Below are 94,193 nucleotides of genomic sequence, written 5' to 3'. Positions count from 1 at the left end.
TCGTAGACCCTTCCTCTCAGGAGTTAGGGCCTCCGGCAATCCCGGGGCGGTTCAGACGGTTACCTTTCTCCCGCCCTACAGCCCCGACTTCAATCCGATCGAGAAAGCGCCCGCCTCAAGGCCATGCTCCGTAAAGCCGGCGAGCGTACCGTCACTGGCCTGTGGAGCTTGATCGGCAAACTCGTCGATATCTTCCAGCCCTACGAATGCGCCAACTGCTTCACATCATGCGGGTGCGAACCAGAATGATCGAAAACCGCTCTAGATAAAGAATTTCGTCGCTTTGGGCATTCCCACGTGCATCAGCATCACAGGGGGCTGCTATTGCAAATTACTAAGGGCGAATTCAAATGGCCATCAAAGTCTGTTTGAAGATGCGTTTTTTGAGTAGCAAGACCGAAATTGCGATTTTTCAGGCAGACTTTCATGACAACAGATTTTTTGGCATCGTCGGCGTGAACCATAATGGCGTCGTGCTAGCGTAGGACTGAGCCAGCCGCCCGACGACGGATTTGTTGAACCAATATCGACGAAAACGCGGCGTTTCCCGGTCAAGCCATGCCAGAAAATCGCGACAATATTTATCCGGATCATGATCTGTCAGTTGGGAAAATCCATTGGTCGACAAGTGGTCCAGGCTAATTCGCCCCGTCGCCACATTGTCCAGCAATGCGATAAGATCTTCATGCTCCCGATGACTACGGACCTTCAGAACCGCATTATCGGGAAGTTCCGAATACCATCCGGTATTGGACACCACGCTGGGGCAGCCATTGGCCCAAATACGCAATTGGCTGCCAGATGCTTCGCCCATGGTCGGGTTACGCAGGTTGATGGCCAGATCGGCACTACGAATCATGTCATCCAGCGCAGCGTCCGTGACGAACCCATGATTTTCAACAAAGCCAGCCAGACCGAGATCCAATAATCTGGCCTTTATCTGCGCTAGGTTTGCGATTCTGCCCGCCAGATGCAGTCGGAAGCGATCACGATGGCTGGACTGACTCCATGCTTCGATAAATTCGATCAACCGCCGGTTGGGTCCCATGAAGCCGAACATGACCAGCGTAACAGGTTCGCCGTCGTCGCGGCGCGGTCTGGCGGGACGACCGGATAGCGCTGCATAGGGCAAAGGTAAGCAAAGGCTAGGCAGATTTGGAAAACGCTGGTTGATTTCGGCGATGACCTGACGGTTGTGGCAGACTACGCCAAGTGCCTGATCGAGGGCCACTTCAAACAATGGAAAGCGCTCTGCCAGTTGACGGGTGTCACCCTGCTGTCCCTGCATCGCACCAAGCGCCGCCAACCCGTCCACGCCATGCCATCGCGCCATGATATTACGATAGCTGGTCAGCTGCGACGTGCCCGTGCGGATCTGCATATGGGCCAGATGGCGCAGCACACATTCGTGAATGGACCTGTCATGCAGGATGACAAGTCCGGGATGGCGTTGCGCGACTTCCAATATGCGACCGTGGAAGTCATGATTATTGCCGATTTGATAAATGCACAGATCCGTTTGGTTCATGATGCGCGGCGTCAGTGAGGATATGGACACCGAAGGAAAGTTGGCATCGGCCAGGCCTGCATGGACAAAGGTCACATGGGCCAGGTTGCGGAGATAAGGTGCCAGCCTGACACTGAAGTTCGCCACGTCCGTTTCTGAAGGTGGAAGCGGCGAAAACCAGAGCAGTTTCATCATGATATCAACACGTCGATAACGTTGTCCCAGGAAATCCGTTTGGACTGATAGTTCTCAAAGCCAGCTTCCCCCATATTTCTGGCCTTGATGCGGTCCGTCCAGAGCAGGTCCATCGCGCCCGCCAAAGCGCGGGCGTCGCTGTCCACGACCAATCCGGTTTCCCCATTCGCTATGAATTCCAACGGCCCGCCTGCGTCCATCGTTGTGATGACGGGCTTGCGCGCCAGCATTGCTTCCAATGTGACATAGCCATAATCCTCATCGAACGGTGGATACAGCACAGCCAGACATTCGGCGTAGAGAGCGATCTTGTCTGCTTCGCTTATATATCCCTTCCAGACGATGCGGTCGTCGACACCTAGCCTACAAGCGAGATCTTGAAGTTCCTGATAATAAGCAGGTGATTCTGCTGAACCGGCGAATATTAGCTTCACCGGTTCCACGCATTGAGCCAGCGCTTCTATTGCCAGTTTCTGCCTTTTCAGGACATTCACCCGGCTGGGAAAGAAGAAATAGTCCTGCGCTTCCCCTGGCAGGAAACCTTCAGCATTATTGGGCGGATGATAAAGCGGCGTCGACTGGATATTGTTGTTTTTCAACAATCGGGCAGATACATTTGCCGAATTGGTATATATGGCCTGCGCTTCCGGGATGAATTTTTCGTCCGCATAACGGATGACGTCGCGCACCGACCGGCCATCAGGAAAATTGATGAGATCGCCGAAGGCTTGATCGTCCCAAAGATCATAGGCCGACCTATGCTGATGCAATATCCATAATATCTTGTTTGGATGCGGCACCAAATAGGCCGGAAATTTCAACCCGACAATCCTGTCTATGGTAACGCCAGCTGATTCCGTCAGGTCCAGCATCCGCGACATGGCGATGCTATCAACTATTGATTGAGGGGGATACCATTTGAACGGAAAGGTGATCAGGTCGGCTTCGATCTTCCTCGCCTTGAATTCACGCAGCAAATTGCGTGCGTGAATTTCAGCTCCCCCCTCTACGAAGGGAACTTGTACCGAGACGATGCCAACCCGCATGCAATTTTCAGTTCTTCATAGCTTGCTGTCGCCGTGCATCACGAACAGCCACGCGGAACACCCAGCCTTGCTGCTGCACCTGCCTCGAGGCGTCCTTGTCCAGCACGTCCGTACGGGCGACCTTAACCCCCGGTTTCAGTCCGCCGATAGCCGAAGGTGCCTCGACCCCATCCGCTGATACCTGAGTAATCGAATCCAATATGGTCCGGGGGGCCGCCGCTTCTATCGCCGCAATCGCGCGTACGAAGGCTTCATTGCCTTGCGGCATACCCATTGACGTCGTAGAATCGGACACGAGCATTTCAAGGCGCTCAATCCGGGCGAGAAGATCGTTGCGGCGCTGGAGGAAACGACCAACAAGTGGAAGGTCGAGTAGCCACGCTTGGTTTGCGTAAGCTTCCAGCGCCTTAATGCGGGCCAACTTACCGCCGCCCAGCATTAGTGCTTCAGGAGAATTAAGAATATTCCGCTCAACCCTTTTGCGGCCGTTCCGCTTAGAACCGATACGAATATAGGTTTGCAGCCCTTCATCATCAGGCCAACGACCCAGCGTGTCCTGATAGGTCTGTACGACGAAATCCTTCAGATCCTGCTGTTCGCGCTGGGTCTTCCCATATCGACTCTGAAATTCCTCGGACGCAATCATGTCGCGAACAACCGATTGTCGCGACTTTCCCTTGGCAAGTCTTTGCCGATAATGCGCTATGCCTGATGCGTCAGGCGTACGACCGAACAGAATATCATAGATATAGGCAAGAAAGCTCTCGACCGACACAGCATCGATGATGCGGGTGTTTTCAGCCGGGACGGACCATAAGTCGATACTGACCTGACGATTGTTGATTACCGATTGCTTCGCGATCATTTCATTAGACCCACATGGAGACAATTAACAAAGCCGGACATGACATCATGAACGCATCGAATGTTTAGTCTTTTGACAATACGACAAAATCTATCTGTTCGAGCAACAGGCCGCAGTTCCTGTAGTCGATTTCCTTGAGTTTGGAGACCTGAATCCTGATATCTCCCAATCCCACATACTCGTCGAGATTGATTAGCAGTTCCAGCGGGGTAGCAAGGTCATCCTCTTCAATCAGGAAGCGGTCCCTAACGGTCTTTTCACCGACCTTGATTGACAATTCCTGCGCTGCAATCCCGTTTCTGAACCGAATTTTTAGAACTGGCGCCGAATGTTTGAGCGCATCGGCCGATACGGTCAGTTCAGAGTCCGTCATCCAGCGGGATTTGCCATCCATGCCCAAATCAGGATTGGGTTCCTCCGTCAGGGCGCTCAAGCCCTGAATGTCCTTGTCATCGATGGAATGTGAGATTTCTGACCGAATTTCACGCGGCGCATTGCTGCTCATCGTCTGGTTCGCCATCACCAGGGCGCGGAAAACGCCCGCGAGACGCTCTCCATATTCACGCTGGTTCCGCTTGTAGACCACGACTTCAACCGCAGGCGACGATTCCCAATGCTTTTCCAGCAGATTTGCCAAGGCATTGAAATCCGACGGGTCAAAGAATTCCGCATTTTTCGACAATTGTTCTTCATGCACCGACAGATTGGATGCAATGATGAACTTGTTTAGCGCTTTGGCATCCTCGATTACCGTCGACCATCCTTCAAAACGGGACGGCTGAAGGATCGCCTGGGCGTTCTTCATAGCGACGATCTGGTCTTCTCTCGGCATGAAGCCAAGGAATTTCACCTGATCTTCCAGCCCCCATTCGCTGATCTTCTGGCGGAGGAACGGCGTATATCCTTGTGCGCGAAAATCAAATTCCTTGCCTGAAAAGCAGACCGTAGGGGTCACGCCACGCTGCTTCAGTTCCTGCAAGGCGGCGAGGATCACGATATGGTTCTTGTGAACCCAGAATTGGTTGGGGGCGAAGAAATATTTTTCAGGCAGATCATGCCGGCCGCGAACATCTGCTAGGTCGGGAAGATCGTCGGAAAGAAACGATGCAAAAGGCACGACGAATACGGGAAGCTTATATTCGCCATAAAATTGATTGAAGTCACCCAGCGCACTTTCGCTGCTCAGAAGCAGGCCTTCGCGCGCGAAATATGATTCATGCTCCTTCCTGCGCCCTACAATTTCGCTGGGCGTGAAAAGATAGGGCATGTGTTTTTCCTGAAAATCAGGAATCCATGTCAGAGTCGGTATCGCAAGGCCTTCCATGGGGAAGGGGAACAGAAGATCGATGTTACGATGATGGGGGTCGGCCGCCACCTGTTCCTGCGTGCAGTAGGAGAGTTTGGGATAACCGGATTCCTGCAGAAATTCGTAGGAGGACTTCTGATGGGTCACGACCACGACCCGAGGCTGGCGCGCTTCGTCCAGCGTACCCAGGGCATTGAGCATGTTCTGGAGATAATAGGCTCCCCCCATCCAACCTGGATCAAGGTTGAATTGAATCCCTACGGTAAATTGATAAGCCATGTTGAAAGCTCGCTGATTCCGGATTCGAATTGAAAGGCAGGGTTGTAGCCAAGTGCCTTTAAACGGGTGACGTCAGCAGTCCAGTAGAGCGGATCCCCGTCCCTTACCAGATTGTTAAATTGTAGATCGCCGGTCCAACCAATCGCCGACAAGAGCGTTTCAATGGCGTGCCGGATGGTAATGCCTTGTCCGTTTGCGACATTCACGGCTGAACCGTCAAAAGCTGCGTTCTGGATGCACAGCAAAATGCTCTGCGCCATGTCCTGTACATGCACAAAGTCACGGGTTTCGTTTCCGGTCCCTGGGCAGACGATGTTCTGCGACGACCTGGATTTCTGATAGATATCCCAGAATAGCTGCTTTTTCAGGCCGGGACCATAAACCGAAAATGGTCGAAGCGACAGCGTGCCGATATTAAAGCATCGCGTATATTCGAGGCAGATATTTTCCGCGATCTGCTTATGCCATCCATAAGGCGATATGGGAGCCGGAACGGAGGTTTCAGCCACAGGGATATGGGTTGGATTTCCATAAATCGCAGCACTTGACAGATTGACCAGCCGTGTTTCCGGCGAATATTGACGGATCGCCTCCAGCAAATCATGCACCAAGGCCGCGTTCAGCCGAAAATCTTCATGCGGATGCGTAAAGGAAGCGCCAACATTGGCCGCACCACAGCAGTTGACGCAGATGTCAGGCTTCACCTTTTCCATCAACGGCCCGAAATCGCCACCGACAGGCGATATGATATGATGACGGTCGGTCGCGTCACCGACAATATCCGCCGTGAATACATTATATAGCGGGGCCAAAAGCGATTGCAGATGGCTGCCGATAAATCCGGCAGCCCCCAAAATCAGAACCCTCATTGCAGTTCCAAGCTGATCATGGCCGTGGTGGGCAGGGTGCCATTCAACGGCCGGGGGGCCTTCTGTTCGTTCGTATAGCCCACGATCCGAGCAGGATTTCCCACCACGATCGCATTGTCGGGAACGTCCTTGGTTACGACCGACTTGGACCCGACAATGGCTCCTTTGCCGATAGTTACCCCCTTCAAGATCGCGCTTCCAAAACCGATCCATGCGCCATCCTTGATGTGGATGGGAGCCGATTTGACATCCGACCAATCCTTGAAATGGCCCATGCGGCCGACTTCCACACCCGCGAGCCAGTCAAAGGCGTCGTTGGATCGAATATTCGGATTGAGCGAGTGGGAATTGCTGTCGATGACGGTCACATCCCACGACAGCATGACATTGCTGCCGATATGGATTCCCGCGTCCTGCGTGCAGATGAACAGGCAGCCGCCGCCGATCGAACTGCGGTCGCCGATAGTGATTTCACCCTGACCCCGTTCGAAGACAAAGGTTCCGCCAACGTGAGACTCCTTGCCAATCCGCACATAGGGACGTGGCTGCGGATCGACGCGCACGTCGATATTGATTCCTTCCAGACGGGTACGTTCGCCCTTCACGAGCTGATCGGGACGCGCCCATTTCATCAGATCGAAATCGGGCTTCGACAGATCCTCAAGGCCAATGACCTCGATTCGTTCCAGGATCACGCTCAGGTCGCGCGGCCCCATGTCGCTTTGTGCCATTTCGATGACGACAGAAACCATGTCCTCATTGATCAGCTTGATTTGCAGATCCTGGTGATCGTCCATGCGCATCGACCGACACGGGAATACTTCCAGAGCCTTTTCATTCTGTTCGACCAGGAAAACCTGACCGGGGTGATGATTGCGCAGGCGCAGAACCAGATAGGGATTGGCTACCCCGGTCGTGCAAACCGTCACGCGCAGCTTGCGCCCGGACACCCAGTGGAAACGTTCGTGCAGACCGTGGTCGGGATATGGCCCTTCTACGCTTCCCAGTCCGATGAGATTGGACAGCATCAGTGTCCGCGAAATTTCGAGCCTGCGCCCGACATGCGAATACGCGCTTTCCATGGGGGGAATATCGGCGCTGCCGATCTCCCCACGCACGCCCGCGTCGATGAGGGCCACCTCGTCACGGCTGCCATAGCGCCGGACAGCGTTGATTTCGACGGGCTTGGTATCCTTCCATACCGCCTCTAGGAAATCGGGCATCATCTGGGCCGGAACTAGTGCACGGCTGAAATCGATCGGCATGACGTAGGATGACGTCATGGACGGCAGCCGGTGCAACAGACCGCGCTGAGTCAAGCGATCGAGAACGAAACGGCGGATGGCGATGAAATCGAAGCAGCGGCTATCGAGCGACCGCACCGTTGAACCGGCCCGGCGTAGATAATAATAGCTGATGGACGTGTCGACATAGGCTTTTCTGGCCGCGGACATGACGTCAATTGCAAATGGATGATCTTCATAGAAGAAGCCACCATGGAAGGTGATATTGTTTTCTTCCATGAAATCCCGGCGGATCAGATAGCGCCAGGGCGGACAGTTCCACGAAGAAAGCGCAGCAAAGGTTTCTTCATTTACCAGAGGGTTAACTACCTTACCCCCAAGCCACGATGGGACAAGGGCGGAATATTCTAGCCGTCCATCCTCTTCCTCATAGGCGAAATTGAGGACGACAACATCGATATCGTCATGCACTTCGTGAATATTGATCAATCGTTCGACCACATTGTCCTGAATGCGGTCGTCCGAATCGATGCACCAGATGTAACGGCCCGTCGCATGCTTGAGCGCTTCCGCACGCGCTGCGCCCTGACCACGATTTTCTTGCTGGATCAATTTGATGCGCTGATCGCGTGCCATATAGGACTGAACGATAGCAGCGGTTTCGTCCTTGGACCCGTCATCCACGATGACGATTTCAATATCCTGGACATCCTGATGTACCGTCAGGCTTTCGATGCAACGGCCAATATATCCTGCTACATTATAGGCGGGAACGATGAAGGATATGATCGGATCCTGAGACGCGGGGATGATATCGGGCGCGCGTCGCTTCACGCTTCCACGATTTTTGGCGCCCCAGCCTTCAAGCGTGTCGTCAAGCATCTGCAAAACATCGGGCCTGTGCCGCAGCGCTGCATGAACGCTGGCGTGCAATGCCGGGTCCATGTGGTCGGCGAGAATGTCGACCATTGATTGCGGACCGGACCAGCCGCGCACGGCATAGAGGAGATCCAACGCCTGCTGCTGCGACAGGAAAGGGAAATTTTCCCGGATGCTGCGACCGCTTTCTTCCAGGACGCGACTGCCGTCATTGGACGATACACCGGTCGACGAGAATTGGACAAGGACGCGATTGATCCTAGAGCAGGTTAGATTGGCTCGGATTGCTCTATGTACCCAGTTAGCATCGGCCGTGATGCGATAGCTGATATCATATAGCCCCACGCGTTCGTAAGCGTCCTTGGTCGCGAACATCGCATTATGGCCAAAAGGTATGCCGCTGATCAGCGCACCAACCCCATAATCCTCATCATCGCGTAGGACGCCTCGCCCTTCCGCATTGGTGAGCAGGGTCTGACCCGCATAAATATCCGCAGGCTCCAATGCATGTTGCCGGGCTAGGACGGACAATGCCCCTGGGATAAGACTGTCGTCGCAGCCAATGATCCCAATCAATTTCCCCTGAGCCAGCTTGATGCCTTTATTGAGCGCATCATAAATGCCGGTATCCGGCTCAGACACGACGTGCGTAACAACATCGCGGTTGCGCTCAACATAATGGAGCGTGTCGTCCGACGAAGCGCCGTCTACAATAATATATTCGACATCATCCCTATTCTGGTCCCTTACCGATGAAATCGCAATTTCAATATCTGAACCAGTATTGAAAGTGGACGTGATAATTGTAAAAAGCGGTTTCTTCACAAAAGGCACCAGTATAATAAGCGACGCTCACCAATTGACCGACGTCTGGTATTTTGTCAACTGACGGGCGACTGCCCACCCCAAAAAGAACAGAATTGACCGAAAAAATAATATTTTTACCCAGCTGCAAAACCCTATTAAAATTATCATGAAAGCATATATATAAATAAAAACTTCTAGAAATTACTAGGATATAGTATTTCTATGAATATTATTTTGCATCGTCGAATTTACTTCTTTTTCTGTTTTTACTATAGAAATTCCATCACCTGAAACGGCGTCAAATATATTGTTGGTAACTACAAAAGTATTGCCGCCATCAAGAAATACGCCAATCCCTTTCTTTGGAATTGCGAAAATATTGTTACTTATGATAAAATCAAAGAAAGTTTTTCCATCTGAATTTACGGATATTGCCTTAGGAGTATAAGCAAATTCGTTATTGCTTATTATTCCATATGTAAAAATTGTCTTTCCAGCGCCTTGATCTATCAGAATATTGTTTTTCGATGCGTTTTCAAAGCTATTTGACTGCACGATCAATATGCTGGTACTTTGCTTCTGCGCCTGGGGGGAGAGAATCAGGCCGTTCGCCAGTCCGTTGAATTTGTTGTCGAGCAAGCGCAGGCCGCCGGAAGATTCCTGGCGGATGCCGGCCCCGCCAGTTCCGCTGAAGAAGCAACCGCTGATGCTGTTGTCGCCGCTATCCGCATTGGTGAGATTGCGCAACAGCACGCACGCGAACGACTCCGCATTACCGATCATCGAGCAATCCCTAACACGGGCGTCCGAACATCGCACCATATCGATGCCTATATAATGGCCATAGGTCCGCACTCGTTCGATCGCGGACGAGTAATTGATTTTGCCTTCGCCCGGATCGAGCCTGATATAGGCTCCGCCGGTACGCTGAACGGCGCTGAAAATCGTGAAATCCCGAAAATCCGCGCTTTCGACGGCGGAATGGACGAAAACATCATTGTCGGGATGCATGATCTTTAAAAATGTCGACCCGCGCCCCGCCCCCACGAAGGCAACCGCCCTGCCATGCGTGTTGGTAGGCGCTGTACGTAGATAGGTGCCTGGCGGGATAAAAACTTCCCCGCCTTCACGCGGCAAAGCATCGACAGCGGCCTGAAATGCCCTATCATCCGCCGCGTTTCCGTCACCGACAGCGCCATGATCCCGCACATTCTGCATCGACGACAAGCCGGATGCAGGGGCAATCGCCGAGGACGAGAGCGTTTTGGCAACCGCCGCCGTCGCAACGATGCCACCGGCGCTCAAACCGAAAACGAAGGTCCGGCGATCCACATTCTTCTCCGCCTTCTATCAAATGCGCACCTTCAAAAATTCCAGGCAGCAACACAAAAGTTGCAGCGGATGGCCGCTGCTTCCATCGTGACTGGCGGACTATGGGAAGATTCCATTGCAAAAGGAAGTCATAAACGCAGGCGCGCGCGATCTGCATGAAAGAGGTGGATTAAGACATCGTTGGCTTATATAGCCCGCACGGGATGGCTCCTAGAGGTGAACAAGTTTGGCAAGTAATCGAATTTCGCGTGGCCTGGGCTTGTTGTTGCTTCTGCATACCCCTATCCTGTTGGCAGGCTGCAGTACCCTAGGTGCGTCTGGACCGACGACCGGCAAGATCAAGTCGGTAGAACGCCAGTATCCGGGCATGAAGATTGTTGAGGTTACCGAAGAGGTATCTCGCAACCTAGCATCGATGAAAAAACGGCCTTCCTTTGCAGAGACCTTCGGCGAAGGCTTGCCCGTCGGATCGTTTATCGGGGCGGGCGATATTATAGATATCTCCATCTGGGAAGCGCCTCCGGCTGCCCTCTTTGGCGCGGCGTCCTCGGATACCCGACTGTCCACAACCTCGGCGCGATCATCCGATATCCCGCAGCAGATGGTCGATACTGACGGGCTCATCACGGTGCCGTTCGTCGGATCGTTGCAGGTGGCGGGACTGACTCCGCAGCAAGTGTCACGCAAGATCGTAGCCAGCCTGAAAGGGCGCGCTCACCAGCCTCAGGCGATCGTGCGCATTGCCGACAATCAGACCGCAAACGCGACTGTCATCGGCGATGTGACGAGCAGCAAACGCGTGCCGTTGACCACCAAGGGGGAGCGTGTGCTTGATGCCTTGGCCGCAGCCGGAGGAGTTCGCCAGCCGCTTGAAAAGATGGTCATCCAGGTCACGCGCGGCAATCAAGTTGTCCGGGAGCCGTTGAGCGTGCTGGTAAGCCAGCCTCGCGAAAATGTCCGCTTGGCTGCCAACGATGTTGTAACCGCACTATTCCAGCCTTACAGTTTTCAGGCGCTTGGTGCCTTGGGTACTAGCGCCGAAGTCAATTTCGAAGGCACTGGTCTGACCCTGGCACAAGCTCTGGCGCGAGTAGGTGGCCTCCAGGACAATCGCGCCGATGTAAAAGGCGTGTTCATTTTCCGATTTGAGAATTCTACATTGCTCCCACCGGAACAGGTAGCTGATGGAAATCGAACTCCCGATGGTAGAATTCCCGTTATTTATCGCATTGACATGAGCAATCCGACATCGCTTTTCGTTGCGCAAACTTTTGCGATCGAAGATAAGGATGTTCTTTACGTTTCCAATGCGCCCGCTGTTGACTTGCAGAAATTCGTCACAGTCGCATCTCAGATGGCTTTTGCTGCTGTCGGTGTGACAACTAGCATCAGATAACTTTCCAAACGACAATATAGGGGGCTGTGAGCACCTAATGAGCAAGACCAAGAAAGTAGCACTTATCACGGGCGTCACAGGGCAGGACGGTTCATACCTTGCCGAACTCCTCCTTGAAAAAGGATATGAGGTCCATGGCCTGAAGCGCCGTGCGTCGCTGTTTAACACGCAGCGTATCGATCATATCTACCAGGATCCGCACACGCCGGCACCAGATTTGAAGCTGCATTATGGCGATCTGTCCGACACATCGAACCTGACCCGCATCATGCAGGAAGTGCAGCCGGACGAAGTCTATAATCTGGGCGCGCAGAGCCATGTTGCGGTCAGCTTTGAAGCACCGGAATATACTGCCGACGTCGACGCCATTGGCACCCTGCGTCTCTTGGAAGCCATCCGGTTTCTTGGCATGGAAAAGAAGACCCGCTTCTATCAGGCGTCGACGTCCGAGCTTTATGGCCTGGTGCAGGAAATTCCACAGCGCGAAACCACGCCCTTCTACCCCCGCTCTCCCTATGCGGTGGCAAAGCTCTATGCCTATTGGATCACGGTCAACTATCGTGAAGCCTATGGCATATATGCGTGCAACGGCGTGCTGTTCAATCATGAAAGCCCGCGCCGCGGCGAGACCTTTGTCACGCGCAAGATCACCCGCGGGCTGAGCAATATCGCGCAGGGCCTTGAGCCTTGCCTGTACATGGGCAATATCGATTCCCTGCGCGACTGGGGCCATGCGAAGGACTATGTCCGGATGCAATGGATGATGCTCCAGCAGGATCAGCCGGAAGACTTTGTAATCGCCACCGGCGTTCAATATTCGGTACGCGAATTCATCACCTGGTCGGCGCAGCATCTGGGTATCAGCTTGCGGTTCGAAGGCGAAGGCGTTGATGAAATCGGTATAGTCGAGGCCGTGACCGGCGATGATGCCCCTGCGGTTTCCGTTGGCGACGTGATCGTCCGTATTGACCCGCGCTATTTTCGTCCGGCAGAGGTCGAGACGCTGCTTGGCGACCCGTCCAACGCCAAGGAAAAGCTGGGCTGGGTTCCCGAAATCAGCGTGCAGACCATGTGCGAAGAAATGGTTACGGAGGATCTCAAGGTCGCCAAGCGGCATGCGCTCCTGAAGGAGCACGGATTCAACGTGCCCATCTCCCTCGAATCCTAAAGGTTCATAGATGCGTATTTTTGTCGCAGGTCATCGCGGCATGGTGGGCGGAGCCATCAGTCGCAAGCTCATTGAGCGCGGCGTCGATGTGGTAACGCGCACGCATGCGGAACTGGACCTGTCCAATCAGGCAGATGTTCAGCATTTCTTTGCGAATGAAGCGGTTGATGCGGTCGTGCTGGCTGCGGCAAAAGTCGGCGGGATATATGCGAATAACACATATCCCGCTTCGTTCATCTACGAAAACCTGATGATTGAATGTAATGTCATTCATCAGGCTTTCGAGGCAGGCATTAGAAAGCTGTTGTTCTTGGGGTCTTCCTGCATCTATCCGCGTGCGGTCGCCCAGCCGATGCGCGAAAATGCACTGCTGACCGATGTGCTGGAACCCACGAACGAGCCTTATGCGATAGCGAAAATCGCCGGGATCAAATTATGCGAAAGCTATAATCGGCAATATGGCACCGATTATCGCAGCGTGATGCCGACCAATCTCTACGGCCCTGGGGACAATTTCCATCCTGAAAATTCGCATGTCATGCCGGCACTGATACGGCGCTTCCATGAAGCCGTCAGGGACCGGGCGGAACGGGTGGTGATATGGGGCACCGGAACGCCGCGACGGGAGTTTCTGCATGTCGATGACATGGCGGAAGCATCCTTGTTCGTGCTGGATTTGCCGCTGGATATCTATCAGGCCAATACCGAGCCGATGCTGTCACACATCAATGTTGGCTACGGTGAGGATGTGACGATCAGGGAACTGGCTGGATTGATCGCCCAGGTCACCGGTTTTACCGGAGAGATTGAGTTCGACACAGACAAGCCTGATGGTACCATGCGCAAATTGATGGACTCCAGCCGTTTGACGGCCATGGGCTGGAAGCCGTCCATCGAACTGGTCAATGGCGTGCAGCAGACCTATGAATGGTTTCTGGCCAATGAACGGAGTGCCGCAAGGCAATAACCGTCGGCTTAACATAACGCCGTACTCGACTGTATGACACGGCGCTCAGTCTGGATAGTTGCGAATTCCGACGATCGCGCGCAGGTGGATCATCTGATCGTTGGGTGATAATGTCATTCCTGTTTGCAGTTGGTCAAGCAGCTCGAGCGGGGCGATTCCGGCACATGGTTCGCCTGAGAGTTCGAGGCGATGAGCGTTGTGAATGAGGCGGTCCAAGATGGCGTCGGCATATGTCGGATTTCCGATCAGATCGAACCAGTGGGCCACAGGAAGTTGGCTGGTCACAGGGGGTGAACGGCGGCCGTAGCGATCTTCAAGGGTTTCAAGCAGGTGATGGCGGGCATTTCCCTCGAGCGGTTCAAGCCCCCAGTCATCCAGGATCCGCAGATCGACCCCGCCAACTTCATGCGCGCGGCGATGCGACCGTCCCCTTTGGCCAGCAACAGGTCATCAATCACCGCAATAGGCGCGTGTAGAGGAGCGAACGGTTGTCGTGGCAGGCTTTTGTGGCCTATCGGACAGGCAAGGCAAGCGGTAGCCCTGCTCGGGATGTGGCGGGTCCATAGTAATGCGCTCGACCAGCAGCGACAGCATCGGCCTGATCCGGGCGGCTTCTTCAGGGATCTTGGCCGGCTTCCATTCCAGATAGCGCCGGTGGCTCGAACGCATATGCTGGGGTATCACCCTACGCCGGCCATTGCCGCTGCCACGCACATGAATCGCGATGCGCTCGCCGCCGAGGAAGGCCTCGACGGTGCGCGCGGTGAGGCGGGCCTCGACCTCTTGGCGGGCGAAGCGATACAGCACCGAGTAATGGTGATGATCGAGGGTGATATGGTAATTGAGCTCGACACGGCATCACTTCCGCCCGCATGCACCCCAGGCTCGGCGGGCAGGGGCTTGAGATTGGACACGTCGATTTCCTCAAACAACCTCGGGCGCGAACAAACTGGCGAAGACCTCGCGTCTCACTGGGATCGGCGAGGCACTCGGCGATAGCGGCGTTGAGTTCAGCCAGGCTGTAGAAGACGCGGTTGCGCAGGCTTCTCGCTCCCGGCATGGCCCTGGCGCATCACCAGCGACAGCTGCCTCTCCCAGCTCCGGAATAGATTACTCCAACGGCTGCAGCGATAACCGTCAGGTTGAACGGCGATATACTCTTCCCGCAGGACCTGGAGCGTCACATGCTTTCGCTTCAGCTCGTGCGCCACCGGCGATCTAGTCCGGTTCAGGCTGCTTGCGGCGCCCGGGTTTTACCTCGGAAATGCCGTACAGCTTGGCCTCCAGCTCTGCATTGGGAGTCGGCCACTCAAGACCCGCCAGCCTCAGGCGCCTGAGCGTATCCCGAACTGTCGTTGTAATCACGCCAGAGCGCTCGCCGACAACTCGTGCGGAAAGCCCTGCATCCAGGCTCAAATGCAATATCTCGCGCACTTGGTGCATCCCAACCCTCCTCGTCGGCAGCCATTCCTCCGGTCGCTATGCGACCGCAGAAATGACCCAATGATCAGGTTCCCCACATCTCAAACTGCGCACCATCACATCGGAATGGTGCGCGCGATTACCTCGGAATCGGCACATATGGTCTGAAAATGTCATTTTCCCGCGCCTCAGACGCTCGCTTAGGCTAACCTGAACAAGGGATGTGCCTCGTTCCGAGGGCTTTGGACGAGTCTCGCCAAGCTCGCTGCGCCGGGTTATTGGCATCTGGCAGCACCGGTTTGCGACGTGGCATGTAAACGTTCAAATGTCGGTCTGATCTGGCTCCGTCCCCGGATCGGCAGATTCTTTCATCTACGCAGGAGGTACTTCAGCGATACCATAGCAGCCTATGGGCATTATCCGGCATGCCCGGCAGAGATGGAACCGCTGGGGAACAGGCCGAACAACAGACTGATGCTGCACCATCGTTGCCATTCGTCATATACGCATCCTCATATCGCCATGCCAAATCAGGCCGTGATGACTTTTTCGCTCAATCCCAGATAATCTTCACTGATCTTGCCAAGCATGCTTGACCAGCTCTGTTCATCCCCAGTCCATGCTTCCGGCGGGAAATTTTCCACCTGTTCGAACAGATGCACAAATGCGCCATAGGATGTAGGCGTGATATTGAAACGTGAGGGTATCTCTTCTTTGCCTTTAACGTCTGAACTAACGACATACAGGGTACGCACGTCGTCATGATGGCAAAATTCCTTCAGGCGCTGATGCAGCAAGCCTGGGGTTTCACCTTCGAATGCGGCAGGGAATTCCCAATCGGGATGCCCCTGACGAATCCATCGCAGAAAAATGACCGGGTTGGATCGGCAATGTTGCCGCATGCGTTGAAACAGATAGGCAGATCTTTCCCTGGTATTTTTCAGCAGTTCGAGCGTTTCGGCTCTGTCAGACATGACGACGCTGCCGGGAAAGCCGCCAACGGCCGAAGCGGGCAGATCATGGTGGTGGATCCAGCCCGAGCGGCCATCTGTGACCGATCCGAGCGGATTCACATAGCAATCCTCGACACATAATTGAGCCGCGGGATCGAACGCCGGATGTAGGACGTGCATGAGCGCCGAAAAAGACGTGATATTCCAATCAAATGGATATGCGACATCGTTCGAAAAATGCTTGCGAACTTGCCACGCTGGCCTGCACCATGCACCCAAGCTAATAATTGAAATACCCAAAACCATATCCTTATGTAACTTTATAATATTATTGTGATGAATCAGCAATCTGTTGTTATTTTGCATTGATCGTTACGAAACAAACTTCAAATCACTTCAATAGAATTTTCATTTTAGCGTAATTAGCAATTTAATGATCACGAGATCTGCCGCCAGCTTGATAAACGATGCAACTCCATGATATTCCCGAGCCAATCGGCAGTCCATATTTTTTGTGGGTAGGCGGCACATACCGACAGCGACATTGCGACGGTGCCAGCATCCCACAGAACGGTGTTTGCAGGCCAATATCGACATTGCGCCTGATGGGAAGTACCTGTTCATCGTTCGATTTGGAGTATTGCAAGTCTATGAAAATTCAGGATTTGTATATCTCAGGCATTGCGCTTCTGACCCCTGTCTTATCGACGACGAGCGGGGCCATTTCGCGGAAACATTCCATGCGGGTTTCTTCGCAAAGAATTTTGGCGATTACAGCTTCGTGTAGGACAATGAATCCAGCAGCGCGCGGGTCGGCACCATCCGCGGCCTGCATGTCCAGAGCGAAACACATGCGTAGAGCAAGCTGGTGCGCTGTACTGTTGGCGCACTGTTCGACGTCGCTGTCGATATCTGCCAAGGCTCGCTCACCTATGGCCAGTGGATTTCCGAAACGCTGACACCCAGGCCCGATATCGCCGATCCGCACACGCGTTCGCCCAAGGATCGCACACAACCTATATTATCCGATCTCCCCGCCCATTTCAGCTGGAGTGCATAACCCATGCGGGTAATCGTCACCGGTGGTGCCGGCTTCATCGGATCGGCCCTTGTTCGCTATCTGGTGCTGGAAAAGGGCTATGATGTTCTGACCATCGATGCGCTCACCTATGCCGGCTGCCAAGCTTCGCTGAAGGCAGTGGAAGGCAGGAACAGCCACCAGTTTCTGCACGCCAATATCTGCGATCGCGCGGCGATGGACGCAGCGATCGCCGGTTTCCGGCCCGACCGCATCATGCATCTGGCCGCCGAAAGCCATGTCGACCGATCGATCACCGGCGTGGCTGATTTCATCCAGACCAATATCGTGGGCAGCTTCACCCTGCTGGAGGCCGCGCGTGCCCATTGGAACGGGCTGGAGGGCGATGCGAAGGCCGCCTTCCGCTTCCTCCACGTCTCGACGGACGAAGTCTATGGCTCGCTGGGCGATGAAGGCCTGTTCAAGGAAACCACCCCCTACGACCCCAGCTCGCCCTATTCAGCGTCCAAGGCAGCGTCCGATCATCTCGCAAAAGCGTGGCAACGCACCTACGGCATGCCGGTGGTGGTGTCGAACTGCTCGAACAATTACGGGCCGTATCATTTCCCCGAAAAGCTGATCCCGCTGACCATCCTCAACGCGCTCGAAAGGCGCAAGCTACCGGTCTATGGCAAGGGAGAGAATGTCCGCGACTGGCTCTATGTCGACGATCATGCCCGCGCGCTGGACCTCATCATCGAACGCGGCGAACCGGGCGAAACCTATAATGTCGGCGGTCGCAACGAGCGCCGGAATATCGACGTGGTGCTGCGGATCTGCGCCGTACTGGACGAGCTGGTGCCGACCGATTCGCCGCGTGCGGAGCTGATCGAATATGTCACCGACCGTCCCGGCCATGACGCCCGCTACGCGATCGATGCGGCCAGGCTGGAGAATGAACTGGGCTGGCGCGCGCAGGAGAATTTCGACAGCGGCATCGAAAAGACGGTGCGCTGGTATCTGGAAAACAAATGGTGGTGGCAGCCGCTGCGCGAACATTATGACGGGCAGAGGCTGGGTCTGAACATATGAAGATTGAATAGCCCCCAGACGGCTGGATACCTTCTGCTTTCAACATCGTCATGTCCAGTCTCGGCGTGACCGCTGCCGTCTATGTTGGCATCAATGGCGGGGGCGAACGATCTTATGATATCCTGAAAATGCGCCATGGCCTGAACATCGCCAGTCTGGATGTGATCGCAATCTACATGGGGTTTGGTTCATGGGGAAACTGACGCTAAAGAGAGCTAAAAGCGCTAAAACTCATAGGATATCATGCTGACACAAAAGCTTTCCCCCCACTATGTCGAAAAACCATGGGGCCGAACCGATCTCCCGTCGCTCTTCGCCGCTGGCGCAGGGCGGCAGATCGGGGAGGTGTGGTTCGAAAGCGCCGATGGGCGCGACCTGCCGCTGCTGGTCAAATATATCTTCACCAGTGAACGGCTGTCGATCCAGGTACATCCCGACGACGCGCAGGCTAGGGCCAAGGGGCTAACGCGCGGCAAGGAGGAAATCTGGTATATCCTTGATTGCGAACCGGGTGCGACGTTGGGTATCGGCCTTACGGCGCCCATGTCCCCCGACCAGTTCCGGGCGGCGGCGCAGGACGGATCGCTGGAACAATGGATCGACTGGAAGCCGGTGAAACCGGGCGACTGCTATTTCATTCCCGCCGGCACCGTCCATGCCATCGGCGCGGGCATCACGCTCGTTGAAATCCAGCAAAATGCGGACGTCACCTATCGGCTCTATGACTATGGCCGACCCCGCGAACTGCATCTGGACGATGGAGCCGCCGTCAGCCGCCTCCAGCCCTATGATCGCGCCCTGATCAAGGCGCCGCTGGGCAGCAAAGCCCGGCTGATCGCCGACAGCGAAGCCCCCTTCTCACTCGATCTGGTGCATTGGACGACGGATCGAAGCCTCTCCCTGCCCGACGGCAAGCTGCTATGGTTCACACCGCTGACCGGCGCAGGCACGGTCAATGGTCTTGGCTGGGAAAAGGGCGACTGCCTGCTGCTGGAGGACGAGTGCATCTTCACCCTGACGGCAGGACCGGTATCGGCCCTGCTCGCCGTTCCGCGCTGAACCGACGAATATTGGCCGCTCCCCACCTACGCGCATGATGGGCGATCGGCCAATATCCACAAGTCCCTGATTATAAAGAGAAATAGGATTATGGCCGTTACATCTGGGACAGGGCTGTGACGGAAAATCGTTGATTCACAATGATTTGATGTTGCGCAAACAGCGAGTCATTGTCCAGCTTACTGTCGGCTTTTCAGCCGATAGCGCGTCAGGCCGCGATAGTGTAATCGCGGACCAGTTTCAAAGCCTGCTCGTTAAGGGTCGCTGCCCGCAGCGCATTGTCGCTTTCGGTGTAGCAGCGCAGTTCCGGCGCATTGCCGCTCGGCCGCAGATGGATGATGTCGCCGCCGGTAAAATGGATGCGCAACCCGTCGGTCCGGTCGATCCCGTCCGCTTCGCCAGCCAGCGCCCCGAACATGGCAGTCAGCCGCGCCAATATGGCGGCCTCGGTCCCTTGTTCCAGATGCGCGATCAGCGCCTGGCTTTGCGCCGTCGGGTAATTCTCCAGCCGCTCGCTGAACGTATAGCGCGCAGGCAATTGCGCCTGAAGCGCGGACAGCGTCACGCTGCGGCGGCGCGCATCCACCAGCACCGACAGGATCGGCAATAGCGCGTCGCGCGTCGGTAGCGCAGGCAGAACGCGCCCTTCCGTTTCGACCGGTGTGGCGATCAGGAAACCGCCATTGGCCTCATAGCCGCAAACGCTTTCCTGTCCTTCTGCAACCAACCTGTTCATCGCCTCGATCACGAAGGGCGATCCGATCCGAGTCCGTCGCACGGTCGCAAACAGGCCCGACAATTCAACCGCACTGTTGCAACTGACCGGCGTTGCAATGGCACCAATCCCCAGCGCCCGCGCACTCAACATGCCCAACACATCGCCACGCATCCACAGGCCATGCTCATCGGCCAGCAAGGGCCGATCGGAATCCCCGTCGGTGGACAGGATCGCGTCCAGCTTGAGCGCCGCCGACCATTCCCGCGCCAGCGCCTGGTCCTGGGGGCGAACCGCCTCGGTATCGACGGGAATGAAGCGGTCGGACCGCCCCAGCGACACCCCCTCCCCGCCCAGCGCCTTGACCAGCGCGACCAATATGTCGCGACCGACGGCGGAATGTTCATATATGCCCAGTTTCAGTCCGGTCAGAGCCTGCCCACCGAAGAAATCGACATAGCGCGCAATATAGGCCGTCGCGACATCCACTTGTCGCGCTGCGGGCTGCGCATCCTTCAGCATCCCGTCCCCATCGAACAGGTCGGGCAATGTCACGCTCTGGGCGCGGATGGCCAGCTCATCGGGCTTCAGCACCTCGCCATCGGTCCGGTTGAACTTGATGCCGTTGCGGTCGTCGGGAATATGACTACCCGTCACCATCAGCGACGGGATGCCCCGCGCGAATCCGTAGGCCGCCACGGCAGGCGACGGCACGAAACCGCACAGATCGACCTCTCCGCCCATATGGCGCACCGCCGCTGCGCAGGCCGCCATGATGCGCGGGCTGGACGGGCGCAGATCACCCGCGATCGCCACATGGACGCCCGGCGCAAACTGCCCGATGGCGCTCAGATGCTGGAGGAAGGCGGCGGTATAGGCGAAGCAGACCCGGTCGGTCATGGCGCTGACCAGACCGCGCGCGCCACTGGTGCCGAACGCGACGCCCGACTGCGCCATCAGATCAGCGATGGAAACGGATTGCGTCATGAATCTCTCCATGCCGCACATGTCAGGGCGGCCATGCGATGGAAAATCAGTGTGAGGATGTCGCGGCGGCCAGAGCCTTGAGCGCTTCGGTCACCTTGCGCACCTTCTGGGATTCACCGCGCTTGAGGATCATGACCTCGCCCTGTGACACGACGACGATCAGGTCGTCGACATCGACCAGCGTGACGCGCGGGCCGTCACTATGAACCAGGCAATTGCGGGCGCCCAGCAGCAGCGCGTCGCCACGAACCGCATTTTCATCGGCATCTCTGGCGCTGATGGCGTGCAGGGAATCCCAACTCCCCACATCCGACCAACCCATGGCGACCGGGACGCAGGCGACATGCGCTTCGCGTTCCATGATCGCATAGTCGATCGAGTCCGAAGGACAGGCATGAAAGGCCATGGCGTCGGGAAAAACATGCGTGCCATCGCGCTTGGCCTGCGTTATCGATGTCCGAACGACCGCCAGCATATCCGGTTGATGCCGTTCCACGGCGGCAAGGTAGGCGTCCGCGCGAAACAGGAAGATGCCTGCGTTCCAGACATGATGCCCTTCTGCCAGCATCTTTTGCGCATGGGCGACATCGGGCTTTTCGACGAAACGCACGACCTCATGCACCGCGCCGCCGCAGGACTGCCCCATCTGGATATAGCCATAACCGGTTTCCGGGCCGTCGGGCGTGATACCAAAGGTTACCAGCCATCCTTTTTCTACAAGCGGCAAGGCGTGGGCGATGGCTGCGTGGAACGCGGGCAGATCAGCGATGACATGATCGCTCGGCATCACCAGCAGTGCGTCGTCCGCCTGCGCTTCCAGCGCGGCAAGCGCGATGGCAGGCGCGGTATTGCGGCCGACCGGCTCCAGGATGACCTGATATTCGTCGATCCCGCTCTGTTGCAATTGTTCGTCGATAATATCGGCATGAGCGGTGTTCGCCACAACGATGGGACGGCCTATTGATGCCGCATCAAAGCCTTGTATGCGCACAGCAGTCAGTTGAAGCATGGTTTCGTCGGCGGTCAACGGCAGCAACTGTTTGGGATGTTCAGGCTTGGAAACGGGCCAAAGCCGCGTACCCGATCCTCCAGACAGGATGACAGGAACGATATTCATGAGGTTGCTGGCCATGTCTCGCCTGAAATAAGTAATGATATTCCGCCGTTATGTGGCATTATCCCACGAACGATGCGGGTTTCATGGGCGTAAAGTGTAAACTTGCCAAGTCCAAAAAATGCGCTTTGGCACCACAATCACTGCACGGCAGTTCGTTATCGAACCCCAGCGATTGGTCAAATTGATCGTTTCAGACAGGTAGACCGCGTGGGTTGCAAAGAGGATTTTCCGCTCCACTCGCGCCGCTGTGGATTACACAAGCGATGTGGCCCCCGCATGGGCGCGCCGCGTGTGGGCATTGCGGATATTGGCCGCGAAAAATTCGAGAAACCGCATATGCACGCGCGGCTCTGCCTGCGCGATGATCGGCGGCAAGGTGATCGAAGGCAGGCTGATCGACGGAAGCATGAAGATCGGACCGAAAGGCAGGAAATATGTGATAATGTCCTTTATCACATATTAACAGAAAGGAAGGAGAAATTGCTCTTGTGCTTCGCGCGGCGAAAGGCTGTAAGTTGATCGCATCGGTTGCAGGGGCGCGCGCACTCGAATGACGGATGTTCAAGTTTGTGTGGAAACGGGGTTCGCACCCCAATGGCGAAGATTTCGCTACCACTTTCGCGTGATGCGGGGGAAGAACGAAGAATGAAGATCGCAGTTTTCGGACTCGGCTATGTCGGGCTGTCTAACGCTGTCCTGCTCGCACAGCATAATGAAGTCGTTGCTGTCGATATCACGCCGGAACGCGTCGAGATGCTCAACGCGCGCCAATCGCCGATCGTCGATACCGAGCTTGAAGAGTTTCTCGCGACCCGGCCACTCAACCTGGTCGCCACGCTCGATCCGCAACAGGCGCTGACTGGTGCCGACTATGTGATCGTCGCCACGCCGACCAATTATGATGTCGGCAACAACAAGTTCGATACCTCATCGGTAGAGGCGGTCATCCAGATCGCCAAGCAGATCAACCCCGCCGCAACGATCGTCATCAAATCCACCATCCCTGTGGGTTTCGTAGAGGATGTCCGCCTGCGCCTGGCGACCGATCAGGTCATTTTCAGCCCGGAATTTTTGCGCGAAGGCAAGGCGCTGCAGGATAATCTCCACCCTTCCCGCATCATCGTGGGCGAACGTTCGGACCGCGCGCGTATTTTTGCCGACCTGCTGTTGCAGGGCGCGGTCAAGAAGGATGTGGAGATCCTCTTCACCGATCCCAGCGAGGCGGAGGCGATCAAGCTGTTCGCCAACACCTATCTCGCCATGCGGGTCGCATTCTTCAACGAACTGGACAGTTATGCCATCGCGCATGACATGGATTCGCGCCAGATAATCACGGGTGTCGGCCTCGATCCGCGCATCGGCTCGCATTATAACAACCCCAGCTTCGGCTATGGTGGCTATTGCCTGCCCAAGGATACCAAGCAACTTCTGGCCAATTATTCCGAAGTGCCGCAGAACCTGATCCGCGCGATCGTGGATGCTAATCATACCCGCAAGGATTTCCTGGCCGATCAGATCATCGCGAAGCGGCCGAAGAAGGTCGGGGTATTCCGCCTGGTGATGAAGGCCGGGTCCGACAATTTCCGGCAATCTTCGATCCAGGGCATCATGAAGCGGATCAAGGCCAAGGGCATTGAGGTGGTGATCTACGAACCCGCCATGCAGGAAGAAGCATTTTTCGGATCGCGGGTGGTGCGCGATCTCGCTGCTTTCAAACAGGAATGCGACGTCATCATCGCTAATCGCATGACCTCGGATATCGAGGATGTCGCGGACAGAATTTTCACACGAGACCTGTTCGGATCGGATTGACAACGATCTGTGCTGTTGCCGAAGTTTCCGCCCATCAATATGAAATTCCGGCCCAATATCGCGTGAAGCCTTTTATGATCAGGCTTCCTCGCTTTCTTAGCAGGAAGCGTTCGTCCGTAATGGTTCGCGAAAGCCATTCCGTCCGCGATTATCGAGCGCTCGTCCGTGCCAAACTGAAATCGCTGCCCGACGATCCAGCACTGGCGACTGGCGCGCCCGATGCTTCTCTCGATATGATCCTTCAATGCTCGGTTTCACTCATATTTATCCCGGTGAATCCTGTCCCTAAGCGGCTGACGCTTTCCGCATACTCAAGCCCGGCGACAAGATGATCTTCTCCTTCCTTGAACTGGAGGAGGCGGAGCATGATCGGGTGTGGGACGCCTTCCTGCATCGTGACTGGATCCGCGCCTTCGCTCGCAACGTCGGTTTCGCCGAACTGCACTTTACCAACGGGAAGGACGGTACGGACCATCCGCTTTCTGGCAGAGTCTGGCGGTGCTGGAAAAGCCCGAATGATTCACGTCACCGCAACGTCGGCAGCCCTACTAGCTGCAACGCCCGGTCCAGATAGTGCATAAACGCAGGCGTCCGACCTGCGTCCCGTGCCCGCAGCCAGGCCAGCGCCACGACGGGACGCCATTGATCCAAGTCGCGCTCCGTCACTGCGGACGATGCCATGTAGCTCTTGCGCAACCGTCCCGCCGCCCAGTCCCGCCACAGGTTCGTCACCCAATCGGTGGGACCGATGCCGAAACGCATCAGCATTTCTGATCGCACCGCATCGGCCGCGGGGTGACCTGCCGCCGCCTTTGACCAATCGATCACCATCATCCCCTGCGGTGTCATCATGACATTACCCAGATGAAAATCGCCATGGGTCAACATGTCCCCCTCCGGTAGCGTGTCAAGATAGGCGATGACCGCTCGTTGCACCATGATCGGTGCCGGACCATAGGCGATGTCGGTCGTCAGCACCTGCTTCAATGACCGTAAACTCCCGCCACCCCCCCGATGCATGGCACCATGGATAGCGCCCATTTGGCCAAGCGCCCATCCCGCGCGCATGGGGTTTCGACGGATCCAGTCCATCAGCGTCCCGCCTTCGAGCCGGGGATAGACAATGCCGCGTCGCCCATCCCAAGTTCGCCGCCCAATCGCCGCCGCCGTCCGCACGCCGCTTGCCGCCGCATGGGCTGAGGCCTTTGCCTCGCGCGCGATCATCTCTTCCGACACGCTTTCGTGGAACAGCTTGATAACCTGCCCACCCCCAAGATCGAACAGTTCGGCGCTCGCGCCGCTGGCGATGAAATCATGCGGCAAAAGCGGTTCTTTGATCGGATCGGTCATGGTGTGTCCGTCGATGCAATGGTCACGATCATGTCCGCCCGGTCGACCGGCATGGTGCATAATGTTCCGTTGCACCCGACAGGCAAGGGGTTACAGCCGGAAATAGGGTGGTGTCCCCTACCAGCCGCAAGAGCTGTTTAGGGTAGGATTTGCAGGACAGTGACCATTGCCGTGTGCCTGACCCACCCGCCAAAATGACGGGTGTGATGCGAATGTCGGAATCAGGGTTCAGCTGTGCTATATGATCCATCCAAATTTCCCGCGACGCCATTTCATGGCGACCTCCAATGCTATGCAGAGATTACCCGCCGCCCACAATGTGCCAGCCTTTCTTCGAGCCACTTCGAGCAATTTTTTAGACCTGCTCGGGTGGCCTGCATCCATTTTTTGACAAATATTCATGACATTCGCGTCGCATTCCATCACAGCCACACCTGCTTGCCGCGCAGAAAAGGGGGCGGTGCCGCATAGGGCGCATTTAACCTTTTTCATCAAATTCTTAGAATAGACTTTATGACCCCTCCGTCTCCGCCACCCTTTTCCGGACCAAGCCGATGATCCGCGCCCGTTTCGGCACTTTGCGCGGGTTGGTCCGCCTGATCCTGTCCTATCCGCAACTCGCGCTGGGCCTGTCTGCCAGCCGCGCTGTTGGTCCCGCGCAGGTGCGGCGGCTGGTGTTTGTGTGTCAGGGCAATATCTGCCGCAGCGCCTTTGCCGATGTCGTGGCGCGCCGGGCGGGAGTCCGCACCGCCTCCTTTGGCCTGTCGACCACCACTGGCCGCGCCGCGCATGATCCCGCCATCGCCGCCGCCTACGAGTTGGGGCATGACCTGTCGCAGCACCGGGCGATCGACATGGCCGACTATGTGCCGCAGGAGGGCGACCTGCTGCTGGCAATGGAGGTGCGGCAATTGCACCGGCTGGCCGCCGATCCGCGCCTGAGCCATGTGCCGCGGCTGTTGCTGGGGCGCTGGACCCGGCCAATGCTGCCGCATCTGCACGATCCCTATGGGCTGGACGACCGCTATATGGCGATGTGTCTGGCCCGGATCGAACAGGCAGTGGCGCGGCTGGTCAGCGCTTTTCCCGGCGCACGGCTTTCCTGAGCATTTGCGTCATATCCCGCACCCAGGGGCGTGGATCGGACAGGGTCAGCACATAATAGCGGGTGGCGGGGTCGAAAAAGCCCAGCACATAGCCGATCAGATCCCTGATCGGCCGCCGCTTGAAGAAGGGATCGCCGATTCGTCCAGGCGCTATCAATAGGCGCACAAGGCGCTTGGTTTCCGGCACCATATAGCGCGCGCGCAGATCGTCGCGCGGCGGCGGGGCCAAATCACGCTGGCCCAGCACGGCGCGGCGATAGGCTTCCCAGGCGAAATGCGCGCCGCAATGGCGGGCAAGTGGAAGGCTGCCCCAGAAGCGGCCATTGACCTCCATCAGCCAATAGCGTCCGCTATCCGGCTCATAGCGATATTCGACCATCGCCTGCCCGTCCCAGTCGAGCGCGCGCAACAATTGTTCCGACAGCGCCATCTGTTCGCGATGCCGTTCCGCCGGTTCGGCCCGGCACAGCGTGGACACGCCCCCTTCAGGCGGCCATTCGTGCAGGCGGCGATGCTGGAAGCGCAGCGTGGCGCGCCCCTCGTCCATATAGAGCATCTGCCCCAGCCCGACGCCCCCGCAATATTGCTGAATCAACGGCCAGCGCCCGATCGGCGCATAGCGGTCCAGCAGCGCGGTCAACTCCTGCGGGGTGCGGATATAATCGGTCTTGAGCCATTCCAGCCCGGCCTGTTCCAATATCGGTAATACCGCCGGTGGATTGGCCCATTTGGCGACCAGCGGATAGCGCATCGCCGCGACGCGGGCGGCAAAATCCTCGCCCGACTGCGGTTGCCAGGTCTGCGGCACGCGCAGGCCCGCCTTTTCGGCAATGTCGAGCGTACAGAATTTGTCGATGACTTTGGCCAGCCGGTCTGGTCGGGGGACCAATATGTGGCAGTCACCGATTGTCGGGGGCAGGTCAGCCAGTTCCAGCAGGTCCGATTCGGACACTGCCAGCACCGCGCCCGCGCCGGTTCGGGCGATCATCTCCGGCAGCCAGAGGGTCGCAGGGCCGGGCGGGCGCAACAGCGACTGGGTGCAATGGCGCGAGGCGGCGCCAACACTGTGCGCTTCGCGGGCCACGCCATGGACCGCCACGCCATGCTCGCCCAGTTCACGCACGACCGTCAGGCCGATGGCGTTCTCCAGACCCAGGACAATGGCACCGGGGAAGGATGTCACGCAGGCACCAGCCGATGTTCGTAGCGCCATGTTGCCCAGGCCTGCTGCGCGACCCGCAGCCCGGTGCGCACCCGGCTGGGCGAAACGCGGGTCAGGCTGCGGTCGGGGCGGTCGGCCAGACTGGTGGGCAGGTCGTGGAAGCCTGCGCCGCGGACCTGCGGCAGGCGGGGGGCCTCCCGGCACAGCGCGACGAACCGGGCCTTGACCGTGCCATTGGCCCGCTGGCGGTCGCGGGACAGCATTTCGAAACTATGGGTGACGACGACGAAGGCATCATGGCCCTCACGCGCGGCATGGCGTAGCCCGGCGCGCATCTCGGTCGCCGACATGGCGCAAATCTGCGCCGGACGAAAGCTGCCGGGCCGGTCGGTTATGCCCGATACCGGTAATTCTGTGATGCCCTGCAGGCGGGTCGCGCCTATCTCACCCGGATCGGCATCGATATGGCAGTCGCGGCCCAGATAGGCGGGGTTGACGCTGCTGTCCCATGCCACGCCGATCGCGGCAAGGGCGCGCAGCGTATCATCATTGGCGCCGAAATTGCCGGCGCGAAAGGCGGTGATGGCGGGCGCCCCGGCCTGTTCCAGCAGCCCCTTGGCCAGGCCCAGCAAGACAATCTGGTCGGCCAGTATGAAGTCGCCGATATTGCGGCCCTGTCGCCCCGCGACCGGCGATTGTTTCGCCCAGGCGAGCCATTCTGTGTGGATGTGCATCTGCACTTCATGGCCGCGCCCCACAATGGCAGCGACGATCGGCGTCAGGAAATCAGCACCATGGACCAGCGCTGGCAGGGGATCGAGGAAGAACACGCCTTTTAGCCCATGACGGTCGAGCATGTCCATCTGCCAGCCAATGCCATGCGCCTGCCCCTGCGCTTGCCCCCAGATCGAACGACGGATATTCTCCTCCAGGTCAACGCCGCGCTGCTGCAGTGAGGCGGATAGTTCCGTATCGACGGTGATGAGCAGCGCAGTCATGGGCGATCCGGTCGGGGGGGGGGGAGGCAATTGGACAGCAATAGGCGTCAGGGGTTAAGGACGAGTAATATTTCCCCCATATGTCCCATGGGTCACATATTGGAAAGATGGCATAGCACCGTCAATCCGCCGCTTTCCCTGTCCGACGCTGCGACAGCGCCTGCGCCGTCACGCGATCAGCGAAAATTCGCCATAATTGCCCTGGAAGAACAATAAGGGACTTTCCGGCCGGTCGACCTCCAGCGCCACGACCTTGCCCAATACGATATAATGGTCGCCTGCTTCATGCACGGCGTCCAGCGTGCAGTCGATCCAGGCGACGACATCGTCCAGGATCGGCGATCCGTTCGCTGATGCACGATGCGAGACTCCGGCAAACTTATCCTCCCCACGCCCGGACAGCTGACGGCACAGCGCCTGCTGGTCTCTGGCCAGTACATTGACGCAGAATTTGCCAACAGCCGCCAGGCGCGGCCAGCTGCTCGACGTCTTGGCGGGGAAGAAAGCAACCAGCGGCGGATCGAGCGAGACCGAGGTGAAAGACCCCACCACCATGCCGACTGGCGCACCATCTGCTTGAATGGCCGTAACGACACACACACCGGTGGGATAATGGCCCAGCACGCGACGGAAGGTTGCGCTGTCGAAACTGGTGGCCACGCTCATACCCATGCTCCCGCACTATATTGTCCACCCACGGCAGCGGACAAGATAGTTCGTCCCTGTCGCGCAGGCATAGGGCATGGCAAGTGAAAAACACTATATGATCGATGCGCGGCACTTATGGGCCGCGCTGCGACCATCAAAGGGCAATCCCGCCCGCCGCCAGCACCGCTAGTGTCAGCAGTTCCGACGCATTGGATGCCATCGTGGCGATCTGTACCGATTTTTCCATGCCGACCAGAACCGGGCCGATCATCGACGTGCCGCCCAGTTCGCGCAACAGCTTGGCCGAGATATTGGCCGATTGCAGCCCCGGCATCACCAGCACATTGGCCGGACCGGACAGGCGGCTGAAGGGATAGTTTTTCATGACCGCCGGGTTCAGCGCCACGTCTGCGGTCATTTCGCCTTCATATTCGAAATCGACATTGCGTTCGTCGAGCAGCTTCACCGCGCCGCGCACATTTTCCAGGAAAGCACCCGGCGGGTTGCCAAAATTGGAGTAAGACAGGAAGGCGACGCGCGGGTCATGGCCCATGCGCCGGGCAACCGCGACGGTGCCTTGCGCTATGTCAGCCATTTCGCTGGCAGTCGGGCGTTCATTGACCGTGGTATCGGCCAGGAACACCGTTTTGTCCTTGGCCACCATGACATGGATGCCAAAGGGGGTGCGCCCTACTGCGGGGTCCATCACCCGCTTCACTTCGCGCAATGTCTGCGCATAGGGGCGGGTCATGCCGGTGATCATCGCGTCGGCCACGCCCATCTTGACCAGCAGCGTACCGAAAATATTGCGATCGCGGTTCACCATCCGTTCGCAATCGCGGCGCAGATAGCCGCGCCGCTGGAGCCGGGCGTAAAGCAGGTCGACCATGTCGGGGACCAGCGGCGAATTGACGCTGTTGTGCAGTTCGAAACTTTCGGGATCGCGCACGCCCAGCGCCTTGAGCTTGTCGACCACATCCCCCCGCCCGACCAGCACGGGAATGCCATAGCCCAGGTCACGGAACTGGATGGCCGCGCGCAGCACTACTTCCTCTTCCGCTTCGGCAAAGACGACGCGCTTGGGATTGGCCTTGGCCATTTCATAGGCGGACGTCAGCACCGATGTGGTCGGGTTGAGCCGGGCCTTTAAGGACTGGCGATAGGCGGCCATGTCGGCGATCGGCTTTTGCGCGACGCCGCTGTCCATCGCCGCCTGCGCAACGGCGGACGGCACCACTTCCATCAGGCGCGGGTCGAACGGGGCGGGGATAATATAGTCGGGGCCGAAGCTGTGCGACCGGCCATAGGCCTTGGCCACTTCCTCCGGCACCTGTTCGCGTGCCAGTTCGGCGATGGCATGGGCGGCGGCGACCTTCATCGCTTCGTTGATCGTCGTCGCCCGCACATCCAGCGCGCCGCGGAAGATGAAGGGGAAGCCGATGACATTGTTGACCTGATTGGGATAGTCCGACCGGCCCGTCGCCACGATCGCTTCGGGGCGCACGGCCTTGGCATCCGGGGGCGTGATTTCCGGGTCGGGATTGGCCATGGCAAAGATGATCGGCTTTTCGCCCATATCCTTGACCATGTCCGGCGTCACCGCGCCCTTGACCGAAAGCCCCAAGAACACGTCCGCGCCCTTCATAGCATCTTTCAGCGTGCGGGCGTCGGTCCTGACCGCATGGGCCGACTTCCACTGGTTCATGCCCTCGGTGCGGCCCTGATAGATCACGCCCTTGCTGTCGCACATGATGACATTGTCACCCGCCACGCCCAGCGCCTTGATCAGTTCGGTGCAGGCGATCGACGCTGCGCCTGCGCCATTGACCACAACTTTCAGGTCTTTCAGCTCGCGCCCGGTCAGCATCGCGGCATTGATGACGCCCGCCGCCGCGATGATCGCGGTGCCATGCTGGTCGTCGTGAAATACCGGGATGTTCATCCGCTCTTTCAGCGTCTGTTCGATGATGAAGCATTCCGGCGCCTTGATATCCTCAAGGTTGATGCCGCCAAAGGTCGGCTCCATCAGCTCCACCGCATCGATGAAGCGATCGACATCCTCGGTCTTGAGTTCGATGTCGATGCTGTCGACGTCGGCAAAGCGCTTGAACAGCACCGCCTTGCCCTCCATCACCGGCTTGGACGCCAGCGCACCCAGATTGCCAAGGCCCAGGATCGCCGTGCCGTTGGTGATGACGGCGACCAGATTGCCCTTGGCGGTATAATCATAGGCTGTGGCAGGATCGGCCGCGATCGCCAGCACCGGCACCGCGACGCCCGGCGAATAGGCCAGGCTCAGGTCGCGCTGGGTCGCCATCGGTTTGGACGCGATGATCTCGATCTTGCCGGGGCGCCCGGTCGAATGGAAAAACAGCGCCTCGCGCTCGGAAAATTCCACATTCGACTTGTCGGTCATCTCTCACCCGCCTTTGTTGCCTGTTGCGCTGGCCCTAGCGGTAACGGCGCCTTGTGGGCAAGTGCGAGAAGGCCGCTTTTCACGCTCTTTCCTGTGCGTCAGCTTGCCGCTATCGCATCATCATGCCCATCGCCCCTCACGACATAGCGACCCAGCCCGCCCCCACGCCGATGATGGCGCAATATCTGGCGCTCAAGGCTCAGGCGAGTGATTGCCTGCTTTTCTACCGAATGGGCGATTTTTTCGAGCTGTTCTTCGACGATGCCAGGGCGGCGGCCGCGACGCTCGACATTGCGCTCACCAGCCGGGGCGAACATGGCGGCGCGCCGATCCCGATGTGCGGCGTGCCCGTACATAGTGCGGAGGGTTATCTCGCGCGCCTGATCAAGGCAGGCCACCGCGTCGCCATTGCCGAACAGACCGAAACGCCCGCGCAGGCCAAGGCGCGCGGGGGCAAGACGCTCGTGGCGCGTGATATCGTGCGCTATGTGACGGCAGGCACGCTGACCGAGGAGACGTTGCTCGATTCCCGGCGTGACAATATGCTGGTTGCTCTCGCGCAGGTAGGCGGAGAGGGCGAGATCGGCCTCGCCGCCGCCGATATCTCCACCGGGCGGTTCGAGACGATGACCTGCCGTGCCATCGACCTGCCCGCCGAACTCGCCCGCCTGCGCCCCAGCGAGACGGTGGTGGCCGAAGGATCGACGCTCGACATCGCCGACGCCCATATGTTTGATCGCGCCGCTTTTTCCAGCAGTCGCGCCGAAACAGCGCTCAAACGGCTGTTCGGGGTCGCGACGCTCGACGGCTTCGGCCAGTTCGGGCGCGCCGAGCTGGCCGCGATGGGCGGGCTGATCGCCTATCTCGACCATGCGGGGAAGGGGACTTTGCCCTTCCTCGCGCCACCCCTGCGCCAGACCAGCGGCGGTCATGTCGCAATCGACGCGGCAACGCGCGAGAGTCTGGAAATTGTCGCGACGATGAGCGGCGCGCGCGCGGGCAGCCTGCTCGGCGCGGTCGATCGCACCGTGACGGGGGCAGGGGCGCGGCTGCTGGCGCAGGATTTGTCCGCGCCGCTGATGGATATGGCGCTGATCGAGGCGCGGCTGGGGCTGGTGCAACTGTTCCACGACGATGCGGGGCTGCGCGACCAGTTGCGTGGCGCGTTGCGCGCCCTGCCCGACATTGGCCGGGCGCTGGGCCGGGTCGCGGTGGGCCGGGGCAGTCCGCGTGACCTTGGCCAGTTGCGCGATGGCCTTGGCGAAGCCCGGCTGCTGCGCGAGCGGCTGGGGCGCTTGCCCGATCAGCCGCTGCTCCTCGCCCGCCTGCTGCCGGCGCTTGATGGCCATGGTGCGCTGGTCGATAGCCTCGCGCGGGCGCTGGTGCCTGCTCCACCAACCGAAACGGCGAGCGGCGGCTATATTGCCGACGGCTATGATCCGGCGCTGGACGAGTTGCGCCGCATGGCGGGCGATGGCCGCCGCGCGATCGCCGCGCTGGAGGCGAAATATCGCGCGCAGACCGGCATTTCGACGCTCAAGATCCGCCATAATGGCGTGCTGGGCTATCATGTCGAAGTCCCGGCCCGCGCCGCCGACTCGCTGATGCAGCCCGACAGCGGCTTCACCCATCGTCAGACGCTGGCAGGCGTTGTGCGCTTCAATTCGGTCGATCTGCATGAGGAAGCCGGGCGCGTCGCGCAGGCGGGTGGTCACGCGCTGGTGGCCGAAGCGGCCCATCTGGAAGATCTGATCGCCGCCGTGCTGGACCGGAAGGCTGACATCGCCCGCGCCGCGCAGGCATTGGCCCGGCTCGACGTTGCCGCCGCGCTGGCCGAACGGGCGGCGGAGGGCGGCTGGCAGCGGCCGCATTTCGTCGCCGCCGACGGGGCGGGGCCGTGCCTCGACATCACCGGCGGGCGGCACCCGGTGGTGGAGGATGCGCTGCGGCGCGAAGGGCAGGCCTTCGTCGCCAATGATTGCCGTCTGGTGCAGGATGATCGGCTCTGGCTGGTCACTGGCCCGAACATGGGCGGCAAATCCACCTTCCTGCGGCAAAATGCGCTGATCGTCATCCTGGCGCAGGCGGGCGCCTATGTCCCCGCGCAGGCGGCGACGCTCAGCCTGGTCGATCGGCTGTTCAGCCGGGTCGGCGCGTCGGACAACCTGGCGCGGGGCCGCTCCACCTTCATGGTGGAGATGGTCGAAACCGCCGCCATCCTGGCGCAGGCGACCGCCGACAGTTTCGTCATCCTCGATGAAGTTGGGCGCGGCACCTCCACTTATGATGGGCTGGCGCTGGCATGGGCGGTGGTGGAGGCGGTGCATGAGGTTAATCGCTGCCGCTGCCTGTTCGCCACCCATTATCATGAACTCACCCGGCTGGCGGAAAGCCTCTCCTCGCTCTCGCTCCACCATGTTCGCGCCCGCGAATGGAAGGGCGATCTGGTGCTGCTGCACGAACTGAGCGACGGTCCGGCGGATCGTAGCTATGGCCTGGCCGTCGCGCGGCTGGCGGGCCTGCCTGCCGCTGTCCTGAAGCGCGCCAAGGATGTGCTGGCGCGGCTGGAGGCGGGCAAAGCCAAGACCGGCGGCATTGCGGCGGGGCTGGACGATCTGCCGCTGTTCGCCGCCGTCGCGGTCCAGTCCGAACCCGTGATCGACCCGCTGCGCGCCGCGCTGGACAGCATCGACGCCGACGCGCTGTCGCCGCGTGAGGCGCTCGATCAACTATATCGGCTGAAACAACTGGCCGCGACCAGCGACCATGACTAGATAGCCTCCATGGTCATGCAATTTCCCGCGCTGGGATCGCGCCGTGCGATCATTGATCGGCGCGCGATTTCCGACAACATCACCGCTCAGGCGCAGTTGCACCGTAACGATCCGATGCTGCTGCGCGGCCTGATCGTCAAGGAATTGAAGGCGGCGCTGGATGAGGGGCGGGCCGAGGTCGCCCGGCGGCTGGAGGCGAAGCCTACGCGCGGGCGGGAGGCGGTGACCGCTTTTGCCTTCCTGATCGACCAGATTTTGCGCCTGCTTTACGATGCGACGACGCACCATCTCTACCCGTCGGGCAACCGCAGCACCGGTGAGCGGATCGCCTTGATCGCGGTCGGCGGCTATGGCCGGGGCGAAATGGCGCCGCATAGCGACGTCGATATCGGCTTCATTACGCCCTGGAAACCAACCGGCTGGACCGAGCAGGTCATTGAATCCATGCTCTATTCCCTCTGGGATCTGGGCCTGAAAGTCGGCCATTCCAGCCGCTCCATCGACGAGACGATGCGGATGGCCAAGGCGGACCTGACCGTCCGTACTGCCCTGCTGGAGGCGCGCTATGTCTGGGGCGACCGGGCGTTGTACGAGGAAACCTCGACACGCTTCGACGCCGAAGTGATGCAGGGTACGGCCCGCGCCTTCGTCACCGACAAGCTGGCCGAGCGCGAGGAACGGCACAAAAGGATGGGCGACAGCCGCTATGTCGTCGAACCCAATGTGAAAGAGGGCAAGGGCGGCTTGCGCGATCTGCATACCCTGTTCTGGATCGGCAAATATGTGAACCGGGTGCGGTCTGTCGCCGAACTGGTCGATGTCGGCCTGCTGACCCAGCTGGAATTGCGGCAGTTCCAGAAGGCGGAAGATTTCCTGTGGGCGGTGCGTTGTCACTTGCACACCATCACCGGCCGGGCGGAGGATCGGCTGACCTTCGACCTCCAGCTGGAAACCGCGACGCGGATGCGCTTTACCGGGCGGCATGGCCGGTCGGGGGTGGAGCGCTTCATGCGCTATTATTTCCTCAACGCCAAAATCGTCGGTGACCTGACCGCCATGTTCCTGGCCCATCTGGACGACCAGATGGCGGCCAAGGGGCGGCGCTATATTCCCGCCATGTTCCGTCGGCCCAAAAAGCTGGACGGCTTCGTCCTCGAACGTGGCCGGCTCTCGCTGCCCAGCGACGACTTCTTTCAGGTCGATCCGGTCCGGCTCATAGAGATTTTCGCCGTGGCCGACCGCCATGGCCTGGCCATCCACCCCAGCGCGATTCGCGCCGCCAGCCGCGACGCCGGGCTGATTACGGCCAAGGTGCGCAAGGACCCGCGCGCCAACGCCGCCTTCATGGATGTGCTGACCAGCCCGCGTGACCCGGAAACCGTGCTGCGCTGGATGAACGAATCGACCGTTTTTGGCCGTTTCGTCCCCGATTTTCGCCGGGTCGTGGCGCAGATGCAGTTCGACATGTATCACCACTATACGGTGGACGAACATACCATCCGCGCCGTCGGCCTGCTCGCCCGGATCGAAAAGGGCGAACTGCCCGAAGATCATCCGCTGGCGTCTGAACTGATGGGCAAGCTGCTGTCGCGCCGCGTTCTCTATGTCGCGGTGCTGCTGCATGACATTGCCAAGGGGCGGGGCGGCGATCACAGCATATTGGGCGCGGAAGTCGCCGAACATCTCTGCCCGCGCCTGGGCCTCACCCCGGCGGAGACGGAAACGGTCGCCTGGCTGGTGCGCTATCATCTGCTGATGTCGGCCACCGCCTTCAAGCGCGATCTGGCCGATTACAAGACGATCCTCGATTTCGTCGATGTCGTGCAAAGCCCCGAACGGCTGCGGCTGCTGCTCTGCCTGACGGTCGTGGACATTCGCGCGGTCGGGCCGGGTGTGTGGAACAGCTGGAAGCGGCAGTTGCTGGGCGATCTTTATGATTCAGCCGAAGAATTGCTGCGGCTGGGCCACAAGCAGAAGGGCCGCAGCGAACGGGTCGCGGCCAAGCAGGAAGCGACGCGGCTGGCGCTTGGGCTGCCGGACGCAGAGTTTGAGCGGCTGCGCAGGCGGCTGCCCGAATCCTACTGGATCGCGGAGCCAGAGGATATATTGATCCACAACGCGCACCATATATTGGCCTCTGCCGATGCGCCCTTGTCGATCGCGGCCCATTATTATCCGCAACGCGGCGCGACGCTCGTGACGGTCTATGCCACCGACCATCCGGGGCTGTTCTACCGCATTGCAGGCGCGATCCATCTGGCGGGCGGCAACATCATCGACGCGCGCATCCATACGACGCGCGATGGCGTGGCGATCGACAATTTCCTGGTGCAGGATCCGTTTGGCGGTGCATTTCATGATCCCGATCAGCTGACCCGAATCCGCAACGCGATCGAGGATTCGCTGTCCAACCGCCACCGCATGATCACCAAATTGTCGGCGCGCCCGCTCACCCGGACCCGCGCCGAAGCCTTCCGCATCGTCCCCAATGTGCTGATCGACAATAAGGCATCGAACCGCTTTACCGTGGTGGAGATCAACGCCGCCGACCGTCCGGCCCTGCTGTTCAGCCTGGCCAATGCGCTGTTCCAGTCGAAGGTCACGGTCCACAGCGCCCATGTCGCCACCTACGGCGAACGAGCCGTCGATACGTTCTACGTCACTGACCTGCTGGGCGGAAAGATAGAGAGCAAGGCGCGGCTGCAAACGCTCGAACGCCGCCTGCTCGAAGCGGCCGGCGGCGAGGTGGATGAGGCGCTGGAGCGGGCTTAGGGTGCGACGATCTTACCTGATCCGTTCGTCCTGAGTAACCATTGAGCAAAGTCGGATTCGCAGACGACCGTAGGTCAAATGGTGTATCGAAGGACAAGCGCCACATGCTTCGATACGGGCCTTCGACTTCGCTCAGTCCCTACTCAGCACGAACGGAGATTATATAGCCTATAGTCGTCAAACTCTAACCCGGCTGCTTCGCCAGCCAGGCTGCGACATCCGCCGCAACCTTGTTCGCCGCTGCGTTGAGCGGCACGCCGATCGTCCCGGCCTCAATTTTCGCACCCACCGGCACGCTGGCGGTGAAGCGCTGCCGCGCGATCACGGTGCCGCTGCCCTTGGTCAATATGGCGTCATAGGTGACGACCGCGCTATTGCCCGGCGCATCGATGCCAAAAGCAACCAGTTCGCCCATCAGCCGCTGGCCATTGTCGCCAGCATATTGGCCTGGGGCCAGGACGATACGGTTGCTGGTCGCGGAAATCGTTTCGGCCAGCAGCGTCTGGAACAGGTGGCGCGGCGTGTCGGCCCATTGCACCTTGGTCACATAGGCGACCGATGTGGGCGACAGCTGCACCGGCACTCGCACCGTATCCAGCATCTTGGGTGCATCGGGATCGGCCACGGTCAGGCTTGGCCCCTGCGCACCGGTCAGCAAGCGCCCCGGCGCGACCGTCTGCGTGGCGCTCAGCGCCAGCAACTGTTCCGGCGGCTTGGCCCCGAACGATACGCAGCCTGCCAGCAGGAAGGCGGCGGTGAGCGCAACCGTGGCGCTGCGCGTGTGGCGGTTGAACATGCGCCTTGTCCCTCTCATCATGGCTTGTAATCCGGCAATTTGGGCGATCCGACCAGCGAACCGGCCCCTTGCTGGTCCAGTTTCTCGGCAACGCCCCGGAAGGCACGCGACATTTCGCGCAGGTCGCGGACCAGCTGGTTGACCTCCGGCATGGTCTGGTTGCTGAACGCGCGCACGCCCGGCTGGGCCTCGGCAATCGTCTTGTCGAGCGTGTCGATGCTGCGCGTGGCCGACTGCACGCTCTTGCGCAGGTCGGCCATCAGCGGCTTGCCCTCGTCGGTCAGCATCGCATCGGTCGTGGCAGCCAGCTTGCCAATCTGTTCAGCCGCTACCCCGGTGCGCTGCACCGCGATGCGCGCTTCGGCCAGCGTGGCGGAAATTTCCGGGCTGCGATCGGCCAGCGAGCTGGAGATACGTTCGACATTGGCTAGGATGCCAGCGATCGACTGCTGATTCTTGTCGTTCAGCAATTCGGTCAGACGCTCGGTCAGGGTCGACAGCCGTTCCAGCAGTTGCGGCGCATTGTTGAGCAATTCGCCCAGCGCGCCCGGCTTGGTCGGGATCACCGGCACGCCGTCGGGACAAACCGACAGCGGATTATTGGTCGGGCACAGGATCGGCGGCGCGCCCTTGACCGCGCCGTCCAGCACGATTTCGCTGACACCGGTAAAGCCCACGCCCGCGATCGTCGCGGTGGTGCCTTGCAGCACGGGCGTGCCGTCCTTCACCGAAATGCGCACCTTCACAAAGCCCGGATCGCGCTTCCACAGCTCGATCTTCTCGACTTGGCCAGACGGGACGCCGGAATAATTGACGCTCGATCCCTTCGCGAGGCCGTTGACCGACTGTTTGAAGAAGATGTCATATTCCTTGTTCTGCCCATCGGAGATGCGCGAGAACCAGAAGGCCGCCGCAATGATCGCCGCCAGCAAGATCAGCGTGACCGCGCCCACCAGCACATGGTTGGATCGGGTTTCCATATCCTATTGCCTTCCATCGGGCGGGGTCTGTGCCGCCCTATCCTGTTCGCGGTCGTGATGACGGGCCACGGCCGCCGTTGCGGCGCGGCCGCGCGGGCCGTTGAAATATTCCTGTATCCACGGATGATCGGTGGCCAGCAATTCGTCGATCGTGCCGACCGCAATGACCTTCTTGTCGGCCAGCACGGCGACACGGTCGCAGATCGAATAGAGCGTATCAAGATCATGGGTGATCAGAAACACGGTCAGCCCCAACGTCTGCTGCAACTGGCGGGTCTGTTCGTCAAACGCCGCCGCGCCGATCGGGTCCAGCCCGGCGGTCGGTTCGTCCAGAAACAGCAGGTCCGGGTCCAGCGCCAGCGCACGGGCGAGACCCGCGCGCTTTTTCATGCCGCCCGACAGTTCGGACGGATATTTGGGACCAGCTTCAGCCGGCAGCCCGGTCATGCGGATCTTGTAGGCGGCGATCTCGTCGCGCAGCTCCGCACCGATATTGGGATAATATTCGCGGATCGGTACTTCGACATTTTCAGCGACCGTCAGCGTCGAAAACAGCGCGCCGCCCTGAAACAGCACGCCCCAGCGCTTGCGTATCGCCAGCGCCTCATCGTCCAGCCGCCCGACCATCGATTCGCCAAAGACGTGGATTTCGCCCTCGTCGGGGGTCTGGAGGCCGATGATCGCGCGCATCAGCACCGACTTGCCGGTGCCGGACCCGCCGACCACGCCCAAAATCTCGCCCTTGCGCACGTCCAGGTCCAGCCCGTCATGCACGATCTGATCGCCGAAACTGTTGCGGATGCCGCGCACCGAAATCGCGATGTCGCTTTGCGCCATCGTCTGTTCGATCCGGGCGTCCTCGGCGGCCATGGCATCCTGCTCGGCCATCAGTTCCACCCCAGCCAGGTGAAGAATACGGCGAATATGGCATCCAGGACGATGACCAGGAAGATCGCCTGCACGACCGCAGCGGTGGTGCGCAGCCCGACTTCCTCGGCATTGCCCTTGACCTGCATCCCCTGGAAACAGCCGGAAATGGCGATGATCAGGCCGAATACCGGTGCCTTGATCAGCCCCACCCACAGGTCGGTGATCGGCACGACTTCGCGCAGCCGCTGAACGAAGGTGATCGGCGGGATGTCGAGCGCAATGGCGCAGAGAAAGCCACCGCCAATCACCGCCATGATCGAGGCGTAAAAGCCCAGCAGCGGCATCATGATGACGACCGCCAGCGTGCGCGGCAGCACCAGCGCCTCCATCGGCGACACGCCGATCGTGCGCATCGCATCCACTTCCTCGGTCAGCTTCATCGTGCCAAGCTGCGCGGCAAAGGCGGAGCCGGATCGTCCCGCGACCATGATCGCGGTCATCAGCACACCCAGTTCGCGGAAGGTCAGCCGACCGACCAGATTGATCGTCAGCATCTCCATGCCGAACTGGCGCAACTGCACCGATCCCTGCTGCGCAATGACGATGCCGATCAGGAAACTCATCAGGCCGATTATGCCCAGCGCGGACACGCCGACCACCTCGAACCGCTGGACCACGGCATTGACGCGGAAGCGGCTGGGGTGGCGGATGACGCTCCAGGTGGCGACCAGCGTGCCGCCGAAAAAGCCCAGCAACCCCAGCATTGTCGATCCCGCGGTGCTGACCGCCTCGCCAATCTGGCTGACGACGCGGGTGACAGCAGGGACATGATCGGGACGGATCGCCACTGGCTCGTCCAGTGCGCCGACCGCTTCGATCAGACGCATCGTATCGTCGCGCCCCCCCGTGATCGGGCTGTTCAGCCGCTTGGCGGTGCGATGCACGGTCCATGCGCCGATCGTGTCGATATGCTCGACGCCCGAAAGGTCGATGGCGCTGACCGGTCCCTGCACCGCATCCAGCCGACCGGGCAGGTCATGCAGACAGGCGACCGCCAGCGACCCGGAAAGCCGGATCACTGTGCCGTCGTCACGCATTTCTTCAGCAAGATCGGCGGCTTTGTTCATGCGATGGGATTACTGGTCCAATATCGGTTGCACGGCAAGCCGAAACGGCCCAACTGCAAGCCAGAACGAAGCATAGAGGCAAAAGTTTCGGACACGGCATGACGCACCGGCTGGCAATTTACGACATGGACCGGACGGTGACGTTCAGCGGCACCTATACCGGCTTTCTCATCCACATGGCGCGCGCCATGGCCCCGTGGCGGCTGGCGTTGCTGCCTTGCGTCGGGCTGCTGATGCTGGCCTATGTGGCCAGACTGATCACCCGCCAGCGCCTGAAAGAGCTGAATCAGGCGCTGATGATCGGCTTCAATGTCGAGCGCGCGCGGCTGATGCCCCATGTCGAAACCTATGCTGACAAGGTCGTGGCGACCAATTTGCGCCAGGGCGCGGTGGCGCAGATCGCGCAGGACCGGGCCGATGGCTATCGCCTCGTCCTCGCCACCGCCTCCTACCGCCTCTATGTCGAGCCGATCGCCCAGCGACTGGGCTTCGACGCCGTAATTGCGACCGATCACCTGTCCCAGGATCTGCGCTATGTCCGCGCCAAGATTGCGGGCGAAAATTGCTACGACACCGGCAAGCTGCGGATGATCAAGGCGTGGATGGCGGCCGAGGCGATCGACCGTGGCCAGGCCCATATCCGCGCATATTCCGACCATGTGTCGGACGCGCCGATGCTGGAATTTGCCGACATCCCCTTCGCCTCCAACCCGCACAAGAAGCTGGCCAAGCTGGCGGCGGCGCGCGGCTGGACGCGGGTGGATTGGGATTAACGCATAGCCGTTTTGGTCAGCCCCTCACAATCCGCGTCGCTGGCGCGCGGCACCTTGTCGCCCGCAATCGCCTTGCCGATCATCCTGAGGATGCCCTTGGTCGATCGCACCTCGGCAGGCACGCGAATGTCCGGCTGCTTGATCGTCCCGCCAATCGGCACGGTGCCGCTCAGGCGCAGCAGGCTGCCATGTTTGGGCGTTCCACTCATCGTCAGCGCCATCGCCTCGTCCGTCAGGCGGATCGTGCCGGTTACGCGGGTCTGGGCACGGGACGTGTCGATCAGCACCGGATTGGCCCGCGCCACGCCACTGGCCACGTCGAACCGCGCCACCACGCAGCGCAGCACCGCCATCTTGTCCTTGTCCACCGTCAGCCCCTTGCCGATATCCTGCCCCATCAGCGCCGCCGTGCGTGCCGGGATCGCCCCGTCGCGCGCCACCAGTGCGATCGTGCCGGATGATCGCCCGACCGCCTGCCGGATCGTGCGCCCCGGCCCGCTCAATGCAATCCGCCCGACCAGCCCGCCATCGATCCGCGTTTCGGGAAAGAAATCGAGCAGGCGCGCGGATCGCAGGTTGAGCGCCAGATCGAGCCGGGGTCCGCCCTGCCGCTGATCGACCGCCAGCCGCCCGCTCAATATGCCGCGGGTCAGGTCCATCCGCAGCGGTTCGACCACCAGCCGGCTGCGCTCCAGCGTCAATATGCCACTCAGCGACCGGAACGGGCTGGAGCCGGGCCACAGCAGCTTGTCTGCCCGCAATGCCAGCCGCCCGTCGGTGCGCGCCATGCGCGACAGGTCGATGGCGGTGTCGGGGACCAGCCGGTCGCCCGACTGCGCCCGTTTGGCCGCCGCCTTGCGCTTGCCCTCATTGGACGACAGGTCGTCGAAATCGAACCGGCCCGCATGAATCGCGCCGTCGATGCGGGTGCGGCCGTCACGTTTGCGGATGGTGGCGTGGCCCGCAATATCGGACCGCCCGATCATCCCTTTCAGGCGCTCGACGGTCCAGTCGGGCCGGTCGCGCACCACCTGCGCGGTCAGGCGCACGGGCTGCGTGCCGGGCAGGCCCGCCTCGATGATCGCATCCAAAACGCGCAGATCGATCGCGTGGCCGGTCACCTTGCCCCGCAAATGGCCGATGTCGAGCGGCCCGTCCATCGTACCATCGAACGTCATGCCGACCGCGTCACCCGCAATCTCTGCCTTGAACGGCCAGCGCGCACCCGCCTGATGCCCCAGGATCGGCGCGCCGCTGGCGGTCACCGTCACGGGATAGCCGCGCACATCGCCGGAGCCGGACAGGCGCAATCCCCTGCCATCCACGATCAGCGCCGCGTCGACCGACCGGCCACGCTTGTCGTCGCGATAGGCGATGCGGCTGTCGCTGACGGTCAGGCTGCGCAGGGCAGGGCGCTTGCCCTTGCTGTCGTCGGCGCGGCTGCGTTCCCCGCTCCAGCTTTCGCGGCCATCGGCGGCGCGATAGAAGGACAGGCGCGCGCGGCGCAACTCCAGCGTTTCCAGCACCGGTCCGCCGGTCAGCAGCGCCAGTGCGGAAAATCCCACCCGCGCCTCGCCCACCCGCGCCAGATCGGCGCTACCCGGCGCCCAGTCGGGCTGCGGCACGCGCATGTCGGTCAGCCGCACGACGGGGTGAAAGGACAGGGCATCCTCGCGCACCATCGCGCCGATCGTCACCGGTTTGCCGATCCGGTCGGACAGGCGATCCTCGATCCGGCCCTTGAACATGCTCCATGGGAAAGCAGCCAGCAGCAGGACGGCCAGCCCGATCAGCACAAGCAGCCCGGCCCCTATGCGGACAGCCCATCGCGACCCTGCTCTCATACCCACTGCGCACCCCCTCCTGCACCGGCGTCATCGCCGTGCCGCGCTCAACGCACGACTCGACGCAGGGTTCAGAGGCGAACGGGGGAGGGGAGCGGCTGACCGGCAAAATGGGCGGACAGATTGGCGATCAGCATCTGCGCCATCCGCCCGACCGCCTCATGCGTCGCCCCGCCGGTATGCGGAGTCAGCACGACATTGGGGACGTCGGCCCAGCGCGCCGGATCGGTCGGTTCGGGATCGAACACGTCGATCGCTGCGCCGCCCAGCCGCCCGCTTTTCAGCGCGGCGATCAGCGCCTCCTCATCCACCAATTGCCCGCGCGCGACATTGACCAGCAGTCCCTCCGGCCCAAGCGCCTCCATGATCGCCGCCGAAATCATCTTGCGATTGCTGTCATCGGCGCGCGCCGCAACCAGCAAAATGTCGCTCTGACGCGCCAGCGCTTCCAGACTGTCGGTGCGCGGCCAGGGGAGGGCAGGCTTGTCGCGCGGTCCCCACCAACTGACCTGCATCCGCATCGCCTGCGCCCGCTCCGCCGCTGCAATGCCGATCGACCCCATACCGACGATCCCCAGCCGCGCCCCGCCCATCGACCGGGTGCGCGTCTTGGCCTCGATCGTCCACTTGCCAGCGCGCAAATGCCGGTCGCCGCCGACGATCCAGCGGCGATGGGCGATCATCAGGCCGATCGCATGGTCGGCCACATCCTGCGCATTCGCGTCGCCCGCATGGGTCACCGCAATACCGCGCGCCCTGGCCAGCGCCAGGTCCACCCCGTCATACCCTACGGTGAAGCAGGCGATCAGCGACAGGTTCGGCATCGCGTCGATCAGCGCCCGTTCCAGCACAAATTCGCCCGCCCATACGACCGCATCGACACCCGCCAGTTGCGCCGCATCGGCTTGCTCCCAAAGGGCGATGACGTCATGGTCGCGCGCCAGTAGCGGCAGCAAGGGGGCCAGCAAAGGCTGGCCTACCAACAGAAGCGGACGGCGCATCTCAGCCAATCGCCCGCAATGCTTGGGCAAAATCGGCGATCAGATCGTCGGCATCCTCACAGCCGATCGAGATGCGCACCATATTGTCGCCAATCCCCAGCGCCGCCTTGCGCGCGACCGGCACCGACAAATGGGTCATCGCAGCAGGATGACTCGCCAGCGTCTCGGTCCCGCCCAGACTGACCGCCAGCTTGGCGATCTTGAGGGCATCCAGAAAAGCGAACGCCTCCGCCTCGCCGCCTTTCAGATAGAGCGAGAAGGTCGATCCCGCCCCGCTGCAATGGCGCGCGTAAATGTCGCGCTGCCGCTCGCTTTCGGGAAAGCCCAGATAGACGATCTTCTCCACCTGGGGCTGGTCCTTCAGCCAGGCGCACACCTTCGCCGCATTCTCGCCCGCCCGGCTCATCCGCAACTCCAGCGTCTCAAGGCTGCGCAATAGCATCCAAGCGCTATGCGGGTCCAATATCGTGCCGATCGTGTTGCGCATCAGCCGGATCGTGGTGATCAGCGCATTGGACCCCAGCACCCCGCCCGCGACCAGATCGCTATGCCCACCGGCATATTTGGTCAGGCTGTAGATCACCAGATCGGCACCATGGGCCAGCGGCTTCAGCCATAATGGTCCCAGAAATGTATTGTCGATCGCGATCGGCGGCACATGGCTTTCGCCCGCAAACAGGAAGTTGCGCCGCGCGACAACCGCTTCGATATCGACCAGCACATTGGTCGGATTGGCGGGGCTTTCGAGATAGATCATCGCGACGCGGCCCAGGCCCTTGGCCTTCTCGATCACCGCGCCAATCTCATCCTCGCTCGCGCCAGCGGGGAAATCGAGCCACTGCACCCCGAATTTGCCCAATATCCGCCCGATCAGCGATTCGGTCGCGGCATAGAGCGGCGCGGAATGGACGATCACGTCGCCCGGCTGCACCATCGCCAGAAGGGTGGTGGCGATCGCCGACATGCCGCTGGAAAACAGCAGCGCGTCCTCGGCCTCTTCCCATACCGACAGCCGATCCTCGGCAATTTCCTGATTGGGACCGTTGAAGCGCGAATAGACCAGACCTTCCGATCCGCCAGGCCTTATGCCCGTCACCCCCTCAAAATGCCGCTTGCCCGCCGCTGCACTTTCGAACGCAAAGGTGGAGGTGAGGAAAATCGGTGGCTTGAGCGATCCTTCCGACAGGGTAGGGTCATAGCCATGCCCCATCATCAGCGTCGCGGGCTTCAGCTTGCGCCCGTCAATCTCCATGATCGGCGGCTTGGGACGGCGGCGGTTGGATTCGACGCCGGTAAGGTCGGCTTCAGTTTCGCCAGACATATGCTTTTCTCCTGCTCGATACGGCGTCTGCTGCGCCGCTCCTGATGGCGCAATGATAACGCAGGGACGGGCCGGAGGGCCAGAGGGTGGCGTAAGAATATTTCGTGCGTTGGTATTTTAGTTACTGCATATACGGCGGTGCGGACGAAGGCGGTGACACCGGACAGGCGCCTCCCTACATCCCGTCCATGGATCTTCTCCCCCCGGTGCTGGAACAATGGTTCGCCGCGCGCGACTGGACCCCGCGCGCGCATCAGCGCGCGATGCTCGCCGCCGCGCGCCGGGGCGATCATGCGCTGCTCGTCGCCCCGACCGGCGCGGGCAAGACGCTGGCGGGCTTCCTCCCCACGCTCACCGACTTGATCGACCGACCGACCGACCGGCTCCACACCCTCTATGTCTCGCCCCTGAAAGCACTGGCGGTTGATGTCCGCCGCAATCTGCTGGCCCCGATCGAGGAAATGGCACTGCCCATCCGCGTCGAAACCCGCACCGGCGACACGCCATCCGATCGCAAGGCCCGTCAGCGTGTTAAGCCGCCCCACATATTGCTCACCACGCCCGAATCGCTCTCGCTGTTGCTCAGCTATCCCGACGCAGCGCTGATGTTCGCCGATCTCCAGACGGTAATCGTCGACGAAGTCCACGCCTTCGCCACCCAGAAACGCGGTGATCTGCTCAGCCTGTCGATGGCGCGGCTCCAGACGATCAACCCCGGCCTCCGCCGCGTCGCTTTGTCCGCCACTGTCGCGGACGTTGACGCCTACCGCGCCTGGCTCGCGCCCGATGGCGATATCGACACGGTCGCCGCCGTGCTGGGGGAGGCTGGCGCAGAACCCAACGTCACCATCCTGATCCCCGAAGGCCGCGTCCCCTGGTCCGGCCATTCGGGCAAATATGCGGCCAATCAGGTCATGGCCGAAATCGCCGCGCACCAGACCACGCTCGTGTTCTGCAACACGCGCGGTCTCGCCGAACTCATCTTTCAGTCATTATGGTCGGCCAATGACGCCAACCTGCCCATCGCCATCCACCATGGCAGCCTGTCGATCGAGGCCCGGCGCAAGGTGGAATCTGCCATGGCCGACGGCAAACTCCGCGCGCTGGTCGCCACCGCATCGCTCGACCTGGGCGTCGACTGGGGCAATGTCGACTGCGTCATCCAGATGGGCGCGCCCAAAGGCTCGTCCCGCCTGCTCCAGCGCATCGGTCGCGCCAACCACCGGCTCGACCAATCGAGCGAGGCGATCCTGATCCCCGGCAATCGCTTCGAATATCTCGAAGCCCGCGCCGCGCTCGACGCGGTGGAAGCGGGCGAACGCGATGCCGATGATTTTCGCGCGGGCAGCCTTGATGTGCTGGCCCAGCATATCATGGGCCTCGCCTGCGCCGGGCCGTTCCGTGAAGAGGACATGCTCGCCGAAATCCAGTCCGCCACCCCCTATAGCGCGCTGACGCCGCAAGCCTTCGCCGCCGTCCTCCATTTCATCGAGGGCGGCGGCTATGCCCTGCGCGCCTATGACCGGTTCAAGCGGCTGACGCAGGACAGCGACGGCACATGGCGCGTCTCCCATCCCCGCTTCATCCAGCAGCATCGCCTGAACGCGGGCATCATCGTCGATCAGCCAGCCCTCGCCGTCCGCTTCGCCAATGGCCGCAAGCTCGGCACGGTGGAGGAGGGGTTCGCCGCCCAACTGACGCCGGGCGACAGCTTCTTCTTCTCCGGCATGGCGCTGGAGGTGGTGAAGATGGACACCAGCGACCTGATCGTCCGCGCTACGTCCAAACAGGCGCGCATCCCCAGTTGGGGCGGCACTCGCATGGCCATGTCCACGCGGCTAGCCGACCGGGTCCGCACCTTCCTCGCCAGTCCCGATCAATGGCACCGCTTCCCGCCCGACGTGCGCGAATGGCTCGACATGCAGAAATTGCGCTCGGTCCTGCCGCAACCGGGCCAGCTGCTCATCGAAACCTTCCCGCATGAAGGGCGGCATTATCTGCTCTGCTACAGTTTTGAAGGCTGGAACGCGCACCAGTCGCTGGGCATGTTGCTCACCCGCCGTATGGACGCCCAAGGGCTGATGCCTTTGGGCTTCGTCGCCAATGATTATGCGCTGGCCATCTATGGCATGAAGCCCGTCACCGATCCGCAAAGCCTATTTTCCGCCGACATACTCGACCATGAATTTATCGACTGGGTCGAACAGTCGAGCCTCTTGAAGCGTGCCTTCCGCGACGTCGCAGTCATATCCGGCCTGATCGAGCGCCAGCATCCCGGCAAGCGCAAGACAGGGCGGCAGGTCACTTTTTCCACCGATCTCATCTATGACGTGCTGCGCAAATATCAGCCCGACCATCTGTTGCTCAAAGCCGCCTGGGCCGACGCGCGCGCGCGCATGACCGATGTGGGGCGGCTCGGCGACCTGATCGATCGTGCCGCAACCACCATGCTGCACGTCACGCTCGACCGGGTCAGTCCGCTTGCCGTCCCCGTCCTTATCCTCATCGGTCGCGAGCATGTCGCGCAAAGCGCGGCGGACGACGCGCTACTGATCGAGGCGGAGGCGCTCGTTGCCCAAGCGATGCGCCCCGATTGAACATGTCTGGAGCAATCATCGAAAACGCCACTATCTGAAAGCAAGATAAGGTGTTTCTCTTGGCGAACTTTCGGGTTCATTCAGCGTTTCCCAGTCCGAGGGGTGTCGATCGCCACGATCGACGAAACAACAGAGGAACCTGATCATGCCGAATTCACCGATTTCGGCCGCGCCCTTGCGCGGCCTGACCCTGGCTGCCGTCAGCCTGTCCGCGCTTATCGGCGCACAGGCGCTCGCCCAGACGGAAACGCAGGTCGCCGGACGCATGGCGACCGTGACCCTGCCTGCTGACGCTGGCAAGACCATGGCCGTCCCCGCCGAAGTCGCACCCGCAGCCGTCCCCAACCTCACCCGCGACAATGGCGCGCCGATCGGCGCCAACCGCAACAGCAAGACGGCGGGCGACCTTGGCCCGGTCCTGCTGGAGGACACGACCCTCATTGAAAAGCTGTCGCGCTTCGACCGTGAGCGCATCCCGGAACGTGTCGTCCACGCCCGCGGCACTGGTGCACATGGCATATTCCGCGCCACCGCCGACATTAGCGACCTGACCCGCGCCTCGCTCTTCACATCGGGCAAGGAAACGCCGGTATTCGTCCGCTTTTCCAGCGTCATCCACCCGTCGGGCAGCCCCGAAGGACTGCGCGATCCGCGCGGCTTCGCGACCAAATTCTACACCGATCAGGGCAATTGGGATCTGGTCGGCAACAACCTGCCAATCTTCTTCATCCGCGACGCCATGCAGTTCCCCGACATGGTGCACAGCCTCAAGCCCTCGCCCGTGACCAACAAGCAGGACCCCAATCGCTTCTTCGATTTCTTCTCCAACACCCCTGAATCGACCAACATGCTGACCCAGCTTTATTCCAATCTGGGTACGCCATCCTCCTACCGCACGATGGACGGCAATGGCGTTCACGCCTTCAAGCTGGTGAATGCGCAGGGCAAGGTGACCTTCGCCAAGTTCCGCTGGATCAGCCGTCAGGGCGTCAAGAATCTGACTGCCAAGGAAGCCGGCGCGGCGCAGTTCAACTTCATGACCGATGATCTCTATCGCGAAGTGGGCAAGGGCAATGCCCCGACCTGGGATCTGATGATCCAGACGATGACGCCGGACCAGTTTGCCGGTCTCGACTATAATCCGTTCGACGATACCAAGGAATGGCTGAACGTCCCCTTCCGCAAGATCGGCGAAATGACGCTGAACAAGATGCCCGCCAATTTCTTTGAATTTACCGAACAGTCGGCCTTTGCCCCTGCCAATATGGTGCCGGGTATCGAAGCCTCGCCCGACCGCATGTTGCAGGGCCGCCTGTTCAGCTATTCCGATACCCAGCGCTATCGCGTCGGCGCGAACGTCATGGCATTGCCGGTCAACAAGCCGCTGGCACCGGTGGTGAACAATTATCAGGACGGGGTGATGGACGGGACGGGTTCGACCTCCAACGTCAATTATTTCCCCGCGATGGTGCAAAAGCAGGCTGCGGCCGAATTTGGTCAGTCCACCTATGAGGTAAACGCCACGGTCGATACCAAGCCGATCGAAAAGACCAATAATTTCGCGCAGGCGGGCATTTTCTACCGTTCGCTCTCGGCCAAGGACAAGGCGGACCTGATTGCCAACCTGGCGGGCGATCTGGGTCAGGTAACGTCCGACCGCACCCGCACGATCATGGTCAGCTATTTCTACCAGGCCGACAAGGACTATGGCACGCGCATCGCCAAGGCGGTCAACGTGCCGATGGGCGAAGTGACCAAGGCCGTGTCGGAATATGAAACCGCCTACCCGCAACAGCGCCTGACCGTTCGTTAAGGTCATAGCCAAACACCGTTCGTCCTGAGCCTGTCGAAGGACTTGCCTTCTTCGACAGGCTCAGGACCACAAGATCACTGCTGCGACAAGGTTGCCACTTCCCATGCTCTCCCTCCTCCTCGCCACCGCGCTGGCGACCACGGCGCCATCGCCCGCCGCCGACACACTCCCATCCCCCGAACGACGGCAGGAACTCCTCTTCGACGCCGCCCGCCTCGGTCGCACCGACATGATCGCCCCGCTGGTCAAGGCTGGCGTGGACATCAACGCCACCGACGCACGTGGCTTCACCCCGTTGATCCTGGCCGCCTATAATGGTCAGGCAGAAACGCTCGATGCGCTGATCGTGGCAGGCGCTGACCCGTGCAAGCCCGATGCATCACAGGGCAACACCGCGCAGATGGGCGTCGCGTTCAAGGGCAATGACGCCATCGCCGCCCGGCTGCTGACCGCCGGTTGTGACGTCAATGCCCGCAACAAGGCGGGCCAGACCGCGCTGATGATGGCCGCCCTGTTCGGCCGCAGCGCGCAGGTGACGATGCTGGTCAAGGCAGGCGCGGACCCGGCACTCGCCGATGCGTCAGGCCGCACCGCCAAAGCCGTGGCGCAGGGGCAGGGCAATGACGCCATGGTCGCGCAACTGGAAGGGCGGAATTAGTTTTACAACTGCCCGGCACGAATTGATCCTCCCCTGCAAGGCAGGGCTATCGCATATGGAACATTCCCATATTTTACTTCGTCATGCTGAACTTGTTTAGCTGCGCTGGCCTGCGGCTCAGCATCCATTTCTCGTCACGAGCGGCGGCTTTTGGGGCATGATGGATCCTGAAATAAATTCAGGATGACGTTGTAAGGATAACGAAAAGTCATATGCGATAGCCCTGCCTTGCAGGGGAGGATCGAGATTCGTCAGGAACCGATCGACTCGCTTCTCTTAAGGCATAGCGCCCTCGTCCCGCTCACCCCCGCAGCCTTTCAGCACGCCATCACCAAATGCCACCGCCACCCGGTCCGACCACAGCGCGTCACTCATCCCGTCGCTGCACGGCCCTTCGCTGATCGTCATGGCAAAGCCGTCGCCGGCATAGCGAATCACGCGTTCCTCGACGGCACGCGCCACCGCGAAGCGCTCCGGTGGATGATCCGGTCGTTCCAGCGTTGCTGTGTTCCGGCGCACCGTCACCGCCCAAAAGGGTTCAGTGCCGATCGCACGATAATCGGGAGCAGGTGGCACCTTGGCCGGGGCCGCTTGTGTTTCACGTGGAACGGAAAAGCGGTCATTTTTCAAAATCTTGGGCTGCATGACCGGCGCAGCGACATGCACCGGCGGTGCGCTGTTCACCACCACCGGCTCGGCCTGATTGACCGACCCTGTATCATTGTCCAGCTCAGTGTCGCAGCCAGCCAGCGTCGCGCCCATCAGCACCACGCCCGCCAGCCGCAAGCCCGTCACCTTACACGTCCAGATTGGCGACGTTCAGCGCATTGTCCTGAATGAACTCGCGGCGCGGTTCGACGATTTCGCCCATCAGGCGGCTGAAAATCTCGTCGGCAACGTCCGCCTGCTCGACCTCGACCCGCAGCATGGAGCGATTGTCCGGGTCCAGCGTGGTTTCCCACAGCTGTTCCGCGTTCATTTCGCCCAGCCCCTTATAGCGCTGAATCGCCAGCCCCTTGCGCCCGGCGGCCAGGATCGCGGCCAGCAATTCGCTCGGTCGGGTCACCAATGTCGAACCCTTGGCCGCGACCACGGGCAGGTCATCCTCGCCCGCCTCCTCCGCAGCCTGCGCCGCCTTCGCACTCACCAGCCGCGATGGCGTTACATAGCTTTGCGATTCCTCGATCGCCAGCGTGTGCAGCTTGCGGGCTTCGGCAGACCCGACAAAGCCATGTTCGATGACATGATGGTCGGTCACGCCGCGCCACAGCCGTTCGAAATGGAAGCCGCCTTCTTCCGCGATCCGGCCGGTCCATTTGCCTTCCGCATCCTGTGCGCCCATCCAAGCAACCGCGGCCGCCAGGCGGGTCGCCTGCTCGGCCTGCGACAATTCGGGGTCCAGCGCACCGGTCAGGCTCAGCGCCTCGATGATCGTGGGGTCATAGCGACGCGGCACATAGCGCATCACCGCGCGCATCCGCCGCGCATGATCGACCAGGCTTTTGAGGTCATTGCCGGTCCGGCTGCCGCCCGGCCCCTCCAGCACCATTGATTCGACGCCATTATCGACCAGATATTGCTCCAGCGCGGTGTCGTTCTTCAGGTAGAGTTCGCTCCGTCCCCGCGTCGCCTTGTAGAGCGGCGGCTGGGCGATGAAGAGATGCCCGGCCTCGATGATCTGCGGCATCTGGCGGTAGAAGAAGGTCAGCAGCAGCGTGCGGATATGCGCGCCATCGACGTCGGCGTCGGTCATGATGACGATCTTGTGGTAACGCAGCTTCTCAATGTTGAAATCGTCGCGGATGCCCGTACCCATCGCCTGGATCAGCGTGCCGACCTCCTTGGAAGAAATCATGCGGTCAAACCGCGCGCGCTCGACGTTCAGGATCTTGCCCTTCAAAGGCAGGATCGCCTGATTGTGCCGGTTACGGCCCTGCTTCGCCGACCCGCCTGCCGAATCGCCTTCGACCAGGAACAGTTCGGACTTGGCCGGGTCGCGTTCCTGACAGTCGGCCAGCTTGCCGGGCAGGCTGGCAATGTCCAGCACGCCCTTGCGCCGCGTCAGCTCACGCGCCTTCTTGGCCGCTTCACGCGCGGCGGCGGCGTCGATCACCTTCTGGATGATCATCTTGCCATGGGCGGGATTCTCTTCCAGCCACTCGGCCATCTTGTCGGCCATCAGGCTTTCCAATGGCTGGCGCACTTCGGAACTGACCAGCTTGTCCTTGGTCTGGGACGAAAATTTGGGATCGGGCAGTTTGACCGAAACGATCGCGGTCAGCCCCTCGCGCATATCCTCGCCGGTCAGCGACACTTTCTCCTTCTTCAACATGCCCGACTTGTCGGCATAATTGTTGAGGGTCCGGGTCAGCGCCGCGCGGAACGCGGCCAGATGGGTGCCGCCGTCGCGTTGCGGGATGTTGTTCGTGAAACACAGCACATTTTCATAATAGCTGTCGTTCCATTCCAGCGCGACGTCGATGGTCACATCGTCGCGCGTGCCGGAAATGGCGATCGGCTCCGGCATCATCGCCGCCTTGTTGCGATCGAGATATTTGACGAAGGCCGCGATGCCACCCTCATAATAAAGCTCGACCGTCTTGCTTTCCTCATGCCGCGCATCGGTCAGGAACAGGCGCACGCCGCTGTTCAGGAACGCCAGCTCGCGATAGCGATGCTCCAGCTTGTCGAAATCATAGTCGGTCACATTTTTGAAGGTGTCGGTGGAGAACATGAAGGTGACCTTGGTCCCCTTCTGCCCCGGTGCCGCCGGACCCAGCACCTTCAGGGGTGCTTCGGCGTCGCCGTTGCGGAACCGCATCCAATGTTCTTGCCCGTCGCGCCAGATGTTCAGCTCCAGCCAGTCGGACAGGGCGTTCACCACGGACACGCCCACGCCATGCAGACCGCCCGACACTTTATAAGCATTGTCGTCGCTGGTATTTTCGAACTTACCGCCCGCGTGCAGCTGGGTCATGATGACCTCGGCCGCGGATACGCCCTCTTCGGTGTGGATGCCGGTCGGGATACCCCGGCCATTGTCCATCACGCTGACGGAGCCATCGGGGTTCAGGGTGATGTCGATCCGGTCGCAATGGCCGGCCAGCGCCTCGTCGATCGCATTGTCGCTGACCTCGAACACCATATGGTGCAGGCCCGATCCGTCGTCGGTATCGCCAATATACATGCCGGGCCGCTTGCGCACGGCATCAAGCCCTTTCAGCACCTTGATGCTGTCCGCGCCATATTCGTTATTGTTCGGGCTATTCTGGGGTTCGTCGCTCATGCCGAGCATATAGGGAAAGCCTCGCTGAAACTAAAGCGAAACATGGTGCCTTCCCCCGCACGCCGGACCAGTCTATCCCCTGTGCCATGTCGCGCACCATCGCCCTGTTTTTCCTGCTGGCCGCCTGTTCCGACAGCCGCGAGGTGCTGGACGAATTGCCCAACAGTTCGCTGGCGGGCGCACCCCGCGCCGAAGTCCCCGAAAGCCGCATGGACGCGCCGGTCGCCCGCGCCGTGACGATCGGTGAGGATGGCCCGCGCATGGACGCCTGCGGCGGCATGGGGCAGGTGGCCCGCACGTCACCAAACGGCCTGCCGCTGCGTGCCGCGCCCTTTGGCGACGCGAAAATCCTGACCAGCCTGGCAGAGGGCGACCGCGCCTATATCTGCACCCGCAGCCTCGACCAGAAATGGCTGGGCGTGGTGCTGGTCCCACCACCCGCTACCGACAACAGCTCGGAAGCCGCTGATTGCGGCGTCTCATCCCCGGTCGACCGCAAGCAGTCCTATGACGGCCCTTGCGTCAGCGGATGGGTGGCCAGCGCCTATGTCCGGCTGATCGCCGGCTAAATCTTAAACCCCGCCCAGAAAGTCGAGCTTGCCGATCGGCACGCCCGCCTGACGTAGCAGCGCATAGGCCATGGTCAGGTGGAAATAGAAATTGGGCAGGGAAAAGGTCAGCACATGGCTGCGCCCGGTGAAGGGAATCTCACCATTGGGGACCTTCAGCACCACGGCGGCATCCTCCCGCCCGTCAATCTTGTCGCGCGGCACCGCTTCCAGCAGCGCTATCGTCGCTGCGATGCGCGCCTGTAACTCGGCGAACGTCTGTTCGCTGTCCGCCACGGCTACCGGCTCCAGCTCACCCAGCCGCGTCACCGTCCCCTTGGCGGTATCGCAGGCGAACTGCACCTGCGCGGTCAGCGGCTTCATGTCCGCGATCAGTTGCGCGCCGGTCAGCGTCGCGGGGTCAATGCCCTTTTCGGCGGCAAAGGCCGCGCCCTTGTCAAGCAGCCCCGACAACGTGTTCAGCCCCCGGATGAACATGGGAACAGTCAGATCATATAATGCGGTCGCCATGAAGCGTCCCCCTCTCATTGGATGCCGGTGAACACCAGCTTCTGCACGCGCCGGCCGGTATTGACCTCGGTTGCATAGATATTGCCGTCGCTGTCGGTATCAATGCTGTGCAGCCAGGTAAATTGTCCCGCCTGCCGTCCCACCCGGCCAATCGCGCCCAACATCTCATGCGTCTTGCGCAGCAATATCCAGATGCGCCCGTTCATCATGTCCGCGACATAGAGATAGGTCTGGTCGGGATCGGGCGAGAAAGCGATGTCGGTGACCGTATGCGTGCCGCCAGTCTCGCCCGCAATCACCAGATCGCGCACGAAGGTCAGGCCGCCATTCTTGCCCCGCCTGAACAGTTGCGCGCGATTATTGTTGCGATCGCAGACATAGACATGGCCGTCCCGTGTCGGCACCACGCAATGGACGATGTCGGCAAAGGTCTGCGCCTTGGGATCGGCGATCTTGCTGGGATCGACGGCATGGCTCTGGTCGAACGCCCCCTGCCGAGTCGGCGCAATCGGCGGCTTGGCATAGGCGCCCCAGCGCCCCTTATAGCCATTGGTTCGGGCATCATATCCGATCACCCGCCGGTTCACATAGCCATCCGAAATCAGCACCATGCCGTCGGAATGGTTGACGTCGGACGGGTTGCCCAACTGGTCGGTCGCATCATTGCCGCCGGTCTTGCCCCGCTGGCCGAAAGCCCTGATGAGGGTGCCGTCGGCGCGATAATTCAGCACGACATGGTCGTCCTTGCCATTGCCCCCGAACCAGATCGTCCCCGCTGTATCGACAAATATGCCGTGCAGGCTGGCTGGCCATTGGTTGACGCCATCGACGCTCGGCGCGTTACCAGGCCCGCCCCAGCCGCCCAGATAGCGACCGTCGCTGCCAAAATGGACCACGGGCGGGGCTGGCTTGCAACAAACGGCGATGGGCGGGTTCTGCGCCAGGCCGGTGTCTGTCGCCGTCAGGCTATGCGGGCGATGCACGACCCAGACCGAATCGTCGGGCGCGACCGCCACCCCGCTGACCTGCCCCAGCAACAGATCGTCTGGCATGTTGGGCCATGCGGCATCGACCTTGAACCGGGGCATTTTCGTACCCGCAGGCGCGACCTGCTCAAAGGCGAGCGGGGTTAAGGCGTTGTTATCGTTCGTGGTGCCAGTCAATATCAGCAGGCAGGCGGCAATCAGGGGACGCATCGGGACGGCTCCGGTGTCGGGGAGTGGATGGGTCGATCATGCCCGGATGGTCGCCCCGGTCAATCTCCCTTCACGCCATCACTGCACGTTCCGGCGCGTCGATGCGGAACCAGGGCAGGGCATGGTGGACGATCCAGCCAATGCTCATCGCATAAAGAACCGTGCCTGCGCCCACCGTCCCGCCCAGCAGCCAGCCGATCGCCAGCACGCCAATCTCGATTCCCGTGCGAACCCATTTGACCGGCAGACCAGTGCGACCGCACAAACCCGTCATCAGCCCGTCGCGCGGCCCCGGTCCCAGCCCCGCGCCGATATAGGCACCCCCGGCGATGCCGTTCAGCACGATTCCCGCACCCAGCCAGGCCGTGCGCATTGCCAAGCCCTCCGGCATCGGCAGCAGCGTCAGCGACAGGTCCACCGCCGTGCCGATCACGACGATATTGGCCACCGTGCCCATTCCCGGCCGCTGGCGCAGCGGCCACCACAGGAGCAGCACGATCGCGCCGACCAGATTGACTGTCATGCCGAAACTCAGGCCAAGCGGGGACGCCATCCCCTGATGCAGCACGTCCCACGGGTCGAGGCCCAGATCGGCGCGCAGCATCAGCGCCATGGAAAAACCATAGAGGCCAAGGCCCCAGAAAAGCTGGAAAAGGCGGCGGTGCATCATCATGGGCAGGCTTCTTCCTCACAATTGGCCTTTTCCAAAAGGACCATTTCGACATAAATGGCCCTGACCATCCGCAAATTGGATCAGATCGCCATGTCCACTTCCTTCCTTCGCCCGCCCTCCCTGCTCCGCCTGCTGGGCGCATGGCGAGCGCAGGACAGCGCCCAGCCCGCCTATCGCCAACTGGCGCAGGCGCTGCGGATGCTGGTGCTGGACGGGCGCGTGGGCCTGAACGTCCGCCTGCCGGGCGAGCGTGAACTGGCCGCCGCGCTGGGCCTGTCGCGCACGACGATCGCGGCGGCGTTCGACCGGCTGCGGGACGAGGGTTATCTGGAAAGTCGGCAGGGGTCGGGCAGCGTCACCCGCCTGCCGCCCGGCCGGGTCGAGCCGCCCCAGGCGGACATCGACATGATCACTGGCGGCAATCTGCTCAACTGGACCCATGCCGCCTTGCCCGCTGCGCCGGGCGTCGGCCGCGCGATGCAGGCGGCGGTCGAGGCGCTGCCTGCCTATCTGGGCGATCTGGGCTATGATCCGCTCGGCCTGCCCGTGCTGCGCCGCGCCGTCGCCGCCCATTTCGACCGGCGCGGTTGCCCTACGGACGCGGACCAGATCATCATCACCAATGGCGCGCAGCAGGGCTTTTCGCTGTTGCTCCACTGGCTTGCCGGGCCAGGGGATCGCGTCGTGATCGATCACCCGACCTATCATAACGCGATTCAGGCGTTGCAACGCGCCCATGTCGTGCCGGTGCCGGTCGGCCTGCCGACCCATGGCTGGGATATCGACGCGATGGACGCCGCCTTCCGCCAGACTGCGCCGCGCTTTGCCTATCTGATCGCCGATTTCCATAACCCGACCGGGCGCAGCATGGACCCGGCGACTCGCCGCGCGCTGGTCGCCGCCGCCACCCGCAGCCACACACCGCTGGTGATCGACGAAACGATGGTGGCGATGGGCCTCGATTTCGCCCCGCCACCGCCGGTCGCGATCCATGATCCGTCGGGGCGGCAGGTCATCACCATGGGGTCGGCCAGCAAGATATTCTGGGGCGGGCTTCGGGTAGGCTGGATTCGCGCCGATCCGCAGACGGTCGCCGCGCTTGGTCGACTGCGCACGACGATGGACATGGCGAGTCCCGTGGTCGAACAGCTGGCCGTGGCCCATCTGATCGACGCCGACGAAGGACTGGGCGCGCGCGCCGATATGCTGCGCGGGCGGCGCGACCATCTGCTGGCGCTGCTGGAACAGCATCTGCCCCATTGGCGAGTCGAATCGCCCGCCGGCGGCCTGTCGCTCTGGGCCGAACTCCCCCGTGCGGAGGCGACCGCACTTGCGGCGCTGGCCGAAAGCCTGGGCGTCCGGGTCGCCGCCGGACCGCGCTTTGGCGTCAGCGGCGCGTTTGAACGCTTCCTGCGCCTGCCCTTCACCCTGCCCGAAGCGCAACTCGCGACCGGTGTGGAACGGCTGGTGCAGGCCGACGCCCATCTCCACGCCCGCACCCCCAGGGGTCGCGATTCGCTGGCGCTGGCGCTGGAGGCGGACCGACTGATCTGAAGAGTTTGTTTCGAAATGCGCCTTTGGCGCATCCGCACCGGCCCACACCCCCACCCGACCGCCCACAGAGTGTATCCTGAATGGGAGGTCGGGTGGGGGTGTGGGCCGGTGCGGCAACCGAAATGCGCTCTTTTGCGCATTTCGGCACAGACTCTAAATGACAGCTGTCAGGCGTCGATGCCGACAATCTGGTCGATGGAGGCAAAGCCATCGCGCGTCATCAGCGCTTTGAGGCCGTGATTGATCCGCTTCGCCAGATACGGCCCTTCATAGACCAGCGCGCTGTAGAGCTGGATTAGCGATGCGCCCGCGCGGATGCGGGCATAGGCCTGCTCCGCATTGGCAATGCCGCCAACGCCGATCAGCGGCAGCCGCGCGCCCAGCAACCGACGGAAATCACGCAGTTTCTGCAAGGACAGGTCGGTCAGCGGCGCGCCCGACAGCCCGCCGGTCTCGCCTGCATGAACCGACCGCAGCGCCGGGCGGGTGATGGTCGTGTTGGACACGATCAGCGCGTCGATCCGATGGTCGAGGCAGGCGGCGGCAATATCCTCCACATCCGCAGGTTCCAGATCGGGCGCGACCTTCAGGAAAATCGGTGTGGTCAGCTTGCCTCGTGCCGCCATTACCGCGCCCAGCAACTCGTCAAGTGCGGCGCGATCCTGCAACGCGCGCAGCCCCGGCGTGTTGGGGGAGGAGATATTGACGGTCAGATAGTCGGCCAGCGGGGCCATGACCTGCACCCCGGTGACATAATCGGCGATCCGGTCGGTCGCGTCCTTGTTCGCGCCGATATTGATGCCGATGACCGGTCCTTCACCCACCGGACGACGATAGCGCGCGATCCGGTCCGCCGCCGCGCCCTGTCCGCCATTGTTGAAGCCGAAACGGTTGATCACTGCCTTGTCCTCGACCAGCCGAAACAGCCGAGGGGTAGGGTTGCCCGGCTGGGCCAACGGGGTCAGCGTCCCCAACTCGGCAAAGCCAAAGCCCAGGCCATGCATCTTGTGCGCGACTCGCCCTTCCTTGTCATAACCTGCCGCCAGACCGACCGGATTGGGGAAGGGGATTCCCGCGACCTTGCTCGCCAGCATCGGGTCCGGCGTCAGCGGGCCGGGAGTCGGCATCAGGCGCAGCGCGGCGATCGACAGATTATGGGCGCGCTCGGCATCCAGGGCGAACAGCAGCGGGCGGATCAGACGGTAGGGCATGGCCGCGCTATGCCAGCGGCGGGGGCGTCCGTCGAGTCGCTGTTGCAGCATAGCCACAGCCCCTTCCTAACGTCATTTCATAACAGGAAACGTCATGATTGAGATCGTTTTCGGCTGAAAAATGTCCGATCCGTCCAATAATATTGCCGTGATTCGGGGGTAAAGCGTCCCTGCGACCCGAAGGCTCTTAGGCTTCCAGCCGATGAGACCTTTTACTGGCCCGGCAATGCAAATTGCCGGGCCATTTTTTTGTGCAGCGCGACACAAGCGAACAAAAGTTACAGTTTATTATCCATCCCGCTTGCGCGGTGACGATGTTGGCGCATAGTAAATCCCAACTGGGGTAAGAATATGGGGTCGCATCACATCGACAGGACCGGGGGCGGTGTCGCTCTGCCGGACGACCGGGGGCCACTATCCTATACCGTGGCCGCCGCGCAGGGTCCTGTGCGGTTGCGCTACTTTGCGCCACCTGAACATTTGCGCGCCTATTTCGGCTCGCTCTATCTGTTCACTGTGTCGGCCGACCATTATGCCGACGTAACCCGTGCCGACGTGCCGCAACTGCGCTTCATGCTGGACGGCGGGGGCCAATATCATTTTCAGGACGGGGTGGCGATGGCGACGCCCGACGTCTGCCTGCTGGGGCCGACCATGGGCGCGACCCGATTCGAACTGGACCGGCCCGCACGGGTCGTGGGCATTTCGTTGCTGCCCGCTGGCTGGCTGGCGCTGCATGGCAGCGATGCCAGCCTGCTCGCGGACCGATTGTGCGATCTGGCGGCGGAACGGGGCGATGCTTATGCGCGCCTGCTCGACGGGCTGCGCGCGCTGAATGATGATCAGGCGGATGCGATGGCGGCCCTGTGCTGGGCGCAACTGGGGGCGATGATCAAGCCGCCGCGCCCGGCGACCTGGGCGCTGCTCCATGCCGTCGACGCCTGGCTGATGGACGAAGGATCGCCGCGGATCGAGATATTGGCGGAAACCACCGGCCTGTCGCCGCGCCAGCTCGCCCGGCTGACCAACAAATATTATGGCGCGCCGCCCAAGCTGCTGGCCCGCAAATATCGCGCCTTGCGCTGTTCGGCCAAGATCGCGCTTGATCGGGAAAGCTGGCAACTCCTGTGCGACGAGGCGGGTTTTTACGACCAGTCGCACTTCATCCGCGAGATCAAGCATTTCATCGGCCTGACCCCGCACCAGTTGCAGACCGAACCCTCCGCCGTGGCGCAACTGACTTTGCTGCGCCGGTCGTTGGGCGGCGATGTGGCGACGCTCAACCGGCTGAGCTGAAGAAGGTCCAAAAAAGCCTTGATAAATGACGCGCGCAGGACCAAATGCGCAATCAGACGAATATAGTCTGATTTGAGAATGGTTCGCAACGCGCATGAAATTGTCCAGCTTCGCTGACTATGCCGTGGTCCTGATGTCGGCCGCCGCGCGCCATTGCGGCGGCACCAAGATGAATGCGACGACGCTCAGCGCTGAAACCGGCATCCCTCTGCCCACTGCGCAGAAGCTGGTGAGCCGCCTGTCCGCCGCGGGCCTCCTCGAATCGAGCAGAGGCACCGGTGGCGGCGTGCGCCTGTCGCGCCCGCCCGCGACGATCACGCTGGCCGATGTAGTGGAGGCGGTCGAGGGACCGATCGCCATGACCGCATGCGCCGATACCGGCGCGCATGACTGCACGCTGGAGCAGGACTGCCGCATTCGCCCGCACATGAACGTAGCGAACATGGCGATCCGTTCGGCGCTGGCCGGGGTGACGATCGCGAGTTTGACGAGAGAATTGGCATGACCGAAGTAACCACCAGAGAAGCCCGCAACGCCGAGGCACAGGAGGCCGCCGACCGCGCGTCCACCTATGAACATGGCTGGGCGTCGGACATTGAGCAGGATTTCGCGCCCAAGGGGCTGAACGAGGATACGGTCCGCTTCATTTCGGCCAAGAAAAACGAGCCGCAATGGCTGCTCGACTGGCGCTTGAAGGCCTTTGCGATGTGGCAGACGATGACGCCGCCCGACTGGGCCAAGCTCAATGTCCCGCCGATCGACTATCAGGACGCCTATTATTACGCCGAGCCGAAGAAGAAGGTGGAGCTGGATTCGCTCGACGAGGTCGACCCGGAAATCCTTGCCACCTACAAGAAGCTGGGCATCCCGATCGCCGAGCAGGAGATGCTCGCCGGGGTGAAGGGCAGCCGCCGCATCGCCGTGGACGCCGTGTTCGACTCGGTGTCCGTCGCCACCACCTTCCGCAAGGAGTTGGAAGAAGCCGGAGTCATTTTCCGCTCGATCAGCGAAGCGGTGCGCGAATATCCCGATTTGGTGAAGAAGTGGATGGGCAAGATTGTGCCGATGCACGACAACTACTTCGCCACGCTGAATTGCGCGGTCTTTTCCGACGGCACCTTTGTTTACATCCCCAAGGGCGTCCGCTGCCCGATGGAACTCAGCACCTATTTCCGCATCAACGCGGAAAATACTGGGCAATTTGAACGCACCCTGATTGTCGCGGACGAAGGCAGCTATGTCTCCTATCTCGAAGGCTGCACCGCGCCGATGCGCGACGAGAATCAGCTGCACGCCGCGGTCGTGGAACTGGTCGCGCTGGACGATGCGGAGATCAAATATTCGACCGTCCAGAATTGGTATCCCGGTGATGCGGACGGGAAGGGCGGCATCTATAATTTCGTGACCAAGCGGGCTTTGTGCCAGGGCAGGAACAGCAAGGTCAGCTGGACCCAGGTCGAAACCGGGTCCGCCATCACGTGGAAATACCCAAGCTGCGTGCTGAACGGCGAAAATAGCGTCGGCGAATTCTACTCGGTCGCGCTGACGAACAACATGCAGCAGGCCGACACCGGCACCAAGATGATCCACAACGGCAAGAACACCCGATCAACCATCGTGTCGAAGGGGATCAGCGCAGGCCGCAGCAACAACACCTATCGCGGCCTCGTCCGCGTCGCGCCGGGCGCGGAGGGCGTGCGCAACTTCACCCAATGCGACAGCCTGTTGCTGGGCGACCAATGCGGCGCGCACACCGTTCCCTATATCGAGGTGCGCAACCCATCAGCGCAGATCGAGCATGAGGCGACCACCAGCAAGATCAGCGACGACCAGCTCTTCTACGCGATGCAACGCGGTCTGGACCAGGAAAGCGCCGTGGGCCTGATCGTCAACGGCTTCGCCCGCGAAGTGCTGCAACAACTGCCGATGGAATTTGCGGTCGAAGCGCAGAAGTTGCTGGGGATTTCACTGGAAGGCAGCGTGGGATGACCCCCGCCACCTCTCCCCACGTCATGCCGGACTTGATCCGGCATCCCGCTTTTCTGCGCGTGGCAAAAGAAGGCAGCGGGACCCCGGATCAAGTCCGGGGTGACGAAATGACGAACAAGAGCCAAGAGGACTGAAACTTGAGCGACGAAGACGATATTCAGGATGCCCTCGCGGATTTCGCGGAGGATGTCGGCAATGGCCAGTCATGGACCGCCGCGATCCGTATCCTGACCGAGGATTATGAGCTGGAAGAGGGTGAGCTGGAACCGCGCGCCCGCGCCGATTTCGGCGATCTCGACGCATTCGAGGCGACCAGCCGCGAAGCCCTGCAAAAATCCGACGCCGCGATGACGGAGAAGCTGCGCAAGGACAAGGCGTTCCACAAGGCAAAAGCCCCCAACCTCGCCCGCATGGGTCCGGTCAGCGAATTCGTCGTCGCGCTGCTTGAAAAAGGCCCGCCGGAAAAGGACGCCGACTGGTGGCCCTATATGCCGATCAAGCGCCATATCGACACGCTGTTCCCGGCTCCCGGCGATGTGCGCGACATGGCCTTCTGGACCGCCCGCACGCTCCAGCGTGCGCATGAGGGCGGAAACTGATGTCGCCGCACGGCGCCATCCTGGCCGACGCCAGTGCGGCGCTGACGGTGCGCGCCGTCATGTCCGCCGATGCGCCTTCGCTTGCTACATTGCTGAACGCGGTGATTGCAGCCGGGGGTACGACGGCGCTGGAGACACCCTTCACGGCAGAAACACTGGATCAGGCCTATCTGACTGGCCCCGACGTGCATTGTTGCTTGGTCGCGGTGGATGGGACGACCGGTCGGCTCGAAGGGTTCCAGACACTCGGCCGGTCCCCGGACCTGCCTGCCAATATCGGCGACATCGCGACTTTTGCGCGGATCGACGGCACGCAGCGCGGTGTCGGTACGGCCTTGTTCGCGGCGACGCGGGCGCGGGCACGCGACCTTGGTCTTGTTGCCATTAATGCCACCATCCGCGCCGACAATGCAGGTGGGCTGCGTTTCTACACAAAGCAGGGCTTTGCCGATCATGCGGTGAAAACTGCCATCCCATTGCAGGACGGCACCCTCGTAGACCGCATCCAAAAGCGTTACACGCTGACGACAGACAGAGACTGAACCATGCTTGATATCGATAATCTGACCAACGAAATTGACGGCAAGGCGATCCTGAAAGGCCTGTCGCTCACCATCAACGCGGGGGAAATTCACGCGATCATGGGGCCGAACGGCGCGGGCAAATCGACGCTGGCCTATACGCTGGGCGGGCGGCCGGGCTATGAAGTGACCGGCGGCACGGCGACGTTCGACGATGCCGACCTGTTCGATCTGGACCCGCATGAACGCGCCGCCGCCGGCCTGTTCCTGGGCTTCCAATATCCGGTCGAAATCCCCGGCGTGTCCAACCTTCAATTCCTGCGCGAAAGCCTCAACAGCCAAAAGCGCGCGCGCGGCGAAAAGGAACTCAATGGCGGCGAATTCATCCGCCTCGCCAAGGAAAAGGCGGCTTTGCTCGGCCTCGACATGGATATGCTCAAGCGTCCGGTGAATGTCGGCTTTTCGGGCGGCGAAAAGAAGCGCGCAGAAATGGTGCAGATGGGCATCCTTGATCCCAAGCTCGCGATCCTCGACGAAACCGACTCCGGCCTCGACATCGACGCGCTGAAAATCGTCGGCGCTGGCATCAACGCGATCATGCGCAAGCCTGACAAGGCCGTGCTGCTGATCACCCATTATCAGCGGCTGCTCGATTATGTGAAGCCGGACTTTGTGCATGTGCTGGCTGGCGGACGGATCGTGAAATCAGGCGGCCCCGAACTGGCGCTGGAGCTGGAACGCGAAGGCTATGCCGAGGTGGTCGCCGCATGATCCTCAGCACCCTCGTCACCCCGGACTTGATCCGGGATCCAGTGCCCCAGGCACTGCGCCCCGCACTCTGGATCCCGGATCAGGTCCGGGATGACGGTATATTATGATGGCGACCGCAGCCCTCCCGACCCGCGCAATGGAAGAATGGCGCTACAGCGATCTCGATGCCGTTGCCACCATCTGGCCAACCCCCGCACCGACCCGCATCGACGTGGCGGCGGGTGACAGCGCGCACCGTCATCTGTTGCAGGACGCCGCTGATGGCGCCACGGCGGTGCATGATTATGTCGTGACCGTGGGCGATGGCGCGCGCTGCGATTTTCATGTCCTCAATATTGGCGGCAGACTGGGCCGGGTGACGATCGATGTGACGCTCGGCAAGGGCAGCCATTTCGAACTGGGCGGCGCAATTCTGGGCAGCGGTGACCAGACGTTGGAAATCGTCACCAGCGTCACCCATGCGCAGCCCGACGCGACCAGCGGCCAGACGATCCGCTCCATCCTGTCGCAGCGCGCGACCGGCAGCTATCTGGGTAAGATCGCGGTCGCCCGCGACGCGCAGCGCACCGACGCCTTCCAGTCGGTCAAAGCCATGCTGCTGGACCGCACCGCCACGGCAAACGCTAAGCCGGAGCTGGAAATCTACGCTGACGACGTGAAATGCGCCCATGGCGCAACCGTGGGTGAACTGGACAAGGCCGCGCTCTTCTACATGGCCTCGCGCGGCATGGACCCGACAACCGCCAAGACGCTGCTGCTGCGCTCCTTCGTGGCCGGCGTGTTCGACAGCGTGGCGGACGAAGCCGTGCGCGAGACTCTGGAAGCCGCCGCCATCGCCAAGCTGGAGGCGCTGGTATGAACGCTGTTCCATCCCATTCCGTCATCCCGGACTTGATCCGGGATCCAGGGCGGCACGCGTGGTGCGGGAGACTCTGGATGCCGGATCACGTCCGGCATGACGAGGAAGGTAAAATCCTGTGACCGTCATCGCCCCCGAACGCCTCTCCCTGCGGGCCGATTTCCCCGGCGTCCTCGACTGGCATTATCTTGACAGCGCCGCGACCGCGCAAAAGCCGCAAGCGGTGATCGACGCCATCGCCCGCGCCTATGGCCCGGACTATGCGACCGTCCATCGCGGCGTCTATGCGCGATCGGCCAATATGACGCTCGCCTATGAGTCGGCCCGGCGTAAGGTCGCCGACTTCATCGGGGCCAAGTCGGACAGCGAGATCGTCTATGTCCGTGGCGCGACCGAGGGGATCAATCTGGTCGCCCAATGCTGGGCGGGCGAGCAGCTGAAGGCGGGCGACCGCATCCTTCTCTCCACCCTTGAACATCACAGCAATATCGTGCCGTGGCAGATGGTGGCGGAAAAAGTCGGCGCCCATATCGACGTCATTCCCCTGACCGCCGATGGCCGGATCGATCTCGACGCGATGCGCGCGATGATCACGCCGCGTCATCGCATGGTCGCGCTCGCCCATGTGTCCAACGTGCTGGGCAGCGTGCTGGATTGCCGCCGCGCCGCCGACATCGCCCATATGGTCGGCGCGCGGATATTGATCGACGGCTGCCAGGCGGTGCCACGTCTTGCCATCGATGTGCAGGCGCTCGATTGCGATTTCTACGTCTTTTCCGCGCATAAACTCTATGGCCCGACCGGCATCGGCGTGCTGTGGGCGCGGGGCGAACTGCTCGACGCCATGCCCCCCTATCAGGGCGGCGGGTCGATGATCGACAAGGTGACGTTCGAAAAAACCACCTACGCCCCGGCACCAACCCGGTTCGAGGCTGGAACGCCGCACATCAGCGGGGTGATCGGGCTTTCCGCTGCGATCGATTATGTGCAGGCGATCGGCCTGGACGCGATCCACGCGCATGAATGTGCGCTGGTGGCAAAGGCGCGCGCTGCGCTGGAAAATCTCAACAGCGTCCGCCTGTTCGGGCCGGACGACAGCGCGGGCATCCTGTCTTTCGAGGTCGAGGGGGTGCATCCGCACGATGTCGGCACCATATTGGACGAAGCGGGCGTCGCGATCCGCGCCGGGCATCATTGCGCCCAGCCGCTGATGCGCCATCTGGGCGTGGAAGCGACCGCACGGGCCAGCTTTGGCATCTATAGCGATCAGGGCGACGTGGACGCTCTGGTCCGGGGTTTGGAACGGGTAAGGAAGATCTTCGGATGACCGAGGCGAACAAGATCATGGTGGAAGAGGTTGAGGGTGTGGACGCCCCGCCCAAGGCGCGCGTGGAAGAGGCACCGCGTCAGCGCGACTATCTCGACGGCTTCCTCGCCGCCAAGCCTGTGGAAACACCCGCGGGCGAACCGGGCGGCAATGTCTATGACGGCGTGATCGACGCGCTCAAGGATATTTTCGATCCCGAAATCCCGGTCAACATCTATGATCTGGGGCTGATCTACGGCGTCGATGTATCGCCCGACAATCATGTCGTCGTCACCATGACGCTGACCACGCCGCATTGCCCGGTTGCCGAATCCATGCCCGGCGAAGTCGAACTGCGCGTTGGCGCGGTGCCGGGCGTCGGCGACGCGCAGGTCAATCTGGTCTGGGACCCGCCATGGGACCCGGCCAAGATGAGCGACGAGGCGAAGCTGGAACTGGGGATGCTCTGATGACGACCGAGACCAAGACCCGCACTCGCCCCGCCGCCGTCATCCTGACGCCGAGCGCGGAGCAGCGCATCGCCGACCTGATGGCCAAAGCGCCGCAGGGGACGATCGGCGTCAAGCTGTCGACGCCCAAGCGCGGTTGTTCGGGCCTGGCCTATTCGGTCGATTATGTCAGCGAGGAAGCGAAATTCGACGAGAAGATCGCCACGCCCGGCGGCGCTTTTTACATTGACGGCGCGTCGGTGCTGTATCTGGTCGGATCGACGATGGACTGGGTGGAGGATGATTTCACCGCAGGCTTCACCTTCGCCAACCCCAATGCCAAGGGCGCCTGCGGCTGCGGCGAGAGCTTCACGGTCTAATCTCTATCTCCGCTCGTTTCGAGCGAAGTCGAGAAACCTGCGCGCGACATTTCTCGACCTTGGCCTGTTCTGAGCGACTGCCTTGGCAGGCAGTCGAAGGGCTCGAAACGAACGGAGGTATGTGTGCCTCATCTGTTGATCTTTGGCCTTGGCTATACCGCGTCGCGTCTGGCCGACCGACTGCGGGCCGATGGCTGGCACATAACCGCCACCCGCCGCCACGCCGACGCGGACACGCTGGCCTTCGATGATGAACCCGGCGTCCGCGACGCCATCGCCAGCGCCACTCATATCCTCTCCTCCGTCCCGCCCGAAGGCGACGCCGATCCGGTGCTGGCCCGCTATGGCACCGCCATAGCCACCGCACCGGCGCCATGGATCGGCTATCTCTCCTCCACCGGCGTCTATGGTGACGCACGCGGGGCATGGGTGGATGAGGGCAGCCCGGTCGGCACCGGTCGCCGCACCGCCCGCGCCGATGCCGACCTGGCCTGGGGCGCACTGCGCAGCGATGTCCGCCGCTTCCGCCTGCCCGGCATCTATGGTCCGGGCCGGTCCGCGCTGGACCGGGTGCGGGGGGGGAAGGCGCATCGCATCGACCTGCCAGACCAGATTTTCAGCCGGGTCCATGTCGACGACATCATCGCCGGGATCATCGCCTCGTTCAACGGGCCACCGGGCATCTATAATCTGGCCGATGACCTGCCCTGCGCACAAAACCGGGTGATAGAGGCGGCCTGCGACATGCTGGGCCTGCCCCCTCCGCCGCTGCTCACACTGGAACAGGCCGCCCTGTCCCCCATGGCGCTGGCCTTTTATGCGGAAAACCGCCGCGTCGCCAATGGTCGCGCCAAACGGCTGCTGGGCTGGTCGCCACGCTACCCGACCTATGCGCAGGGACTGGCCGCCTGCCACTGGGCGGACGCCTGATTCGGTTGAGCGCAAAGGGGCGCCGTCGATTACCGCTTGTTAACCACATGACCGCGATAGCGGGCCATCACTTGTCCGGGGACAGACTGATGGATCGCATCGACCACATATTTTGCACACTCAGCCAGCGGATGAGCAACCTGTCGCAGCCCGGCCGTGCGATGCCCGAGCCTGAATCCCTGACCAGCCTGATCGACAAGGTCAACGCAGCCAAGCGGCGCTATCAGCCCGGCATGGGCCGATAAAGGCTCAGGGTTCGCCCTTCGATTCCTGCATCCGCCGCTCGGCGAACCATTGTTGCAGCATCTGGGCGGTGCAGCCGGTAAAGCCGTTGCTGCCGATCGCCGAACAGCTGCCGGGCAATGTCTGGCGCTGGACCTGTTCCATCGTCGCCACCTGACTGCCCCAGCCGGGACCACCCGCCACGGCTGGCTTCTCGCGCAACTTCTTGGGAATGCGATAGCGCTCGGATTCCGGCTTGCGCGCGCACACCACAATCTCGCTCTCATCCTTGCCCTTGGGGCAGGGATCATCGCCATAGACGATCAGGTTGAAGATGCGCTCAGGCGGCGGTTCGGGCTGCGCCAGCGCGGGCATAACCGGCACCAGCGTCGCCGCGATCAGGGCCATGGAAATCGACAGACGCATCACCGGAAAATCCTTCATTCGCCCCTGTCATGTCCCGCCTTGCCCAAAGGCGGGGAGTCCTCATCCAGACGCCGCCCGGCGCCCGGACCCGTCAGGGTTGCGAAGCCGGGGCCGCCGCAGCCTTGGCTTTTTCCTCCGCCACGACCCGCGCTTCGATCGCGTCGCTGTCGGCGTCGATCGTGGACAGGCGCTTGCCCCGCTCGGCCTCGACCAGATCCTTCCAGCTTGCATTGTCGAGCGCCTGCCGCTCCGCCTTGGCCAGCCGCGCCAGCTGCGCGAAGCAGCCGGTCGCGCCGCCGCCGCCGACCGGCGAACAGCTTTCGGTGCCGGACCGGCCGACATATTCCATCGACCGAACCCGCTCGCCCCATGCCTGCTTGCTCGGTTCATTGGGGTCGCCGCGCAGCGGTTCGGGGATGCGATAGCGTTCCGCCTCGCCCTTGCGCGCGCACACGACGATATCGTCGCCCTGGCTTTGCGGGCAGGCGTCATCGCCATAGACGATGACCAGGTTGACCTTCTCGGTCGTCGGCGCGGCGGCAGCGGTAGGCGCGCTCGACGGCTGCGCCAGTGCGGGCATGGCCGCGCCCATCAGCAACAGCGCGGCGATCATCGGGGTCTTGGTCATCCGTCGGTCCTTTTCAGATGCGCTTCGACAGCGCGATGGCGGCCCGGCATCCCAAACGGATGGCGCCCGACAAGAGGAGGTAGGCAGGGGCCTGCTGCGCACCATGCGCCAGCGCGGCATCGCGATGCTCGACTTCCTCTGCCTGAAAATCCGCAATGGCGGTGGAGAGTTCCGGGTCGTCGCTGCCCAATTGCACTAATTGTTCGCCATAATGGCGGTCGATCTCGGTTTCGATCGCGGCAGTGCAGGCCATGGCAGCCTTGGGACCGATCGCCGCCGTCACGGCACCCAGTGCAAAGCCCGCAACATTCCAGATCGGCGCCAGCGCGGTCGGGCGCACACCGCGTCGCGCCATCATCGCGTCGAACGTCTGGCGGTGGCGTTCCTCCTGCGCAGCCATGCCGGCAATCACGCGTGCGTCGGGATGCCGATCGCCCATGACGGCGAGCTGCCCGGCATAGATGCGGGTCGCACCAAATTCGCCGGCCTGATCGACCCGCAGCATGGAGGCGCGATTCGTAGGCTTGCTGCGGCGACCGGGGCGGGGAAAATCCTGCTTCTCGCTCATGCGTTGCGTCCTTTGCGTGCCAGCAGCATCAAGATGGCGAGCGCACCACCCACCGACAAGAGGCCGTTATAACCCGCCAGCGAAATGCCCAGCAGGCTCCACGGCGCAACGTCGCAGCGGGTGATCGGCGTCGCCATGATCTGGTTCAATATGTCGGCTGCGCTGCCCCCGGCCGGCGATGTGGAGCAGGCGGTCAGCCCTTCCCACCAGCCATATTCGACCCCGGCATGGAACAGGCCGATGCCGCCGCTCACCGCGATGGCGATGGCCGCCAGCGTCGTGAACATCGCGCTGGTGCGGCGGTTGCCCTTCGCCGCAAAGGCCAGCAGCGCCAACCCGATCGCCACCATATGCGGGTAACGCTGCCACCAGCACATTTCGCACGGATGCAGCCCGCCCACATATTGCGACACATAGGCACCACCCAGCAGCGCCACGGGAATCAACAGCGCCAGCGCGCGAGCGAGGGGAAGTTTACTCATCACCCTCGCTTAAACCCCCCGGCACCTTTCGTCATGCTGAACTTGCGGGATTCCCACACCATCCGTTCGGGCTGAGCGAAGTCGAAGCTCACCACTGAGCGGAGCGAAGTGGCTTCGGCTTCGCTCAGCCACGCCCTTCGACTTCGCTCAGGGCGAACGGGAATGATAGGGAACCCCCTACTTCGCCCCCGGCTTCCTTGCCGCCGCCTGCGCGATGGTTGCGCCGGGCGTGCTGGCCAGGCGCGAAATCGTCTTGAGCGCATAGTCGAGCTGGAAATCCTCCACGCCCTTCTTCTTCAGCTCCTCGGCCGACATGGCGAAGCGCGGATCGTCCTTGGCATCTTCCTCCAGCGACTTGTCGTCGGTCTTGATCTCGTTGATCAAATGGCGGCGCAGGTCGCTTTCGCGATATTTGGGACGGTTCTTATAATCCGGGTCGGACAGTTGCGGCACGCGGATGTCGGGCTGGATGCCCCCTTCCTGCACGCTGCGGCCCGACGGCGTATAGTAACGCGCGGTCGTCAGCTTGAGCGCGGTAGTGTTCGACAGCGGCAACATCGTCTGCACGCTGCCCTTGCCGAAGCTGCGTTCGCCCATCACCAGCGCGCGATGCTGGTCCTGCAACGCACCCGCGACGATTTCCGACGCCGACGCTGATCCCGCGTCCACCAGCACGATCACCGGCAGACCCTTGGCGTCGTCACCCGGCTTGGCATAATAGCGTTCGACATCGCCCTTGGCCCGGCCGCGCTGCGACACGATCTCGCCGCGCTCCAGGAAGGCGTCGCTGACCGACACGGCTTCATCCAGCAGGCCGCCGGGGTTGGACCGCAGGTCCAGCACATAGCCGGTCGGCTTGTGGCCCAGCGACTTGTCGATGCTGCGGATCGCCTGCCGCACATCGGCCCCGGTATTGGCCGAGAAGCTGACGATGTTGATGACGCCGATGCCGTTCTTCACTTCCCACTTCACGGGCTTGAGCTGAATAATCTCGCGCGTCAGGGTCAGGTCGATCGGCTTGTCGCGGCCCGACCGCACGATCGTCAGCTTGAGCGAAGTGCCAGGCGCACCGCGCATCTTGTCGACCGCCTCGTCCAGCGTGCCGCCATAGATGAGCTGACCGTCAATATGGGTGATATAGTCGCCCGCCTTGATCCCCGCGCGCCAAGCGGGGGTATCCTGCGTCGGTGCAATCACCTTGACCGCGCCATCCTCCTGCGTGACCGACAGGCCCAGGCCGCCATAGCTGCCTTCGGTCTGGGTGCGCAGATTCTGGAAATCCCGCGCGTCGAGGAAGCTACTGTGCGGATCGAGGCTGGCCAGCATCCCGTCGATCGCGCCCTTGATCAGCTTTTCATCGTCGACTTTCTCGACATAGTCGCTGCGGACCTTCTGGAACACGTCCATGAATTCATCGAGCGCCTTGTAGCTCGACGCCTCCCCATCGGCGAGCGCCGCAGTGGTGGCGGGAATGAGCGCAAGCGCCCCAAGCGCAAGCGCGCCCTGGAGGAAGGGAGATTTCATGGGCATCCTTGATTCCGGCATCTGCGACCCATCATAAGCCGATTCGCGTCCCGACGCAAAAGCGCGCTTCGACGAGTGTTGCGCAGGATCGATGAGCGTCGGGTTAATGGAGGCGTGATCTTCATCCCAGTCCCACTAGCGGCACGATATCCACCGGCCGCCCGTTGCGGCGCAATTCTATCGTGATGGTGGGCCGACCGGGGCCGGTGATCGCGACGGGGTCGCCCTGCCGCACGCTGTCGCCCACTTGCGCGGTCACGCGATGCAGGCCGGTGATCAGTGTCGTCCAGCCCTGACCATGGTCGATGATCAATATCTGGCCATAGCCGCGATACGGCCCGGCAAAGGCGATGCGCCCGGCGGTCGGCGCGACGGCCTGCGCGCCAGCCTGCGTCACCAGCGTCAGCCCGCGCGACCGGACGCCGCCGTCATTGACCTCGCCCATGCCCGTGACAAGCTGGCCGACGACCGGCAGGCGATAGGGTGGCGGGCCGCTCAGCGCGACCGTGCGTTCCGGGGCAGGGGCTCCGGTCTGATCGGGACGGGCGGGGCGCAGCAGCGGGCCGGGCAGCGCGGCCAGCTGTTCGCGCAGGTCGCCCGCTTCCTCCAGCCGATCCATCAGGTCGACAATGTCCCGCGCCCTCTCGCCCAGCGCCAGCGCGCGTTCGCTCTCCAACCCCGCATTGGTACGATAGTCGCGCGCGGCGACCCGCTTCTGCGTCTCCAGTGCGGCGAGCTGCGCCTGCCGATCCTTGCGCTGCTGCTGGCTAACCGCCAGCGCGTCCGCAGCCCGTTGCGCCGTCGCCCGCAGCGCCCGGCTGCGCTCCAGTTCCGCGCGCAGCCCCGCGGTGCGCTGGCGGATCACCGGTAGCACCTGCCCCAGCACCGCGCGCATATGCACGGCATCGGTCACCGATCCGGGCTGGACCAGCGCCAGTGCCAGCGGGCGGCGCGCCATCATCTGGAGCGCGGCGGTCAGCCGCACCACCGGTTCCTGCTTGGCCGCCAGCCGCGCCGCCTGCGCTCGCTGCATCCGCGCGACGATGGCAATGCGCGCCTGCGCGCCCGCTATGTCGGCTTCGGCCTGCTGGATGCGCGCGGCCATGGCGGCGGCGCGGCGACGTGCCTGTTCGGCCTCGTCGCGCGCCGCGCCGGCCTGCTGGTCGAGCCGGGCGGACCGATCGCGCGCCTCGTCCGACTGGCGACGTGCGGCCTTCAGCGCGGCCTGTTCCTGCTGCAATGTGGTCCCGGCCGTACCCGGCAGGATGATCGCCCCGTCATCGGCGGCGGGCAGGCGCGATGCGGCCAAGGCTCCAAGGCCCGCCAGCATCGCGATCATGATCCTGCCCCGCTTCACCGGGCTATCCTTCGCGATGATAGGGGTGGTTGGCAAGGATGGAGCAGGCCCGCCACAATTGTTCGGCCAGCATCGCGCGCGCCATCATGTGCGGCCAGGTCATGGCGCCAAAGGCGATCAGCAGGTCCGCATTCGCCCGGTCCGCGTCATCGAACCCGTCCGCCGCGCCGATCAGGAAACGGCATTCGCGCGTCCCCGCGTCGCGCCACCCCTCGATCCGCCGGGCAAAGTCCATGGACGAAAGCTGCTTGCCCTTTTCGTCCAGCATCACCGTGACGGTGCCGGGCGCTTGCGGGGGCAGCTTGCCGCCCCTATCGGGCATTTCGGTGATCTTGTGCGGCATGGTCAGCCGCTTGACATAGCGGTCGACCAGATCGGCTTCGGGCGACCGCCCGATCTTCCCGCGCGCGATGATGTGGAGGAGCATGGCCCCTCCTACCCCGTCACCGCGCGCCAGTGGAAGCGCGTTTTACGCCGTCCCCGCGACCGGTGCGTCGACAAAGCCCCACATCCGTTCCAGATTGTAGAAGCTGCGCACTTCGGGCCGGAACAGATGGACGATCACGTCGCCTGCGTCGATCAGCACCCAGTCGGCGACCGGCAGCCCTTCGATGCGGCACGAACGACCGGTGCCTTTCTTGACCCGCTCGGCCAGATGCTGGGCGATCGCCGCGACCTGACGCGACGAACGACCGCTCGCAATCACCATATAATCGGCGATGCTGCTCTTGCCTTCGAGGGGGATGGAAATGGTTTCCTGGGCCTGGTCGTCGTCGAGCGACTGCATGACGAGGGCGTGCAGGGCAGCCACGCTATCGGCCGCTGCGGCCGTATCGTTGGCAATAAGGGGTCTGGTCAAAAAAGCTCCATTCTAGACGATCAGCCGACGCGTGAGCGGGTCCCGCACACGTGCTTGTTCATATTCGCGATGCCAGAGGGGGTTCGCCTGCCGAAACAGGGTCGCCGATCTTGGATCAGGGCGAAAGCGCAATAGCACGAGCGCCGGCGGTCTCCAATTCGTCCAGCCTGCTTTCTGGCAAGCGGGCAGGACGAAGCGCCGCAGCCAGCTCATGGCCACAGAGCCACGGGCCTGATCATCATAGCCCGGACGGGCGATCACGGCAATGGGCATTTGCCGGGCAATGCCGCGCCAGTCCTTCCATTGGGCAAATTGCGCCAGATTATCGGCCCCCATCAACCAGATGAAGCGATTGCGCGGGTAGCGACGGGTCAGCGTGCGCAGCGTATCGGCGGTATAGCGGGTGCCCAGCTGCGCCTCGATCGCGGTCGCGCGAATCGGCGCGCGGCGCGCGACCTTGCGCACGTGGGCCAGCCGGGCGGGCAGGGGGGCCATGCCGGCGCGGGGCTTCAACGGATTGCCGGGCGACACCAGCCACCACACCTCGTCCAGCCCCAGCGCCTTGGCTGCGAACAGCGAAATCGCGCGATGCCCGCCATGGGCCGGGTTGAAGGAGCCGCCGAGCAGGCCGATGCGTGTCATCATCCCGCCATGCCATCTGGCGCACCGCGCCGCAATCGTGGCCGAGCGGTCAGGGTGCCGCCACGATGCCCCAGGGTGCGGCCCCGACCGCGATGGTCGCAACCACCTGCGCCCTGGCCAGGTCGATCACCGATACCGAATCGGACAGTCCGTTGGCGGTATAGACTTTGGTGCCATCCGCGCTGACCGCGACATGCCACACCCGCTTGCCCACCGGCACATAGGCGCGAACGGTGCGGGTCGCGACATCGACCAGCGCGACATGATCGGCCCGGCCCAGCGCGACGATCGCGGTCCGCCCATCAGGGGTGAAGCGGATGCCGCAGGGCAGGATGCGGTGCGCCGCAACGCCCGGAATCGCAAAACGGATCGTCTCGCGCACTGCATGGCTTTTCGTGTCGATGATCTGGACCGTGCCACCAATTTCCGCCGCGACCCATAGTTGCGCACCGTCGGCGGTAAATTCGACATGGCGCGGGCGCTGGTCGGTCTGCGTTTCGGCCACCATCTGGCGCTTGGCCACGTCGATCCAGTTGACGACTCCATCCTCCTCGGATGTCACCGCTACCCATTGCCCGTCCGGGCTTTGCGCCACCCCCTCCGGCTCGCCGCCGACATCGACCTGAAAGGCGACGGTGCGGCTGGCCAGATCAATGGCGGTCAGTGCGGCATCATCCTCATTGGCGACGAACAGGGTCGCGCCGTCGCGGGAGAGGAAAAATTGCTCCGGGTCCTGGCCCGACGGCAATTCGGCGACCAGCCTGCCTGTGGCGCGGTCGATCACCTGCACCGCATGGTCGGCGCTGGCGCAGATATAGAGGTAGCGGCCATCCTTCGACAGGGTGATGCCGCGCGGGCGGCCACCCACCGCCCATGTCGCGGTCACCTGACCCGACCGCGTATCGACCACCGACACGCTGTCGCCTCGCTCGTTGGAAACATAGAGGGTTTCGCCCTGCGCCGCGGCGGGCAGCGCCAGCCAGACGGCCCAGATGGCCATGCCGATGCGCTTCATAAACCCTGATCCTCTCGCCTCTTTGCCCGCCATCCTATCGGCTGTCAGGCACGAGCAGGATTGTACCAATGGTCAATGGGCTGCGCGATCGCCTTGGCCGATATTCAGGTCAACGAGAATTTGGCTGTGAGGATGAGGCATATGAAACTGGGACGGATCACGCTGCTGGGTGCCATTGTCACGTTTGGCATGACTGGGGCGAGCGCGCTGCGGGCGCATGGTGACGTGACGCCGCAGGCAGTGGATACGACGGCGCTGCCGGAGATTGGCGACAGCTGGTTGGAAAAAAACCCCTATAGTGGCAATACCAACGCGATTCAGGTCGGCCAGTCGGCCTATGGCCAGAATTGCGCGCGCTGCCATGGGCTGGACGCCGAATCCGGCGGGATCGCGCCGGACCTGCGCTATCTGGAGGCAGGCGAAACCGGCGACCAATGGTTCGCCGAACGCTTCCGCCATGGGTCCAGCCACGACGGCAAAGTCTATATGCCGCCCTTTGGCGACGTGCTGGGTCAGAAGGCGGGCTGGGCGATCCGCGCCTGGCTTGAAACCAAGCATGAGGGATAGGGCGACGCTCAGCCGCCGCGCTCTGATCGGCGGGGCAGGCGCGGCGCTTGCACTCGCGGCGGGCCGCGGCGGCGCAGCCCCGCTGGCGAAGGTCAAGGCGCTCGGCACATTGCGGGTGGTGGTCTATCAGGACAATCGCCCCTGGTCGTGGGAGGAGGGCGGCCAGATCGTCGGCCTCGACGCCGATCTGGCGCAGGCGATTGCGGCCAAGCTTGGCGTGCGCGCCGATGTCGCGCAACTGGTCGCGGACGAAAGCGTCGATGATGACCTGCGCAATGGCGTGTGGAAGGGCGGGCTGCTGGGCTTCATGCCTGGCGACCTGATGCTGCATGTCCCCTTCGACCGCAGTTTCGCCGCGCGCAACGATCAGGTCGCGATCGTCGCGCCTTATTATCGCGAGAGCTTCGCGCTGGCCGGTGTCGGTGGCGCGGTCGCGCTGGAAGGGATGCCGACGCAGTGGCGCGGCGCCAAGCTGGCGGCCGAACTGGACTCCATTCCCGACTTCTATCTGATCGGATCGTTCGGCGGGATATTGGCGAAGGATGTCGTCCATTATCCGACCGGATCGGCGGCGGTGGCGGCGGTGACGGCCGGGCAGGCGGACGCTGTCCTGGCGAGCCGGGCGCAGATCGAACATGGGCTGCACCGTGCGGGCGCTGGCCGGGTTACCCTGCGCCGGGGACCGCTGCCTGCCTTCACCTCGCCCGGCTGGGATATCGGCATGGCGGTCAGGGAAAATAGCCGCACGCTGGGCGATGCGGTGGAGCAGATCGTCACCGCCATGGCGGCAAGCGGCGAGATGAAGGCGCTGTTCGCACGCTATGGCGTCAGCTGGACCGCAGCCAACGCGGCAGGTTGAGCGCCGACCCCAATATCCCGACCCAAGGTCCAATTGCTGCGCCAGCCGCGCGGCATAGTCTGCACATAAACCGGGGGCGTCCAACGCGCCCCTACACACAGGGAGGATGGTTATGAAGGGACCGATCATGCGGGCGCTGTCGGGCGTCGCCGCGATCACGCTGGCGATGGGGGCCGCGCCGCTGGTGGCACAGGGCGGGCCGACCGATGCGGACCTGATGAACGACGCCAAATCGACCGGCGACGTGCTGACCTACGGCATGGGACCGCAGGCGCACCGTTTCAGCAGCTTGAACGCCATCAACAGCGGTAACGTGTCGAAAATGGTCCCCGCTTTCTCCGCTTCGCTGGGCGGCGAAAAGCAGCGCGGACAGGAAGCGCAGCCGATCGTCTATGACGGCACCATCTATGTCACCGGCAGCTATTCGCGCCTGTTCGCCTTCGACGCGCGCACGGGCGAGGAAAAATGGCAATATGACGCCCGTCTGCCCGACGGGATCATGCCCTGCTGCGACGTGGTCAACCGGGGCGCGGCGATCTATGGCGACAAGATCATCTTCGCCACGCTCGACGCCCGGCTGGTGGCGCTCAACCGCAACACGGGCAAGGTGATCTGGAACAAGCAGATCGCCGATTATAAGGAAGGCTATAGCGCCACCGCCGCGCCGCTGATCGTCAACGGCATGGTCATCACCGGCAATTCGGGCGGCGAATTCGGTGTCGTCGGCGCGGTCGATGCGCGCGACGTCAACACCGGCGAGTTGATCTGGCACCGCCCGGTGATCGAAGGCCATATGGGCACGCTCAAGGGGCAGGATAATGGCATCACCGGTAAGCTCAACGCGACCTGGCGGGGCGATCTGTGGAAGAGCGGCGGCGGCGCGACCTGGCTGGGCGGCACCTATGATCCCGACACCAACCTGCTCTTCTTCGGCACCGGCAACCCCGCACCCTGGAACAGCCATCTGCGCCCCGGCGACAATCTCTACACCGCCTCGACCTTGGCGATCGATCCGGCCACCGGCGTCATCAAATGGCATTATCAAACCACGCCGCATGACGGCTGGGATTTTGACGGGGTCAATGAATTCATCCCCTTCGATGCCACCATCAACGGCAAGCCGATGAAGCTGGGGGCCAAGGCCGACCGCAACGGCTATTTCTTCGTCCTCGACCGCACCAACGGCAAGTTCATCAGCGCCAACAAATTCGTCATGCAGACGACATGGGCCAATGGCTTCAACAAGAATGGCAAGCCCAATTATATCCCCGAAGGTCGCCCGCCAGCGCCCGGCGATGCCAAGGGCAAGCCGGTATTCGCCTCGCCATCTTTTCTGGGCGGCAAGAACTGGATGCCGATGGCCTACAGCCACGACACCGGTCTCTTCTACATTCCGTCCAACGACTGGGGCATGGACATCTGGAACGAACCGATCGCCTATAAAAAGGGCGCGGCCTATCTGGGCGCGGGCTTCACCATCAAATCGATCGCCGACGATCATATTGGCGCGTTGCGGGCGATGGACCCCAAGACCGGCAAGATCGTGTGGGAATATAAGAATAAGGCGCCGCTCTGGGGCGGGGTGCTGACGACCGGCGGCAATCTGGTCTTCACCGGCACGCCCGAAGGCTTCCTCAAGGCGTTCGACGCCAGGACCGGTCAGGAATTGTGGAAGTTCCAGACCGGGTCCGGCGTGGTCGGTTCGCCTGTCACCTGGGAACAGGATGGCGAACAATATGTCGCCGTCATGTCCGGCTGGGGCGGCGCTGTGCCTTTGTGGGGCGGCGAAGTCGCCAAATCGTTCAAGGACATTAATCAGGGCGGCGCGCTCTGGGTGTTCAAGCTGCCGAAGTCATAAGGGAGAGAAGGTCATGATCGTCATGGGACGCGGCAGCTATGCGATGCACGCTCCGGCACCGCCGCCTTGCGCTTTGCGGCTTGCCACGTCCCATGACTTGGCCGATCATTCGGGCTTGGGGCAGGATATGGGCCAATATATGGGCGGTGAAGCTATCATGGAGCGGGTGCTGATCGTCGATGATCATCCGCTCGTGCGCGACGGGTTGCGCAGCGTCATCGCGATCAGTTTCGACAATATCGAGATTTTCGAGGCGGCGACGCTGGAGGATGCCGTCGCCACGCTGGAAAAGCAGGATAATTTCGATCTCATCCTGCTCGACCTTCACATCCCCGATGTGCGGCGGCTCGATGGCCTCAAGCTGCTGCGTGACCGTTTTCCGATCCTGCCGGTGGTGATGGTGTCGGGCGCGTTCGACCGCGCGATCGTGCAGGAGGCGTTGGCCGCGGGCGCGGCGGGGTTCATCCCCAAATCCTTGAAGCGCAGCGCCATCGTCGATGCTTTGCATCGGGTCGTGTCCGGCGAAATCTACCTGCCCGAAACCATGGGCGAGGGCGCGGCGCCTTCTGCCGACGAGGATGACATTACCCGCCGGATCGACAGCCTGACCCCGCAGCAGAAAACCGTGCTGGGCCATCTGGTCAACGGCCGCCTCAACAAGCAGATCGCCCACGACCTCAACGTGTCGATGACCACGATCAAGGCGCATGTGTCGGCGATCCTCCAGAAGCTGGGCGTGCTGAGCCGCACCCAGGCAGTGATCAAGGCAAACCGGGTGCATTTCCGCGTCGACTGACCGGCGCGACAGGCGGTCTATTTCAACATCGTCCGCAGCAGCGCGCGCAACTGGGCGGGCTTGACCGGCTTGCTCAGCAGCGGAATGCCGCAGGCGTCCAGCCGGACCTTCAGATCCTTGCCCCGATCGGCCGAAATCATGACTGCCGGCACCGGCCCGCCAAAATGGGCGCGCAACCGGTCGATCACATGGTCGCCGGTCTCGCCGTCATTCAGATGATAGTCGATCAGGATGATGTCGGGCTTCGCATCGTCTGCGAACAGGGCGGTCGCATCGGCAAAGCCGCCTGCCGCCCGCACGGTGCAACCCCAGCCCGCCAGCAGGATGGACATGCCGGTCTGGATCGCCCGTTCATTGTCGATCACCAGCACGTTAAGGCCGCGCATGGTGCGATCACGCCCGACTATGTTCGGCTCGCTGTCGGGATCGGCCACCGGCTCGCCCGCAGGCAGGCAAATCGCAAAGGTCGATCCGCGACCGGGCGCGGAATCGAGCGTGATCGGGTGGCCCAGCATATCGCTCGCCCGCTTGACGATGGCCAGGCCCAGCCCCTTGCCGCTGGTGCGGGTATCGAGCCGCCGAAACTCCTCGAACACCAAAGCCTGCTTGTCGATTGCAATGCCGGGGCCGCTGTCGACCACGCTGATGCGCACGCCATCGGGTCCGCTTGTGCAATCCACCCGCACTGATCCCTGCTGGGTATAGCGCAGCGCGTTGGACAGGAAATTCTGCAGGATGCGCCGCAGCAGCCGGATGTCGGAACGCACCCAGGCCGGTTCGCTGGTGATCGCCAGCTCCAGCCCGGCCGTGCGCGCCATCGGCGCAAATTCCACGCGCAGCGTGTCGAGCAGCCGGTCGAGCCGGAAATCGCCAATCTCCGGCTGGATCGCGCCTGCGTCCAGACGGCTGATCTCCAGCAGCGCCTCCAGCAGATCCTCGACCGAATCGAGCGCGGTCGATGTCTGGTTGACCAATGCGCGGGTCGGCAGCGCCAGCCGCCGGTCGCCCAGCGCCGCGACGAACAGCCGCGCGGCATTTAATGGCTGGAGCAGGTCGTGGCTGGCGGCGGCCAGAAAGCTGGTCTTGGACAGGTTGGCCTTTTCCGCCGCCGTCTTGGCGTCGCGCAACTGCGCCTCGATCGCCCGCCGTTCGGCGATCTCGGTCTCCAGTTCGGCGGTGCGCTCGGCCACCCTGCGCTCCAGCGTCTCGGCGGTTTCCTGCAAACCCGCCTGCGCGCGCAACATGGCGGTGACGTCGGTAAAGCCGATCACCTGACCGCCCCGCTCCAGCGCAGTGCTGCGCAGCTCGAAACTGCGTGTTCCCGTATGGACCAGCGCGTGCAGCGGCTCGCCGCCCGGTCGGTCGCCCCGCCAGTCGAGGCAGCCGCCATCGGCCATGCCCAGCTGATCGCGGCACCAGCCCACCAGCGCGCCATGACTGCCGCCCTCCTGCGCCCAGTCGCCCGGCAGGTCGAGCAGATGCTGCAGCGCCTCGTTCCACGCCGCGACCCGCCCCTGCGCGTCGAACAGGCACACGCCTTCGGACAGATTATCCAGCGTCGATTGCAGGATCAGGTTGCGCTCTGCCAGTTCCAGCGCCCGGTTGCGCGCGTCCTGCGCCTTCACCTCGGTAATGTCGGTATAGATGCCGACGATGCCGCCTTCGCTGGTGCGCAGTTCGTTGATCTGGACCCAGCGTCCGTCGGCCAGCGCCTGGACATGGCCGCCATCGGCCACGCTGTGGCGGGCCAGCCGGTCCGATACCCAGCGGTCGGGCGCAACCAGCGATCCGGGCGTGCGGTGATGCGCGGCAGCGAGCCGGGCAAGCTCGTCAAAGGACAGGCCTTCACGAACCTGATCGGCGATTTCCGGCCAGAAACCCAGATAGGCCTCGTTGAACAGGACCAGCCTGTCCTCGGCATCGAACAGGACGAAGCCTTCATTGATCGAATCGATCGCGTCGCGCAGCCGGGTCTGCGCCGCGTCGGCGCTGGCATGGGCCTGTGCCAGATCGGCGTTGGCGATGGCCAGGCGGCCCAGCGCATCCTCCAGTTCCACGGTCCGCTCCCGCACCATCGCTTCCAGCGTGATCGCGGTCTCGAACATCGAAAAAGCATTGCCCGCCATGTCGTTCGACCGTTCGACCCGGTCGATCAGCGCGGCATTGATCTTGCGCAGCTTGCGGTTTTCTTCCCGCAACATGTCCAGCTCGCTGTCGGGTTCAGGCGAAACGCTCATCGCCCGATCGCAAGTCCGCTGAAGGTCTGGTTGACGTGCAGCGCATGATATTGCTCGCCATAGGTGTTGAAGCCGATGACGCGGTGACGGCCATAGAGTTCGGACACGACGCGGCTGATCTGCCGCTGCTTGGCGTCGATGCGGTTCAGCACGCAATCGAAGGCGATGATCCGGTCTATCGTGCCGACATGGGCGGCGATGTCGGCAAACATCGCTTCCATCCCCGCGATCCGGTCCACCGGCTCGCCCACGGTCAGCACGATGCCCTCGTCTATCGCGCAGTAGAAGGTCAGGCTGCCATCCGGGTTGGCGCTCTGGATCGACCGGACATGATAGTCGCCGCCCGCCCGTACCATCGGCGGATGAGCGGCATAAAAGGCCAGGCCCAGTTCCTCCCCGGCATGACCTGCCAGCCGCAGATATTCCTGCGCGGCGGGTTCGGCATTGATTTCGGTGACGATACGGTCCTGCGTGATCGCGCCGGTCACTACCATCTTGGCCGCGCCGGGGCGGTAATGCTGGCCCTTGAATACATGAAGCGGGCGGGGGGTGGACAGGATGGCGATGACGGCGGCCCGGTGGTGGAAGCGGCCGCCCTGGAAGATCGCCGTTTCCCGGAAATCCAGACCGTCGCCCGATGACCCGCCGATCAGCGGCACGTCGCCCAGCGCATCCTGTATCGTCATCGTCAGCAATTCTTCGCGATGGGACAGGCCATCGACCAGGAACAGTGCGACATGGTTGACCCGATCACCCAGATGGCGGCTGTCGCGTTCGGCCACCGCAACGAGCGACCGGACGGCTTCCCGTGCGGCGACGGGATCGAAGGCGTCGATACCGTCGAAACAATGGGACACCATATGGAAGCTGGCGGCAGGAAAGCCGACGACGCTCAGACTATCCTCGTCATAGCCCGCCTCGGTCAGTTCGCCCGAGCTGGTGCAGCCGATCGCGACCGCCTGTTTGCCATGGCGATTGACCGCACGGGCCAGCGCATCGCGGTCGAAACGGTGCGAGCAAAAGAGCAGCATCCCGGCCAGCGGCGTATCGCCCAGCGCACTGGCAACCTGCGCCATCGCATCGGCCGGATCAGGCATGTGGCTAGACGCAAAGCCGATGTCCGCCGCCTCCATGCTCATCTTGCTCTCTCCCATCGCATTCCCCTTTTTTCAGGGGTTATGCACTGTGCTGCCCATTTGTCACGTCAGGTCATGAGCGCCTGCGCCGCGTCGGCCACCAATATGCGGGATGGAAGCGGGAGCGTCACGGCCAGAGCTTCCTTCCATAAAATGTGGCGGACGCCCGTGGGGACGCCCGCCGAGGGACGAAGGCGCTCAGGGGAACGCGCGCGCCTTCGACGCGACCCTTTAGAAAAAGCCCAATGCCTTGGGGCTGTAGCTGACCAGCAGATTCTTGGTCTGTTGATAATGGTCCAGCATCATCTTGTGATTTTCGCGACCAATGCCCGACTGTTTGAATCCGCCGAACGCGGCATGGGCCGGATAGGCATGATAGCAATTGGTCCACACCCGCCCGGCGTGAATGCCCCGGCCCATGCGATAGGCGCGGCTGCCATCGCGAGTCCACACGCCAGCACCCAGGCCGTAGAGCGTGTCATTGGCGATGGCGAGCGCTTCGGCCTCATCCTTGAAGGTGGTGACGGCGAGCACCGGACCGAAAATCTCCTCCTGAAAGATGCGCATCCTGTTGTGGCCCTTCAGGACGGTGGGCGTGACATAATAGCCCTCGCTCAGTTCGCCATCCAGGTGGGCGCGCGCCCCGCCGGTCAGCAGCTCCGCCCCTTCGGCCAGGCCGATCTCGATATAAGAGAGGATCTTTTCCAGCTGGTCGTTCGACGCCTGCGCGCCGATCATGGTGGCCGGGTCGAGCGGGCTGCCCTGCTTGATCGCCTTCACCCGCGCAATGGCGCGCTCGATGAACTTTTCGTAGATTGATTCCTGGATCAGCGCGCGGCTGGGGCAGGTGCAGACTTCGCCCTGATTGAGCGCGAACATCGCAAAGCCTTCCAGGCATTTGTCGAAATAATCGTCATCCGCGTCCATCACGTCGGCAAAGAAGATGTTGGGCGATTTGCCGCCCAGCTCCAGCGTGACGGGAATCAGATTCTCCGACGCATATTGCATGATCAGGCGGCCGGTCGTCGTTTCGCCAGTGAAGGCGATCTTGCTGATCCGCTTGTTGCTGGCGAGCGGCTTGCCTGCCTCCACGCCAAAGCCGTTGACGACGTTCAGCACGCCGGGCGGCAGCAGGTCGCCGATAATGTCGAGCAGCACCAGGATCGACATGGGCGTCTGTTCGGCGGGTTTCAGCACGATGCAATTGCCCGCAGCCAGCGCCGGGGCCAGCTTCCACACCGCCATCAGGATCGGGAAGTTCCAGGGGATGATCTGGCCGACCACGCCCAGCGGTTCGTGGAAATGATAGGCGATCGTATCATGGTCGATCTCGCTGATCGACCCTTCCTGCGCGCGGACGCAGCCGGCGAAATAGCGGAAATGGTCGATGGCCAGCGGAATGTCGGCGTGGGTCGTCTCGCGGATCGGCTTGCCATTGTCGATCGTCTCGGCCATCGCGATCAGGTCCAGATTAGCCTCCATCCGGTCGGCAATCTTGAGCAGGACGTTCGACCGGTCGGTCGAGGATGTCTTGCCCCACGCATCCTTCGCCTTGTGCGCAGCGTCCAGCGCCAGCTCGATATCCTCGGCCGTCCCGCGTGCGATGCTGCCCACGACCTTACCGGTCACGGGCGAGAGATTATCGAAATAGCCGCCCCTGACCGGGGCGACCCACTGGCCGCCGATATAATTGTCATATTGGTCACGGATCAGCGTCTTGCCGGTGAACCGCTCCATCGCCTGTTGCAGCATTGCCCTACTCCTATACTGTCGAAATTGGCTGAAAACATGCCGCGGCGACTGGGGCCGGGCCATTGCACCTTGGGTCTATTTCACTTTGGCAAGCGCCGCCGTCATCCGCTTGGCGGCAAAGGGCGGCAGCTTGACCGCTTTGGCCGCCGTCAGCTCTGCGGCGGACACCTTGCCCACCTGCACCAGCGCGACCATGCCCATCGAATAATGGGGCATACATTTGATGCCGTAGAGACCGGGCTTGGCGACGGTCAGCGCCATCTCCTTGTTCATCACGCCCTTCACCGGCGTCGCGCCTGCGGGCAGCATATTGGCCATCGTCTCTGCATTATGGCTGGGGTCGCTCGGCTTGAAACGGATCGTGTCGCCGGGCGCTGCCTTTACGAAGGACGGCTCGAACACCATCGCCCCGTCGGCACCCTGATTCTTCATATGGACGACAATGTCCTTCGCTGCGGCGGGCAGCGGCGAAAGGAGCAGGGCGGCAGCGGCAAGGCCACCTGACAGGCGCAGGTCGATCACATCACTCTCCATGAATCGCACGGCTCATGGCCGCTGGATTGCTGCAAGAGTGCGGCCGGAGCGCGCCAGCGCACAATGGTCCTTTGGTCCTATGCGGGGAGGCGTTGGCCCGACCCCTGCCGATCGTCGCCCATCTTGATCCGGGCTTCAGAAACGCGCCCTGATCCCCACGTGCCAGCGGCGCGGTGCGCCCGGCCCATAGGCGCGGGGATTGGATGCGTCCGGCGCCTCCTCCAGTTCGACCTCGTCGACTTCGCTGAAGGTGCCGAAGGTCGCGTAGCGCCGGTCAAAGGCGTTGCGCACCTCGCCGAACAGGCTGACGCCGCGCACCACCTCCACGCTCGCGCGCAGGTTGACGGTGGCGTAGCCAGCGAGGCGCGGCGTATCATTCCCCTCGTCACCGACCAGATATTGGCCGGTTCGCGCGATCACATCGCCGCCGACAGACCAGCCTTTCCCGGCATAGTCCAGATTCAATGTCGCGCTATGCCGGGCGATGCCGGGCAGGCGGTCGCCGCGTTCGACCGCGATCAACCCGTCCTCGTCCGATGTCGGATTGGCCGGGCTGGAAAGACTGAGCGGCGCGCGATAGGTCGCATCGGTGAAGGCATAGCTCAGGCCAGCGCTCAGGGCGCCCCGGCGCGCGCGGATCGTCGCTTCCACCCCTTGCCGCCTCGTGTTGCCGATATTGCGGAAATAGGCACGCCCCCGGATTTCCGACGCGACATATTGAATGTCGTTGCGATTGTCAGTGCGCCACGCCGACAACAGCCAGTCGACCGCAAAGCCACCGACCTGCGCCTTGCCCTTCCCCCCTGCTTCCCAGCTTTTGGCGACCACCTGCTTCAATGGCGGATCGGCGATGAAGAAATTGGTCAGGCTGCACGGCGCATTTTCATCGGCGCAGGACAGTTCGGCCGGGGTTGGCACGCGATTGCTTTGTGCATAGCCCGCACGCAGCACCAGTGCATCGGACAGTCGATAGTCGAATTCGATGCCGGGGTTCAGCCGGGAAAAGTGATGCTGGCCATTGAGCGCAGTGCCGATCTGGTCCTGCAACACCACCCGCGCCCGGTTGTAGCGCAGCGCGATTTCGGCGGACAGGCGCGGGGTGATCGGCAGCCGGTCCTGCACGAACACACCCCAATAGTCGGTATGGGCGACCAGCCCTACTGGCGCGATCGCGCCGTCAGGCTGGATTATGATCGGTCCCAGCCCTTCGACGCTGCGCTCGTCGGTCATCGCGCCCAGCTCGGTGGACGTGTCGAAGCGGGTGCGGCTTGTGTCGTAACTCAGCCCCAGCGCCAGATGATTGTCGCCCGCACCCAAAGCGCGCTGGTCAATCAGCTGCACCAGCGCGCCCATCGCCCGCGTCACGGTGCGGCCCCGATTAAGGACGCCATAGCCTTCACCGCCCAGCCTGTCGGTGATCGGATCGCCATTGGCATCGGTCAGGACCGCCTGTTCTTCCTCACCCTCTGCATCGCCCACCGTCTCCAAGCAGAGCAGACCCGATTCATCCTCGCAGCCTTCAATGTCGGCAGCATCCCCGTTGACGCTCCGTAGCGTCAGCTTCTGGGCATAGAGCGTTCCTTCGATCCGCGTCCTGTCCGACAGCGCAACCCAGGGGTGCAGGCTGATCCGGCCATAGCGGCTGGCGCTATTGTCGGGCCAGGTGAACACTGCGCGCCGATCGACCGCGAGTAGTTCGACCGGGGACACGCCATTGCCGGTCAGGTCGGTCTCCGCCCCCACCAGCTTCAGGTGCAGGCCACCGCCAGCCGTGTCGAAGCCCAAGTCGATGTAACCATTATAAAGGGTGGAGGGAGAAAAGGCGCGCCAACCATCGTCGCGCCTATATTGTAATGCGGCAAAGGCGCTGAAATCGCCCCGCGCGGCTCCAGCCGCGACGCTGGCTTCGGTCATGCCGAACCGGCCCTGGGACAGGCTGGCCTCCAGCCCCGGATCGCTCAAGCCTGTCTTGGTGTCGATCAGCAGCGCCCCGCCCAGCGCATTGAGGCCATAGACCGCGCTCTTGTCGAGCAGGCTGATCCGCGCAATCGCGGCTTCGGGCAACAGGTCGAACTGCATCGTGTCGCCAAAGGGCTGGTTGAAGCGCGCGCCGTCCAGATAGACGGCGATCCCCTGCGCCTGCCCCTGAAGCGGCGAAGCGACGAAGCCGCGATAGACCAGATTGGGCTGCCACGGGTTGTTCTGCGCATCCTGCAACGTGACGCCCGCAAAATTGCGGACCAGCGCGCCGAGCAGATCAGGACTGCCACCCTTGTTGATGTCCGCTGCGGACAGCGACAGGCCATCGTCGCTGTCAATGCCGCCGCCCGGCGCAGTGACGATGATCGGCTGGCGCGTCGCTTCCGTCTCGTCCGCCCGCGCGACGCCGACACACAGCGCCATCGCGCTGGTTGCCAGCAGCGCCGTCACGCCCTTCATGCCGTCCTCCCTTTATTATGTTTGGGAGGAAGGCTAGGGGGTGGGTGGACGGCGCTCTATTAGACCTTGGGTCGGTTGCGCGTCAGCTCATTTGCGCTTTCAGCAATTTGTCGATGGTCAGCGGATAGTCGCGCAGCCGCAGCCCGGTGGCGTTGTAGATCGCATTGGCGACCGCTGCCCCTGCGCCGCAAATGCCCAGTTCGCCCACACCCTTGGCCTTCATCGGCGAACTTTTATCGTCCAGCTCGTCGATGAACAGCACGTCCTGCTCCGGTATGTCGGCATGAACCGGCACGGCATATTCCGCCATGTCATGATTGATGAACAGGCCAAATCGGGTGTCGACCTCCAGCGCCTCCATCAATGCCGATCCAGCCCCCATGGTCATCGCGCCGATCACCTGACTGCGCGCGGATTTGGGATTGAGGATGCGCCCGGCGGCGAACGCCCCGCCCATGCGGCGGATGCGGACTTCGGCAGTGTCGATATCCACCCCAACCTCACAAAAATGCGCGCCGAACGTCGCCTGGACATAGCGTTTGTCGAGATCGCCAAACTCGATACTATCTTCCGCCCACAGCCCCTCGCGACCCGCCAGTGCGGCCAGCGTCTGCGACTGGTTGCCCATTTTCACCAGCCCATCGTCAAACTGCGCCTGATCGATCGGATAGCCCGCTTTCTCCGCCAGCTTCGCCCGCAACGCCATGGCGGCGGCATAGACGCCCGCGGTGGAGCTGTTCGCCCCCCATTGCCCGCCAGAGCCAGCCGATGCGGGGAAGCGGCTGTCGCCCAGCCGCACGATGACGTCGTCCAGCGACACGCCCAGCATTTCCGCCGCAGTCTGACCGATGATGGTATAGCTGCCCGTGCCGATGTCGGTCATGTCGGTTTCGACGATGACCTTGCCCGCGCCGTCTACGCCGATTCGCGCGCCCGACTTACCGACCAGATTGTTGCGGAAGGCGCTCGCTACCCCCATGCCGACAAGCCAGCGACCATCGCGGACCTTGCCGGGCTTGGGGTTGCGCTTGGCCCATCCGAACCGGTCCGCCCCGGCGCGCAGACACTCCACCAGCTTGCGGCTGGAATAGGGGCGCTGCGTTCCGGCTTCGGGATCATATTGCACGTCGTTGCGGATGCGCAGCTCCACCGGATCGACGCCGCAGGCTTCGGCCAGTTCATCCATCGCCACTTCCAGCGCCAGCAGGCCGACCGCTTCGCCCGGCGCACGCATGGCATTGCCTTCGGGAAGGTCGAGTGTCGCCAGCCGGTGCGCCGTCATACGGTGTGCGCCGCCATAAAGCAGCCGCGTCTGCATCGCCGCCGTCTCAGGACCGCCGCCGGGCAGGTCTCCCGACCAGACTTCATGGCCGATGGCGTCGATCACCCCATTTTTGTCCGCGCCGATGCGGATGCGCTGGATCGTTGCGGGGCGATGGGTGGTGTTGTTGGGGATCTGGCTGCGGGCGATCGCGACCTTGACTGGCCGTCCGATTTGCTTCGCCCCCAATGCCGCGAGCAGCGCGTCGGCGCGCAGGAACAGCTTGGCCCCGAAGCCACCGCCAATATAGGGAGATACCAGCCGCACATCGGCCTTCGGAATGCCCAGCGTCTTGGCGACTTCTCCCACGCTCCAGGCAATCATCTGGTTGGCCGTCCATAGCGTCAGCTTGTCGCCGTTCCATGCCGCCGTGGTGGCGTGGGGTTCCAGCATCGCATGGCTGTGATCGGGAGTGGTGTAACGCTGGTCGATCTTGACGGCGGCCTTGGCAAAGGCTCCGTCAAAATCGCCAACAGCGCTGTCGGTCGCTCCACCGAAGCCACCAGCTGGCGGTTTGACGGCATTGCCCTGTTCGGCGGCCAGGTCGAACTTGCCGTCCTGTGGCGCATAATCGATCCGTACCAGCTTGGCGGCGGCACGCGCATTTTCAAATGTATCGGCGATGACCAGGGCCAGCGCCTGATCATAATGCATGATCGCCGGGCCACCCAATAGCGGGGCGGTGTTGAAATTGCCCTTGCCCAGCTTCCCGGCATTGGCGTGGGTGACGATGCCCAGCACGCCGGGCGCCGCTTCGGCAGCGCGCAGGTCCATGGCCGCGATCGTTCCCTTGGCGATCGCTGACCCGACGATCCAGCCGTAGGCCGCATTGGGCGCGGCATCATGGCGTTCATAGGCATAGGGCGCGCTGCCGGTGACCTTGGCCGGGCCATCGATCCGGTCATGGGCGACGCCGACGACGCGACCCTTGTCGATGGGATTGGTGGTGGCGGGCGTATCAAACTTCACGACCGGGCCTCCTTCTGGCGATAGAGTGACTCCAATGTCCGTTCGACCAGCGTCTTTTTGAAGTCATTATGATGCGTGGTGCGCGCGCCGCTCAGCGCTGCCTCCGCCACAGCCTTGGCCCCCGATGATGCGGCAGCGTCCGCGACGGGCGTTCGCCATGGCTTGGCCCCGATCCCGCCAAAGGCGAAGCGGCCGCCACCATCCTTGCCGAACACTGCCGCCACCGACACCAGCGCAAAGGCGTAGGATGCACGGTCGCGCACCTTGCGATAGACATGGGTGCCACCGATCGGCTTGGGCAGGGTGATCGACGTGATGATCTCGCCGCTTTTCAGCGCAGTTTCGACATGGGGGGTGTCACCGGGCAACATATGGAAATCGGCAATCGGAATAGCACGCGCCACCCCGTCCGCGCCGACTGTATCGATCTGCGCATCCAGCAATCGCATCGCCACGGCCATGTCGCTGGGATGCTGGGCGATGCAGGCGTCGCTGACCCCCAATATCGCCAGGCTGCGACTGATCCCGCCGATCGCGCCGCAGCCGCTGCCGGGCTTGCGCTTGTTGCACGGCATGTTGGTGTCGTAAAAATAGGGGCAGCGGGTGCGCTGGAGCAGATTGCCCGCCGTGGTCGCCTTGTTACGCAATTGCCCCGATGCACCCGCCAGCAGCGCGCGGCTCAGAACGCCATAGTCGCGGCGCACCGCCTTGTCGGCCGCCAGATCGGTGTTGCGAACCAGCGCGCCGATGCGCAGGCCGCCTTCCGGCGTTGGCTCGATCCGATCGAGACCCAGATGATTGACATCGATCAGATGGGTCGGCGTTTCGATCTGGAGCTTCATCAGGTCGAGCAAATTGGTGCCGCCCGCAATGAAGCGCGCGCCCTGCGTCAAGGCCGCGGTTTTGGCGGCGTCCGCGACACTGGTCGCGCGGCTATAGGTAAAGGGCTTCATGCCTTCGTCTCCCCGGCCACGTCATTCATGGCGGCGATGATGTTGGGATAGGCGGCGCAACGGCAGATATTGCCGCTCATTCGCTCACGCAGTTCGCTGTCGGATAGCGATACCTTGTCCAGATCCGGCGTGACATGGCTGGGGATGCCCGCTGCAATCTCGTCCAGCACCGCGACCGCCGAGCAGATCTGCCCCGGCGTGCAATAACCGCACTGATAGCCGTCATGGGTGATGAAGGCGCGCTGCATCGAGTGCAGCTTGTCGGGCGTGCCCAAGCCCTCGATCGTCGTCACCTTGTCACCATCATGCATCACCGCCAGCGTCAGGCAGCTGTTGATCCGCCGTCCCTCGACAATGACGGTGCAGGCGCCGCACTGGCCCTGATCGCAGCCTTTCTTGGTTCCGGTCAGATGAAGATGCTCACGCAGCGCGTCGAGCAGGGTGGTGCGCGGGTCAAGTTGCAGATGCACCTCGCGCCCGTTCACGGTCAATTCCACGGGGATCATCCCGGTTCCTTCCTTGGCTGTCTGCCGTGCGGTGGCGGCGGCACCGGCAGGCGCCAGCGCGGGTGCCGCGGCGGCGATCGCCGCGCTACCCTGCAACAGGGAGCGGCGCGTGAGATGATCGGACGGCATGGCGGCTGCTTCCTCCTGTTCGGTCTGTCATACGAAGAGACGCGACAAATGATCCGCCGCTTGGTCGAAATATGGGATCGAATGGCAAGATTAACAGAATGACCCGGCAGGCAAAGTTGCAAAATGCCACGCGGGCGTTTTTGTACGACGCGAATCACCCAATGGCACGGAACAGCGGTTTCGTGGCGACGCAGTTGCCAAGGCCATCGGGCGCGACAAGCGCAAAGCCCCGCGAAGCCGCCGTCCCTGAAGGGGGCGGAAGGAATTTCATGGTCCTGGCAATTCTCCCCTTGCCCATCCTGAAAAGCGCTGCTAGTTGCCCGCCTCACCCGACGGGGACAGCGTCTCCATCAAGCGCCGAGCGGGCGTAGCTCAGGGGTAGAGCACAACCTTGCCAAGGTTGGGGTCGAGGGTTCGAATCCCTTCGCCCGCTCCAGAAATCATCGAAAAATCAATGGTTTCTGGGGCGATTGGCCAAGTTTTCATATTACGCGACCTCTGGAAAAGCCTAAAGTAATAAGGACGTAATATGCTGCGCGCGTATTTGCGGGCGGTTCTGGCGTAGGTAGAGCCACTGAAAATCTGGTTTCCGCAGAAGCTGGCCGGGCAATGTAGCGGTGAGAACCCTCCCGAAGGAGTAGGTCTGCTGGCATAGTCACGGGGTTCTCCGGCCAGCCTGGCGATCGCGCATCCTTCTTCCCAAGGCGTATGGACTGTCACCTACTCGGGAGAGAGGCTGACTTCTGTCGGCTGCAGAGGACTGCGTGGTCGAGGTTGCGCGCTTGGCAATTCCACATGATCGTCATGCAATTGTCACATGGCGAAAATGCCATAAGCTATTCGCTCATCTCGTTTCGCCGATCGTTGTGAGGACGGGCGGGGAGCGCATAGAATGAGGAAGGCGAATCGCGAGACCTGCGGGTTGGGAACGCCCTTGCGGTCGATTATATGTCATGGGTCGTTATCGACGGTTAGATGCCCTTGCCGCTGGATTAGCAGAGGCATCGGAAATGCACATGCTCTACGAATTCTTGGCGCGGATCGCGCGGGAAATGGGTTTCGACTATTTCGCGCTGGCTGAGCACATCGATCTCAGGATGCCACAACAGCAACCTCTTCAAATCCACAATTATCCACACGGCTGGGCCGCCTATTATGTGGACAGGGACCTAGGGCCGCGTGATCCTATCCGACGGGCCAGCCACCGGACCCATCTGGGCTGTCAATCGGCGTCCAAACGGGCCCCCTTATCGGCGCGCAAAAGGGACCCCCCG

85 protein-coding genes, 1 tRNA gene and 3 pseudogenes are annotated in these 94,193 nt (G+C 62.0%); 36 read left to right on the top strand and 53 right to left on the bottom strand.

Annotation, left to right across the window (positions count from 1 at the left end; genetic code table 11):
• A pseudogene (locus ACODR8_RS14210) lies at positions 1-249 on the top strand (IS630 family transposase); the annotation flags it as partial.
• Between the two features lie 175 nt (positions 250-424).
• Here the strand turns inward: ACODR8_RS14210 and ACODR8_RS14205 are convergent.
• From ACODR8_RS14205 to ACODR8_RS14175, 7 genes are all read right to left on the bottom strand, one after another.
• The gene (locus tag ACODR8_RS14205; protein WP_489007844.1) at positions 425-1,702 is read right to left on the bottom strand and encodes a glycosyltransferase; all 1,278 of its coding nucleotides are present in this window, start codon (positions 1,700-1,702) and stop codon (positions 425-427) included.
• On the bottom strand, positions 1,699-2,748 hold the full coding sequence (locus ACODR8_RS14200; RefSeq protein ID WP_489007843.1) for a glycosyltransferase family 4 protein: 1,050 nt from the start codon (positions 2,746-2,748) through the stop codon (positions 1,699-1,701). The genes ACODR8_RS14205 and ACODR8_RS14200 overlap by 4 nt, the downstream gene beginning before the upstream one ends.
• Positions 2,749-2,755: 7 nt before the next feature.
• Positions 2,756-3,613: a DUF4214 domain-containing protein gene (locus ACODR8_RS14195; protein WP_489007842.1), complete on the bottom strand. Its 858-nt coding sequence runs from the start codon at positions 3,611-3,613 to the stop codon at positions 2,756-2,758.
• Between the two features lie 64 nt (positions 3,614-3,677).
• A complete protein-coding gene (locus tag ACODR8_RS14190; RefSeq protein WP_489007841.1) occupies positions 3,678-5,198 on the bottom strand; it encodes a glycosyltransferase family 4 protein in 1,521 nt (506 codons plus the stop codon).
• Entirely contained in the window at positions 5,177-6,067 is an 891-nt protein-coding gene (locus tag ACODR8_RS14185; protein WP_489007840.1) for an NAD-dependent epimerase/dehydratase family protein, read from the bottom strand. Before ACODR8_RS14185 ends, ACODR8_RS14190 begins: the two co-directional genes overlap by 22 nt.
• Positions 6,064-9,015, bottom strand: coding sequence for a glycosyltransferase (locus tag ACODR8_RS14180; protein ID WP_489007839.1), 2,952 nt, complete (start codon positions 9,013-9,015; stop codon positions 6,064-6,066). Before ACODR8_RS14180 ends, ACODR8_RS14185 begins: the two co-directional genes overlap by 4 nt.
• Before the next feature lie 186 nt (positions 9,016-9,201).
• A complete protein-coding gene (locus ACODR8_RS14175; RefSeq protein ID WP_489007838.1) occupies positions 9,202-10,329 on the bottom strand; it encodes a glycosyl hydrolase family 28-related protein in 1,128 nt (375 codons plus the stop codon).
• Between the two features lie 259 nt (positions 10,330-10,588).
• Here ACODR8_RS14175 and ACODR8_RS14170 point away from each other — a divergent pair, with 259 nt between their 5' ends.
• Genes ACODR8_RS14170 through fcl form a run of 3 tightly spaced genes read left to right on the top strand, consistent with a single transcriptional unit; the run spans position 10,589 to position 13,860 of the window.
• On the top strand, positions 10,589-11,725 hold the full coding sequence (locus tag ACODR8_RS14170; RefSeq protein WP_489007837.1) for a polysaccharide biosynthesis/export family protein: 1,137 nt from the start codon (positions 10,589-10,591) through the stop codon (positions 11,723-11,725).
• A 37-nt stretch (positions 11,726-11,762) separates the two neighbouring features.
• A complete protein-coding gene (gmd, locus tag ACODR8_RS14165) occupies positions 11,763-12,893 on the top strand; it encodes a GDP-mannose 4,6-dehydratase (protein ID WP_489007836.1) in 1,131 nt (376 codons plus the stop codon).
• Between the two features lie 10 nt (positions 12,894-12,903).
• Positions 12,904-13,860 (top strand): GDP-L-fucose synthase, encoded by a 957-nt coding sequence (fcl, locus tag ACODR8_RS14160; protein ID WP_489007835.1) that lies wholly within the window; start codon positions 12,904-12,906, stop codon positions 13,858-13,860.
• Positions 13,861-13,905: 45 nt separating this feature from the next.
• On the opposite strand, the pseudogene ACODR8_RS14155 reads toward fcl, so the two are convergent.
• The 5 genes and pseudogenes from ACODR8_RS14155 to ACODR8_RS14135 form a co-directional block, all read right to left on the bottom strand.
• Positions 13,906-14,286 (bottom strand): annotated as a pseudogene (locus ACODR8_RS14155) (ATP-binding protein); the annotation flags it as partial.
• Between the two features lie 24 nt (positions 14,287-14,310).
• Positions 14,311-14,703: pseudogene (locus ACODR8_RS14150) on the bottom strand (Mu transposase domain-containing protein); the annotation flags it as partial.
• A 375-nt stretch (positions 14,704-15,078) separates the two neighbouring features.
• Entirely contained in the window at positions 15,079-15,303 is a 225-nt protein-coding gene (locus tag ACODR8_RS14145) for a hypothetical protein (protein ID WP_489007834.1), read from the bottom strand.
• A gap of 509 nt (positions 15,304-15,812) precedes the next feature.
• Positions 15,813-16,601 (bottom strand): DUF1796 family putative cysteine peptidase, encoded by a 789-nt coding sequence (locus ACODR8_RS14140; RefSeq protein WP_489007833.1) that lies wholly within the window; start codon positions 16,599-16,601, stop codon positions 15,813-15,815.
• Between the two features lie 292 nt (positions 16,602-16,893).
• Positions 16,894-17,154, bottom strand: coding sequence for a hypothetical protein (locus tag ACODR8_RS14135; protein ID WP_489007851.1), 261 nt, complete (start codon positions 17,152-17,154; stop codon positions 16,894-16,896).
• On the opposite strand from ACODR8_RS14135, the gene ACODR8_RS14130 reads away from it, so the two are divergent.
• Genes ACODR8_RS14130 through ACODR8_RS14115 form a run of 4 tightly spaced genes read left to right on the top strand, consistent with a single transcriptional unit; the run spans position 17,104 to position 19,404 of the window.
• Positions 17,104-17,295: a dTDP-4-dehydrorhamnose 3,5-epimerase family protein gene (locus tag ACODR8_RS14130; RefSeq protein ID WP_489007832.1), complete on the top strand. Its 192-nt coding sequence runs from the start codon at positions 17,104-17,106 to the stop codon at positions 17,293-17,295. The two genes, ACODR8_RS14135 and ACODR8_RS14130, sit on opposite strands and share 51 nt — an antisense overlap.
• Before the next feature lie 3 nt (positions 17,296-17,298).
• A complete protein-coding gene (gene rfbB, locus ACODR8_RS14125) occupies positions 17,299-18,345 on the top strand; it encodes a dTDP-glucose 4,6-dehydratase (protein WP_489007831.1) in 1,047 nt (348 codons plus the stop codon).
• Positions 18,346-18,395: 50 nt separating this feature from the next.
• Positions 18,396-18,548: a hypothetical protein gene (locus ACODR8_RS14120; protein ID WP_489007830.1), complete on the top strand. Its 153-nt coding sequence runs from the start codon at positions 18,396-18,398 to the stop codon at positions 18,546-18,548.
• Between the two features lie 40 nt (positions 18,549-18,588).
• Positions 18,589-19,404 (top strand): class I mannose-6-phosphate isomerase, encoded by an 816-nt coding sequence (locus tag ACODR8_RS14115; RefSeq protein ID WP_489007829.1) that lies wholly within the window; start codon positions 18,589-18,591, stop codon positions 19,402-19,404.
• A 208-nt stretch (positions 19,405-19,612) separates the two neighbouring features.
• Here the strand turns inward: ACODR8_RS14115 and ACODR8_RS14110 are convergent, their stop codons facing one another.
• From ACODR8_RS14110 to ACODR8_RS14100, 3 genes are all read right to left on the bottom strand, one after another.
• Positions 19,613-21,106 (bottom strand): phosphomannomutase, encoded by a 1,494-nt coding sequence (locus ACODR8_RS14110; RefSeq protein WP_489007828.1) that lies wholly within the window; start codon positions 21,104-21,106, stop codon positions 19,613-19,615.
• 46 nt (positions 21,107-21,152) lie between these two features.
• Positions 21,153-22,238: a mannose-1-phosphate guanylyltransferase/mannose-6-phosphate isomerase gene (locus ACODR8_RS14105; RefSeq protein ID WP_489007827.1), complete on the bottom strand. Its 1,086-nt coding sequence runs from the start codon at positions 22,236-22,238 to the stop codon at positions 21,153-21,155.
• 237 nt (positions 22,239-22,475) lie between these two features.
• A complete protein-coding gene (locus ACODR8_RS14100; protein WP_489007826.1) occupies positions 22,476-22,631 on the bottom strand; it encodes a hypothetical protein in 156 nt (51 codons plus the stop codon).
• A 237-nt stretch (positions 22,632-22,868) separates the two neighbouring features.
• On the opposite strand from ACODR8_RS14100, the gene ACODR8_RS14095 reads away from it, so the two are divergent.
• Positions 22,869-24,035: a nucleotide sugar dehydrogenase gene (locus tag ACODR8_RS14095; protein WP_489007825.1), complete on the top strand. Its 1,167-nt coding sequence runs from the start codon at positions 22,869-22,871 to the stop codon at positions 24,033-24,035.
• Positions 24,036-24,276: 241 nt separating this feature from the next.
• Here ACODR8_RS14095 and ACODR8_RS14090 read toward each other — a convergent pair whose 3' ends face one another.
• Genes ACODR8_RS14090 through ACODR8_RS14080 form a run of 3 tightly spaced genes read right to left on the bottom strand, consistent with a single transcriptional unit; the run spans position 24,277 to position 25,635 of the window.
• Positions 24,277-24,510, bottom strand: coding sequence for a hypothetical protein (locus ACODR8_RS14090; protein ID WP_489007824.1), 234 nt, complete (start codon positions 24,508-24,510; stop codon positions 24,277-24,279).
• Between the two features lie 50 nt (positions 24,511-24,560).
• Positions 24,561-25,385, bottom strand: a complete 825-nt coding sequence (locus ACODR8_RS14085; RefSeq protein ID WP_489007823.1) for a phosphotransferase — start codon at positions 25,383-25,385, stop codon at positions 24,561-24,563.
• 28 nt (positions 25,386-25,413) lie between these two features.
• Positions 25,414-25,635 carry a sugar phosphate nucleotidyltransferase gene (locus ACODR8_RS14080; RefSeq protein ID WP_489007822.1) on the bottom strand — a complete coding sequence of 74 codons (222 nt, stop codon included), beginning with the start codon at positions 25,633-25,635 and terminating at the stop codon, positions 25,414-25,416.
• Between the two features lie 304 nt (positions 25,636-25,939).
• On the opposite strand from ACODR8_RS14080, the gene ACODR8_RS14075 reads away from it, so the two are divergent.
• Positions 25,940-26,491: an arsenate reductase/protein-tyrosine-phosphatase family protein gene (locus tag ACODR8_RS14075; RefSeq protein ID WP_489007821.1), complete on the top strand. Its 552-nt coding sequence runs from the start codon at positions 25,940-25,942 to the stop codon at positions 26,489-26,491.
• On the opposite strand, the gene ACODR8_RS14070 is transcribed toward ACODR8_RS14075, so the two are convergent.
• The 4 genes from ACODR8_RS14070 to ACODR8_RS14055 all read right to left on the bottom strand — a co-directional run bounded on the left by ACODR8_RS14070 (position 26,460) and on the right by ACODR8_RS14055 (position 31,715).
• Positions 26,460-27,704, bottom strand: a complete 1,245-nt coding sequence (locus ACODR8_RS14070; protein ID WP_489007820.1) for a carboxylate--amine ligase — start codon at positions 27,702-27,704, stop codon at positions 26,460-26,462. The two genes, ACODR8_RS14075 and ACODR8_RS14070, sit on opposite strands and share 32 nt — an antisense overlap.
• The gene (locus tag ACODR8_RS14065; RefSeq protein WP_489007819.1) at positions 27,671-28,651 is read right to left on the bottom strand and encodes a polysaccharide deacetylase family protein; all 981 of its coding nucleotides are present in this window, start codon (positions 28,649-28,651) and stop codon (positions 27,671-27,673) included. Before ACODR8_RS14065 ends, ACODR8_RS14070 begins: the two co-directional genes overlap by 34 nt.
• 168 nt (positions 28,652-28,819) lie before the next feature.
• Positions 28,820-29,317 carry a flavin reductase family protein gene (locus ACODR8_RS14060; protein WP_489007818.1) on the bottom strand — a complete coding sequence of 166 codons (498 nt, stop codon included), beginning with the start codon at positions 29,315-29,317 and terminating at the stop codon, positions 28,820-28,822.
• A 136-nt stretch (positions 29,318-29,453) separates the two neighbouring features.
• On the bottom strand, positions 29,454-31,715 hold the full coding sequence (locus ACODR8_RS14055) for an NADP-dependent malic enzyme (protein ID WP_489007817.1): 2,262 nt from the start codon (positions 31,713-31,715) through the stop codon (positions 29,454-29,456).
• A 122-nt stretch (positions 31,716-31,837) separates the two neighbouring features.
• Here ACODR8_RS14055 and mutS point away from each other — a divergent pair, with 122 nt between their 5' ends.
• Together mutS and ACODR8_RS14045 are read left to right on the top strand one after the other, a co-directional pair.
• Positions 31,838-34,489 carry a DNA mismatch repair protein MutS gene (mutS, locus tag ACODR8_RS14050; RefSeq protein WP_489007816.1) on the top strand — a complete coding sequence of 884 codons (2,652 nt, stop codon included), beginning with the start codon at positions 31,838-31,840 and terminating at the stop codon, positions 34,487-34,489.
• A gap of 9 nt (positions 34,490-34,498) precedes the next feature.
• Positions 34,499-37,261: a [protein-PII] uridylyltransferase gene (locus tag ACODR8_RS14045; protein WP_489007815.1), complete on the top strand. Its 2,763-nt coding sequence runs from the start codon at positions 34,499-34,501 to the stop codon at positions 37,259-37,261.
• A 184-nt stretch (positions 37,262-37,445) separates the two neighbouring features.
• On the opposite strand, the gene ACODR8_RS14040 is transcribed toward ACODR8_RS14045, so the two are convergent.
• From ACODR8_RS14040 to ACODR8_RS14025, 4 genes are read right to left on the bottom strand one after another with little or no spacing between them, the layout of a single operon-like run.
• Positions 37,446-38,057, bottom strand: a complete 612-nt coding sequence (locus tag ACODR8_RS14040) for an ABC-type transport auxiliary lipoprotein family protein (RefSeq protein ID WP_489007814.1) — start codon at positions 38,055-38,057, stop codon at positions 37,446-37,448.
• Positions 38,058-38,074: 17 nt separating this feature from the next.
• Positions 38,075-39,037 carry an MlaD family protein gene (locus ACODR8_RS14035; protein WP_489007813.1) on the bottom strand — a complete coding sequence of 321 codons (963 nt, stop codon included), beginning with the start codon at positions 39,035-39,037 and terminating at the stop codon, positions 38,075-38,077.
• Between the two features lie 3 nt (positions 39,038-39,040).
• Positions 39,041-39,925: an ABC transporter ATP-binding protein gene (locus tag ACODR8_RS14030; RefSeq protein ID WP_217674031.1), complete on the bottom strand. Its 885-nt coding sequence runs from the start codon at positions 39,923-39,925 to the stop codon at positions 39,041-39,043.
• Positions 39,925-41,034 carry an MlaE family ABC transporter permease gene (locus ACODR8_RS14025; protein WP_119743544.1) on the bottom strand — a complete coding sequence of 370 codons (1,110 nt, stop codon included), beginning with the start codon at positions 41,032-41,034 and terminating at the stop codon, positions 39,925-39,927. The genes ACODR8_RS14030 and ACODR8_RS14025 overlap by 1 nt, the downstream gene beginning before the upstream one ends.
• Before the next feature lie 98 nt (positions 41,035-41,132).
• On the opposite strand from ACODR8_RS14025, the gene ACODR8_RS14020 reads away from it, so the two are divergent.
• A complete protein-coding gene (locus ACODR8_RS14020) occupies positions 41,133-41,807 on the top strand; it encodes an HAD family hydrolase (RefSeq protein ID WP_489007812.1) in 675 nt (224 codons plus the stop codon).
• Here the strand turns inward: ACODR8_RS14020 and ACODR8_RS14015 are convergent.
• The 3 genes from ACODR8_RS14015 to ACODR8_RS14005 all read right to left on the bottom strand — a co-directional run bounded on the left by ACODR8_RS14015 (position 41,804) and on the right by ACODR8_RS14005 (position 45,973).
• Complete coding sequence (locus ACODR8_RS14015) at positions 41,804-43,651, bottom strand: AsmA family protein (RefSeq protein ID WP_489007850.1); 1,848 nt, start codon at positions 43,649-43,651, stop codon at positions 41,804-41,806. The two genes, ACODR8_RS14020 and ACODR8_RS14015, sit on opposite strands and share 4 nt — an antisense overlap.
• Before the next feature lie 71 nt (positions 43,652-43,722).
• Entirely contained in the window at positions 43,723-44,652 is a 930-nt protein-coding gene (locus ACODR8_RS14010; protein ID WP_489007811.1) for a 2-hydroxyacid dehydrogenase, read from the bottom strand.
• 1 nt (position 44,653) lies between these two features.
• Positions 44,654-45,973, bottom strand: coding sequence for a cystathionine gamma-synthase family protein (locus ACODR8_RS14005; RefSeq protein WP_489007810.1), 1,320 nt, complete (start codon positions 45,971-45,973; stop codon positions 44,654-44,656).
• 188 nt (positions 45,974-46,161) lie between these two features.
• On the opposite strand from ACODR8_RS14005, the gene ACODR8_RS14000 reads away from it, so the two are divergent.
• From ACODR8_RS14000 to ACODR8_RS13990, 3 genes are all read left to right on the top strand, one after another.
• Positions 46,162-48,570 (top strand): ligase-associated DNA damage response DEXH box helicase, encoded by a 2,409-nt coding sequence (locus ACODR8_RS14000; protein ID WP_489007809.1) that lies wholly within the window; start codon positions 46,162-46,164, stop codon positions 48,568-48,570.
• 145 nt (positions 48,571-48,715) lie between these two features.
• Positions 48,716-50,383, top strand: a complete 1,668-nt coding sequence (locus ACODR8_RS13995) for a catalase (RefSeq protein ID WP_489007808.1) — start codon at positions 48,716-48,718, stop codon at positions 50,381-50,383.
• A 103-nt stretch (positions 50,384-50,486) separates the two neighbouring features.
• Complete coding sequence (locus ACODR8_RS13990; RefSeq protein ID WP_489007807.1) at positions 50,487-51,041, top strand: ankyrin repeat domain-containing protein; 555 nt, start codon at positions 50,487-50,489, stop codon at positions 51,039-51,041.
• A 276-nt stretch (positions 51,042-51,317) separates the two neighbouring features.
• Here ACODR8_RS13990 and ACODR8_RS13985 read toward each other — a convergent pair whose 3' ends face one another.
• On the bottom strand, positions 51,318-51,836 hold the full coding sequence (locus ACODR8_RS13985) for a COG3650 family protein (protein ID WP_489007806.1): 519 nt from the start codon (positions 51,834-51,836) through the stop codon (positions 51,318-51,320).
• Between the two features lies 1 nt (position 51,837).
• Entirely contained in the window at positions 51,838-54,327 is a 2,490-nt protein-coding gene (gene gyrB, locus ACODR8_RS13980) for a DNA topoisomerase (ATP-hydrolyzing) subunit B (RefSeq protein WP_119743729.1), read from the bottom strand.
• Positions 54,328-54,413: 86 nt separating this feature from the next.
• Here gyrB and ACODR8_RS13975 point away from each other — a divergent pair, with 86 nt between their 5' ends.
• Positions 54,414-54,896 (top strand): hypothetical protein, encoded by a 483-nt coding sequence (locus ACODR8_RS13975; RefSeq protein WP_489007805.1) that lies wholly within the window; start codon positions 54,414-54,416, stop codon positions 54,894-54,896.
• Positions 54,897-54,899: 3 nt separating this feature from the next.
• On the opposite strand, the gene ACODR8_RS13970 is transcribed toward ACODR8_RS13975, so the two are convergent.
• The 3 genes from ACODR8_RS13970 to yczE form a co-directional block, all read right to left on the bottom strand.
• Positions 54,900-55,406, bottom strand: coding sequence for a DUF1993 domain-containing protein (locus ACODR8_RS13970; RefSeq protein ID WP_489007804.1), 507 nt, complete (start codon positions 55,404-55,406; stop codon positions 54,900-54,902).
• A 14-nt stretch (positions 55,407-55,420) separates the two neighbouring features.
• Positions 55,421-56,602, bottom strand: coding sequence for an NHL repeat-containing protein (locus ACODR8_RS13965; protein WP_489007803.1), 1,182 nt, complete (start codon positions 56,600-56,602; stop codon positions 55,421-55,423).
• A gap of 70 nt (positions 56,603-56,672) precedes the next feature.
• The gene (gene yczE / locus ACODR8_RS13960) at positions 56,673-57,275 is read right to left on the bottom strand and encodes a membrane protein YczE (protein ID WP_489007802.1); all 603 of its coding nucleotides are present in this window, start codon (positions 57,273-57,275) and stop codon (positions 56,673-56,675) included.
• A gap of 90 nt (positions 57,276-57,365) precedes the next feature.
• On the opposite strand from yczE, the gene yczR reads away from it, so the two are divergent.
• Positions 57,366-58,829, top strand: a complete 1,464-nt coding sequence (gene yczR, locus ACODR8_RS13955; RefSeq protein WP_489007801.1) for a MocR-like transcription factor YczR — start codon at positions 57,366-57,368, stop codon at positions 58,827-58,829.
• A 167-nt stretch (positions 58,830-58,996) separates the two neighbouring features.
• Here yczR and ACODR8_RS13950 read toward each other — a convergent pair whose 3' ends face one another.
• Entirely contained in the window at positions 58,997-60,040 is a 1,044-nt protein-coding gene (locus ACODR8_RS13950) for a quinone-dependent dihydroorotate dehydrogenase (RefSeq protein ID WP_489007800.1), read from the bottom strand.
• Between the two features lie 351 nt (positions 60,041-60,391).
• Between ACODR8_RS13950 and ACODR8_RS13945 the strand changes: the two genes are divergently transcribed.
• The 12 genes from ACODR8_RS13945 (at position 60,392) to ACODR8_RS13890 (ending at position 69,385) form a co-directional block, all read left to right on the top strand.
• Positions 60,392-61,336: a helix-turn-helix domain-containing protein gene (locus ACODR8_RS13945; RefSeq protein ID WP_489007799.1), complete on the top strand. Its 945-nt coding sequence runs from the start codon at positions 60,392-60,394 to the stop codon at positions 61,334-61,336.
• Positions 61,337-61,430: 94 nt separating this feature from the next.
• Complete coding sequence (locus tag ACODR8_RS13940) at positions 61,431-61,841, top strand: RrF2 family transcriptional regulator (protein ID WP_489007798.1); 411 nt, start codon at positions 61,431-61,433, stop codon at positions 61,839-61,841.
• A complete protein-coding gene (sufB, locus tag ACODR8_RS13935; protein ID WP_489007797.1) occupies positions 61,838-63,325 on the top strand; it encodes a Fe-S cluster assembly protein SufB in 1,488 nt (495 codons plus the stop codon). Before ACODR8_RS13940 ends, sufB begins: the two co-directional genes overlap by 4 nt.
• Before the next feature lie 137 nt (positions 63,326-63,462).
• Complete coding sequence (locus ACODR8_RS13930) at positions 63,463-63,924, top strand: hypothetical protein (protein ID WP_489007796.1); 462 nt, start codon at positions 63,463-63,465, stop codon at positions 63,922-63,924.
• Positions 63,924-64,466: a GNAT family N-acetyltransferase gene (locus ACODR8_RS13925; protein ID WP_489007795.1), complete on the top strand. Its 543-nt coding sequence runs from the start codon at positions 63,924-63,926 to the stop codon at positions 64,464-64,466. Before ACODR8_RS13930 ends, ACODR8_RS13925 begins: the two co-directional genes overlap by 1 nt.
• Positions 64,467-64,469: 3 nt before the next feature.
• Positions 64,470-65,216 carry a Fe-S cluster assembly ATPase SufC gene (sufC, locus tag ACODR8_RS13920; protein ID WP_489007794.1) on the top strand — a complete coding sequence of 249 codons (747 nt, stop codon included), beginning with the start codon at positions 64,470-64,472 and terminating at the stop codon, positions 65,214-65,216.
• A gap of 106 nt (positions 65,217-65,322) precedes the next feature.
• Positions 65,323-66,075, top strand: coding sequence for a SufD family Fe-S cluster assembly protein (locus ACODR8_RS13915; RefSeq protein ID WP_489007849.1), 753 nt, complete (start codon positions 65,323-65,325; stop codon positions 66,073-66,075).
• Positions 66,076-66,193: 118 nt separating this feature from the next.
• Positions 66,194-67,402: a cysteine desulfurase gene (locus tag ACODR8_RS13910; protein ID WP_489007793.1), complete on the top strand. Its 1,209-nt coding sequence runs from the start codon at positions 66,194-66,196 to the stop codon at positions 67,400-67,402.
• Positions 67,399-67,851 carry an SUF system Fe-S cluster assembly protein gene (locus ACODR8_RS13905; RefSeq protein WP_489007792.1) on the top strand — a complete coding sequence of 151 codons (453 nt, stop codon included), beginning with the start codon at positions 67,399-67,401 and terminating at the stop codon, positions 67,849-67,851. The genes ACODR8_RS13910 and ACODR8_RS13905 overlap by 4 nt, the downstream gene beginning before the upstream one ends.
• A complete protein-coding gene (locus ACODR8_RS13900; RefSeq protein ID WP_119743562.1) occupies positions 67,851-68,210 on the top strand; it encodes a HesB/IscA family protein in 360 nt (119 codons plus the stop codon). The genes ACODR8_RS13905 and ACODR8_RS13900 overlap by 1 nt, the downstream gene beginning before the upstream one ends.
• Positions 68,211-68,333: 123 nt before the next feature.
• Positions 68,334-69,140, top strand: coding sequence for a Rossmann-fold NAD(P)-binding domain-containing protein (locus ACODR8_RS13895; protein WP_489007791.1), 807 nt, complete (start codon positions 68,334-68,336; stop codon positions 69,138-69,140).
• Positions 69,141-69,229: 89 nt separating this feature from the next.
• Positions 69,230-69,385 (top strand): hypothetical protein, encoded by a 156-nt coding sequence (locus tag ACODR8_RS13890; protein WP_489007790.1) that lies wholly within the window; start codon positions 69,230-69,232, stop codon positions 69,383-69,385.
• 4 nt (positions 69,386-69,389) lie between these two features.
• On the opposite strand, the gene ACODR8_RS13885 is transcribed toward ACODR8_RS13890, so the two are convergent.
• From ACODR8_RS13885 to ACODR8_RS13840, 10 genes are all read right to left on the bottom strand, one after another.
• Complete coding sequence (locus tag ACODR8_RS13885; RefSeq protein WP_489007789.1) at positions 69,390-69,806, bottom strand: hypothetical protein; 417 nt, start codon at positions 69,804-69,806, stop codon at positions 69,390-69,392.
• A 73-nt stretch (positions 69,807-69,879) separates the two neighbouring features.
• A complete protein-coding gene (locus ACODR8_RS13880; protein WP_489007788.1) occupies positions 69,880-70,416 on the bottom strand; it encodes a hypothetical protein in 537 nt (178 codons plus the stop codon).
• Between the two features lie 13 nt (positions 70,417-70,429).
• Positions 70,430-70,984: a demethoxyubiquinone hydroxylase family protein gene (locus ACODR8_RS13875; protein WP_489007787.1), complete on the bottom strand. Its 555-nt coding sequence runs from the start codon at positions 70,982-70,984 to the stop codon at positions 70,430-70,432.
• Positions 70,981-71,466: a disulfide bond formation protein B gene (locus tag ACODR8_RS13870; protein ID WP_489007786.1), complete on the bottom strand. Its 486-nt coding sequence runs from the start codon at positions 71,464-71,466 to the stop codon at positions 70,981-70,983. Before ACODR8_RS13870 ends, ACODR8_RS13875 begins: the two co-directional genes overlap by 4 nt.
• A 177-nt stretch (positions 71,467-71,643) precedes the next feature.
• The gene (locus ACODR8_RS13865) at positions 71,644-72,990 is read right to left on the bottom strand and encodes a S41 family peptidase (RefSeq protein ID WP_489007848.1); all 1,347 of its coding nucleotides are present in this window, start codon (positions 72,988-72,990) and stop codon (positions 71,644-71,646) included.
• Positions 72,991-73,111: 121 nt separating this feature from the next.
• Positions 73,112-74,329, bottom strand: coding sequence for a murein hydrolase activator EnvC family protein (locus ACODR8_RS13860; RefSeq protein WP_489007847.1), 1,218 nt, complete (start codon positions 74,327-74,329; stop codon positions 73,112-73,114).
• A 22-nt stretch (positions 74,330-74,351) separates the two neighbouring features.
• The gene (locus ACODR8_RS13855; RefSeq protein ID WP_119743570.1) at positions 74,352-74,774 is read right to left on the bottom strand and encodes a 23S rRNA (pseudouridine(1915)-N(3))-methyltransferase RlmH; all 423 of its coding nucleotides are present in this window, start codon (positions 74,772-74,774) and stop codon (positions 74,352-74,354) included.
• 42 nt (positions 74,775-74,816) lie between these two features.
• A complete protein-coding gene (gene rsfS, locus ACODR8_RS13850; protein WP_006962280.1) occupies positions 74,817-75,206 on the bottom strand; it encodes a ribosome silencing factor in 390 nt (129 codons plus the stop codon).
• A gap of 12 nt (positions 75,207-75,218) precedes the next feature.
• Positions 75,219-75,884, bottom strand: coding sequence for a nicotinate-nucleotide adenylyltransferase (locus ACODR8_RS13845; protein ID WP_489007846.1), 666 nt, complete (start codon positions 75,882-75,884; stop codon positions 75,219-75,221).
• Between the two features lie 13 nt (positions 75,885-75,897).
• A complete protein-coding gene (locus tag ACODR8_RS13840; protein WP_489007785.1) occupies positions 75,898-76,863 on the bottom strand; it encodes a PQQ-dependent catabolism-associated beta-propeller protein in 966 nt (321 codons plus the stop codon).
• 141 nt (positions 76,864-77,004) lie between these two features.
• On the opposite strand from ACODR8_RS13840, the gene pedF reads away from it, so the two are divergent.
• From pedF to ACODR8_RS13820, 4 genes are all read left to right on the top strand, one after another.
• A complete protein-coding gene (gene pedF / locus ACODR8_RS13835; protein ID WP_489007784.1) occupies positions 77,005-77,430 on the top strand; it encodes a cytochrome c-550 PedF in 426 nt (141 codons plus the stop codon).
• Positions 77,420-78,289, top strand: coding sequence for a substrate-binding periplasmic protein (locus ACODR8_RS13830; protein ID WP_489007783.1), 870 nt, complete (start codon positions 77,420-77,422; stop codon positions 78,287-78,289). Before pedF ends, ACODR8_RS13830 begins: the two co-directional genes overlap by 11 nt.
• 112 nt (positions 78,290-78,401) lie before the next feature.
• Positions 78,402-80,147 carry a methanol/ethanol family PQQ-dependent dehydrogenase gene (locus ACODR8_RS13825; protein WP_489007782.1) on the top strand — a complete coding sequence of 582 codons (1,746 nt, stop codon included), beginning with the start codon at positions 78,402-78,404 and terminating at the stop codon, positions 80,145-80,147.
• 13 nt (positions 80,148-80,160) lie between these two features.
• Positions 80,161-80,943 carry a response regulator gene (locus ACODR8_RS13820; protein WP_489007781.1) on the top strand — a complete coding sequence of 261 codons (783 nt, stop codon included), beginning with the start codon at positions 80,161-80,163 and terminating at the stop codon, positions 80,941-80,943.
• Between the two features lie 17 nt (positions 80,944-80,960).
• Here the strand turns inward: ACODR8_RS13820 and ACODR8_RS13815 are convergent, their stop codons facing one another.
• From ACODR8_RS13815 to paoA, 8 genes are all read right to left on the bottom strand, one after another.
• Positions 80,961-83,180 (bottom strand): hybrid sensor histidine kinase/response regulator, encoded by a 2,220-nt coding sequence (locus tag ACODR8_RS13815; protein ID WP_489007780.1) that lies wholly within the window; start codon positions 83,178-83,180, stop codon positions 80,961-80,963.
• Positions 83,177-84,319 carry an FIST N-terminal domain-containing protein gene (locus ACODR8_RS13810; protein ID WP_489007845.1) on the bottom strand — a complete coding sequence of 381 codons (1,143 nt, stop codon included), beginning with the start codon at positions 84,317-84,319 and terminating at the stop codon, positions 83,177-83,179. Before ACODR8_RS13810 ends, ACODR8_RS13815 begins: the two co-directional genes overlap by 4 nt.
• Before the next feature lie 228 nt (positions 84,320-84,547).
• On the bottom strand, positions 84,548-86,068 hold the full coding sequence (gene adh, locus ACODR8_RS13805) for an aldehyde dehydrogenase (RefSeq protein ID WP_489007779.1): 1,521 nt from the start codon (positions 86,066-86,068) through the stop codon (positions 84,548-84,550).
• Positions 86,069-86,143: 75 nt separating this feature from the next.
• Complete coding sequence (locus tag ACODR8_RS13800; RefSeq protein ID WP_489007778.1) at positions 86,144-86,602, bottom strand: pseudoazurin; 459 nt, start codon at positions 86,600-86,602, stop codon at positions 86,144-86,146.
• 135 nt (positions 86,603-86,737) lie between these two features.
• Positions 86,738-89,041 carry a TonB-dependent receptor gene (locus ACODR8_RS13795; protein ID WP_489007777.1) on the bottom strand — a complete coding sequence of 768 codons (2,304 nt, stop codon included), beginning with the start codon at positions 89,039-89,041 and terminating at the stop codon, positions 86,738-86,740.
• 82 nt (positions 89,042-89,123) lie between these two features.
• On the bottom strand, positions 89,124-91,331 hold the full coding sequence (gene paoC / locus ACODR8_RS13790; RefSeq protein WP_489007776.1) for an aldehyde oxidoreductase molybdenum-binding subunit PaoC: 2,208 nt from the start codon (positions 91,329-91,331) through the stop codon (positions 89,124-89,126).
• Positions 91,328-92,284 (bottom strand): FAD binding domain-containing protein, encoded by a 957-nt coding sequence (locus ACODR8_RS13785; RefSeq protein ID WP_489007775.1) that lies wholly within the window; start codon positions 92,282-92,284, stop codon positions 91,328-91,330. Before ACODR8_RS13785 ends, paoC begins: the two co-directional genes overlap by 4 nt.
• Positions 92,281-92,919, bottom strand: a complete 639-nt coding sequence (gene paoA, locus ACODR8_RS13780) for an aldehyde dehydrogenase iron-sulfur subunit PaoA (protein WP_489007774.1) — start codon at positions 92,917-92,919, stop codon at positions 92,281-92,283. The genes ACODR8_RS13785 and paoA overlap by 4 nt, the downstream gene beginning before the upstream one ends.
• A gap of 361 nt (positions 92,920-93,280) precedes the next feature.
• On the opposite strand from paoA, the gene ACODR8_RS13775 reads away from it, so the two are divergent.
• Positions 93,281-93,355: transfer RNA gene (locus ACODR8_RS13775), tRNA-Gly, on the top strand.
• A gap of 580 nt (positions 93,356-93,935) precedes the next feature.
• On the top strand, positions 93,936-94,193 hold a 258-nt coding region (locus ACODR8_RS13770), incomplete at its 3' end, for an autoinducer binding domain-containing protein (RefSeq protein WP_489007773.1).

This window comes from Sphingobium sp. FG58, assembly GCF_057809055.1.
The sequence above is the reverse complement of the archived record's forward strand: the minus strand, read 5'-3'. Positions and strand labels throughout refer to the sequence as shown.

Bases quoted from the DNA above. Each gene is read 5' to 3' on its own strand.
- ACODR8_RS14205 (WP_489007844.1), bottom strand. From the start codon at position 1,702: ATGATGAAACTGCTCTGGTTTTCGCCGCTTCCACCTTCAGAAACGGAC.
- ACODR8_RS14200 (WP_489007843.1), bottom strand. From the start codon at position 2,748: ATGCGGGTTGGCATCGTCTCGGTACAAGTTCCCTTCGTAGAGGGGGGA.
- ACODR8_RS14195 (WP_489007842.1), bottom strand. From the start codon at position 3,613: ATGATCGCGAAGCAATCGGTAATCAACAATCGTCAGGTCAGTATCGAC.
- ACODR8_RS14190 (WP_489007841.1), bottom strand. From the start codon at position 5,198: ATGGCTTATCAATTTACCGTAGGGATTCAATTCAACCTTGATCCAGGT.
- ACODR8_RS14185 (WP_489007840.1), bottom strand. From the start codon at position 6,067: ATGAGGGTTCTGATTTTGGGGGCTGCCGGATTTATCGGCAGCCATCTG.
- gmd (WP_489007836.1), top strand. From the start codon at position 11,763: ATGAGCAAGACCAAGAAAGTAGCACTTATCACGGGCGTCACAGGGCAG.
- fcl (WP_489007835.1), top strand. From the start codon at position 12,904: ATGCGTATTTTTGTCGCAGGTCATCGCGGCATGGTGGGCGGAGCCATC.
- ACODR8_RS14145 (WP_489007834.1), bottom strand. From the start codon at position 15,303: ATGCACCAAGTGCGCGAGATATTGCATTTGAGCCTGGATGCAGGGCTT.
- ACODR8_RS14140 (WP_489007833.1), bottom strand. From the start codon at position 16,601: ATGCAAAATAACAACAGATTGCTGATTCATCACAATAATATTATAAAG.
- rfbB (WP_489007831.1), top strand. From the start codon at position 17,299: ATGCGGGTAATCGTCACCGGTGGTGCCGGCTTCATCGGATCGGCCCTT.
- ACODR8_RS14120 (WP_489007830.1), top strand. From the start codon at position 18,396: ATGTCCAGTCTCGGCGTGACCGCTGCCGTCTATGTTGGCATCAATGGC.
- ACODR8_RS14115 (WP_489007829.1), top strand. From the start codon at position 18,589: ATGCTGACACAAAAGCTTTCCCCCCACTATGTCGAAAAACCATGGGGC.
- ACODR8_RS14110 (WP_489007828.1), bottom strand. From the start codon at position 21,106: ATGACGCAATCCGTTTCCATCGCTGATCTGATGGCGCAGTCGGGCGTC.
- ACODR8_RS14105 (WP_489007827.1), bottom strand. From the start codon at position 22,238: ATGGCCAGCAACCTCATGAATATCGTTCCTGTCATCCTGTCTGGAGGA.
- ACODR8_RS14100 (WP_489007826.1), bottom strand. From the start codon at position 22,631: ATGCTTCCGTCGATCAGCCTGCCTTCGATCACCTTGCCGCCGATCATC.
- ACODR8_RS14095 (WP_489007825.1), top strand. From the start codon at position 22,869: ATGAAGATCGCAGTTTTCGGACTCGGCTATGTCGGGCTGTCTAACGCT.
- ACODR8_RS14090 (WP_489007824.1), bottom strand. From the start codon at position 24,510: ATGGTCCGTACCGTCCTTCCCGTTGGTAAAGTGCAGTTCGGCGAAACC.
- ACODR8_RS14085 (WP_489007823.1), bottom strand. From the start codon at position 25,385: ATGACCGATCCGATCAAAGAACCGCTTTTGCCGCATGATTTCATCGCC.
- ACODR8_RS14080 (WP_489007822.1), bottom strand. From the start codon at position 25,635: ATGGATCATATAGCACAGCTGAACCCTGATTCCGACATTCGCATCACA.
- ACODR8_RS14075 (WP_489007821.1), top strand. From the start codon at position 25,940: ATGATCCGCGCCCGTTTCGGCACTTTGCGCGGGTTGGTCCGCCTGATC.
- ACODR8_RS14070 (WP_489007820.1), bottom strand. From the start codon at position 27,704: ATGGCGCTACGAACATCGGCTGGTGCCTGCGTGACATCCTTCCCCGGT.
- ACODR8_RS14065 (WP_489007819.1), bottom strand. From the start codon at position 28,651: ATGACTGCGCTGCTCATCACCGTCGATACGGAACTATCCGCCTCACTG.
- ACODR8_RS14060 (WP_489007818.1), bottom strand. From the start codon at position 29,317: ATGAGCGTGGCCACCAGTTTCGACAGCGCAACCTTCCGTCGCGTGCTG.
- ACODR8_RS14055 (WP_489007817.1), bottom strand. From the start codon at position 31,715: ATGACCGACAAGTCGAATGTGGAATTTTCCGAGCGCGAGGCGCTGTTT.
- mutS (WP_489007816.1), top strand. From the start codon at position 31,838: ATGCCCATCGCCCCTCACGACATAGCGACCCAGCCCGCCCCCACGCCG.
- ACODR8_RS14045 (WP_489007815.1), top strand. From the start codon at position 34,499: ATGGTCATGCAATTTCCCGCGCTGGGATCGCGCCGTGCGATCATTGAT.
- ACODR8_RS14040 (WP_489007814.1), bottom strand. From the start codon at position 38,057: ATGTTCAACCGCCACACGCGCAGCGCCACGGTTGCGCTCACCGCCGCC.
- ACODR8_RS14035 (WP_489007813.1), bottom strand. From the start codon at position 39,037: ATGGAAACCCGATCCAACCATGTGCTGGTGGGCGCGGTCACGCTGATC.
- ACODR8_RS14030 (WP_217674031.1), bottom strand. From the start codon at position 39,925: ATGGCCGAGCAGGATGCCATGGCCGCCGAGGACGCCCGGATCGAACAG.
- ACODR8_RS14025 (WP_119743544.1), bottom strand. From the start codon at position 41,034: ATGAACAAAGCCGCCGATCTTGCTGAAGAAATGCGTGACGACGGCACA.
- ACODR8_RS14020 (WP_489007812.1), top strand. From the start codon at position 41,133: ATGACGCACCGGCTGGCAATTTACGACATGGACCGGACGGTGACGTTC.
- ACODR8_RS14015 (WP_489007850.1), bottom strand. From the start codon at position 43,651: ATGAGAGCAGGGTCGCGATGGGCTGTCCGCATAGGGGCCGGGCTGCTT.
- ACODR8_RS14010 (WP_489007811.1), bottom strand. From the start codon at position 44,652: ATGCGCCGTCCGCTTCTGTTGGTAGGCCAGCCTTTGCTGGCCCCCTTG.
- ACODR8_RS14005 (WP_489007810.1), bottom strand. From the start codon at position 45,973: ATGTCTGGCGAAACTGAAGCCGACCTTACCGGCGTCGAATCCAACCGC.
- ACODR8_RS14000 (WP_489007809.1), top strand. From the start codon at position 46,162: ATGGATCTTCTCCCCCCGGTGCTGGAACAATGGTTCGCCGCGCGCGAC.
- ACODR8_RS13995 (WP_489007808.1), top strand. From the start codon at position 48,716: ATGCCGAATTCACCGATTTCGGCCGCGCCCTTGCGCGGCCTGACCCTG.
- ACODR8_RS13990 (WP_489007807.1), top strand. From the start codon at position 50,487: ATGCTCTCCCTCCTCCTCGCCACCGCGCTGGCGACCACGGCGCCATCG.
- gyrB (WP_119743729.1), bottom strand. From the start codon at position 54,327: ATGAGCGACGAACCCCAGAATAGCCCGAACAATAACGAATATGGCGCG.
- ACODR8_RS13975 (WP_489007805.1), top strand. From the start codon at position 54,414: ATGTCGCGCACCATCGCCCTGTTTTTCCTGCTGGCCGCCTGTTCCGAC.
- ACODR8_RS13970 (WP_489007804.1), bottom strand. From the start codon at position 55,406: ATGGCGACCGCATTATATGATCTGACTGTTCCCATGTTCATCCGGGGG.
- ACODR8_RS13965 (WP_489007803.1), bottom strand. From the start codon at position 56,602: ATGCGTCCCCTGATTGCCGCCTGCCTGCTGATATTGACTGGCACCACG.
- yczE (WP_489007802.1), bottom strand. From the start codon at position 57,275: ATGATGATGCACCGCCGCCTTTTCCAGCTTTTCTGGGGCCTTGGCCTC.
- yczR (WP_489007801.1), top strand. From the start codon at position 57,366: ATGTCCACTTCCTTCCTTCGCCCGCCCTCCCTGCTCCGCCTGCTGGGC.
- ACODR8_RS13950 (WP_489007800.1), bottom strand. From the start codon at position 60,040: ATGCCCTACCGTCTGATCCGCCCGCTGCTGTTCGCCCTGGATGCCGAG.
- ACODR8_RS13945 (WP_489007799.1), top strand. From the start codon at position 60,392: ATGGGGTCGCATCACATCGACAGGACCGGGGGCGGTGTCGCTCTGCCG.
- ACODR8_RS13940 (WP_489007798.1), top strand. From the start codon at position 61,431: ATGAAATTGTCCAGCTTCGCTGACTATGCCGTGGTCCTGATGTCGGCC.
- sufB (WP_489007797.1), top strand. From the start codon at position 61,838: ATGACCGAAGTAACCACCAGAGAAGCCCGCAACGCCGAGGCACAGGAG.
- ACODR8_RS13925 (WP_489007795.1), top strand. From the start codon at position 63,924: ATGTCGCCGCACGGCGCCATCCTGGCCGACGCCAGTGCGGCGCTGACG.
- sufC (WP_489007794.1), top strand. From the start codon at position 64,470: ATGCTTGATATCGATAATCTGACCAACGAAATTGACGGCAAGGCGATC.
- ACODR8_RS13915 (WP_489007849.1), top strand. From the start codon at position 65,323: ATGGCGACCGCAGCCCTCCCGACCCGCGCAATGGAAGAATGGCGCTAC.
- ACODR8_RS13905 (WP_489007792.1), top strand. From the start codon at position 67,399: ATGACCGAGGCGAACAAGATCATGGTGGAAGAGGTTGAGGGTGTGGAC.
- ACODR8_RS13900 (WP_119743562.1), top strand. From the start codon at position 67,851: ATGACGACCGAGACCAAGACCCGCACTCGCCCCGCCGCCGTCATCCTG.
- ACODR8_RS13890 (WP_489007790.1), top strand. From the start codon at position 69,230: ATGGATCGCATCGACCACATATTTTGCACACTCAGCCAGCGGATGAGC.
- ACODR8_RS13885 (WP_489007789.1), bottom strand. From the start codon at position 69,806: ATGAAGGATTTTCCGGTGATGCGTCTGTCGATTTCCATGGCCCTGATC.
- ACODR8_RS13880 (WP_489007788.1), bottom strand. From the start codon at position 70,416: ATGACCAAGACCCCGATGATCGCCGCGCTGTTGCTGATGGGCGCGGCC.
- ACODR8_RS13875 (WP_489007787.1), bottom strand. From the start codon at position 70,984: ATGAGCGAGAAGCAGGATTTTCCCCGCCCCGGTCGCCGCAGCAAGCCT.
- ACODR8_RS13870 (WP_489007786.1), bottom strand. From the start codon at position 71,466: ATGAGTAAACTTCCCCTCGCTCGCGCGCTGGCGCTGTTGATTCCCGTG.
- ACODR8_RS13865 (WP_489007848.1), bottom strand. From the start codon at position 72,990: ATGAAATCTCCCTTCCTCCAGGGCGCGCTTGCGCTTGGGGCGCTTGCG.
- ACODR8_RS13860 (WP_489007847.1), bottom strand. From the start codon at position 74,329: ATGATCGCGATGCTGGCGGGCCTTGGAGCCTTGGCCGCATCGCGCCTG.
- ACODR8_RS13855 (WP_119743570.1), bottom strand. From the start codon at position 74,774: ATGCTCCTCCACATCATCGCGCGCGGGAAGATCGGGCGGTCGCCCGAA.
- ACODR8_RS13840 (WP_489007785.1), bottom strand. From the start codon at position 76,863: ATGAAGCGCATCGGCATGGCCATCTGGGCCGTCTGGCTGGCGCTGCCC.
- pedF (WP_489007784.1), top strand. From the start codon at position 77,005: ATGAAACTGGGACGGATCACGCTGCTGGGTGCCATTGTCACGTTTGGC.
- ACODR8_RS13830 (WP_489007783.1), top strand. From the start codon at position 77,420: ATGAGGGATAGGGCGACGCTCAGCCGCCGCGCTCTGATCGGCGGGGCA.
- ACODR8_RS13825 (WP_489007782.1), top strand. From the start codon at position 78,402: ATGAAGGGACCGATCATGCGGGCGCTGTCGGGCGTCGCCGCGATCACG.
- ACODR8_RS13820 (WP_489007781.1), top strand. From the start codon at position 80,161: ATGATCGTCATGGGACGCGGCAGCTATGCGATGCACGCTCCGGCACCG.
- ACODR8_RS13815 (WP_489007780.1), bottom strand. From the start codon at position 83,180: ATGAGCGTTTCGCCTGAACCCGACAGCGAGCTGGACATGTTGCGGGAA.
- ACODR8_RS13810 (WP_489007845.1), bottom strand. From the start codon at position 84,319: ATGAGCATGGAGGCGGCGGACATCGGCTTTGCGTCTAGCCACATGCCT.
- adh (WP_489007779.1), bottom strand. From the start codon at position 86,068: ATGCTGCAACAGGCGATGGAGCGGTTCACCGGCAAGACGCTGATCCGT.
- ACODR8_RS13800 (WP_489007778.1), bottom strand. From the start codon at position 86,602: ATGGAGAGTGATGTGATCGACCTGCGCCTGTCAGGTGGCCTTGCCGCT.
- ACODR8_RS13795 (WP_489007777.1), bottom strand. From the start codon at position 89,041: ATGAAGGGCGTGACGGCGCTGCTGGCAACCAGCGCGATGGCGCTGTGT.
- ACODR8_RS13785 (WP_489007775.1), bottom strand. From the start codon at position 92,284: ATGAAGCCCTTTACCTATAGCCGCGCGACCAGTGTCGCGGACGCCGCC.
- paoA (WP_489007774.1), bottom strand. From the start codon at position 92,919: ATGCCGTCCGATCATCTCACGCGCCGCTCCCTGTTGCAGGGTAGCGCG.